Source organism: Rugamonas aquatica (assembly GCF_009380215.1).
In the GTDB taxonomy this organism is placed as follows: Bacteria; Pseudomonadota; Gammaproteobacteria; order Burkholderiales; family Burkholderiaceae_D; genus Rugamonas; species Rugamonas aquatica_B.
Genome location: NZ_WHUG01000007.1, coordinates 1 through 113,595, shown reverse-complemented (window position 1 = coordinate 113,595; position 113,595 = coordinate 1). Strand labels below are relative to the sequence as shown.

Annotated in this window: 105 protein-coding genes and 1 tRNA gene; 56 read left to right on the top strand and 50 right to left on the bottom strand. The window is 63.5% G+C overall.

Annotated features, from left to right (window positions below; all coding sequences use genetic code 11):
• Window positions 1-230: 230 nt before the first annotated feature.
• The 3 genes from rpmG to radC all read right to left on the bottom strand — a co-directional run bounded on the left by rpmG (window position 231) and on the right by radC (window position 1,484).
• Window positions 231-398 carry a 50S ribosomal protein L33 gene (rpmG, locus tag GEV02_RS18300; protein WP_008451489.1) on the bottom strand — a complete coding sequence of 56 codons (168 nt, stop codon included), beginning with the start codon at window positions 396-398 and terminating at the stop codon, window positions 231-233.
• A 13-nt stretch (window positions 399-411) separates the two neighbouring features.
• A complete protein-coding gene (rpmB, locus tag GEV02_RS18295; protein ID WP_008451488.1) occupies window positions 412-648 on the bottom strand; it encodes a 50S ribosomal protein L28 in 237 nt (78 codons plus the stop codon).
• Window positions 649-809: 161 nt separating this feature from the next.
• Window positions 810-1,484 (bottom strand): RadC family protein, encoded by a 675-nt coding sequence (gene radC / locus GEV02_RS18290; protein WP_152839328.1) that lies wholly within the window; start codon window positions 1,482-1,484, stop codon window positions 810-812.
• 90 nt (window positions 1,485-1,574) lie between these two features.
• Here radC and GEV02_RS18285 point away from each other — a divergent pair, with 90 nt between their 5' ends.
• The 8 genes from GEV02_RS18285 (at window position 1,575) to GEV02_RS18250 (ending at window position 7,625) form a co-directional block, all read left to right on the top strand.
• Entirely contained in the window at window positions 1,575-2,030 is a 456-nt protein-coding gene (locus tag GEV02_RS18285; protein WP_152839327.1) for an FKBP-type peptidyl-prolyl cis-trans isomerase, read from the top strand.
• 7 nt (window positions 2,031-2,037) lie between these two features.
• Window positions 2,038-3,000: a 4-hydroxy-3-methylbut-2-enyl diphosphate reductase gene (gene ispH, locus GEV02_RS18280; RefSeq protein WP_152839326.1), complete on the top strand. Its 963-nt coding sequence runs from the start codon at window positions 2,038-2,040 to the stop codon at window positions 2,998-3,000.
• Window positions 3,001-3,284: 284 nt separating this feature from the next.
• Window positions 3,285-4,214 carry a branched-chain amino acid ABC transporter permease gene (locus GEV02_RS18275; RefSeq protein WP_152839325.1) on the top strand — a complete coding sequence of 310 codons (930 nt, stop codon included), beginning with the start codon at window positions 3,285-3,287 and terminating at the stop codon, window positions 4,212-4,214.
• 14 nt (window positions 4,215-4,228) lie between these two features.
• Window positions 4,229-5,446 (top strand): ABC transporter permease subunit, encoded by a 1,218-nt coding sequence (locus GEV02_RS18270; protein ID WP_070269277.1) that lies wholly within the window; start codon window positions 4,229-4,231, stop codon window positions 5,444-5,446.
• A gap of 11 nt (window positions 5,447-5,457) precedes the next feature.
• Window positions 5,458-6,228, top strand: coding sequence for an ABC transporter ATP-binding protein (locus GEV02_RS18265; protein ID WP_152839324.1), 771 nt, complete (start codon window positions 5,458-5,460; stop codon window positions 6,226-6,228).
• Complete coding sequence (locus tag GEV02_RS18260; RefSeq protein ID WP_152839323.1) at window positions 6,228-6,950, top strand: ABC transporter ATP-binding protein; 723 nt, start codon at window positions 6,228-6,230, stop codon at window positions 6,948-6,950. Before GEV02_RS18265 ends, GEV02_RS18260 begins: the two co-directional genes overlap by 1 nt.
• A 148-nt stretch (window positions 6,951-7,098) precedes the next feature.
• Window positions 7,099-7,395, top strand: a complete 297-nt coding sequence (locus tag GEV02_RS18255; RefSeq protein WP_152839322.1) for a type II toxin-antitoxin system MqsR family toxin — start codon at window positions 7,099-7,101, stop codon at window positions 7,393-7,395.
• A 2-nt stretch (window positions 7,396-7,397) separates the two neighbouring features.
• Window positions 7,398-7,625 carry a type II toxin-antitoxin system MqsA family antitoxin gene (locus GEV02_RS18250; RefSeq protein ID WP_152839321.1) on the top strand — a complete coding sequence of 76 codons (228 nt, stop codon included), beginning with the start codon at window positions 7,398-7,400 and terminating at the stop codon, window positions 7,623-7,625.
• Between the two features lie 68 nt (window positions 7,626-7,693).
• Here GEV02_RS18250 and GEV02_RS18245 read toward each other — a convergent pair whose 3' ends face one another.
• Window positions 7,694-8,254 (bottom strand): phasin family protein, encoded by a 561-nt coding sequence (locus GEV02_RS18245; protein WP_008451480.1) that lies wholly within the window; start codon window positions 8,252-8,254, stop codon window positions 7,694-7,696.
• Between the two features lie 333 nt (window positions 8,255-8,587).
• On the opposite strand from GEV02_RS18245, the gene GEV02_RS18240 reads away from it, so the two are divergent.
• From GEV02_RS18240 to pbpG, 3 genes are all read left to right on the top strand, one after another.
• Complete coding sequence (locus tag GEV02_RS18240; RefSeq protein WP_152839320.1) at window positions 8,588-9,496, top strand: DMT family transporter; 909 nt, start codon at window positions 8,588-8,590, stop codon at window positions 9,494-9,496.
• A gap of 11 nt (window positions 9,497-9,507) precedes the next feature.
• Entirely contained in the window at window positions 9,508-10,203 is a 696-nt protein-coding gene (locus tag GEV02_RS18235; RefSeq protein WP_152839319.1) for a nitroreductase, read from the top strand.
• 150 nt (window positions 10,204-10,353) lie between these two features.
• Window positions 10,354-11,418, top strand: a complete 1,065-nt coding sequence (gene pbpG, locus GEV02_RS18230; RefSeq protein WP_152839318.1) for a D-alanyl-D-alanine endopeptidase — start codon at window positions 10,354-10,356, stop codon at window positions 11,416-11,418.
• Here the strand turns inward: pbpG and GEV02_RS18225 are convergent.
• Window positions 11,400-12,179, bottom strand: coding sequence for an IclR family transcriptional regulator (locus GEV02_RS18225; protein WP_152839317.1), 780 nt, complete (start codon window positions 12,177-12,179; stop codon window positions 11,400-11,402). The genes pbpG and GEV02_RS18225 overlap by 19 nt on opposite strands.
• Before the next feature lie 104 nt (window positions 12,180-12,283).
• On the opposite strand from GEV02_RS18225, the gene GEV02_RS18220 reads away from it, so the two are divergent.
• The 10 genes from GEV02_RS18220 (at window position 12,284) to GEV02_RS18175 (ending at window position 21,504) form a co-directional block, all read left to right on the top strand.
• Window positions 12,284-12,667 (top strand): diacylglycerol kinase, encoded by a 384-nt coding sequence (locus GEV02_RS18220; protein ID WP_152839316.1) that lies wholly within the window; start codon window positions 12,284-12,286, stop codon window positions 12,665-12,667.
• Window positions 12,668-12,768: 101 nt separating this feature from the next.
• Window positions 12,769-13,770, top strand: coding sequence for a sulfate ABC transporter substrate-binding protein (locus GEV02_RS18215; protein WP_152839315.1), 1,002 nt, complete (start codon window positions 12,769-12,771; stop codon window positions 13,768-13,770).
• 2 nt (window positions 13,771-13,772) lie between these two features.
• Window positions 13,773-14,330: an RBBP9/YdeN family alpha/beta hydrolase gene (locus tag GEV02_RS18210; RefSeq protein WP_152839314.1), complete on the top strand. Its 558-nt coding sequence runs from the start codon at window positions 13,773-13,775 to the stop codon at window positions 14,328-14,330.
• Window positions 14,331-14,365: 35 nt separating this feature from the next.
• On the top strand, window positions 14,366-15,004 hold the full coding sequence (locus GEV02_RS18205) for a peroxiredoxin (protein ID WP_152839313.1): 639 nt from the start codon (window positions 14,366-14,368) through the stop codon (window positions 15,002-15,004).
• Between the two features lie 78 nt (window positions 15,005-15,082).
• Entirely contained in the window at window positions 15,083-15,856 is a 774-nt protein-coding gene (locus tag GEV02_RS18200) for a sulfite exporter TauE/SafE family protein (protein WP_152839312.1), read from the top strand.
• Between the two features lie 110 nt (window positions 15,857-15,966).
• Window positions 15,967-16,839 (top strand): sulfate ABC transporter permease subunit CysT, encoded by an 873-nt coding sequence (cysT, locus tag GEV02_RS18195; RefSeq protein WP_235922827.1) that lies wholly within the window; start codon window positions 15,967-15,969, stop codon window positions 16,837-16,839.
• The gene (cysW, locus tag GEV02_RS18190) at window positions 16,839-17,732 is read left to right on the top strand and encodes a sulfate ABC transporter permease subunit CysW (protein WP_152839311.1); all 894 of its coding nucleotides are present in this window, start codon (window positions 16,839-16,841) and stop codon (window positions 17,730-17,732) included. The genes cysT and cysW overlap by 1 nt, the downstream gene beginning before the upstream one ends.
• A 4-nt stretch (window positions 17,733-17,736) precedes the next feature.
• Window positions 17,737-18,807, top strand: coding sequence for a sulfate/molybdate ABC transporter ATP-binding protein (locus GEV02_RS18185; protein WP_152839310.1), 1,071 nt, complete (start codon window positions 17,737-17,739; stop codon window positions 18,805-18,807).
• Window positions 18,804-19,736: a CysB family HTH-type transcriptional regulator gene (locus GEV02_RS18180; RefSeq protein ID WP_070360414.1), complete on the top strand. Its 933-nt coding sequence runs from the start codon at window positions 18,804-18,806 to the stop codon at window positions 19,734-19,736. Before GEV02_RS18185 ends, GEV02_RS18180 begins: the two co-directional genes overlap by 4 nt.
• 151 nt (window positions 19,737-19,887) lie before the next feature.
• A complete protein-coding gene (locus GEV02_RS18175) occupies window positions 19,888-21,504 on the top strand; it encodes a methyl-accepting chemotaxis protein (protein WP_152839309.1) in 1,617 nt (538 codons plus the stop codon).
• A gap of 13 nt (window positions 21,505-21,517) precedes the next feature.
• Here the strand turns inward: GEV02_RS18175 and GEV02_RS18170 are convergent, their stop codons facing one another.
• From GEV02_RS18170 to GEV02_RS18145, 6 genes are all read right to left on the bottom strand, one after another.
• Window positions 21,518-23,899 (bottom strand): TonB-dependent receptor plug domain-containing protein, encoded by a 2,382-nt coding sequence (locus tag GEV02_RS18170; protein WP_152839308.1) that lies wholly within the window; start codon window positions 23,897-23,899, stop codon window positions 21,518-21,520.
• Window positions 23,900-24,116: 217 nt separating this feature from the next.
• Window positions 24,117-25,163 (bottom strand): aldo/keto reductase, encoded by a 1,047-nt coding sequence (locus GEV02_RS18165; protein ID WP_152839307.1) that lies wholly within the window; start codon window positions 25,161-25,163, stop codon window positions 24,117-24,119.
• 11 nt (window positions 25,164-25,174) lie between these two features.
• The gene (locus GEV02_RS18160; protein ID WP_152839306.1) at window positions 25,175-26,215 is read right to left on the bottom strand and encodes a quinone-dependent dihydroorotate dehydrogenase; all 1,041 of its coding nucleotides are present in this window, start codon (window positions 26,213-26,215) and stop codon (window positions 25,175-25,177) included.
• A gap of 32 nt (window positions 26,216-26,247) precedes the next feature.
• The gene (locus GEV02_RS18155) at window positions 26,248-26,976 is read right to left on the bottom strand and encodes an arginyltransferase (RefSeq protein WP_152839305.1); all 729 of its coding nucleotides are present in this window, start codon (window positions 26,974-26,976) and stop codon (window positions 26,248-26,250) included.
• 74 nt (window positions 26,977-27,050) lie between these two features.
• Window positions 27,051-27,779: a leucyl/phenylalanyl-tRNA--protein transferase gene (gene aat / locus GEV02_RS18150; RefSeq protein WP_152806012.1), complete on the bottom strand. Its 729-nt coding sequence runs from the start codon at window positions 27,777-27,779 to the stop codon at window positions 27,051-27,053.
• A gap of 15 nt (window positions 27,780-27,794) precedes the next feature.
• The gene (locus GEV02_RS18145; RefSeq protein ID WP_008451458.1) at window positions 27,795-28,370 is read right to left on the bottom strand and encodes an NUDIX hydrolase; all 576 of its coding nucleotides are present in this window, start codon (window positions 28,368-28,370) and stop codon (window positions 27,795-27,797) included.
• Window positions 28,371-28,543: 173 nt separating this feature from the next.
• Between GEV02_RS18145 and GEV02_RS18140 the strand changes: the two genes are divergently transcribed.
• Window positions 28,544-28,620, top strand: a tRNA-Met gene (locus GEV02_RS18140).
• A gap of 46 nt (window positions 28,621-28,666) precedes the next feature.
• On the opposite strand, the gene GEV02_RS18135 is transcribed toward GEV02_RS18140, so the two are convergent.
• The 8 genes from GEV02_RS18135 to GEV02_RS18100 all read right to left on the bottom strand — a co-directional run bounded on the left by GEV02_RS18135 (window position 28,667) and on the right by GEV02_RS18100 (window position 35,439).
• On the bottom strand, window positions 28,667-29,107 hold the full coding sequence (locus GEV02_RS18135) for a DUF29 domain-containing protein (protein ID WP_152839304.1): 441 nt from the start codon (window positions 29,105-29,107) through the stop codon (window positions 28,667-28,669).
• Window positions 29,108-29,165: 58 nt separating this feature from the next.
• The gene (locus tag GEV02_RS18130; protein WP_152839303.1) at window positions 29,166-29,606 is read right to left on the bottom strand and encodes a DUF29 domain-containing protein; all 441 of its coding nucleotides are present in this window, start codon (window positions 29,604-29,606) and stop codon (window positions 29,166-29,168) included.
• A 51-nt stretch (window positions 29,607-29,657) separates the two neighbouring features.
• Window positions 29,658-30,698 (bottom strand): MerR family transcriptional regulator, encoded by a 1,041-nt coding sequence (locus GEV02_RS18125; RefSeq protein WP_152839302.1) that lies wholly within the window; start codon window positions 30,696-30,698, stop codon window positions 29,658-29,660.
• A gap of 29 nt (window positions 30,699-30,727) precedes the next feature.
• Window positions 30,728-31,597, bottom strand: a complete 870-nt coding sequence (gene accD / locus GEV02_RS18120; protein ID WP_328595848.1) for an acetyl-CoA carboxylase, carboxyltransferase subunit beta — start codon at window positions 31,595-31,597, stop codon at window positions 30,728-30,730.
• Window positions 31,594-32,460 (bottom strand): class I SAM-dependent methyltransferase, encoded by an 867-nt coding sequence (locus GEV02_RS18115; RefSeq protein WP_152839301.1) that lies wholly within the window; start codon window positions 32,458-32,460, stop codon window positions 31,594-31,596. Before GEV02_RS18115 ends, accD begins: the two co-directional genes overlap by 4 nt.
• 66 nt (window positions 32,461-32,526) lie before the next feature.
• Complete coding sequence (locus tag GEV02_RS18110) at window positions 32,527-33,432, bottom strand: DNA-3-methyladenine glycosylase 2 (RefSeq protein WP_328595847.1); 906 nt, start codon at window positions 33,430-33,432, stop codon at window positions 32,527-32,529.
• Window positions 33,429-34,319 carry a DMT family transporter gene (locus GEV02_RS18105; RefSeq protein WP_152839300.1) on the bottom strand — a complete coding sequence of 297 codons (891 nt, stop codon included), beginning with the start codon at window positions 34,317-34,319 and terminating at the stop codon, window positions 33,429-33,431. Before GEV02_RS18105 ends, GEV02_RS18110 begins: the two co-directional genes overlap by 4 nt.
• A gap of 97 nt (window positions 34,320-34,416) precedes the next feature.
• Window positions 34,417-35,439: an XdhC family protein gene (locus GEV02_RS18100; protein WP_152839299.1), complete on the bottom strand. Its 1,023-nt coding sequence runs from the start codon at window positions 35,437-35,439 to the stop codon at window positions 34,417-34,419.
• A 43-nt stretch (window positions 35,440-35,482) separates the two neighbouring features.
• Here GEV02_RS18100 and GEV02_RS33570 point away from each other — a divergent pair, with 43 nt between their 5' ends.
• Window positions 35,483-35,614 (top strand): hypothetical protein, encoded by a 132-nt coding sequence (locus tag GEV02_RS33570; protein ID WP_268878643.1) that lies wholly within the window; start codon window positions 35,483-35,485, stop codon window positions 35,612-35,614.
• Between the two features lie 14 nt (window positions 35,615-35,628).
• Here the strand turns inward: GEV02_RS33570 and GEV02_RS18095 are convergent, their stop codons facing one another.
• The 15 genes from GEV02_RS18095 to GEV02_RS18025 form a co-directional block, all read right to left on the bottom strand.
• Entirely contained in the window at window positions 35,629-36,021 is a 393-nt protein-coding gene (locus GEV02_RS18095) for a surface-adhesin E family protein (protein WP_152839298.1), read from the bottom strand.
• Window positions 36,022-36,034: 13 nt separating this feature from the next.
• Window positions 36,035-37,135, bottom strand: coding sequence for a M48 family metallopeptidase (locus tag GEV02_RS18090; RefSeq protein ID WP_152839297.1), 1,101 nt, complete (start codon window positions 37,133-37,135; stop codon window positions 36,035-36,037).
• Window positions 37,136-37,157: 22 nt separating this feature from the next.
• Window positions 37,158-37,607, bottom strand: a complete 450-nt coding sequence (gene dut, locus GEV02_RS18085; RefSeq protein ID WP_152805937.1) for a dUTP diphosphatase — start codon at window positions 37,605-37,607, stop codon at window positions 37,158-37,160.
• Between the two features lie 2 nt (window positions 37,608-37,609).
• Window positions 37,610-38,833: a bifunctional phosphopantothenoylcysteine decarboxylase/phosphopantothenate--cysteine ligase CoaBC gene (gene coaBC / locus GEV02_RS18080; RefSeq protein WP_174999178.1), complete on the bottom strand. Its 1,224-nt coding sequence runs from the start codon at window positions 38,831-38,833 to the stop codon at window positions 37,610-37,612.
• 26 nt (window positions 38,834-38,859) lie between these two features.
• A complete protein-coding gene (gene lspA / locus GEV02_RS18075) occupies window positions 38,860-39,363 on the bottom strand; it encodes a signal peptidase II (RefSeq protein WP_008451443.1) in 504 nt (167 codons plus the stop codon).
• A gap of 124 nt (window positions 39,364-39,487) precedes the next feature.
• On the bottom strand, window positions 39,488-42,355 hold the full coding sequence (gene ileS / locus GEV02_RS18070) for an isoleucine--tRNA ligase (protein ID WP_152839295.1): 2,868 nt from the start codon (window positions 42,353-42,355) through the stop codon (window positions 39,488-39,490).
• 65 nt (window positions 42,356-42,420) lie between these two features.
• Complete coding sequence (locus tag GEV02_RS18065) at window positions 42,421-43,392, bottom strand: bifunctional riboflavin kinase/FAD synthetase (RefSeq protein ID WP_152805926.1); 972 nt, start codon at window positions 43,390-43,392, stop codon at window positions 42,421-42,423.
• 151 nt (window positions 43,393-43,543) lie between these two features.
• Window positions 43,544-44,767, bottom strand: a complete 1,224-nt coding sequence (locus GEV02_RS18060; protein ID WP_235922826.1) for a tetratricopeptide repeat protein — start codon at window positions 44,765-44,767, stop codon at window positions 43,544-43,546.
• Between the two features lie 71 nt (window positions 44,768-44,838).
• A complete protein-coding gene (locus GEV02_RS18055) occupies window positions 44,839-45,267 on the bottom strand; it encodes an ExbD/TolR family protein (RefSeq protein ID WP_008451438.1) in 429 nt (142 codons plus the stop codon).
• Between the two features lie 59 nt (window positions 45,268-45,326).
• Window positions 45,327-45,755 carry an ExbD/TolR family protein gene (locus tag GEV02_RS18050; protein ID WP_008451437.1) on the bottom strand — a complete coding sequence of 143 codons (429 nt, stop codon included), beginning with the start codon at window positions 45,753-45,755 and terminating at the stop codon, window positions 45,327-45,329.
• Between the two features lie 6 nt (window positions 45,756-45,761).
• A complete protein-coding gene (locus GEV02_RS18045) occupies window positions 45,762-46,664 on the bottom strand; it encodes a MotA/TolQ/ExbB proton channel family protein (protein ID WP_008451436.1) in 903 nt (300 codons plus the stop codon).
• A gap of 86 nt (window positions 46,665-46,750) precedes the next feature.
• On the bottom strand, window positions 46,751-47,410 hold the full coding sequence (locus tag GEV02_RS18040; RefSeq protein WP_152839293.1) for an energy transducer TonB: 660 nt from the start codon (window positions 47,408-47,410) through the stop codon (window positions 46,751-46,753).
• Between the two features lie 506 nt (window positions 47,411-47,916).
• Complete coding sequence (locus GEV02_RS18035; protein WP_008451434.1) at window positions 47,917-49,467, bottom strand: SpoVR family protein; 1,551 nt, start codon at window positions 49,465-49,467, stop codon at window positions 47,917-47,919.
• Between the two features lie 12 nt (window positions 49,468-49,479).
• Complete coding sequence (locus GEV02_RS18030; RefSeq protein ID WP_008451433.1) at window positions 49,480-50,748, bottom strand: YeaH/YhbH family protein; 1,269 nt, start codon at window positions 50,746-50,748, stop codon at window positions 49,480-49,482.
• Between the two features lie 113 nt (window positions 50,749-50,861).
• Window positions 50,862-52,784 carry a PrkA family serine protein kinase gene (locus GEV02_RS18025; RefSeq protein WP_008451431.1) on the bottom strand — a complete coding sequence of 641 codons (1,923 nt, stop codon included), beginning with the start codon at window positions 52,782-52,784 and terminating at the stop codon, window positions 50,862-50,864.
• A gap of 496 nt (window positions 52,785-53,280) precedes the next feature.
• Between GEV02_RS18025 and GEV02_RS18020 the strand changes: the two genes are divergently transcribed.
• Together GEV02_RS18020 and GEV02_RS18015 are read left to right on the top strand one after the other, a co-directional pair.
• Window positions 53,281-54,288: an adenosine deaminase gene (locus GEV02_RS18020; RefSeq protein WP_152805920.1), complete on the top strand. Its 1,008-nt coding sequence runs from the start codon at window positions 53,281-53,283 to the stop codon at window positions 54,286-54,288.
• Window positions 54,289-54,297: 9 nt separating this feature from the next.
• Window positions 54,298-56,835 (top strand): ABC transporter permease, encoded by a 2,538-nt coding sequence (locus GEV02_RS18015; RefSeq protein ID WP_152839292.1) that lies wholly within the window; start codon window positions 54,298-54,300, stop codon window positions 56,833-56,835.
• A 101-nt stretch (window positions 56,836-56,936) separates the two neighbouring features.
• Here the strand turns inward: GEV02_RS18015 and GEV02_RS18010 are convergent, their stop codons facing one another.
• Entirely contained in the window at window positions 56,937-57,947 is a 1,011-nt protein-coding gene (locus tag GEV02_RS18010; protein ID WP_152839291.1) for a response regulator, read from the bottom strand.
• A 3-nt stretch (window positions 57,948-57,950) separates the two neighbouring features.
• Entirely contained in the window at window positions 57,951-59,231 is a 1,281-nt protein-coding gene (locus GEV02_RS18005) for a sensor histidine kinase (protein ID WP_152839290.1), read from the bottom strand.
• Window positions 59,232-59,402: 171 nt separating this feature from the next.
• Between GEV02_RS18005 and cqsA the strand changes: the two genes are divergently transcribed.
• The 6 genes from cqsA to GEV02_RS17975 all read left to right on the top strand — a co-directional run bounded on the left by cqsA (window position 59,403) and on the right by GEV02_RS17975 (window position 66,412).
• Window positions 59,403-60,662: an alpha-hydroxyketone-type quorum-sensing autoinducer synthase gene (cqsA, locus tag GEV02_RS18000; protein ID WP_152839289.1), complete on the top strand. Its 1,260-nt coding sequence runs from the start codon at window positions 59,403-59,405 to the stop codon at window positions 60,660-60,662.
• Window positions 60,663-60,692: 30 nt separating this feature from the next.
• Window positions 60,693-61,091 carry a group II truncated hemoglobin gene (locus GEV02_RS17995; protein WP_152839288.1) on the top strand — a complete coding sequence of 133 codons (399 nt, stop codon included), beginning with the start codon at window positions 60,693-60,695 and terminating at the stop codon, window positions 61,089-61,091.
• Window positions 61,092-61,095: 4 nt separating this feature from the next.
• The gene (locus tag GEV02_RS17990; protein WP_152839287.1) at window positions 61,096-62,415 is read left to right on the top strand and encodes a DNA recombination protein RmuC; all 1,320 of its coding nucleotides are present in this window, start codon (window positions 61,096-61,098) and stop codon (window positions 62,413-62,415) included.
• Between the two features lie 52 nt (window positions 62,416-62,467).
• Window positions 62,468-64,399, top strand: a complete 1,932-nt coding sequence (locus GEV02_RS17985; RefSeq protein ID WP_152839477.1) for an acyl CoA:acetate/3-ketoacid CoA transferase — start codon at window positions 62,468-62,470, stop codon at window positions 64,397-64,399.
• A 67-nt stretch (window positions 64,400-64,466) separates the two neighbouring features.
• Window positions 64,467-65,243 carry a DeoR/GlpR family DNA-binding transcription regulator gene (locus GEV02_RS17980; RefSeq protein ID WP_152839286.1) on the top strand — a complete coding sequence of 259 codons (777 nt, stop codon included), beginning with the start codon at window positions 64,467-64,469 and terminating at the stop codon, window positions 65,241-65,243.
• Between the two features lie 14 nt (window positions 65,244-65,257).
• Window positions 65,258-66,412 (top strand): MFS transporter, encoded by a 1,155-nt coding sequence (locus GEV02_RS17975; RefSeq protein WP_152839285.1) that lies wholly within the window; start codon window positions 65,258-65,260, stop codon window positions 66,410-66,412.
• Here GEV02_RS17975 and GEV02_RS17970 read toward each other — a convergent pair.
• From GEV02_RS17970 to GEV02_RS17950, 5 genes are all read right to left on the bottom strand, one after another.
• Entirely contained in the window at window positions 66,363-67,160 is a 798-nt protein-coding gene (locus GEV02_RS17970; RefSeq protein WP_152839284.1) for an ABC transporter permease, read from the bottom strand. The genes GEV02_RS17975 and GEV02_RS17970 overlap by 50 nt on opposite strands.
• An 8-nt stretch (window positions 67,161-67,168) precedes the next feature.
• Window positions 67,169-67,810, bottom strand: coding sequence for an ABC transporter ATP-binding protein (locus GEV02_RS17965; RefSeq protein ID WP_174999164.1), 642 nt, complete (start codon window positions 67,808-67,810; stop codon window positions 67,169-67,171).
• Window positions 67,811-67,814: 4 nt separating this feature from the next.
• Complete coding sequence (gene moeA, locus GEV02_RS17960; protein WP_152839283.1) at window positions 67,815-69,716, bottom strand: molybdopterin molybdotransferase MoeA; 1,902 nt, start codon at window positions 69,714-69,716, stop codon at window positions 67,815-67,817.
• Between the two features lies 1 nt (window position 69,717).
• Window positions 69,718-70,827, bottom strand: a complete 1,110-nt coding sequence (moaA, locus tag GEV02_RS17955; protein ID WP_152839282.1) for a GTP 3',8-cyclase MoaA — start codon at window positions 70,825-70,827, stop codon at window positions 69,718-69,720.
• 183 nt (window positions 70,828-71,010) lie between these two features.
• On the bottom strand, window positions 71,011-74,046 hold the full coding sequence (locus tag GEV02_RS17950) for an Rne/Rng family ribonuclease (RefSeq protein WP_152839281.1): 3,036 nt from the start codon (window positions 74,044-74,046) through the stop codon (window positions 71,011-71,013).
• Between the two features lie 706 nt (window positions 74,047-74,752).
• On the opposite strand from GEV02_RS17950, the gene GEV02_RS17945 reads away from it, so the two are divergent.
• From GEV02_RS17945 to GEV02_RS17930, 4 genes are read left to right on the top strand one after another with little or no spacing between them, the layout of a single operon-like run.
• Complete coding sequence (locus tag GEV02_RS17945) at window positions 74,753-75,751, top strand: RluA family pseudouridine synthase (RefSeq protein WP_152839280.1); 999 nt, start codon at window positions 74,753-74,755, stop codon at window positions 75,749-75,751.
• Between the two features lie 48 nt (window positions 75,752-75,799).
• Entirely contained in the window at window positions 75,800-76,459 is a 660-nt protein-coding gene (locus GEV02_RS17940) for an HAD-IIIA family hydrolase (protein ID WP_043481300.1), read from the top strand.
• A complete protein-coding gene (locus GEV02_RS17935; RefSeq protein WP_152839279.1) occupies window positions 76,459-76,830 on the top strand; it encodes a Rieske (2Fe-2S) protein in 372 nt (123 codons plus the stop codon). The genes GEV02_RS17940 and GEV02_RS17935 overlap by 1 nt, the downstream gene beginning before the upstream one ends.
• Before the next feature lie 19 nt (window positions 76,831-76,849).
• The gene (locus GEV02_RS17930; protein WP_152839278.1) at window positions 76,850-77,887 is read left to right on the top strand and encodes a S49 family peptidase; all 1,038 of its coding nucleotides are present in this window, start codon (window positions 76,850-76,852) and stop codon (window positions 77,885-77,887) included.
• Window positions 77,888-78,083: 196 nt separating this feature from the next.
• On the opposite strand, the gene GEV02_RS17925 is transcribed toward GEV02_RS17930, so the two are convergent.
• A complete protein-coding gene (locus GEV02_RS17925; RefSeq protein ID WP_152839277.1) occupies window positions 78,084-78,374 on the bottom strand; it encodes a hypothetical protein in 291 nt (96 codons plus the stop codon).
• 179 nt (window positions 78,375-78,553) lie between these two features.
• Here GEV02_RS17925 and GEV02_RS17920 point away from each other — a divergent pair, with 179 nt between their 5' ends.
• The 10 genes from GEV02_RS17920 (at window position 78,554) to motD (ending at window position 89,395) form a co-directional block, all read left to right on the top strand.
• Window positions 78,554-79,273, top strand: a complete 720-nt coding sequence (locus GEV02_RS17920) for a pseudouridine synthase (protein ID WP_152839276.1) — start codon at window positions 78,554-78,556, stop codon at window positions 79,271-79,273.
• Window positions 79,270-80,268 (top strand): fumarylacetoacetate hydrolase family protein, encoded by a 999-nt coding sequence (locus GEV02_RS17915; protein WP_152839275.1) that lies wholly within the window; start codon window positions 79,270-79,272, stop codon window positions 80,266-80,268. The genes GEV02_RS17920 and GEV02_RS17915 overlap by 4 nt, the downstream gene beginning before the upstream one ends.
• A 116-nt stretch (window positions 80,269-80,384) precedes the next feature.
• Entirely contained in the window at window positions 80,385-81,566 is a 1,182-nt protein-coding gene (flhB, locus tag GEV02_RS17910) for a flagellar biosynthesis protein FlhB (protein WP_152839274.1), read from the top strand.
• Window positions 81,563-83,686, top strand: a complete 2,124-nt coding sequence (flhA, locus tag GEV02_RS17905; protein ID WP_152839273.1) for a flagellar biosynthesis protein FlhA — start codon at window positions 81,563-81,565, stop codon at window positions 83,684-83,686. The genes flhB and flhA overlap by 4 nt, the downstream gene beginning before the upstream one ends.
• A 49-nt stretch (window positions 83,687-83,735) precedes the next feature.
• Window positions 83,736-84,755, top strand: a complete 1,020-nt coding sequence (locus GEV02_RS17900; protein ID WP_152839272.1) for an RpnC/YadD family protein — start codon at window positions 83,736-83,738, stop codon at window positions 84,753-84,755.
• A 150-nt stretch (window positions 84,756-84,905) separates the two neighbouring features.
• A complete protein-coding gene (gene flhF / locus GEV02_RS17895; protein ID WP_152839271.1) occupies window positions 84,906-86,330 on the top strand; it encodes a flagellar biosynthesis protein FlhF in 1,425 nt (474 codons plus the stop codon).
• Window positions 86,323-87,120 (top strand): MinD/ParA family ATP-binding protein, encoded by a 798-nt coding sequence (locus GEV02_RS17890; protein ID WP_152805849.1) that lies wholly within the window; start codon window positions 86,323-86,325, stop codon window positions 87,118-87,120. The genes flhF and GEV02_RS17890 overlap by 8 nt, the downstream gene beginning before the upstream one ends.
• Before the next feature lie 43 nt (window positions 87,121-87,163).
• Window positions 87,164-87,895 carry an RNA polymerase sigma factor FliA gene (locus GEV02_RS17885; RefSeq protein WP_008451383.1) on the top strand — a complete coding sequence of 244 codons (732 nt, stop codon included), beginning with the start codon at window positions 87,164-87,166 and terminating at the stop codon, window positions 87,893-87,895.
• Complete coding sequence (locus GEV02_RS17880) at window positions 87,877-88,623, top strand: flagellar motor protein (RefSeq protein WP_152839270.1); 747 nt, start codon at window positions 87,877-87,879, stop codon at window positions 88,621-88,623. Before GEV02_RS17885 ends, GEV02_RS17880 begins: the two co-directional genes overlap by 19 nt.
• A gap of 1 nt (window position 88,624) precedes the next feature.
• Complete coding sequence (gene motD, locus GEV02_RS17875; RefSeq protein WP_328595846.1) at window positions 88,625-89,395, top strand: flagellar motor protein MotD; 771 nt, start codon at window positions 88,625-88,627, stop codon at window positions 89,393-89,395.
• A gap of 23 nt (window positions 89,396-89,418) precedes the next feature.
• Here the strand turns inward: motD and GEV02_RS17870 are convergent, their stop codons facing one another.
• From GEV02_RS17870 to flgA, 3 genes are all read right to left on the bottom strand, one after another.
• On the bottom strand, window positions 89,419-89,895 hold the full coding sequence (locus GEV02_RS17870) for a flagella synthesis protein FlgN (protein WP_152839269.1): 477 nt from the start codon (window positions 89,893-89,895) through the stop codon (window positions 89,419-89,421).
• Window positions 89,896-89,902: 7 nt separating this feature from the next.
• A complete protein-coding gene (flgM, locus tag GEV02_RS17865) occupies window positions 89,903-90,217 on the bottom strand; it encodes a flagellar biosynthesis anti-sigma factor FlgM (RefSeq protein WP_328595845.1) in 315 nt (104 codons plus the stop codon).
• 108 nt (window positions 90,218-90,325) lie between these two features.
• Complete coding sequence (gene flgA / locus GEV02_RS17860) at window positions 90,326-91,036, bottom strand: flagellar basal body P-ring formation chaperone FlgA (RefSeq protein WP_152839268.1); 711 nt, start codon at window positions 91,034-91,036, stop codon at window positions 90,326-90,328.
• 158 nt (window positions 91,037-91,194) lie between these two features.
• Between flgA and flgB the strand changes: the two genes are divergently transcribed.
• From flgB to flgL, 11 genes are all read left to right on the top strand, one after another.
• Complete coding sequence (gene flgB, locus GEV02_RS17855) at window positions 91,195-91,620, top strand: flagellar basal body rod protein FlgB (RefSeq protein ID WP_152839267.1); 426 nt, start codon at window positions 91,195-91,197, stop codon at window positions 91,618-91,620.
• Window positions 91,621-91,622: 2 nt separating this feature from the next.
• Entirely contained in the window at window positions 91,623-92,030 is a 408-nt protein-coding gene (gene flgC, locus GEV02_RS17850; RefSeq protein ID WP_152839266.1) for a flagellar basal body rod protein FlgC, read from the top strand.
• 16 nt (window positions 92,031-92,046) lie between these two features.
• The gene (locus GEV02_RS17845) at window positions 92,047-92,760 is read left to right on the top strand and encodes a flagellar hook assembly protein FlgD (protein ID WP_152839265.1); all 714 of its coding nucleotides are present in this window, start codon (window positions 92,047-92,049) and stop codon (window positions 92,758-92,760) included.
• 30 nt (window positions 92,761-92,790) lie between these two features.
• The gene (locus GEV02_RS17840) at window positions 92,791-94,350 is read left to right on the top strand and encodes a flagellar hook protein FlgE (RefSeq protein WP_152839264.1); all 1,560 of its coding nucleotides are present in this window, start codon (window positions 92,791-92,793) and stop codon (window positions 94,348-94,350) included.
• A gap of 25 nt (window positions 94,351-94,375) precedes the next feature.
• A complete protein-coding gene (gene flgF / locus GEV02_RS17835) occupies window positions 94,376-95,116 on the top strand; it encodes a flagellar basal-body rod protein FlgF (protein WP_152839263.1) in 741 nt (246 codons plus the stop codon).
• A gap of 81 nt (window positions 95,117-95,197) precedes the next feature.
• Window positions 95,198-95,980, top strand: coding sequence for a flagellar basal-body rod protein FlgG (flgG, locus tag GEV02_RS17830; RefSeq protein WP_152839262.1), 783 nt, complete (start codon window positions 95,198-95,200; stop codon window positions 95,978-95,980).
• A 10-nt stretch (window positions 95,981-95,990) separates the two neighbouring features.
• On the top strand, window positions 95,991-96,647 hold the full coding sequence (locus tag GEV02_RS17825; protein ID WP_152839261.1) for a flagellar basal body L-ring protein FlgH: 657 nt from the start codon (window positions 95,991-95,993) through the stop codon (window positions 96,645-96,647).
• Window positions 96,647-97,819, top strand: coding sequence for a flagellar basal body P-ring protein FlgI (locus GEV02_RS17820; protein WP_152839260.1), 1,173 nt, complete (start codon window positions 96,647-96,649; stop codon window positions 97,817-97,819). Before GEV02_RS17825 ends, GEV02_RS17820 begins: the two co-directional genes overlap by 1 nt.
• Before the next feature lie 12 nt (window positions 97,820-97,831).
• Window positions 97,832-98,824 (top strand): flagellar assembly peptidoglycan hydrolase FlgJ, encoded by a 993-nt coding sequence (gene flgJ / locus GEV02_RS17815; protein WP_152839259.1) that lies wholly within the window; start codon window positions 97,832-97,834, stop codon window positions 98,822-98,824.
• 65 nt (window positions 98,825-98,889) lie between these two features.
• Complete coding sequence (gene flgK / locus GEV02_RS17810) at window positions 98,890-100,848, top strand: flagellar hook-associated protein FlgK (RefSeq protein ID WP_152839258.1); 1,959 nt, start codon at window positions 98,890-98,892, stop codon at window positions 100,846-100,848.
• A 5-nt stretch (window positions 100,849-100,853) separates the two neighbouring features.
• Complete coding sequence (flgL, locus tag GEV02_RS17805) at window positions 100,854-102,116, top strand: flagellar hook-associated protein FlgL (RefSeq protein WP_152839257.1); 1,263 nt, start codon at window positions 100,854-100,856, stop codon at window positions 102,114-102,116.
• A 161-nt stretch (window positions 102,117-102,277) separates the two neighbouring features.
• On the opposite strand, the gene GEV02_RS17800 is transcribed toward flgL, so the two are convergent.
• The 5 genes from GEV02_RS17800 to fliO all read right to left on the bottom strand — a co-directional run.
• Window positions 102,278-111,076: an iron-regulated protein frpC gene (locus tag GEV02_RS17800; protein WP_152839256.1), complete on the bottom strand. Its 8,799-nt coding sequence runs from the start codon at window positions 111,074-111,076 to the stop codon at window positions 102,278-102,280.
• A gap of 85 nt (window positions 111,077-111,161) precedes the next feature.
• Window positions 111,162-112,004 (bottom strand): flagellar biosynthetic protein FliR, encoded by an 843-nt coding sequence (gene fliR, locus GEV02_RS17795; protein ID WP_152839255.1) that lies wholly within the window; start codon window positions 112,002-112,004, stop codon window positions 111,162-111,164.
• Between the two features lie 96 nt (window positions 112,005-112,100).
• Complete coding sequence (gene fliQ / locus GEV02_RS17790) at window positions 112,101-112,370, bottom strand: flagellar biosynthesis protein FliQ (protein ID WP_008451355.1); 270 nt, start codon at window positions 112,368-112,370, stop codon at window positions 112,101-112,103.
• Between the two features lie 9 nt (window positions 112,371-112,379).
• Entirely contained in the window at window positions 112,380-113,156 is a 777-nt protein-coding gene (gene fliP / locus GEV02_RS17785; RefSeq protein ID WP_152839254.1) for a flagellar type III secretion system pore protein FliP, read from the bottom strand.
• Window positions 113,146-113,595 (bottom strand): flagellar biosynthetic protein FliO (fliO, locus tag GEV02_RS17780; protein ID WP_235922825.1); only part of this gene is annotated, 450 nt, incomplete at its 5' end. The genes fliP and fliO, both read right to left, overlap by 11 nt.

Here is a 113,595-nt window from a genome sequence, read left to right as displayed (position 1 = left end):
TCAGGAGTTGTCGATTCAGGGGGGAGCATACGCTATGTGTCGCTCAGTTGCCGCCGCTGCATCGGGATCCATTTGACCGCATATTGGTCGCCCAGGCTTTGGTTGAAGGTATGACCTTGGTAACGGCAGACAAGATAATCGCCCGCTATCCAGGTCAAATTTACCGGGCCAAAACAAAAAAGCCGCTGAGCTGATGCTGAGCGGCTTTTTTACGAGAAGCGAAGACCGGATTACTTGATCTTGGTTTCTTTGAACATAACGTGCTTGCGTGCTTTAGGATCGAACTTCATGATCTCCATTTTAGCAGGCGTGGTGCGCTTGTTCTTGGTGGTGGTGTAGAAGAAACCCGTACCTGCGGTCGATTCCAGTTTGATTTTGTCGCGGCCAGTTTTTGCCATGGTAGCTCCCTAATTAGACTTTTTCGCCACGGGCGCGCATGTCGGCCAGTACGGCATCGATGCCGACTTTGTCGATTACGCGCAGACCAGCGTTGGACAGACGCAGGGAGACCCAGCGGTTTTCAGATTCAACAAAAATACGACGGTTCTGCAGGTTAGGCAGGAAACGACGTTTGGTTTTGTTGTTTGCGTGGGAAACATTGTTGCCGACCATCGGCTTCTTCCCAGTAACTTGGCAAACACGTGCCATAACGCACTCCTTAAAAGACATTCCACAATTGGAAAAACAAGAGTATATCCAAAAAACTCAGCTTTTTCAATGACTTGTGAAAAACAATTGTGTCGTGTGCATGTGAAAATATTTAACAATTGTGAATTTGCTCGTAAACCCTTGAGCGCACAGGGGTAAACTCAGAGCTGGCCGTGCTCGGCAAACGAGTGCACCTGATGGCCGGCCACGACAAAATGGTCGAGGATGCGGATATCGACCAGCGCCATGGCCTGCACCAGCGCCCGCGTCAGCAGCAGGTCCGATTCGCTGGGGTCGGGCGTGCCGGATGGATGGTTGTGAGCCAGCATGATGCTGGCCGCGTTGCAGGCCAGCGCCGCCTTGACCACTTCCCTCGGGTAGACGCTGGTGTGCGTCAAGGTGCCGCGAAACATTTCCCGGGCGTCGATCAGGCGGTTCTTCACGTCGAGGAACAGTACATGGAAGGATTCGAAATCTTTACCACTGAAGGTGATGCGCAGATACTCCTTGACCGCGCGCGGCGAGTTCAGCGCCTGCCCGGCCTTGATTTCCTCCAGAATCGCGCGCCGCGCCAGCTCCATCACTGCCTGCAACTGCGAGAACTTGGCCGGCCCCAGTCCATGCAGCGCGGAAAACTCCCTCAGGCTGGCGCCGAACATGGCTTGCAGCGAGCCGAAATGGTGCAAGATCTGCTGCCCGAGTTGCACCGCATCCTTGCCGGGGATGCCGGTGCGCAGGAAAACCGCCAGCAATTCCGCATCCGACAGCACCGCCGCGCCCTCGCGTATCAGCCGCTCGCGCGGGCGCCGCTCCGGCGGCCATTCCTTGATTGCCATCGATATCCTCCGCAAATCAGCACAGACGACGGGCGCGAGCGGCAAGGTGGCTTACAATAGAGCCTTTGCCAGCTTACCGAATCTCACGTCATGTCTAACGCGCAACCTGCTGTCGTCACCAAATCGGCCTACTTAACACTGCATTATCGTCTTGCCTCGTTGGACGGTACTGATATCGTTACAACCTTCGGCGGAAATCCCGCCACGCTGATGCTGGGCCAGGGCCAGCTGGCTCCGGTGCTGGAAGAGCTGCTGATCGGCATCCCGGAAGGCACGCACAAGACCTTCGAGCTGGAACCGGGCGTCGGCTTCGGTCCGCGCAACCCGGAACTGGTGCGTGAAGTCACCCGCGCCACGCTGGACGAGAACTCGGTGCCGGGCGCCGACTACAAAGTGGGCGACCTGGTCGACTTCGCCGCGCCGGGCGGCGGCCGCTTCGCCGGCATCCTGCGCGAGCTGGGCGAGGAAACCTGTTTGTTCGACTTCAACCACCCGCTGGCCGGCCAGCCGCTGAAATTCGAAGTCCAACTCATCTCCGTGTTGTGAGGAACTCATGAGCGATAAAGAAATCCTGCTGGCCCAGCCGCGCGGCTTTTGCGCCGGCGTCGACCGCGCCATCGAAATCGTCGAGCGCGCGCTGACCCAGTTCGGCGCGCCTATCTATGTGCGTCACGAAATCGTCCACAACGCCTATGTGGTGGAAGACCTGCGCAACAAGGGCGCCATCTTCATCGAAGACCTGGACGATGTCCCGGCCGGCAATACCCTGGTGTTCTCGGCGCACGGCGTGTCCAAGGCGGTGCGGGCGGAAGCGGAATCGCGCGGCCTCAGCATCTTCGACGCGACGTGCCCGCTGGTCACCAAGGTACACGTAGAAGTGGCCAAGATGCGCAAGCAGGGCTGCGAAATCATCATGATCGGCCACGACGGCCATCCGGAAGTCGAAGGCACGATGGGCCAGACCGAAGAGGGCATGTACCTGGTCGAAACCGTGGCCGATGTCGACAAGCTCAACGTCACGAAACCCGAGCAGCTGGCGTATGTCTCGCAGACAACGTTGTCGGTTGACGACACTGCCGACATCATCGAGGCGCTGAAACGCAAATATCCGGCCATCATCGAGCCGAAAAAGGGCGACATCTGCTACGCCACCACCAACCGCCAGGAAGCCGTGAAATTCATGGCGCCACAGGTGGAAGTGGTGATCGTGGTTGGCAGCCCGAACAGCTCCAATTCCAACCGCCTGCGCGAAGTGGCGGAAAAGAAGGGCACGCCGGCCTATATGGTCGACAACGCCACGCAGATCGATCCGCTCTGGCTGGAAGGCAAGGTGCGCGTGGGCGTCACCGCCGGCGCGTCGGCGCCGGAAGTTTTGGTGCACGCCGTCATCGATCGCCTGAAGGAATTGGGTGCGCGCAGCGTGCGTATCCTCGATGGCGTGCAGGAAGCGGTCACTTTCCCGCTGCCCAAGGGCCTGGATGGACAGAAAGCTGCACCGGCCGAGGGCGTGGTTTAACAACTTTCGGGATGGAACGGAATTATATTTCGCATATTTCCATTATTCCGCAGTTAGTTTTTCCAAAATCTCGCTATCATTGCCTCGCTCTTAAAAAGTTGTCGTTTCGGCTTATAAATGAGGGAACGGCGGAGGGAGCGCTCGCAGGGGATGATACCGGTTCAGGCATGAAATTTGCATCATGAACGCGTAGTCAACGGCGGCACTACGGAGACCTCTCCGGGTGCCGTTTTTGTTACATGAGCCGGATGTGCAGGCATAACATAAAAGTAAAGGCGCTCTTCATGGATACTTTTATCCAACAAATTATTAACGGACTTGTGCTCGGCAGCATGTACGCACTGGTCGCGCTGGGCTACACCATGGTGTACGGCGTGCTGAACCTGATCAACTTCGCCCACGGCGATGTGCTGATGATCGGTGCGATGACCGGCCTGACCATCCTCAATCTTCTCAATCAGTATGCGCCGGACCTGCCCGGCTACGTCAAACTGGCGATCGCCATCGGCGGCGCCATTCCGGTGTGCATGCTCGTCAACATCATTATCGAGCGCGTCGCCTACCGCCGCCTGCGCAACGCGCCGCGCCTGGCGCCGCTGATCACCGCGATCGGCGTGTCGACCCTGCTCAACACCTTTGCGATGATGATCTGGGGCCGCAACCCGCTGTCCTTCCCGCAACTGTTGCCTTCCGACCCGGTCGCTATCGGCGGCGCGCTGATTTCGCCGACCCAGATCCTGTTGCTGGCGCTGGCCCTGATCTCGATGGCCGGCCTGGTGGTGCTGGTGGAGAAAACCAAGATGGGCCGCGCGATGCGCGCCACCGCCGAGAATCCCCGCGTCGCCGGGCTGATGGGCGTCGATTCCAACAAGGTCATCGTCGCCACGTTCGCGCTGGGGGCGGCGCTGGCCGCCGTGGCCGGCGTGATGTGGGGTGCCAACTATGCGTCGGTGCAGTTCACGATGGGCTTCCTGCCGGGCCTGAAAGCCTTCTGCGCCGCGGTGCTGGGCGGCATCGGCAACATCTACGGCGCCATGCTGGGCGGCATCGTGCTCGGCATCATCGAGAGCCTGGGCGCCGGCTACATCGGCGACCTGACCGGTGGCTTCCTCGGCAGCCACTACCAGGACATCTTTGCCTTTGTCGTGCTGATCATTGTGCTGACGGTGCGTCCGTCCGGCATCATGGGCGAGCGCGTCGCGGACCGTGCCTAAGCGGAGGAACTGATATGGCCATTCTGAATTTCGACACCACCCGCAACCCGCGCAAGGCCTACAGCAGCATGGCTGTGGTCCTGATCGGCTTGCTGATCTTCCCGTTCGTCGCCTCGCAGTTCGGCAACTCCTGGGTGCGCATCATCGACATGGCGCTGCTGTACATCATGCTGGCGCTGGGCTTGAACATCGTGGTCGGCTTCGCCGGCTTGCTGGACCTGGGCTACATCGCGTTCTACGCGGTAGGCGCCTACATGACCGGCCTGCTGGCCTCGCCGCAATTCGCGGCGCTGCTGGAGTCGATGATTAACGAATACCCGGTCATCGGCAACTCGCTGGTGGCGATCCTGGGACCGGACATCCAGCAGAACGGCATCCACCTGTCGGTGTGGCTGATCGTGCCGCTGGCGGCCGCGCTGGCCGGCCTGTTCGGCGCCATCCTGGGCGCGCCGACGCTGAAGCTGCGCGGCGATTATCTGGCCATCGTGACGCTGGGCTTCGGCGAGATCATCCGCATCTTCATGAACAACCTGAACGAGCCGATCAACTTCACCAACGGCCCGCAGGGCATCAACCTGATCGATCCGATCCGCGTGTTCGGCGTCAACCTGGCCGGCGAGGCGGGCTCGCGCGCGAACGTGGTGATCGGCGGTTTCTCGATGCCGTCGGTGAACGCGTATTACTTCCTGTTCCTGTTCCTGTGCGTGGCGGTGGTGTTCGTCACCTCGCGCCTGCAGCATTCGCGCCTGGGCCGCGCCTGGGTCGCCATCCGTGAAGACGAGATCGCCGCCAAGGCGATGGGCATCAATACCCGCAACGTCAAGCTGCTGGCCTTCTCGATGGGCGCCTCGTTCGGCGGCATCGCCGGCGCGATGTTCGCCTCGTTCCAGGGCTTCGTCTCGCCGGAGTCGTTCTCGCTGACCGAATCGATCGCCGTGCTGGCGATGGTGGTGTTGGGCGGCATCGGCCATATCCCGGGCGTCATCATGGGCGGCGCGCTGCTGGCGGCCTTGCCGGAAGTGCTGCGCCACGTGGTCGAGCCTCTGCAGCAGAAGCTGTTCGGCCACGTGCTGATCGAGGCCGAAGTGCTGCGCCAGCTGCTGTACGGCCTGGCGATGGTGCTGATCATGCTGAACCGCCCGGCCGGCCTATGGCCCGCGCCCAAGCATGAAGACCGTCCCGACGGCGACTCCGACACCAAAGATCAATCGTCCGGCACCGTGGCGGCCTGAGGAATAGACACATGAGCGAACAAGTAATTCTGAACATCGCCGGCGTGAACAAGCGCTTCGGCGGCTTGCAGGCGCTGACCGATGTCGGCATCAAGATTATGAAGGGCCAGATCTACGGCCTGATCGGCCCCAACGGCGCCGGCAAGACCACCTTCTTCAACGTCATCACCGGCCTGTACCAGCCGGACACCGGCACCTTCGAGCTGGCCGGCAAGCCGTACTCGCCGTCGGCGCCGCATGCGGTGGCCAAGGCCGGCATCGCCCGCACCTTCCAGAACATCCGCCTGTTCGGCGAGATGACCGCGCTGGAAAACGTCATGGTCGGCCGCCACGTGCGTTCGCACCAGGGCGTGTTCGGCGCCGTGTTCCGCCACAAGGCGGCGCGCGAGGAAGAGGCGGCTATCCGCAAGCGCGCGCAGGAGCTGCTGGACTTCGTCGGCATCGGCCAGTTCGCCAGCCGCACGTCGAAGTTCCTGTCCTACGGCGACCAGCGCCGCCTGGAAATCGCCCGCGCGCTGGCCACCGATCCGCAACTGCTGGCGCTGGACGAACCGGCGGCCGGCATGAACGCCACCGAGAAGCTGGCGCTGCGCGAGCTGCTGGTCAAGATCAAGAACGAAGGCAAGACCGTGCTGCTGATCGAGCACGACGTCAAGATGATGATGGGCTTGTGCGACCGGCTGATGGTGCTGGAATACGGCAAGCCGATCGCCGAGGGCCTGCCGGCTGAAATCCAAAGCAATCAGGCGGTGATCGACGCCTACCTGGGAGGATCGCACTAATGAGCGACAACGTTCTTAAAGTATCGGGACTGAAAGTCGCGTACGGCGGCATCAAGGCCGTCAAGGGTATCGACCTGGAAGTGAACCAGGGCGAGCTGGTGGCGCTGATCGGCGCCAACGGCGCCGGCAAGACCACCACGCTGAAAGCCATCACCGGCACGCTGCCGCCTTGCAAGGTCGAGGGCACGGTGAGCTACATGGGCGAGTCGCTGAAAGGCAGCAAGTCCTTCCACCTGGTCGAGAAAAAGCTGGCGATGGTGCCGGAAGGGCGGGGCGTGTTCACCCGCATGTCGATCCAGGAAAACCTGATGATGGGCGCCTACACGCGCGACGACAAGGCCGGCATCGAGGCCGACATCGCCAAGTGGTTCGACGTGTTCCCGCGCCTGAAGGAGCGGGCGGCGCAGATGGCGGGCACCCTGTCGGGCGGCGAGCAGCAGATGCTGGCGATGGCGCGCGCGCTGATGTCGCATCCCAAGCTGTTGCTGCTGGATGAGCCGTCGATGGGCCTGTCGCCTATCATGGTCGAGAAGATTTTCGAAGTGATCCGCAACGTCTCGAAAGAAGGCATCACGATCCTGCTGGTGGAGCAGAACGCCAAGCTGGCGCTGCAGGCCGCGCACCGCGGCTACGTGATGGATTCCGGCCACATCACGATGACCGGCAACGCCAGGGATATGCTGGACGATCCGCGCGTCAAAGCCGCCTACCTCGGCGAGTAATTGACTTCGTCACCCGAAAAACCGGAGCTTGCTCCGGTTTTTTTTCGTTTACGCCTGATTATCCGCAATGCTGCAAATCGCCCTCATGCGCTACTAGGCAATGTAGCAGGGGAACCGGGGCGAAATTAAGCACATAGGTTAATATGGAATGGAAAAGCGCACGCCTCATTATCGGCTCTCTATGGTGAAAGCCTTGATCGTTTCCGGGAGGGTTAGGGCGACTTTGTCAGCCTTGTCCGGGGCTGCCGTGCTTGGAATGGGGTTTGACGAGATGCTTCGCGTAGTCATGACGCTGCGCACGCGCGACTTTTACAAAAGCATGACTACTCAAGCAGACCATCGTGTTTGGCAGGATGTCTATCGACCCACTACCATTGCCGGCAAAATTTATCTAAAACTTACCGTTATTGATGACGTGCTGATTGTGTCGTTCAAGGAGTTGTAGAAATGAAATGTCCTGTCTGTGGCGAAGCGGAGTTGATGCATGGAATTCGCGACGTAAGCTATATGTACAAAGGCCGATCTGGGGTAATCGCAGCGGTGCAGGGCGATTACTGCCCAGTATGTGGCGAAAGTGTTTTGGATGTATCTGAATCGTCGCGGGTGAGCTTGGCAATGCTGGAATTCAACCGGAAAATAGATGAGTCCGTGGATCGCGGTCTGATGCTTGAATAAAAAAAGCCTCGGCAATGCCGAGGCTTTTTTGATGGGAACCGGCACCCTACCGTGCCGGTGATCCTCGATTACTTCTTGGCTGGAGCAGCTTTGGCGGCAGCAGCGGTGAACTGGTTCACGGCCGAGGTCAGGTTCGATTCGATCGACTCGACAGCTTGCTTGGCGGTCTTGGCGAACTGCTCGTAACCGGCGTTGGCGTTGCCGATGGCCGATTTCAGGATGGCCACTGCGTTTTCCGAACCGGCTGGAGCGTTCTTGCTCACTTCTTCCACCAGCGAGATGACTTTACGGTTGGTTTCAGCGATTTGGGTTTCAGCAGCTTTGCTGAATTCAGCGCCGGTGCTCGAAGCGATGGTCGCCAGGTGACGGCCGTAGGCGATGGTTTTTTCTGCGTTAGGCTGGGCTTGTGCCGAAGCCAGCGAGAAGAATTCTTGTGGATCTTTAGCCGACAGCAGTTGCTTGGTGGTGATCGACGACTCTTCCAGCGATGCTTTAGCAGCGGTCAGGTTCAGGTCGACGAACTTCTCCACGCCTTCGAAAGCCTTGTTGGTCAGGGCCGAGAAAATCGCGAATTGAGCTTCAAAGTTAGCTTTGGTCGCATTGGAAAATTGCTCAGGGATTGAAAACATTTATTTCTCCAGGAAAGTAGTCATTGATTAAGTACTGCTGTTTCTACAGCCGGTGCGAAACAGACTATCCACGTTTCAGACCGAACAACAAATTGTGCAACGCAACAAACCCGATTTTACGGCCTTCAAAAATTAAGTCAAGCGATTTTTTGTGCATTGCATCAAAGAACCGAGTCTAGCCTTTGGAAACAATTTCCATAGGGAAAATGTGGCCTGCAAAGGGCATGAACGGTGGCAAAACGGCCGCCGTGATAGACTTGCATCCTGTTGAGTCGGCGCCCCACAACGGCGCCGATTTCCTTTCTTGATGCAAGTTAGTTTTCGCTGTTATCCATGCCCAACACCCCAAGCACCGTCGCGGCCGCCAAACACGCTACTCTGCTGTCGCCGCTGCCCTTGTTTTTCGTGCTGTTGTGGAGCAGCGGCTTCATTGTCGCCAAGTTCGGCCTGCCATATGCGCCGCCGCTGACCTTCCTGGTGCTGCGCTTCCTGGGCGTGCTGCTGTTCCTGGTGCCGGCCGTGCTGCTGCTGAAAGCGCCGTGGCCGCAGGGCAGGATCTGGCAGATCGCCCTGGCCGGGCTGCTGGTGCAGGCCGGCTACCTGATCGGCGTCTGGTGCGCGATCAAGCTGGGCATGCCGGCCGGGTTGTCGGCGCTGATCGTCGGCATGCAACCCATCCTGACCGCCTTTGCCGCGCCGCTGATCGGCGAAAAGGTGCTGCCGCGACAGTGGCTGGGCCTGGTATTCGGCCTGGGCGGGGTGGCGCTGGTGGTGGCCGCCAAGATCCAGCTGGTGGGCCTGTCGACCGACGCCATCCTGCTGTGCGTGCTGGCCCTGCTGTCGATGACGGTCGGCACCCTGTATCAAAAACGCTATTGCCCGCATTTCGACCTGCGCACCGGCACCGTGATCCAGTTCGCCGCCTCGCTGGTCGTGGTGTTGCCGCTAGCCATCATCTTCGAGGGCTGGACGCCGGAATTTGCTGCGGTGCAGTGGACGCCGCGCTTCATCGGCGCCTTGCTGTGGTCGGTGATGGGCTTGTCGATAGGCGCCATTTTCCTGCTGTTCGCGCTGATACGCCGCAGCGACGCCACCCAGGTCACCAGCCTGCTGTACCTGACCCCGCCGACCACCGCCGTCATGGCCTGGCTGATGTTCGGCGAAGCGTTCAACGCCCTCGGCATGGCGGGGATGGCGCTGGCGGTCACGGGTGTGATATTTGTCGTCAAGAAAACCAAATAAAGCGAGTGCACATGATTTCTTCTTCCGACCAGCAAGCGGTGGATGCCGCCATCACCGGCCGCCGTTCGATCCGCGCCTTCCTGCCGCAACCCGTGGCGCGCGAGGATGTCGCGCAAATCCTGCAGGTGGCGGCGCGGGCGCCGTCCGGCACCAACACCCAGCCGTGGAAAGTCTATGTGCTCGATGGCGAGCGCAAGCAGCAGCTGTCGTCCGCCATCCTGGCCGCGCACAACGATGCGGAGCAGGCCAAGTTGCACACCGAGGAATACGCCTACTATCCGCGCGAGTGGGTCTCGCCCTTCATCGAACGCCGCCGCAAGGTGGGCTGGGATTTGTACGCGCTGCTGGGCCTGACGCGCGACAACAAGGCCGGCATGGCCGCCCAGCACGGCCGCAACTACGAGTTTTTCGGCGCCCCGGTGGGCATGATCTTCACCATCGACCGCATCATGGAGCAGGGCTCGTGGCTGGACTACGGCATGTTCCTGCAAAACATCATGGTGGCGGCGCGGGCGCGCGGCCTGGATACTTGCCCGCAGGCGGCATTTACCCAGTATCATCGAATCATCGGCCAGGTGCTGGACTTGCCGGAGCGGGAGACCGTGGTGTGCGGCATGGCGCTGGGTTACGCGGATCCGTCGAAAATCGAGAATACTTTGATCACGGACCGTATGCCGGTCGAAGAATTTGTTAAATTTGTTGATTAGAACTAGCTTGTTGAAAACCTACGGCACCATATTGCGTCGACGCAACCATCGATGCCGACTATGTTAAATTTGCTTGCGCTTAGTCAGCGTTTTGCTACACTGCAACAGGTGTTGGGCTTTTTGCCCAGGCCGTTTTTTTCGGGGATATGAATGTATAAACTCGCTCTCAGTGCGCTCATTTCGCTGATGTTTGCCGCCACCGCCGTCACCGCCACGCCTGCCCAGGCCGCCGATGGCGCCGCATCGAAAAAACACCAGGTGAAGAAGGGCAAGGCCCGCCAGCCGGTACGCGTCGTCGCAGCCGAGGCAGGGGAGCGCGTGGTCAAGCGCGTTATCAAGGTCAACGGCCGCCGCAAGGTGGTCTACCAGCGCATCATCGCCGCCGCGCCGCCGGTGCCGACGATGGGCGATCTGGCCGGCCTGAACATGACTCACGATCCGCTGGACCTGAAATCCAACGTGGCGCTGGTGCTCGACCAGGCCAACTCCGAAGTGCTGTTTGAAAAGAATTCCAACGTCGCGCTGCCGATCGCCTCGATCACCAAGATGATGACCGGCCTGGTCGTGGTCGAAGCCCGGCAGGACATGGATGAAATGCTGACCGTCACCGACGAGGACGTTGACCGAGAAAAATTCAGCAGCTCGCGCCTGAAGGTCGGCACTCAGCTGACCCGCGCCAATATGCTGCACGTCGCGCTGATGAGCTCGGAAAACCGCGCTGCCTCGGCGCTGGGCCGCAACTACCCGGGCGGCAAGCCTGCGTTTGTCGAAGCGATGAACGCCAAGGCCCGCGAACTGGGCATGGTCGACACCCATTACGTCGATTCCAGCGGTCTGTCGAAAATGAATGTGGCCAGCGCGCGCGACCTGGCCAAGCTGGCGATGGCCGCGTATCAGCAGCCCATCCTGCGCCAGTACTCGACCGACGCCAAGGCCATGATCGAAACCAACGGCCGTCCTATGCAGTTCGGCACCACCAACCACCTGGTCGCCAGCCCGGACTGGGCGATCGGCCTGCAGAAAACCGGCTTCATCAACGAAGCGGGGCGCTGCCTGATGATGCAGGCGGTGATCGAAGGCCGCTCGGTCATCATGGTGTTCCTCGATTCCAAGGGCAAGCAGTCGCGTACGGCCGATGCCGGCCGCATGCGCAAATGGCTGGAGGCGCTGAAGCCGGCCGCCCTCAGCTCGCCGTCTTACTCGACGGGAATGTAACCCAGCGTGGCGGAGATCTGGTTGGCGGTGCTCACCAGGTCTTCCAGCCACTCGTCCTGAAGACGGTCGGCCGGCGCCGAGATCGACAGCCCGGCAATCAGCTTGCCGCTGTCGTCGTGGATGCCGGCGGCCATGCAACGCACCCCCAGTTCCAGCTCCTCGTTGTCGCGCGCATAGCCGCGCGAACGCACCAGGCTGAGCTCGCGCTCCAGCTTGGTCAAATCCGTGATCGAATTCTTGTTGTGGCCGGCCAGTCCGGTACGCGTGGCGTAGGCGCGGATGGCTTTCGGCTCGTCCACCGACAGGAACAGCTTGCCGGTCGAGGTCAGGTGCAGCGGGCCGCGGCCGCCGATGGCGCGCACCACCTGCATGCCTGAGCGCTCGGAGAAGGCGCGGTCGATGTAGACGATCTCGTCGCCCTGGCGCACCGACAGGTTGATGGTCTGCTGGGTTTTTTTGTGCAGTGCACGCATGAAATCCAGCGCAGCCTCGCGCACCGACAGCCGGCTCTTGACCACATTGCCCAGTTCCAGCAGCCGCATGCCGAGCCGGTAGGTGCCCGGTTCGATGCGGTCGACAAAGCGTGTCAGCACCATATCGTTGAGGATACGGTGGGCGGTGGACGGGTGTAGCCCCGAGACCTTGGACAATTCCTTCAGGCTCACGGGGTCCGGATACTTGGCCAGCGCATCGAGTAGCGCCACCATGCGCTCGATCACCTGGATCGTTGTCTTTTGCTCGGGAACTGTTTCGATTTTCATGATGTGGTTGGTGCGGTGCAGTATGCGATAGCTACTTTATACCATAATGTGAAAAAAAGTGGAATTGATGCATAATACATACATTCTATTTTTGTGGCTTATTCATGGAACCAGTGAGCGAATTCAAAAGCAAGAGTGGCCTGAAACGGATTTATTCGGCCTGTTTGTACTCCATCGACGGCTTCAAGTCGGCCTGGAAGCACGAGCATGCTTTCCGCCAGGAAGTGAGCGTGTTCGCGGTCGGCACCATCATCGCGCTGGCGCTGCGCATCTCGGCGTTCGAGAAACTGGTGCTGATCGGCGTGCTGATGTTGATACTGATCGTGGAACTGATCAATTCCTCGATCGAAGCCGTGGTCGACCGCGTGTCGCTGGAGCGCCACCCCTTGTCGAAAAACGCCAAGGACTTTGGCAGCGCCGCCGTGCTGCTGACCTGCCTGCTGGCGGCCGGCGCCTGGGGCGTGGTGTTGTTCAACCGCTTCTACTGAGAGCATATAAGGTTTGGGTATATTGAACTGCTAAAAGCTTAGTTCTCATTTATAAAGGACAGCCGTAATCTGGAGACCTTCACTACAAGGGGAACCAAAAAATGCTGTCCAAGAAAATTATTGCTGCTGCTATTCTCGCCGTCACCGCCGTCGCTCCAGCCTTGGCGGCCGAAATCTCTTTGCTGAACGTGTCCTACGATCCGACCCGTGAGCTGTACCAGGACGTCAACGCGGCCTTCGCCAAAAGCTGGCAAGCCAAGACCGGCGACACGCTGAAAATCAAACAATCGCACGGCGGTTCCGGCAAACAGGGCCGCGCCGTGATCGACGGCCTGGAAGCGGACGTGGTCTCGCTGGCGCTGGCCTACGACATCGACGCCATCGCCGAGCACAAGCTGCTGTCGCCGGACTGGCAGAAAAAGCTGCCGCACAACAGCACGCCTTACACCTCGACCATCGTGTTCCTGGTGCGCAAGGGCAATCCTAAGGGCATCAAGGATTGGAACGACTTGGTCAAGCCTGGCATCGCCGTCATCACCCCGAATCCGAAAACCTCCGGCGGCGCCCGCTGGAACCACCTGGCCGCCTACGGCTACGCGCTGCGCCTGCCGGGCGGCAGCGAAGCCTCGGCCAAGGACTTCCTGAGCAAGCTGTACAAAAACGTGCCGGTGCTCGATTCCGGCGCGCGCGGCGCCACCACCACCTTCGTCGAGCGCGGCATCGGCGACGTGCTGATCGCCTGGGAAAACGAAGCGCTGCTGGCGATCAAGGAACTGGGCCCGACCAAGTTCGACATCGTCGCGCCGTCGGTCTCCATCCTGGCCGAGCCGCCGGTGGCCGTGGTCGACAAAGTGGCCGACAAGCGCGGCACCCGCAAGGTGGCCGAGGCTTACCTGAACTTCCTGTACACCGATGAAGCGCAGGAAATCATCGCCAAGAACTACTACCGTCCGGCAGTGGAGAAGGAAGCGAAGAAATACGCCGCCCAGTTCCCTAACGTCAAACTGTTCAAGCTGTCCGATGTGGCCGGCGACTGGACCAAGGCGCAGAAGACCCACTTCGCCGACGGCGGCCTGTTCGACCAGATCTACCAGCCCAAGTAATCATGGACGGCATCCTGGCCCGGTTCCGCGTGCTGATTGCGCCCGGTCTGCATGACAGCGGGCCGGAGCACTGGCAAAGCCGCTGGCAGCGGCTGTTCCCCTGGTTCGAGCGGGTGGGGCAGGATGCCTGGGACCAGCCGGATCTGTCGCGCTGGTCGGCGCGGGTCGACCAGGTGCGTGGCGGCGATACGCGTCCGACGCTGATCGTCGCCCACAGCTTCGGCAGCCTGGCCACCGTGCACAGCGTGGCGCGCGATCCGTCCGGCGTGGCCGGCGTGCTGCTGGTGGCGCCGGCCGATCCCGATAAATTTGGCGTGGCGGCGCAGCTGCCGCAGCAGGCGCTGCCGGTGCCGTCGATCCTGGTCGGCAGCACCAGCGACCCGTGGATGGCGGCGCCGCGCGCCGAATTGTGGGCGCGTCGCTGGAGCAGCCGCTTCATCAACGGCGGACCGCTGGGCCACATCAATGCCGAGTCCGGCCTGGGCGATTGGCCTGAAGGCTTGGAAACCTTGTATTTTTTAGCAGAAAAGGCGCAGAATAGCAGGTTGACGGCCGCTTGAAAGCCGGTCCCTTTTCTTTCCCTCTGGAGCACACCATGACGATACGACTGGGCGATAACGCCCCTGATTTTGAACAAGATTCCTCCATCGGCAAGCTGCACTTTCACGAGTGGGCAGGCAACTCCTGGGTCGTGCTGTTCTCGCACCCGGCCGATTTCACGCCAGTGTGCACGACCGAGCTGGGCCTGACCGCCAAGCTGAAACCTGAATTCGACAAGCGCAACGTCAAAGCGATCGCGCTGTCGGTTGACCCGGCCGAATCGCACCAGGCCTGGATCAGCGACATCGAAGAGACCCAGGGCACCGTGGTCGGCTTCCCTATCATCGCCGACGAAGACCGCAAGGTTTCCGCTCTGTACGACATGATCCACCCGAACGCTTCGACCACGGCCACCGTGCGCACGCTGTTCGTCATCGATCCGAACAAGAAAGTCCGCCTGAGCATCACCTACCCGATGAGCACCGGCCGCAATTTCGACGAAGTGTTGCGCGTGATCGACGCCCTGCAACTGACCGACAGCTACACTGTGGCCACCCCGGGCAACTGGAAAGACGGCGACGACGTCATCATCCCGCTGACCGTGCAAGATCCTGATGTACTGAAACAAAAGTATCCTAAGGGCTTCACCGCGGCCAAACCTTACCTCCGCGTAACACCTCAGCCGAATAAATAACGCATAAGCAAATAAGCAATCCGTTGTTTGGATATTTCCCAAGAGTAGGTACTCTGCGATCTACTCTTGGGGAATTGCATGGATTTGTCGTTTGTCGCATCTGGTTTCGCGGTCGGCCTGCTGGTCGGCATGACCGGCGTTGGCGGTGGCTCGTTGATGACGCCGCTGTTGACTTTGTTGTTTGGTGTCTCGCCCGCAGTGGCGGTCGGCACCGACCTGGCGTTCGCCTCGCTGACCAAGGGCGTCGGCACCTTCACCCACCGCATGCGCGGCACGGTGCACTGGGAAATCGTGCGCCGCCTCTGCCTGGGCGCCTTGCCTGCGGCCCTGGTGGCCAGCCTGTTCCTCAAACATTTCGGCACCCTCAATAAAGACATCGGCCAGGTGATCCGCTACATGATCGCCGGTTCCGTGCTGCTGACCGTCGTCGCCCTGCTGTTCAAGCGCAAGATGCTGGCCTGGATCACCGCCCATCCCGAGCGCCAGTTGCAGGGCAGGGCGCTGGTCATCGCCACCATCGTTTCCGGCGCCGTGCTGGGCACGCTGGTGACGATCTCCTCCATCGGCGCCGGCGCCATCGGCGCGACGCTGCTGGTGATGTTGTATCCACGCCTGACCTCGGCCGAAGTGGCCGGCACCGACATCGCCTACGCCGTGCCGCTGACGGCCATCGCCGCCGTCGGCCACTGGTGGCTGGGCTCGATCAACTGGAGCCTGCTGCTGACCTTGCTGGTCGGTTCGCTGCCCGGCATCACCATCGGCGCCTACGCCGCCCGCGCCGTGCCGGAGCGCCTGCTGCGCGGCTTGCTGGCGCTGACCCTGGTCGCGGTCGCTGCCAAGCTGGTGTCCTGATTCGTATATAGCTTCCGCATCTAACTTAATGAAAAATGCTTCGTTTGTAATATGAAGCGCAGATGAGACCATGCAGCCCTTATAGAAGAATTTGTAATAAGGGAGCAACCATGTCAGCAGTTCTCGCTGCGTCCGCCACGGCACCCGCTGCCGCCCGGAGCGCGCCATTCCGCGTCATGCCGGGTTTCCGGCTGTCGCTGGGATTCACCATTTTCTACCTGACGCTGATCGTCCTGATCCCGTTGTCGGCCGTGTTCCTGAAGACCTTCACGCTGAGCTGGGAAGGTTTCTGGAACGCCGTGACATCGGCCCGCGTGCTGGCTTCCTACAAATTGACGTTCGGCGCCTCGCTGCTGGGCGCCTTCATCAACGTCATCTTCGGCGGCATCGTCGCCTGGGTGCTGGTGCGCTACGAATTCCCCGGCAAGCGCATCATCGACGCACTGGTGGACCTGCCGTTCGCGCTGCCGACCGCCGTGGCCGGCATCACGCTGACCGCGCTGTACTCGGCCAATGGCTGGTTCGGCCGCTTCCTCGAAGGCACGCTGGGTTTCAAGGTGGCGTTCACGCCGGTGGGCGTGGTGGTCGCGCTGACCTTCATCGGCCTGCCGTTCGTGGTGCGTACCGTGCAACCGGTGCTGGAAGACGCCGAGCGCGAACTGGAAGAGGCCGCCGCCAGCCTGGGCGCCAACGCATTGCAGACCTTTACCCGCGTGGTGTTCCCGACCATCCTGCCGTCGCTGATGACCGGCTTCGCGCTGGCCTTCGCGCGCGCCACCGGCGAGTACGGCTCGGTGATTTTCATCGCCGGCAATATGCCGATGGTGTCGGAGATCACGCCGCTGTTCATCATCACCAAGCTGGAGCAGTACGACTACGCCGGCGCCACCGCCATCGCGGTGGTGATGCTGGTGGTGTCCTTCATCATGCTGCTGACCATCAACCTGTTGCAAGCCTGGGCTCGCGGAAAGTCGGGTAAATAATGAGCGCCGTCCCTACTACTGTACCGCGCCGCCGTGGCGAACTGCCGTCAGCCCCGCACACGCTGGAGCCGGGCTGGGTGCGCATCGTGCTGATCGCCGTCGCGCTGACCTTCCTGACGCTGTTCCTGTTCGTGCCGCTGGTGGCCGTGTTCGTCGAAGCCTTCCGCAAGGGCTGGGAAGCCTATGTGGCCGCCATCATCGAGGATGATGCGATCTCGGCCATCAAGCTGACGCTGATTACGGCCGTGATCGCCGTGCCGCTGAACCTGGTGTTCGGCGTGGCCGCATCGTGGTGCATCGCCAAGTTCGAGTTCCGCGGCAAGAGCATCCTGCTGACGCTGATCGACCTGCCGTTCTCGGTGTCGCCGGTGATCTCCGGCCTGATCTACGTGCTGCTGTTCGGCGCGCAGGGCTGGTTCGGCCCGTGGTTGCAGGCGCACGACATCAAGATCCTGTTCGCGGTGCCGGGCATCGTGCTGGCTACCATCTTCGTCACCTTCCCGTTTGTCGCCCGCGAGCTGATTCCGCTGATGCAGGCGCAGGGCAGCGAAGAGGAAGAGGCCGCCATCGTGCTGGGCGCGTCAGGCTGGGATACCTTCCGCCGCGTCACGCTGCCCAACATCAAGTGGGGCCTGCTGTACGGCGTGATCCTGTGTAACGCCCGCGCCATGGGCGAGTTCGGCGCGGTGTCGGTGGTGTCCGGCCACATCCGTGGCGAGACCAACACCGTGCCGCTGCAGGTCGAGATCCTCTACAACGAATACAACTTTGCCGCCGCCTTTGCCGTGGCCTCGCTGCTGGCCCTGCTGGCGCTGGTGACGCTGGCCCTGAAATCCTTTATCGCCTGGCGCCTCAACGAATCCATCGCCGACGACAAGCGTCCAACGGAGTAATGCCATGACTATCGAAGTTAAAAACATCAACAAGCGCTTCGGCGATTTCGTCGCCCTGAACAATGTGTCGCTGGATTTCCCGCAGGGCGAACTGACCGCGCTGCTGGGGCCTTCCGGCTGCGGCAAGACCACGCTGCTGCGCATCATCGCCGGCCTCGAACATCCGGACTCGGGCCAGGTGCTGCTGGACGCCAACGACGCCTCGCACCGCCATGTGCGCGAGCGCCAGGTCGGCTTCGTGTTCCAGCACTACGCGCTGTTCAAGCACATGACGGTATTTGAAAACGTCGCCTTCGGCCTGCGCGTCAAGCCGCGCGCCGAGCGGCCGTCGGAAGAGCAGATCCGCCGCAAGGTCAAGGACTTGCTGGAGCTGGTGCAGCTGGACTGGCTGGCCGACCGCTATCCGCCGCAGCTGTCGGGCGGCCAGCGTCAGCGTATCGCCCTCGCGCGGGCGTTGGCAGTTGAACCTCGTGTATTGCTGCTGGACGAACCGTTCGGCGCGCTGGACGCCAAGGTGCGCAAGGAGTTGCGCCGCTGGCTGCGCCGCCTGCACGACGAGCTGCACGTGACCTCGATCTTCGTCACCCACGACCAGGAAGAGGCGCTGGAAGTGGCCGACCAGGTGGTGCTGATGAACAAGGGTAATGTCGAGCAGATCGGCGCGCCGGACGAGGTCTACAACCATCCGGCCTCGCCGTTCGTCTACGGCTTCCTCGGCAACGTGAACATGTTCCACGGCCGCGTGCAGGACGGCATCCTGGCCAGCGGGGACGCCTCCTTCACCGTGCCGGGCCAGCCTGCCGCCGACGGCAAGGGCACGGCCTATGTGCGCCCGCACGATCTGGAGATCGACCGCTACACGCCGGGCGCGGAGGGCATCGTGGTCAAGCTGCGCCGCGCGCACGCGATCGGCCCGCTGGCCCAGCTGGACCTGGAGCGCAGCGATACCGCCGAGCTGATCGAAGCGGTGATGTCGAATGAACGTTACAGCCATCTGCAATTGAAAGAAGGCGAAACCCTGGTAGTGCGTCCCAAGCGCCTGCATGTATTTGTTGATGGTGGAGTCTCCATATGAATTTCCAACAACTGCGGTCCATCCGCGAAGCGGCCCGCCGCGGCTACAACCTCACCGAAGTGGCGAATGCGCTGTTCACCTCGCAGCCCGGCGTCAGCCGCCAGATCCGCGAGCTGGAAGACGAACTGGGCGTCGTGATTTTCGAACGCAACGGCAAGCGCCTGACCGGCATGACCGAGCCGGGCAAGGGCATCCTGAAGATCATTGACCGCCTGCTGATCGAGGCCGAGAATCTGCAGCAGGCCAGCCTGGAATACACCGGCCAGCAAAGCGGCACGCTGAGCGTGGCCGCCACCCACACGCAGGCGCGCTATGCGCTGCCCAAAGTGGTGCAAGGTTTCCGCACAGCCTATCCCGACGTGCGCATCGCCCTGCAGCAGAGCGCGCCCGAGCACATCGCCGAATGGATTTTGTCCGGCAAGACCGACATCGGCATCGCCACCGAAGGCCTGTCGCAATTCCCCGACCTGGTGTCTTTCCCTTGTTACCGCTGGAGCCATTTGATCGTGGTGCCGGACGGCCATCCGCTGCTGACGCGCTCGCCGATCCGGCTGGAAGACCTGGCCGAGTTCCCGCTGATTACCTACGACGTCGGCTTCACCGGCCGCGGCCATATCGACGCGGCGTTCGCGCAGGCCGGCGTCAAGCCCGACATCGTGCTGACGGCGATGGATTCCGACGTCATCAAGCAATACGTGTCGCTGGGTCTGGGCGTGGGCATCGTCGCGTCGATGGCCTTCGATCACGGCCGCGACAAGGGCATGCGCGCAGTCGAAGCGTCGCATCTGTTCGCGCAAAACACCACGCGGCTGGCGGTGCGGCGCGGCGCTTATCTGCGCTCCTACGCCTACCATTTCATCCAGCAATTCGCCCCCGACCTGACCCGCGCCGACATCGACGCGGCCTTGAGTGGCGGGGATTTATCCTGATCCGGCGGCCGCCGCGCACGTGTGGCGGCCACCTAACAGTTTGCGAATTTTTTCCATCAGGCATGGCTGATTGACCCTATACTAAAACGCATAACTAGTTTGCAGCAACCAAGAATTTAAGTCCGTCGGTCTTACTCTGGGGAGCACGTAAATGGGTATCGGAAACTGGAAGATAGGGGCCCGGCTTGCCGCCGGGCTGGGTGTGTCGATGGTGTTCATGGTCGGCATTTCCGTGATCGGCATAGGCAATCTTGGCAAGTTGAATAACAACACCCAGGATCTCACGGCCGACAAGATACCCAAGGTGATCCTGGCCTACGAAACCATCGGCGGCCTGAACGATGTGGCGCGCGCTATGCGCAACGCCATGCTGTCCAAGGATCCCGAAGTGGTCAAGGCCGAACTGGAGCGCGTGGAAAAGCGCAAGACCGAAAACGCCACCCGCCTCGACAAACTCGGCGTGCTGATCGCCGACGATGAAGACCCGCAAAGCAAGGTCAAGCTGCAAGCCGTGCTGGACGCGCGCGACAAATACACGGTGGTGCAGACCAGCTTTCTCAAGATGTCGGCCGACGACAGCAAGCGCGAAGAGTCGGTCAATTATCTGCTGACCACGGTGCGCAAGGAACAGACCGCCTACCTGAACGCACTGACCGAACTGGTCAAATTCCAGAATGCCTCGATCGAGGACGCCAGCGCCGTGGCCCAGCAATCCTATGCCGGTTCGCGCAATATGATGATTATGCTGACCGTGGCCGCCGTCGCGCTGGCTTCATGGGTGCTGTACTGGATCACGCGCAGCATCACGCAGCCATTGAACCGCGCCGTCGGCATGGCGCAGGCGGTGGCGGGCGGCGATCTCACTATGCGTATCGAATGCAACACCACCGATGAAACCGGCCTGCTGCTGCGCGCGCTGATCGACATGAACGACAGTCTGGCGCGCACCGTCGGCCAGGTACGGTCGGGCACGGACACGATCGCCACCGCCTCCCATCAGATCGCCAGCGGCAACCTGGATTTGTCCAGCCGCACCGAGCAGCAGGCGTCCAGCCTGGAGGAGACCGCGTCGTCGATGGAGGAACTGACGTCGACCGTGACGCAGAACGCCGAGAACGCGCGCCAGGCCACCAAGCTGGTGGTGGCGGCGTCCGAGTTCGCCACCAAGGGCGGGCAGGTGGTGGGCCAGGTCGTCACCACGATGGGCGCGATCAAGGAAAGTTCGAGCAAGATTGTCGACATCATCAGCGTGATCGACGGCATCGCCTTCCAGACCAATATCCTGGCCTTGAATGCGGCGGTGGAAGCGGCGCGCGCGGGCGAGCAGGGACGCGGCTTCGCGGTGGTGGCTTCGGAAGTGCGGACGCTGGCGCAACGTTCGGCCAGCGCCGCCAAGGAAATCAAGGAGCTGATCGCGCGTTCGGTGCAGACGGTGGATGCGGGCGCCCTGCTGGTGGACGAGGCCGGCGCGACGATGGATGGCATCGTCAAATCGGTCAAGCAGGTGGCCGACATCATGACGGAAATCAGCGCCGCCAGCAGCGAGCAAAGCACGGGGATAGAACAGGTCAATCAAGCCATCGTGTCGATCGACGATGTGACGCAGCAGAACGCGGCGTTGGTGGAGGAAGCCGCCGCCGCCGCGCAAAGCATGCGCGAGCAGGCGGACTTGCTGGCGCAGGCGGTCAGCGTGTTCAAGCTGGCGGGGCAGCCGTCGCACGCGCCGCCGCCCCGTCGCAGCCGGACCCTGCTGGCCGCCCCGGCCTAGATCACCAGCTGTATCACCAGCTGTAACCCGCCTTGGCGTAGTAGTAGCGGCCGTTGAAGCCGTTCGGCGCGAAGCCGCTGTACGGATTGATGCCGTTGTTGTTGAGGTTGCCCGCCGACGTGACCTGGTCCGGATAACGGTTGGTCACGTTGTCGATGCCCGCGCTCAGGCGCCAGTTCTTGTTCAGCTTGACGCTGCCCGAGAGATCCAGCACCCACTGCGGGTTGTACACCTGGTCCAGCGTCGCATTGTTCTGCGGTACGGTGAAGCTGCCGTAACGCGTCACCACGCCGCGTGCACCCCAGTCGCCCAGCGCCCAGTCGGTCGCCAGGCTGAACTTGTCCTTCGGCGAACCTACGGTGATGCGGTTGATGGTCTGGCGGTCGATCAGCGTCAGGCCGTTGGCGGTCAGGATGGCCGGATTGTCGTTCACGTGTTCCAGCGAATTCTTGTTGTGGTTGTAGGCCGCGGTGAAGTCGTAGCGGCCCGCATCCTTGCTGTCCCAACGGTAGGTGCTGACCACGTCGACGCCGGTGGTGCGCGTATCGATGGCGTTGGTGAAGTAGCGGCCCGCGCCGACCAGGATGCCCTGCTTGGCCAGCGCCGCCTGCAGCGCCGGCGACAGCGTCATATTGGCCGACAGCGCGATGCGGTCGTCGATGTCGATGCGGTAGGCGTCGACCGAGGTGTTCCAGTTGCGGGTAGGCGACCATTGCACGCCGAGGCTGTAGTTGCGGGCTTTCTCGGCTTTCAGCGGGGTCGCACCCAGCGCCGATGCGGCGGCGCTGCCGACGGCGAAGGTGCCTGTTTCAATCGGCGTGTTGACGCCGTTGACCACCGAGAAGTTGGTGGTGGTGATCGTGTAGAACTGCTGCGCCAGCGATGGCGCGCGGAAGCCGGACGAAGCCGTGCCGCGCAGCGAGAAGTCCGGCGAGAAGGCATAGCGCGCCGAGCCCTTGGCCGAGGTGGTGCTGCCGAAGTCGCTGTAGCGCTCGTGGCGCAGCGCGGCCGAGGTCGAGAACTTCTTGGTGACTTCCGCTTCCAGGTTGGCGTAGATCGATTCGTTGTGGCGGCTGTTGCTGCCGGCGTTGATGGGACGGAAGCCGGAGAAGCCCTGCGCGCCGGTGCCGATGTAGGACGCTTCGTCGCCGGCGCCGATCTCGTATTTCTCATGGCGCGCTTCGACGCCCAGCGCCACCGTCAGCGGACCGCTGAAGGCCGCCACCGGATACTCCCTGGCGATGTCGAAGTTGAACAGCTGCTGCGTGTTCTTCAGCTTGCCCGCGTAGAAGTGGGTCGGGCTGGCGGCGCCCAGCGTCTGGTTGACGGTGTGGTCCAGGTCCAGCTGGAATTCATTGCTGCCGTAGTTCAGGCTGGCGTCCCAACGCCAGCCGCGCGCTTCGCCGCGCAGGCCGGTCACCAGCGAGGTGTCGGTCGACTCGCTGTTCTGCAGCGGCAGGAAGCCTTCCGGGTACAGCGGCGTGCGCTGCGCCGAGCCGTTCAGCGCGGTGCGCCAGGTGGCGGCGGCCGAGGTGTTGCGCTGGCCGTAGTTGGCGAAGGCGTACCAGTCGATATCGTCGTTGATGCGGTACTGGCTGTTGACGAACACGGTGCGCGGACGGGTTTCGGGATCGCCGAAGCGCTGGTTGACCTGGCCGTAGCGCGGCTCGGCCGGATTGCGCAGGTCGGGACCGGCGCGGTTGGTCGGGTCGCGGTCGGCCGCTTCCAGCGCCACGCGCACCCAGCCCTGGTCGCCCAGGTTGAAGCCGGTGGAGCCGCGCACGGTGATGGCCTTGCCGTCGCGCTTCTGATATTCGCCGAAGCCCACTTCGGCCTCGCCGCCGGACGCGCCTTTTTTCAGGATGATGTTGATGACGCCGGCAATCGCGTCGGAGCCGTACTGGGCCGCCGCGCCGTCGCGCAGCACTTCGATGTGGTCGATGGCCGCCAGCGGGATCGCGTTCAGGTCCACCGGCGCCGAGCCGCGGCCCTGCGTGCCGTTGACGTTGACCACCGCCGAGGTGTGGCGGCGCTTGCCGTTGACCAGTACCAGCGTCTGGTCAGGCGACAGGCCGCGCAGCTGCGCCGGGCGCACCGCGTCGCTGGCGTCGGCGCCGGACGGACGCGGGAAGTTCATCGACGGCAGCAGGCGTCCCAGCACGGTCGCCAGTTCGGACGAGCCGCTCGCCTGCAATTCCTTTGCGCCGATGACATCGACCGGCGATTCGGAATCGATGGTGCGGCGGTTCTTGGCGTAAGTCCCGGTGACGACCACGGATTGCAGTTCGCCGTCGGCGACGGCTTGCTGGGCGAAGGCGGGAATGACGACGGTGGCGATCAGGCTGCTGAGCAGGAGGGGGCGGGCGATGCGGGGAACTGTGCGGCGAGTGCTCATTAGACGGTCTTTCTACGTTGGTGATGAGGAAAGCTTACCAGTCCGCAAGCTTGCTGCCCACGAATGGTTACGTCTAATGATATTCAAGATTTGGATAACGTGCAGGAGACTGTTGTTTTCCCAGCTGGGGTCAAGTCTGACATTTGGACACGAGCTCTGCTGTAATGCGGTGTTACAGCAGAGCTCGTGTCCAAATGTCAGACTTGACCCCAAGGGATTACTGGCCCGGATTGGGAATGCGAGCGTGGATCGCGTCCACCTGCGCCAGCACTTCGGGCGGCAGTTGCAGTTCGAAGGCGTCGATGTTTTCCTTCAGCTGCGCCAGCGTGGTGGCGCCGATGATGGTCGAGGCCACGAACCAGCGCGAGTAGCACCACGCCAGCGCCAGTTGCGTCGGCGTGATGCCGTGCTCGCGCGCCAGCCTGGCGTATTGCGCCACCGCTTCCAGCACCTGCGGGCGCAGGTAGCGCGGGCTCCACGTCGGCGGGAACAGCGTCAGCCTGCCGCGGGCCTTCGGGTCGTCGTGGTACTTGGCGGTCAGCTGGCCGAAAGCCAGCGGGCTGTACGCCAGCAGGCTGACGTTTTCGCGGAAGCAGGTCTCGTCCAGCAGGCTGGTTTCGTAGTGGCGCGCGGTCAGGTTATACAGGTTCTGGATGGTGGCGATGCGCGGCAGGCCCTGCATCTCGGATTGCTTGATGAACTCGTTCACGCCCCAGCACGATTCGTTGGACACGCCGATCGCGCCGATCTTGCCTTCCTTGATCAACCCGCCCAGCGCGGCCAGCGTTTCCTCGATCGCCACGCTGGCGCGCTCCAGCTTGGGATTGAAGGCGCTGGCGCCGAAGATCGGCACGTTGCGGCTGGGCCAGTGCAATTGGTATAAATCGATATGGTCGGTTTGCAGCCGCTGCAGGCTGGTGTCGACCGCCGCGCGCAGATTGGCGGCATCGAAGTTCTGCTTGCCGCCGCGTACCCAGCTGATGTTGGCGTTGGGACCGGCGGCCTTGGTGGCCAGCACCACCTTGCTGCGCGCGCCCGTCTTCTTCAGCCAGCTGCCGATGTAGCGTTCGGTCGCGCCCTGCGTTTCCGCGCGCGGCATGACCGGGTACATTTCCGCCGTGTCGATGAAGTTGATGCCGCGCTCCAGCGCGTAGTCCAGCTGGCTGTGGGCGTCGGCTTCGGTGTTCTGCTCGCCGAAGGTCATCGTGCCCAGGCAGATCTTGCTGACGCTCAGGTCGCTCGTGCCGAGTTGAGTCTGCTGCATGCCTGCTCCTTTTACTTGCCGCGCACGGCGTCCGCGCAATCGCGCACCAGCGCCGGGCCTGCGTAGATCAGGCCGCTGTACAGCTGCACCAGTTGCGCGCCGCAATCCATTTTGACCCTGGCGTCCGCGCCGCGCATGATGCCGCCCACGCCGATGATGGGCAATGCATCGCCCAGCTCGGCCTTGAGCAGGCGGATCACGGTGTTGGAGAACTCGAACACCGGCGCGCCCGACAGGCCGCCCGCTTCGGCGCCGTGCAGCATGCCGGTGACGGCGTCGCGGCTCAGCGTGGTGTTGGTGGCGATGACGCCGTCGATCTTGTGGCGCAGCAGCGCGTCGGCGATGTTCTTGACCTGGTCGCCATCCATGTCCGGCGCGATCTTCAGGGCCAGCGGCACGTAGCGCTTGTGCTGGTCGGCCAGGCGCAGCTGGGCTTCCTTCAAGGTGCCCAGCAGGCCGTCCAGTTCCGAGCCGCCTTGCAGCTGGCGCAGGTTCTTGGTGTTCGGCGAAGAGATGTTGACCGTCACATAGCTGGCGTAAGGGTAGACTTTTTCCAGGCAGTGCAGGTAGTCGTCGGTGGCGCGTTCGATCGGCGTGTCGGCGTTCTTGCCGATGTTCAGGCCCAGCACGCCGGCCTTGTCCTGGTAGAAGCGCGACGACTGCACATTGGCGACGAAGGCGTCGACGCCGCCGTTGTTGAAGCCCATGCGGTTGATGATGGCGTTCGCTTCCGGCAGGCGGAACATGCGCGGCTTGGGATTGCCCGCTTGCGCGCGTGGCGTCACGGTGCCCACTTCGATCGAACCGAAGCCCAGGTCGGCCAGCGCGTCGATGTAGGCGCCGTCCTTGTCCAGGCCGGCGGCCAGGCCGACCGGGTTTTTAAACGTAATGCCCATCACGGTGCGTGGATCGGCCTTGGGCTGCTTGACCAGCTTGGTCAGGCCGAGCGCGGCGGCGCGCTTGAGTGCGGGAAGGGTGAAGTGGTGCGCGGCTTCGGCGTCCATTGAAAACAACATCGGACGGGCCAGCGAGTACAGGAATTTTTCGGACATGGGGAGCTCAGGTTGACGTTCCCCGTATTTTATCAGGCGTCCAGCACGCTCCACACGCCCTTGATGCGCGCCTCCAGCGGTTTGAAGTTGGTTTTGTAGGACATTTTCGGACTTTCCTTGATCCAGTAGCCCAGGTAGACATAGGGCAGCTTCAGCTCGCGCGCCTGGGCGATCTGCCACAGCACGTTGAAGGTGCCGTAGGAGGCGCCCTCGACATCGGGATCGAAGAAGGTGTAGACCGACGACAGCCCGTCCGACAGCACGTCGATGATGCTGATCATGCGCAGCGTGCCGTCCGGCTCGCGGAACTCCACCAGCCGCGTGTTGACGCGGCTTTGCAGCAGGAATTGCGCGTACTGGTCGCGGCTGTCCTGGTCCATGCCGCCGCCGGCGTGGCGCTTGCTCTGGTAGCGCAGGTAGAGGTCGTAGTGTTCGTCGGAGAAGGACAGCGTGGCGACGCCCGCCGTCAGGTCGCCATGCCGGCTCCACGCGCGGCGCTGGCCGCGGTTGGGCGCGAACTGCTCGGCCACCACGCGCACCGGAATGCAGGCCTGGCAGCCGTCGCAATATGGACGATAAGTAAAGATGCCGCTGCGGCGGAAGCCGTTCTTGACCAGTTCGGAATAGACGTCGGCGTTGATCAGGTGTGAAGGCGTCGCCACCTGCGAGCGCGCCTGGCGCGCGTCCAGATAGCTGCAAGGGTAGGGCGCCGTGGTGTAAAACTGCAGCGTCGCGAAAGGGAGATCGTTCAGGTGCGTCATGCACGTCCTATCGGGGGCGGTTTGTTTATACCTATGATAACGCCACTTTCGCAGCGGCGCTCGCCACCTTTAGCTTAACTGTCCGCAGCCAGCGGTGCAATGGGTTCCCACTCGGTGATCTGAGGCAATTCAATTGTGTTGCGCAGATGCGCCAGGAATTGCGCGCGCGGTATCGGCGACGCGCCCAGCGAGGCCAGGTGGCCGGTCTCCTGTTGGCAATCGATCATCGCGACGCCATGATCGCGCAGGAAGCGCACCAGGTAGGCCAAGGCGATCTTGGAACCGTCGGTGACGCGCGCGAACATCGATTCGCCGTAGAACATGCGGCCTATCGACACGCCGTAGGCGCCGCCGACCAGTTGGCCGTCCAGCCACAGTTCGGCCGAGTGGGCGTAGCCGAGTTTGTGCAGGCCGGTGTAGCCGGCGATGATGTCTTCCGAGATCCAGGTGCCGGGGCCGTCGCGGCGCGGGGCGGCGCAGGCGCGCATCACCTGTTCGAAGGCGGTGTCGAAGCGCACCTGCCAGCGGCCGCCATTGGCCATCTCGCGTTCGACCTTGCGCAGGGTTTTCTTCAGGCTGTCCGAGATGCGGAAATTTTGCGTCATCAGCACCATGCGCGGATCGGTGCTCCACCACAGGATGGGCTGGCCTTCGGAAAACCAGGGAAAGATGCCGTTACGATAAGCCGTCAGCAGGCGCTGCGGCGACAGGTCGGCGCCGGCCGCCAGCAGGCCGGGTGCGTCGGTGGTCAGCGCCTCGGCGACGTCGGGGAAGGGGCTGTCGGGATCTAGCCAGGGAATCATAGGTACAGCGTCACGTTACGTCAGGTCCGAGCGCATGTTGCGGATGATATCCTGGGTGTGGAAGCCGTAGCTGCCGCCCTCGCGTATTTTGACGCGGTCGGCGAAGAACAGTTCCAGCGTGGTGCGGATGGTGGGGAAGGCCAGGTCGTCCCACGGGATTTCCGCTTCCGTGAACAATTGCACTTCCAGGCTTTCCTCGCCGGGCGCGAAGTCCAGGTCGAGCAGCTTGGCCAGGTAGAACATGTGGACCTGGTGCACGCGGGCCACGTTCAGCAGCGTGAACAGCTTGCCCAGTTCGATGTTGGCGCCGGCTTCTTCCTGGGTTTCGCGGATAGCCGCCTCGCTGGTGGTCTCATTGTTTTCCATGAAGCCGGCCGGCAGCGTCCAGAAGCCGTGGCGCGGTTCGATCGCGCGCTTGCACAGCAGGACTTTCAGCTCGCCGTCGCCTTCCCACACGGGGATGGAGCCCAGCACCATTTTCGGGTTCTGGTAGTGGATGGTGGCGCAGTTGCCGCACACATAGCGCGGGCGGTTGTCGCCGGCCGGGATGGACAGGCTGACGGGGGAGGCGCATTCGGAACAGAATTTCATAGGGGGATAGCTCAAGTCGTTATGTAGGCTCACGGTGCTTACTTTACACCGATAGTCGCCTGCGCGGCATGGCCTATGCCTATAGGTAACTACATATATTCGGGCTATCGCGGCCGATTTCAGGATTAATATTGCCTAACGTAAGGATTTGCCCTATAATACGTACATACAGACGCGGGGTGGAGCAGTCTGGCAGCTCGTCGGGCTCATAACCCGAAGGTCACAGGTTCAAATCCTGTCCCCGCAACCAAATTTGAAGCCGTTGATACCGTCAGGTATCAGCGGCTTTTTCGTTTTCATGGCAAAAAGTCGGGATCGAAGACTTGTTGTTTGCTGAACGGGGTCGCCGGCGGGAATGTTGCCGGGGGCAACCCGGTTTCATCGGCCGCGCGCGCGGCGGCTGCTGTGTAGCTCTCGTCCAGGTAATCGTCGACGGTGCGGGCCAGGCTGGGGGCGTCTTTGAGCAGGCGGGCGATCCTGCGGCGTTGTTCGCGGATGGTCCCGCGCCAGCTGCCGGAGATACGCTCGCGCTGGTACTTGCACTTCAGCAGGTGCATGATCAGCAGTTCCATGCGGTGTTCCAGTTCGTGCTTCAAATCGATACCCATGCACGCGATTTCTTCGATGAGATTTTCCAGATCCAGCTCGTCCAGCCTGCGGGCGCGCAGCAGTTCCACTTGGTGGTTGATCCACGCAAGGATGTCGGTCTTGTAGTCGCTGTTGATGTGATCGTCCATGGGGCACCTTCGCGATGTTAGGGCGCGATGAGGACTATTACTTTACGCCGAATCAAAGCTAGGGGAGGAAATCCTCGTCGAGTATTTGCTCGGTCGTGTAGGGATTCTGCTGTGGGAAGCTGCTTGGCGGTAGATGCGTTTCGCGGGCTGCTTGTTTGATCGCGTCGGGATAGCTGTCTGCGATGTAGTGGTCGAGCACGGGGCGCAGGCTGGGCATGTCTTTCAAGATGCGGGCAATTTGCTTGCGTTGCTCGCTGATCGTCCTGCGCCAGCTGTTGCTGATGCGTTCGGGCTGAACCCTGCATTTCAGCAGATGCGTCAGCAGCTTCTCCATACGATGCGCGACTTCGCGTTTGTCTCGTCTGGCCACGGCTTCGAGTTCTTCGATGACGTTTTCCAAATCCAGCTGCTCAAACTTCCGTGCGCGCAGCAGCGCTACCTGGGCTTCGGTCCAGACGAGAAAATCGCGTTCGTAGTCGCTGTCGATGTGATCGTCCATGGGGCACCTCCGCTAGCGTAGGCGTTGTGTGGACCTTTACTTTACGCCGAATCAAACCGCCGCAGCGTAGGATAGGCGGATGAAATCGAGCATGGCGGGTGTGATCCAGGTGCCGGTCAGCAGGCGCGGTTCCTGTTCGTGCGCGTGGCGGATCTTCGCCAGCGTGGCAGGGTTGTCGCCGATGCGGATGCGGAACAGCGTCATCCACTCGCGCGCCAGCTCCTGCGAGGTCGCGTCGCCCGGCGCCGCGCCGCTCTCCATGTGCTGATGGACCGCCGCAATCAACGCCATCCACTCCGGCACATGGCTGGAGATACCGGCCCGCAGACGTTCCAACTCATCGACGTCCAGATAGCGCGCATACAGCGCCAGCTTGTGCTCGCCGAACGCGTCGGCCATGTAGTGCTTCAGCTGCGGCGTGACGCCTGTGTGCTGCTGCGCCGACGGCTCGACCTCCATCATGATGCCCAGCCGTCGGACGAAATCGGGATTGGCGGCCGTATCGCGTTCGAGCATCAGCATCCAGCGCTCCGACAGTTCGCGCGCCTGCTCGCTGCTGGTTGGCACGCCTTGATCCATCAAGGCCTGGATCTGCCCGACCAGCGTGGACCACCCGCTGTTGCGGCGCGCATCCTGCTGCCAGAAGGGCAGGCGCTTCAACTCGTCCTTGGTGAAGTATTTTTCGTAGAGCCCCATCAGCGTCAGCGCCGACAGCCACGCCTCCAGATCCGGCTCGTCACCATCGGCCAATTGCCGGTGCAGTTGCGACAGCTTGTCGCGCAAGGCGCTGGCTTGCGCGATCTCCCTGCCCAGCGCATCGATCTGCTGCGCGACGATGTCGGCGAAGGGCGCGTCCGGGCTGGCGAGGAAGGTGGCGATGTCGGCCAGCGACATGCCGAAGCGCCGCAGCGCCTGGATCTGATGCAGGCGTGCGACATCATCGCGGTTGTACAGGCGGTAGCCGGAATCCGCGCGCGCCGATGGCGTCAGCAGGCCGATGCTGTCGTAGTGGTGCAGCGCGCGCACCGTCAGGCCGGTGCGCGTGGCCAGTTCGCCGATTTTCAAGACGGCGCGGTCGCGATGTTCTTTCATGCGCGCTAGTGTACGACAGCCGCGCTGTCTCAGGCCAGTGCATCCTTCGGCAGTTTCAGCAGCAGCGCCAGGAGCGCGGCCAGCTCGGCGCGCATGGTGCGGCGGTCGACGATCATGTCGATGGCGCCGCGTTCGAGCAAGAACTCGGGCCGCTGGTAGCCCTCAGGCAGCGTCACGCCCAGCGTGCTCTTGATGACGCGCGCGCCGGTGAAGGCGATCAGCGCCTTCGGCTCGGCCAGCACCAGATCGCCCAGGAAGCAGAACGAGGCCGAGATGCCGCCCGAAGTCGGATCGGTCAGCACCGACACGAAGGGCAGCTTCTTTTCCGCCAGCTTGGTCAGCATGGCGGTGGTCTTCGCCATCTGCATCAGCGACATCAGCCCCTCCTGCATGCGCGCGCCGCCGCTGGCGGTGATGCAGATGAAGGGCACATGCTGGTCGATCGCCGCCTGCACGCCGCGCACAAAGCGCTCGCCCACCACCGCGCCCATCGAACCGCCCATGAAGTCGAACTCGAAGCACGCTACCACCACCGGTACTGACAGGATGGCGCCGCTGATGACGATCATGGCGTCGGTTTCGCCGGTGGCTTCCATCGCCGCCTTCAGACGTTCGGGATAGCTCTTGCTGCCTTTGAATTTCAGCGTGTCGACGGGCAGTACTTCCTGGCCGATTTCATGCCGGCCGCCGATGTCCAGCAGCGCATCTAGGCGTGCGCGCGCCCTGATGCGCAGATGATGGCTGCATTTGGGGCAGACATGCAGATTCGCTTCCAGGTCTGCGCGGTACAGTACCGCATCGCAAGCCGGACACTTGAGCCACAGGCCGGAAGGGATGGACTGCCGCTGTTCGCCGCCGCGCTTGATGTGCGGCGGGAGGAGTCGTTCCAGCCAGCTCACACCGTCGCCCTGACCATGCGGAAGATGCCGCTCAAGCGCAGGCCGTCGATGCGGTCGGCGAGATAGCGTTCGGTGAGTTCCTGCGCGCCGAAGTGTTCGACCTGGCTGAAGCCGTAGTGGCGCAGCATGTGCTCCAGTTGCTGCGGCGCGAAGGCGCTGAGCAGATGTTCGCCCTGCGCCGCGAGCGCGGTCGTCACGACCTGAAGGCCCATGCGTTCGGGCTCCGTCAACTGGTCGGCGTGCACGCAGTAGTCGAACACGATGCTGGTGCCCTGCGGGTAGGCGGCGATATCCTGCAAAGTGTTCATCACGGCGTCCGGCCGCAGGTACATGGTGACGCCCAGCCAGGAGAAGCATGTCGGCGCATCATCGTCCAGGCCTGCCTGTTGCAGGTCGTCGCTCAGCGAGCTGTGTTCGAAATCGGTGGCGACGTAGTGCAGCGATGCCGGCTCCGCGATGTCCGCTGCGCGCAGGCAGTCGCGCTTCCACTGCTGCATGGCGGGCAGGTCGACTTCGTACAGCTGCGCGGTCGGCAGGCAGTCGGCGCGATAGGCGTAGGTATCGAGGCCGGCGCCGAGGATGACGTACTGATTCACGCCTTGACTATGCGCGGCCTGCCAGCTGTCTTCGGCCAGACGCGCGCGCACCACCAGCGTGGCGCGCATGGCTACGGCCAGCGGATGGCGCTGGCGTTCCTCGTCAGCGTGCAAAGCGGCTTCACGCTCGGCGCCCAGGATGCGCAGGGACACCGTATCGCGCAGGATCAGCGGCTGGTCGAACAGTTGATGCGCGGCGCGCAGGGTGGCGGTCATCCAGGCGCTGGGCTTGGGGCCGGCCAGGTGGCCGAGGGGCGATAGCTGCATTGCATACTCCTTCAGGATAATGCAGGCAGCGTAAAGCCTGACGCAGCGTCAGGCTCAAGCAAAATCTTAATCCGGGGAGCGCGGATGCAGGCTGGCCCACAGGTGGGCGGCGGCCATGGTGCGGTGAGGGCTGTACTTGGCCAGGATTTTTTCGGTGCGCGGCATATCCGGCTTGGTCTCTTCGCCGAGCAGGGCTTGCAGCGCGGCGCGGATGGCGACGTCGCCGTGCAGCGAACAGTCGGCGTAGCCGTAGCCGCGCAGCAGGCCGTAGTTGACGGTCCACGGGCCGATGCCTTTGACGGCCAGCAGCGCGGCAGACACCTGCTCGATACTGTTCGATGGCGACAGCTCCAGCGGCAGCTCGCCGCTGGCGACCAGGCCGGCCAGGCGCAGCAGCGTTTCCGCTTTCGCGCGCGAGAATTTGCGGCTGGTCAGGTCGTCGATTTGCAGCCTGGCCGCATCGGCTGCGGCGGGGTAGCACCACAAGCCGCTGCTGTGCTGCCGGCCCGCTTGCAGGATGAAGGTGCGCCGCAACGATATCGCGAACGACAGGTTGATCTGCTGGCCGATGATGGCCCACGTCAGCGCCTCGAACACGGTGGCCGATTGCACGATGCGCAGGCCCGGTTGCGCGCGCGTCAGCGGGCCGAACATCTTGTCCCTGGCGGCGAAGGCGCTGAACGGTTCGGGATCGATGCGCAGTCCGAGGATGCTCAACGCCGCCTCGCGCACCTGCTCCTGCGCGGCCGGAGACAGCTTGCCGTCAGCATGCACGGTGCAGCTGGCGCTGGTGGGCGCGGCGACGTGGTCGGGGACGATCTCCAGCACCACCGGCACGCCGGCGATCAGCATGCCCTTGCGCAGGCGCTCCGGGCTGACTTCCTCGGCCACGCTTTCGGCGTCGCGGCTGTGGAAGGCCAGTACGTCGTGCAGCCGGTAGTTGGCCGGCAGGGCCAGAGTAAAGGGCTTCACGCGGTCTTGGCCTTGTTCAGGAAGCCGAAGCTGGGACGGAAGCCCGTCACCAGCGCGGTGCCGGTGATGACGATCGCTGCGCCGACGAAGGTGTACCAGCCTACGCTCTCGCCGAGGAACAGCATGCCCCACAGGATGCCGAACAGTGGGCTGAGGAAGGTGACGGTCAGCGCCGACGAAGGGCCGACATCCTGGATCAAACGGAAGTAGATCAGGTAAGCCACGCCGCTGCACAGCACACCCAATGCCAGCACGGCGCCCATGATGCCGATGGTCGGTTCGCCGGGGGCGGGGAAGAAGGGCAGCGCCGGCAGCACCAGCAGCGTGGAGGCCCACATCGAACCGTGCGCGTTGGAGAACGGTTCGACCGTCTTTGCCTGCTTGGCGTAGTTGCTGGCGATGCCGTAGTTGAAGGACGCGAACAGCACGGCGGCGATGGCGATGCCGGCGCCGGGCTTGGTGCTGACATGGTCGAAACCGACCAGCAGCGCCACGCCACAAGCGCCCAGCACCAGGCCGAGCATCACCTTGGCGCTGACCATGTGGCGGGTCCAGATGGCGCCGATCAGCGTGCCCCACAGCGGCGTGGTGGCGTTCAGCACGGCCAGCAGGGAGGCCGACAGCGTGCGCGCGGCGAAGGCGAACATCAGGAACGGCAGCGCGGAGTTGAACAGGCCGAGTATCAGGTAGTGCTGCCAGTGCTGGCGCAGGTTCAGCGGCTTTTTCAGCACCAGCGCGATCACGGCCAGGAACAGCGACGCAAACAGCACGCGGTATTCGATCAACACGGCGGCGCCCAGCACCGGCGCGGCGATGCGCATGAACAGGAAGGAACCGCCCCAGATGGCGGCGAGGAAGATCAGGCGGAACAGATTGGCGGAGCTCATGCGGATTCCAGTGGTGGATAGTTTGCGCTATTGTCCGGCACTCGCCGATGCAGAGATAGCCGGTTCTTGCTTTTGAATTGTCCGGGCTTGCGGTTTTCTAGACCGCGCCGCTCTCCACGGCGCAGGCGTTCTCGCCCGGCGCGGTCGGCGTGGCAGCGTGCGGGATCAGCATCGTGGTCGGCACGCCGTTTTTAATCGCGGTCATTTCGGCCAGGATGGAGATGGCGATTTCGGACGGCGTCTTGCTGCCGATGTAGAGGCCTATCGGACCATGCAGGCGGGCCAGCTGTTCCGGCGTCAGGTCGAACTGCAGCAGCCGCTCGCGGCGCTTGCTGTTGTTCAGGCGCGAGCCGATGGCGCCGACGTAGAAGGCGTCCGACTTCAGCGCCTCCATCAAGGCCAGGTCGTCCAGCTTGGGGTCGTGGGTCAGTGCGACCACGGCGCTGCGGCGGTCCAGCTGCATGCACAGCACTATATCGTCGGGCATGTCGTGCACCAGCTGCACGCCGTCGACCTGCCAGCCGGCGCGGTACTCTTCGCGCGGATCGCAGACGGTTACGTGGTAGTCCATGGCGGTGGCGATCTGCGCCAGGAAGCGCGACAACTGGCCGGCGCCGATAATCAGCAGCCGCCAGCGCGGTCCATGCACGCTGACCATGGCGCGCTCGCTGACCTGCATCTGCGCGCCCGGCGCGGCCTTGGACAGCTCCACGTCGCCGCTGTGCAGGTCGAGCCGGCGCTGCACCAGTTCGTGCCGCTCCAGCCGCTCCAGCAGCTCGGCGATGCGGCTGCGGTCCGACAGCGGTTCGATGGCCAGCTCGATGGTGCCGCCGCAGGGCAGGCCGAAGCGGTGCGCCTCGTCGGCGGTGATGCCGTAGCTGACGATTTCGGGAATGGCGCGGCGCATGCCTTCGTTGCGCACGCGGGCGATCAGGTCGTCCTCGATGCAGCCGCCGGAGACAGAGCCTATCACCGTGCCATCGTCGCAGATGGCCAGCGTGGCGCCGATGGGCCTTGGACTGGAGCCCCAGGTCTTGATGACGGTGATCAGTTCGCAGCGGTGCCCGGCGGCGATCCACGCTGCGCTGGTTTTGAGTACTTCGAGGTCGATGCTGTCCATGGATGGAATATACTACGGCTCTCTTAAGCTTGCAGGAACTGCGATGACCACTCCCAAGGAAGACGACGGCTCACCTAAATTCGGCCGTCTGCTGATCGTGCTGATACTCGCCGTGCTGGCTTGCGCGGGCCTGACCTGGCTGATGGGGAGTGTGTTCCCCAACTTCCCCAACTAAGCGCCCAAACTAAGCTATTTGCACACGGCCGCCAGCGCGTTGTCGAACGGGCTGTCCGGCACGATGTCTTCCGGGTTGAACTTCTCGTATTTGTAGTTTTCGACCGGTTCCCCCTTGCCCATGGCCTCGGGGTAGAACACTTGCGACAGCAGCACGGTGGTGCGGTCTTCGCAGGAATAGAGATGAAGCGCCTTGACCGAGCGGTAAGGCTTGCCCTCGGGCGTGGTCTGCGGCTTGCTGAAGCTGCGCATGGACCAGACCTTGCGGGTCTTGTCGGCCTTGATGATGCTGGCCTTGTCGATGTAGAACACGCCGGCGCCATCGCCCTTGACCTTGGCCCATTGCGCCGCCTGGACCCCGCTACACATCAATATCAAGATGATTGCCAACAGGCCCGGCTTGTTCATGGCGGTCTCCGTGCTACGGCACCAGCGGTTTCTTGGCCGCCTGCTTGCCCTTGATTTCGGCGATGGTCTTGTCGATCACCGACAGGCGGTAATTGACGGCGGGATGAATGGCAGTATACCCGTTCAGCACCGTGGCGGGATATTGTCCGGCCAGGCGCTGCCAGAAGGCGTGCGCGTGATCCAGGCTGTAGCCGGCGCGCGCCACCATGTACAGGGACAGGTAGTCGGCCGCCGCGTCGAGCTCCTGCGGCATGGGCTTGACACCTGCTGTGCCGATCAGCATGTACACGTCGGGCCGCACCGACACCAGGTTGTCGATGATGCTGCCGACCGTGTAGGCCGAGCGGGTGGTGGCTGCGTGGCCCAGCACATTGTGGGCGATGTCCTTGGCCAGCACGTAGGCGATGGCTTCGTCGCTCTGCGCGAAGTTGACCATGCCGCGCGTAATCAGCACGCGCTGGCCGTCGGAGTAGGCGTTGATATTGTCCGAGTTGCCAAGGTCGATCTTGAAGGCGCAGGCGCGCGTGACCGGCACGTTGAGCTCCTGGTTGCGGCCATCGCGGGAGACGATCAGGTTGAGCGACTGGTGGCCGGAGACCAGCGGGCCGAGGATGCCGGCGGCTTGCGTTTCGGCGTTCTGGCCGGTCGGCAGGGTCTTGCCTTCGGCGGCGACCAGGCCGTCGCCCTTGCGCAAGCCGGCGCGCGCGGCGCCGCTGCCGGCCAGCACGCTGGCTACTTCCAGGCGGTCGCCGTAGTTCAGCACCGCTTGCGCGGCGTCGACGAATTCGCCGCTGTACGAGAATTTGTTCTTGGCTGTGAAGCCGAGCAGGTTGCGCGCCTGCGTGCGGCACAGGTCCGCGTTGTTGATCAACAGCGGGGCGACGATGCGGTACAGGCGGTCCTGCAGCGCCACCATCTGGCTCAAGGATTCGCGCGCGGCGGCCATCTTGGCGGTGACCACCGGCGGCTCTTCGGTGATGACGCGGGCCACCACCGGTTCGGCCGGCGCGGGCGCCGGCTTGGATTTGAAGGTCGAGCAGGCCGACAGCAGCGAGGCTGCCGCCAACAGGGACAATGAGGCGAATTTATTGATCTTGTTTGTCTGCTGGCCCATCCCGGGTCTCCGTCTGTTTTTGTTAGTGTTTGCCGGTGCTGCCGAAACCACCTTCACCGCGTTCGCTGTCGCCGAATTCTTCGACCACATTGAAGCCGACCTGCAGCACCGGTACGATAATCAGCTGCGCCAGGCGTTCCATCGGGTTCAGCGTGAAGGTGCTGTGGCCGCGGTTCCAGGTCGAGATCATCAACTGGCCCTGGTAGTCGGAGTCGATCAAGCCTACCAGATTCCCCAGCACGATGCCGTTTTTGTGGCCCATGCCGCTGCGCGGCAGGATCATGGCGGCGTAGCCCGGATCGGCGACGTGGATCGCCAGGCCGGTTGGAATCAGCACGGTCTGACCGGCTTCGATGACCATCGGCGCGTCGATGCAGGCGCGCAGATCGAGACCGGCGGAACCCGGGGTGGCGTAGGCCGGCATCTGGTCTTTCATGCGCGGGTCGAGGATTTTGACGTCGATATTTTTCATAATTACTTTGCGAAGAGCGAGTGCTGCGAGATCCGTTTCGAGATCTCGGAAATCAGTTGGCGCGCCAGCGTCAGTTTGTCGGCGCGCGGCAGTATGGTGTGGCCGTTTTCATCGAACAGGATGATGGTGTTGTCGTCCTGGCCGAAGGTGTGGTGGCCGATATTCCCTACTAGCAGGGGGATGCCTTTTTTCTCGCGCTTGTCGGCGCCGAACTGGATCAGGTTCTCCGATTCGGCGGCGAAGCCCACGCAGTACGGATGGCCGGCCAGCGTGGTGCGGGCGGCGACGGTGGCGAGAATGTCCGGGTTCTGTTCGAACTTCAGGTCCGGCACGGAGCCGTCCGGGTTCTTCTTCAGTTTCTGCTCGCTGGAGTTGGACACGCGCCAGTCGGCCACCGCAGCCACGGCGATGAAGATGTGCTGGTGGTCGACATTGGCCATCACCGCGTCGTGCATCTGCAGCGCGCTTTGCACGTTGATGCGGGTGACGCCGAACGGCGCCGGCAGCGCGGTCGGTCCCGATACCAGGATGACTTCGGCGCCGGCTTCGCGCGCGGCGCGCGCCACGGCGTAGCCCATCTTGCCCGAGGACAGATTGGTGATGCCGCGCACCGGGTCGATCGGTTCGAAAGTCGGGCCGGCGGTGATCAGGATGCGCTTGCCCGCCAAAACCTTCTGCTGGAAGGAGGCGATCAATTCTTCGAGCAGCTGCGCCGGTTCCAGCATGCGGCCCATGCCCACTTCGCCGCAGGCCTGGTCGCCGGAGGCGGGGCCGAACAGCACGATGCCGTCGTCGCGCAGCTGCTGCGCGTTGCGCTGGGTGGCGGGGTTCTGCCACATCTCCACGTTCATGGCCGGCGCCACCAGCAGCGGCACCAGGCGCGGACGCGCCAGGCACATGGTCGACAGCAGGTCATCGCAGACGCCGTGCGCCAGCTTGTACATGAAGTCCGCCGAGCAGGGCACGATCAGGATGGCGTCGGCGTCACGGGTGACGTCGATGTGGGCCATGTTGTTGTCGACGCGCGGATCCCACTGGCTGCTGAATACCTTGTTGCCCGACAGCGCCTGCATGGTGACGGCGGTGATGAAGTGGGCGGCGGCGTCGGTCATCACGACCTGCACCGAGGCGCCGGCCTTGGTCAGCGCGCGGCACAGTTCCGCCGCCTTGTAGCAGGCCACGCCGCCGGTCAGGCCGAGGACGATTTTCTTGCCGATCAATTCCATCATGCTGTACTCCAGTTAGTGCGAGTTTACTTGTTCACCCGGCGCAGCTCATCTAGGATGAACAGCGCCGCACCGATGCAGATGGCCGAGTCGGCGATGTTAAACGCCGGGAAGTGGCCCAATCCGCTCCAGTGGAAATCGAGGAAGTCGACCACGTGGCCGTACAGGATGCGGTCGATGACGTTGCCGATGGCGCCGCCCAGGATCAGCGACAGCGCCCACGAGAACATGCGCTGGCTGCCGTGCTTTTTCAGCAGGACGATGATCCACGCCGCCGCGCCCAGGGCGATGGCGGTGAAGAAGTAGCGCTGCCAGCCACCGCTGTTCTGCAGGAAGCTGAAGGCCGCGCCCTTGTTATAGGCCAGCACCAGGTTGAAGAAGGAGGTGATGACTTTCTCTTCACCGAGCTGGAAGGTCTTGGTGATGGTGATCTTGGACAGCTGGTCGAACAGGACGACGATGGCGGCGATGCCGAGCCATGGCGTCAGGCTGGCCGAGGATTTGGTCGGAAAGATTTTTTTGGTGGCCATGAGTTATTCAAATTGGTTCGAAACGGCTAGCGTCGTCATTCCCGCGCAGGCGGGAATCCATGCTGAGCATCCGCCGCCCACTCAGCATGGGTTCCCGCTTTCGCGGGAACGACGGGTTCATATCTTAAGCGAACTTGCGTTTTTCGCCCGCACCGAACAGATTGCTGTGGCAACGGCCGCACAGGGTAGGGTGGTCCGCATGCGAACCGACGTCGGCGCGGTAGTGCCAGCAGCGCTCGCACTTGGCGGCGGTGGAGGCCGCCACTTCGACCGCTTCTTCCGCTTCGCTCGCCACCTGCACCGCTTGCGCGGCCGAGGTGATGAAGACGAACTTCAGATCGTCGTCCAGGCTGGCCAGCAGCTGGTACTTGTCGCCAGATGCCTTGATGGTCAGCTCCGCCTGCAGCGACGAGCCGATGGCGCCCGAGGTGCGTACATCTTCCAGCTGTTTGGTGACGTCGGCGCGGACTGCGCGCAGGGCCGTGTACTTGGCCAGCAGGGCGGCCGCGTCGGCGGCTTCCGGCAGCTTCCACCAGGTCTGCGTGAAGATGGTTTCGTCGCTGGCCTTGTAAGCCTCTTCGCCGGCGAAGATCGCCCATGCTTCTTCCGCCGTGAACGACAGCGCCGGCGCCATCACGCGCAGCAGGCTTTGCGTGATGTGCCACAGCGCGGTCTGCGCCGAGCGGCGCGCGTGCGAGGTGACGGCCGTGGTGTACAGGCGATCCTTCAGCACGTCCAGGTAGAAGCCGCCCAGGTCTTCCGAGCAGAAGTTCTGCAGCTTGGAGTAGACCGGCTGGAATTCATACTGCATGTAGTGCTCGGCGATCTCCGCCTGCAGCGCGGCCATGTTGGCGACGGCGTAGCGGTCGATTTCCAGCATCTCGTCGATCGCCACCGCGTCCTTGGCGGCGTCGAAGTCCGACAGGTTGGCCAGCAGGAAGCGCAGCGTGTTGCGGATGCGGCGATAGGCTTCGGTGACGCGCTTGAGGATCTCGTCGGAGATCGACAGTTCGCCGGTGTAGTCGGTGGTGGCGACCCACAGGCGCAGCATGTCGGCGCCCAGCTTGTTCCACACGTCCTGCGGCGCGATGGTGTTGCCGATCGACTTGGACATCTTCTTGCCTTCGCCGTCGACCACGAAGCCGTGGGTCAGCAGCGCCTTGTACGGCGGGGCGCCGTTCAGCATCGAGGAGGTCAGCAGCGAGGAGTGGAACCAGCCGCGGTGCTGGTCCGAACCTTCCAGGTACAGGTCGGCCGGGAAGGCCGATTGTTCCTTGTGCGAGCCGCGCAGCACGGTCTGGTGGGTCGAGCCGGAATCGAACCAGACGTCCAGCGTGTCCTTGTTCTTTTCATAGCTTGCCGCTTCGTCGCCGATCAGGTCTTTCAGGTCCAGCGCCAGCCAGGCGTCGATGCCGCTCTTCTCGATCAGCTTGGCCACTTGCTCCAGCAGTTCCGGCGTGCGCGGATGCAGCGCGCCGGTTTCCTTGTGGACCACGAAGGCCATCGGCACGCCCCACTGGCGTTGGCGCGACAGGGTCCAGTCGGGACGGTTGGCGATCATGCCGTGCAGGCGCGCCTTGCCCCAGTCCGGGAAGAACTTGGTTTCGTCGATGCCTTTGAGCGCGGTCTGGCGCAGCGTCGGGCCGCCGTCTTTCGGGTGCGAGTCCATGCCGGCGAACCACTGCGAGGTGGCGCGGTAGATGATCGGCGACTTGTGGCGCCAGCAGTGCATGTAGCTGTGGTCGAACATCTTCACTTCGAACAGCGCGCCCACTTCCTTCAGCGCGTTGCAGATCGGCTTGGAGGCTTCCCAGATCGTCATGCCGCCGAACAGCGGCAGCGTGGAGGCGAATTTACCGTCGCCCATCACCGGGGTCAGGATGTTCTCGTCCTTCATGCCGTGTGCGCGGCAGGAGATAAAGTCGTCCAGGCCGTAGGCTGGCGCGGAGTGCACCACGCCGGTACCGCTTTCGGTGGTCACGTATTCGGCCAGGTACATCGGCGACAGGCGATCGAAGAAGGCATCGGACGCGTGCAGCGGATGGCGGAAGCTGATGCCGGCCAGCGCCGCGCCGTGGCAGGTGGCGATGGTCGTGCCTTCGAGCTTGTAGCGCGCCAGGCAGGCTTCCACCAGGTCTTGCGCCAGGATCAGCAGCAAAGGCTGGCCGTCACGCTCGGTCTGCACCAGCGAGTAGATCACTTCGGCGTTGACGTTCAGCGCCTGGTTGGACGGGATGGTCCAAGGGGTGGTGGTCCAGATGACGATGAAGCCGTTTTCGGTCGGCAGCTTGTCCAGGCTGAAGGCGGTGGCCAGCTTGTCGAATTCGGCGAACTTGAAGCCGACGTCGATGGCCGGATCGCGCTTGTCCTGGTATTCCACTTCGGCTTCGGCCAGGGCGGACTGGCAGTCGAAGCACCAGTTGACCGGCTTCAGGCCGCGGTAGACGTAGCCTTTTTCCAGCAGCTGGCCGAGGGCGCGCAGTTCGTCGGCCTCGTTCGAGTAGTTCATGGTCAGGTAAGGGTTCTGCCATTCGCCCAGCACGCCCAGGCGGATGAAGTCCTTGCGCTGGCGGTCGACCTGCTCCAGCGCGTAGGCGCGGGCCTTGGTCAGCACTTCGGCGGTCGGCAGGTTCTTGCCGTATTGTTTTTCGATCTGGATCTCGATCGGCATGCCGTGGCAATCCCAGCCCGGCACGTAGGGCGCGTCGTAGCCGGCCATGCCGCGGGCCTTGACCACCATGTCTTTCAGGATCTTGTTGACGGCGTGGCCGATGTGGATGTCGCCGTTGGCGTACGGAGGACCGTCGTGCAGGATGAATTTAGGACGGCCGGCGGCGGCTTTGCGCACGCGCTCGTAGATCTTCTTTTCCTGCCAGTCCTTGACCCAGTTTGGCTCGCGCTTGGCCATATCGCCGCGCATCGGGAATGGGGTTTCGGTCATGTTGACCGGGTATTTACTTTCAGGCTTCTTTGCAGATTTGTTATCGGACATGGTTATCTTCAGTGATTTTTATTCGGGGAGTTCGGTGTAGCCGGCGCGCGTAGCTGGTCGCGCGGTTAAATTCGGTCGGTGGCCGTGGTGGCGCCGTCGCGCTCTTTGAAGAACTCTCGGGCCTGGAGAGCGTCGCGGTCTATGGCGGCGGTCAGCGTCGGCAGGTCGATGTATTTTTCTTCGTCGCGTATCTTGTGCAGGAATTCGACGCGCACCTGTTTGCCGTAGCAGTTCTGGGCGAAGTCGAACACGTGGACCTCCAGCAGCACGCGGCCGCTGTCGTCGACGGTGGGGCGCACGCCCAGGCTGGCGACGGCCGGCAATGGCTGCTCGGCCAGGCCGTGCACCTGCACGATGAAGATGCCGGACAGCGCGGGGCGGTGCGGCACGCGCAGGTTCAGCGTGGGGAAGCCCAGCGTGCGGCCCAGTTTCTGGCCGTGGATCACGTGGCCGGAGATGGCGTAGGGATGGCCCAGCAGCGCCTCGGCGTGCACGAAGTCGCCCTCGGCCAGCGCGGCGCGCACGGCGGAGGAGGAGATGCGGGTGCTGCCGTTCATCACGGTCGGCAGGGTCTCGACGTGGAAGCCGTAGCGCTGGCCCGCTTCCTGCAGCATCTGCACGTTGCCGGCGCGGCGGGCGCCGTAGCAGAAGTCGTCGCCGACCATCAGCCATTTGACGTGCAGGCCTTCGACCAGCACCTTCTCGGTGAATTCCTGCGGCGTCAGGGCCGCGAACGGCGCCGAAAAGTGCTCGACGATGACGCGGTCGATGCCGTTGTCGGACAGCGATTGCAGCTTGTCGCGCAGGTTGGCGATGCGCGGCGGCGCCTTCGACAGGTCGCCGGCCTTCTGCGCGAAGAATTCGCGCGGATGCGGTTCGAAGGTCATCACGGCCGCTTCCAACCCGAGGCCGGAGGCAGCCGCGCGCACGCGGCCCAGCAATGCCTGGTGGCCGAGGTGGACACCGTCAAAGTTGCCTATCGTGAGCGCGCAGGGCGCACGCGCCGCTGCATTGGGTAGACCTCGAAATACCTTCATGGGAATCTGGGGGGGAACTGTCGCTAAATGGAGGATTATACGGTTTGTTTGCGGTAGCCGACAGTTATCGCGGGAAAAGCAGCGGCAAAGCATAAAAAAAGCGCTGTCCGGCGCGGGGCCGGACAGCGCTTTTGCGCATCGAATCAGACGATTACATCGGGTGATTGATGTTCAGGGTCCAGTAGCGGGCCAGGTCGGCGGCGCCGTCCTTGCCTTTGACCGATTTCAGCGTCGCCAGCGCGGCGGCTTTCTTGCCGGCGATGGACTGGGCGATGCCCTGATGCAGCTTGACGGCTTCAGGGTTTTTCGCGGTGCCCAGCTTCACAGCCTGTTCCAGCAGTGGCAGGCCCTTGTCGGCCTTGCCGGCGGAAACCAGGGCGTAGCCCATGTTGGCCAGCGCGTCGGCGTCCTTGTTCTTGACGGCTTCGGCTTCCATCGCGGCTTGCTTGGCGTCGAACTCGGTCTGGGTCTTGGCTGCCAGGTCTTTCAGGCGCTGGTGGCGGGCGGCGTCGGAGCCGGTGCCCAGCGCGCCTTTCTTGTAGCCCTGGTCGATGATCTTGATCGCTTCGGCAGGGTTACCCGCTTGCAGCGACAGCTGGGACATTTCCATGTACTCGTTCGGCTTGGTCAGCAGGCCGTTGGCCAGGCGCAGGCGCAGCACGTCCAGCGACAGCGACGAGGCGAAGCCAGGCTTGCCCGATACGCGGTTCAGCAGGTCGGCCCAGTAGGTGCTCTTAGGATACGAACCGGCCAGCTTTTCCAGGGTCTGGACGTAGCCTTCCTTGTCGTTCTGCTTCAGCTGGATGTTGGCCAGCATGCCCAGTTGGGCTTCGCTCAGGTTTTTCGAGCCTTGCAGTTCCTTGGCCGCTTCGGCGTACTTGCCGGAGGTGTAGTAGATCTGGGTCAGGTATTCATGCGCCTGGGTATTGCCTGGATTGTCTTTCAGCACGCGCTGGAACCAGGTGATCGCTTTTGGGTAGTCCTTGGCGCGGTAGTAGATGCCGGCCAGGGCTTCGGAGAATTTCGGGGCTTCGGCAGCGGACAGCTTGCCGGAATTGATCACTGCTTCGAAGGCGCGGGCGGCGGCGTCGTTATCGCCGGCGGCGGTAGCGGCCGAAGCGCGGGTGCGTTCGATCAGGTAGGTTTCATTCGGGGTCTTGCCACCGACGGCGTCGGCTTCTTTCAGTTTGGCCAGTGCTTCTTTGTTCTTGCCTGCCGCAGCCAGTTTCTGCGCTTCCTGCAATGGTTTGCCGATTTCAGCACGCACCGCGTCGGCCGCGTAGGCAACCGAGGAAAAACCTGCCAGAGGAGCTGCTGCTGTGAAACCAATAGCGGCCATTACCAGGCCGAGATGAGCGAGACGAAACTTGGTCATGGGTAAGTTTTCTTTCATCAAAATGCGAAATAGGCAGGAATGGTCCTGCCTATCGTTGAACATAGAACTGATTATTGGAACTGTTCGTTGCCGACCAGGCCAATCTTGGTCACGCCGAGACGCTGGGCCGCAGCCATCACGCCTGCCACGACTTTATACGATACCAGCTTGTTCGGACGCAGATGCACTTCCGGCTGGTCAGCTTGCGCTGCGACATCGGTCAGTTTCGCTTCCAGGGTGCCGCGGTCAGGAATGACAGCGTTATCCCACAGAATCGTACCGTCGAAGTCGACGTCAATCGTGATCACCACAGGTTCCTTGACAGGCGGAGGCGGGGTGCCGACCGGCATGTTCAGGTTGACCGAGTGGTTTGCCTTCGGAATCGTAATGATCATCATGATAATCAGCACCAACATCACATCGATGAGGGGCGTCATGTTCATTTCCATCATTGGTTCCGGATCCGCGCCACCGCTTGGGGAGCCGACATTCATACTCATGGTGTTTCCTTTAAGAAGGGCAGGCCCGGACTCCAGGCCTGCGATGCACTATTCGGGCATTAACCCTTATCAGGCGGTTCGGTGATGAAGCCGACCTTCTGAATACCAGCGCGCTGGGTAGTGTAAATAACCTTGCCGATTGATTCGTAGCGAGTTTCTTGGTCGCCACGAACATGCACTTCCGGCTGAGGCAACTTCACTGCTTCCACCTTCAGAAAATCGAACAACTCATTCGCGTCGCGCATTTTCTTCTGATTCCAGTAGATGTCGCCATCCTTGCTTACAACGATGTTGACATCTTCCGGCTTGGTCTGAATAACCTGGTTGGTTTCTTCTGGCAGCTTGATTTGAATCAGCTTCAGAACAACCGGGCTCGTGATCAGGAAGATAATCAGCAGAACCAACATGATGTCCACGAGGGGCGTCGTGTTGATTTCTGACATGACTTGATCTTCGTCTCCGCTATCGGAGCCTACGGACATCGACATGATTAATTATCCAATCTTTTTAGCGCCGGCGGCACGGCCAGCTTCGCTGGTGGACATGGCGCCCGAGATCAGTACCGAGTGCACGTCAGCGGAGAACGAACGCACGTCTTCCATTGCGGCTTTGTTACGACGCACCAGCCAGTTGTAACCCAGAACGGCAGGAACTGCAACGAACAGACCGAAAGCGGTCATGATCAGCGCTTCACCCACTGGACCTGCAACTTTGTCGATCGATGCGTTACCCGACATGCCGATGGCGATCAGTGCATTGTAAATACCCCAAACGGTACCGAACAGACCGATGAACGGTGCGGTCGAACCAACGGTTGCCAGGAACGACAGGCCGTCTTGCAGACGCGATTGAACTTTATCAACAGCGCGCTGGATCGACATCGTCACCCAGGTCGACAGGTCGATCTGTTCCAGCAGGGCGCCGTCGTGGTGCACGGTAGCCTTGGTGCCGGTTTCAGCGATGAAGCGGAATGGCGAGCCGTCTTTCAGGGCTGCCGAACCAGCAGCGATCGACGAGGCTTTCCAGAACTTGGCCGAGGTTTCTTTCGACTGTTTGAAGATTTTCATCTGGTCGATCAGTTTGGTGATGATGATGTACCACGAACCCATGGACATCAGCGACAGGATGATCAGGGTGCCGCGCGATACGAAACCACCGTTCCATACAGCTTCGAAGCCGTAAGGATTGTCCACTTCTTCTTTGCCGCCTTTGGCAGCTGGAGCTTCTGCTGCCGGTGCTGCTGGCGCCGCATCCGCTGCTGGAGCGGCTGCTGGTGCCGAAGCGGCTGCCGAGGCTGGCGCGTCAGCGAAGGCTGGGGCGCTTACCAGGGCGGTGGCTGCGGTCACGGAAAACAGCACAGCGGCCAGTACAGCGGACAAACGGGTATTCTTAAACATGCTTCCTCCAAATTGATAAAATAATCAGATCGCTGAACGTAATGACAACGAAAATTACTAAGTGAGACTTAACTGCCGCCTCGGTTTTACTCCAGCGTCCAGACGTATTGCATCTGCATCCACGCTTCCGTCGGTTTCCCGTCGGTCAGACCCGGTTTGAAACGGCATTTACCGATACCATTCAAAGCGGCCTTGTCCAAGTCCCTAAAACCACTGGATTTGATGACTTTGGAATCGGCGACGTGGCCGTCGGTTCCAATCAAGAACGATAACGTGACCGTACCGGTTTCTTCGTTACGCAGGGAGGATTTTGGCCACTCCGGTTTTGCGCAAGTGCTGAAGTCAGCTACAGCAGCTACGTTCACCGATTTAGCCGGTCCTGGTGGCGCTGCCGGTGGTGCCGGTGGCGCTTTTTGCAGTTCATTCGTCGCAGGCTTGACGTTGGTCGCATTCGCGATCGTGTTTTGCGGCGGCGGCGGCTGCTGCACGTTCACCTCAACTGGCGGGATGAATGGCGGTGGTGGCGCTTTCATCTCTGGCGGAGGTGGTGGCGGTGGGAGTTCTTTCGGTGGAGGAGGTTTGACCTCCTCAATGATCTTGGTCTCCACTGGTGCGATCATCTTGCTCACCAGACGTTTACCCAAGCCCGTCACGATCCCATAAGCAACCAGGAGGTGCAACAAAACGACAATGGTAATGCCTGTAAAGTTCTTCCCGGTGCTTTTCTCGTTGTGCGTGAAATTCATGCCTGCTTTCTCCAATACCAACTCTTTTTGTTGCTACTAAACCCCAAAATGGCGACACAAAACAACAGCCGCATCCGGGACGTCGGCGAATTATACATACGAATTCTTGATTTTACATAGAATTTTCATCCCTAAAACCGGTTAAATTTCATAGGGTTTTCCTATGTGGTAGCGCTCCCTTTGCACCGTTCTAGCTCAATTTACAAGACTCTCCGGCGCAATTTTGGGGCGGGACGCACCACGACATTACTTAGTTTTCCCTTAAGCCCAAAAACGGAATATTATGCGCGTAATTTTACTACGAACAATTGATAATTTGGCCGCAAATGTTTCTTTCATGAAATTCTTGCGAGAAACACTCTACATGCCAGTGACGAAAGCTGTTGACTTCTGTCTAACGGCATGCATTCGCTAAAAAAACCGGGGCCAGAGCGGCTCCTCTGACCCCGATTCATCCCTTGCAAGACCCATGCCCAGCTACGGCAAAAGCCTTATATATATGTTGTTCAACTTCCGCGCCCCCGTTTCTCGCGTTTGACCTCCAGCGAACTGACGATTTCGCCGTTCGGCCCCACGGTTTCCAGGTGCACATCGAAGCCCCATAGCCTGGCCACGTGCTTGAGCACCTCGCCGGCCTGCTGGTTCAGCGGCCGCCGCTGGAACTGGGTGTGGCGCAAGGTCAGCGCCCGGTCGTCGCGGGTGTTGACCGACCACACCTGGATGTTCGGTTCGCGATTGCCCAGGTTGTACTGCTCGGCCAGCTGCTGGCGCACGTAGCGGTAGCCCAGGTCATCGTGTATGGCGGAGATTGCCAGTTTTTCGTTATTGTCGTCGTCCAGTACGGCGAAGAAATGAAATTCGCGTATCAGCTTGGGCGAAAGGTACTGGGCGATGAAGCTTTCGTCTTTGAAATTGCGCATCGCGAAGTCCAGCGTCTTGCGCCAGTCGCTGCCGGCGATGTCCGGGAACCATTCGCGGTCCTCGTCGGTCGGGTGCTCGCAGATGCGGCGGATGTCGGTCATCATCGCGAAGCCCAGCGCGTACGGGTTGATGCCGTTGTAGTAGGGGCTGCTCACCGGCGGCTGGTAGACGACGTTGGTGTGGCTCTTCAAAAACTCCATCATGAAGCCGTCGGCCACCACACCCTCGTCGTACAACTGGTTGAGGATGGTGTAGTGCCAGAAGGTGGCCCAGCCCTCGTTCATCACCTGGGTCTGGCGCTGCGGGTAGAAGTACTGGCTGATCTTGCGCACGATGCGCACCATCTCGCGCTGCCAGGGCTCCAGCAGCGGCGCGTATTTCTCGATGAAGTAGAGCAGGTTCTCTTCGGGCTCGGGCGGGAAGCGCGGCGCGGCCTTTTCCTCTTCCTCTTCCTCGCGGCGGGGCAGGGTGCGCCACAGCTCGTTGATCTGCGACTGCACATAGGCTTCGCGCTCTTTCTGCCGCGCGCGCTCCTGCGCCATCGACAGCTTGGCCGGCCGCTTGTAGCGGTCGACGCCGTAGTTCTGGATCGCGTGGCAGGAATCGAGCAGCAACTCGACCGCGTCGATGCCGTGGCGCTGCTCGCACTCGGCAATGTAGTTCTTGGCGAACACCATGTAGTCGACGATGGCGTCGGCGTCGGTCCAGGTGCGGAACAGGTAGTTCCCCTTGAAGAAGGAGTTGTGGCCGTAAGCGGCGTGCGCGATCACCAGCGCCTGCATGGTCAGGCTGTTCTCCTCCATCAGGTAGGCGATGCAGGGATTGGAGTTGATGACGATCTCGTAGGCCAGGCCCATCTGTCCGCGCTTGTAGCCTTTTTCAGTCGACAGGAAATGCTTGCCGAACGACCAGTGGTTGTACGACACCGGCATGCCGACCGAGGTGTAGGCGTCCATCATCTGCTCGGCGGTGATGATCTCCAGCTGGTTCGGATACGTATCGAGCCCGAAGGCTTCGGCGACGCGGCGGATTTCCTGGTGGGCTTGCTCGATCAGTTCGAAGGTCCATTCCGACTGTTCAGGCAGGGCGCGCGGATGGCGCGGCTTGGGGGCAGGTGCATGCGTCATATCGTTCATGATGTCGGCTGCCTATTTCGGCTGTTTCTTGAACAGTTCACGGAACACCGGATAGATATCGGCCGGCGTGACTATTTTCTGCATGGCGAAATGCGGATGGTGGTCGGGGATCTGCGAATACTGCTCCCACAGGTTTTGCGGCGGGCCGTCGGTGATCTCGACGTAGGTGTAGTACTGCACCTTGGCCATGATGGTGTTGACCAGCAGCTGGCGGCACAGCACCGAATCGTTGTCCCAGTTGTCGCCGTCCGAGGCCTGGGCGACGTAGCTGTTCCAGCTGCCGGCGCCGTAGCGTTCGTCGATGATCTTGTCGAGCAGGTTCAGCGCCGACGACACCACGGTGCCGCCCGATTCGCGCGAGTGGAAGAACTCTTCCTCGTTGACCTCGGCCGCCGCCGTGTGGTGGCGGATGAACACGACTTCGATCTTGTCGTACACGCGCTTGAGGAACAGGTAGAGCAGGATGAAGAAGCGCTTGGCCGTATCCTTGCGGGTTTCGTCCATCGAGCCGGAGACGTCCATGATGCAGAACATCACCGCCTGCGTCATCGGCTTGGGCACTTTGACGCGGTTGCTGTAGCGCAGGTCGAACGGGTCGATGAAGGGGATGGCCAGCAGCCGCGTGTGCAGATGGTGGATCAGCTTTTTCAGCTCGACCACGCGCGGCGCGTCCAGCGGTTCGCCGTCCAGCAGCAGCTCCTCCAGCTCGCGTTCGGCTTCGATCACGCGCTTGCGCGAACTGCCGCCGACCGCGATGCGCCGTCCCAATGCGCCGCGCAGCGAACGCAGCACGTGGATGTTGGACGGCGTGCCCGACATATTGTAGCCGGCGCGCTGGTTCTTGAATTCGGTGGTGGCGGTCAGCTGGGTCTTGACCAGGTTGGGCAGTTCCAGGTCTTCGAAGAAGTAGTTCATGAATTCTTCGCGCGACAGTTCGAAGATGAAATCGTCTTCGGTCATCTGGTCGCTATTGCCGGCCTTGCCGCGGCCGGAACCGCCGCCGCCCTTGGGCCGGTTGATCAGGTCGCCCTTGAGGTATTCCTGGTTGCCCGGGTTGATGGTTTCCCACACGCCGCCATGGGCGTGGCCGAACGAGGGCTCGCCCACGTCCTTGACCGGGATGGAGACTTTTTCGCCATTCTCAATGTCGGTGATGGAGCGGCCTTTGATGGCACGTCCCACCGCGTCCTTGATCTGGGCCTTGTAGCGCCGCAAGAAGCGCTCGCGGTTGACCGCAGACTTGTTCTTGCCCTGCAAACGTCGGTCGATGAGGTAAGTCAAAAGATGCCTCCTGCTATTTGTCGGCCACCGTCGTTCCCGCGAAAGCGGGAACCCATGCTCAGCGTCCTGGCCAGCTCAGCATGGATTCCCGCTTGCGCGGGAATGACGCCGCTTTACGACGACTTCCTCACACGCAAATACCATTCGCACAGCAGCCGCACCTGCTTGGCCGTATAGCCTTTCTCCACCATGCGGGCGACGAAGTCGGCGTGCTTGTTGGCGTCTTCGGCGCTGGCCTTGGCGTTGAACGAAATGACCGGCAGCAGTTCCTCGGTGTTGGAGAACATCTTCTTCTCGATCACGGTGCGGAACTTCTCGTAGCTGGTCCAGGCCGGATTCTTGCCGCCGTTGTTGGCGCGGGCACGCAGGCCGAAGTTGACGATCTCGTTGCGGAAATCCTTGGGATTGGATATCCCGGCCGGCTTCTCGATCTTTTCCAGCTCGTTGTTCAGCGATTCGCGGTCGAAGCTTTCGCCCGTATCCGGATCGCGGTATTCCTGATCCTGTATCCAGAAGTCGGCGAAGGTCACATAGCGGTCGAAGATGTTCTGGCCGTATTCCGAATACGATTCCAGATAGGCGGTCTGGATTTCCTTGCCGATGAACTCCACGTATTTCTGCGCCAGATGTTCCTTGATATACGAGAAGTACTTCTGTTCGGTTTCAGGCGGGAACTGCTCGCGTTCGACCTGCTGCTCCAGCACATATAAGAGGTGCACCGGATTGGCCGCCACTTCGGTATTGTCGAAGTTGAAGACCTTGGACAGGATCTTGAAGGCAAAGCGTGTCGACAGACCGTTCATGCCCTCGTCGACGCCCGCATAGTCGACATACTCGTGCATGGACTTGGCTTTCGGATCGGTATCCTTGAGGTTCTCGCCATCGTAGACCAGCATCTTGCTGAAGATGCTGGAGTTCTCCGGATCCTTCAGTCGTGACAGGATCGCGAACTGCGCCATCATCTTCAGCGTTCCGGGCGCGCATGGAGCCTGGTACAGCGAGGAGTTGGCCACCAGCTTGTCGTAGATCTTGATCTCGTCGGTCACGCGCAGGCAGTACGGCACTTTGACGATGTAGATACGATCGAGGAAAGCCTCGTTGTTGCGGTTGTTCTTGAAAGTCTTCCACTCCGACTCGTTCGAGTGCGCCAGGATGATGCCGTCGAACGGTATCGCGCCGAAGCCCTCGGTGCCTTTGTAGTTGCCTTCCTGCGTGGCGGTCAGCAGCGGGTGCAGCACCTTGATCGGCGCCTTGAACATCTCGACGAATTCCATCAAGCCCTGGTTGGCCAGGCACAGGCCGCCCGAGTAGCTGTAGGCATCAGGATCGTCCTGCGAATAATCTTCCAGCTTGCGGATATCGACCTTGCCGACCAGCGAAGAAATATCCTGGTTGTTTTCGTCGCCCGGTTCGGTCTTGGAGATGGCGATCTGCTTCAGCACCGATGGATAGCGCTTGACCACGCGGAACTGGTTGATGTCGCCGTTGAATTCGTGCAGGCGCTTGACCGCCCATGGGCTGGGGATGTTGCGCAGATAACGGCGCGGGATGCCGTAGTCCTCTTCCAGGATCACGCCGTCCTCTTCTTCGTTGAACAGGCCGAGCGGCGATTCATTGACCGGCGAGCCTTTCAGGCAATAGAAGGGCACATGCTCCATCAGCGACTTGAGCTTCTCGGCGATCGACGATTTACCGCCGCCCACAGGCCCCAGCAGATACAGGATCTGCTTGCGTTCCTCCAGCCCCTGCGCGGCGTGGCGGAAGTAGGACACCACTTGTTCGATCACTTCCTCGGTGCCGTAGAACTCGCGGAATGCCGGATATATTTTGATGACCTTGTTCGCGAAGATGCGTGACAGCCGGGTGTCGTTGCGGGTATCGACCAGTGTTGGTTCGCCGATGGCGGCCAACATGCGCTCTGGCGCGCTGGCGTAGGTGAGTCGATCTTTTTTGCAAAGTTCGAGATACTCCTTCATGGACATCTCTTCTTCTTTGGTCCGTTCGTACCGTGCGGCGTAGTTGTCAAAAATGGTCATTTGGATGTCCTTTAATGTAAACCTGCGTGTCACGGGTCACTGGCAGTTCGCTTGCCCTGGCCCTGGTCTGTGCATACCCCTTTTCGTATTATTTTTCTTATGACCAGCTTCTTTTGTATGGCACGGATTGCCCGTGCCGGTGAGCTGGCTTCATCGCCGGTTGACGGCTTTTATGTGTTGGTCGTAACGCTTCTTACGTCTATGAAATTGATTATTGCGCTATTGGTGCCGGAAGTCAAAAGATATGTCGTAATATCGTTAATACTCTTATGTAAGCAATTGATTTGTAAGGTTATTTTTGATAAAAACTGTCGTCTTTCAATGATTTTTCAGGCACTTTTTTAGCTCATTTATGCCACAGTATCACGCTTGTGCGCGCCGCGCTGATCGCGCCTCAAACAGATAAATTTTGCCGCAACTTGGCGGCCGCTGTCGCACTCCCGCGCCATGCGCTAAGATGCGTTGATCCAGCCAACCGTCAGAGGGAAAAAGAATAATGTTGAACGAACAATTGCGCACGGTAGTGCAGCAGATGCCGAAAGCCGAATTGCACATCCATATCGAAGGCTCGTTGGAGCCGGAACTGATCTTCGCGCTGGCCCAGCGCAACAACGTCAAGCTGGCCTACGGCTCGGTGGAAGAGCTGCGCGCCGCGTATGCGTTCACCGATCTGCAGTCCTTCCTCGACATCTACTACGCAGGCGCCAGCGTGCTGTTGCAGGAGCAGGACTTCTACGACATGACCGCCGCCTACCTGAAGCGCGCCGAGGAAGACAATGTGCGCCACACCGAGATCTTCTTTGATCCGCAGACCCACACCGCGCGCGGCGTGCCGATCAAGACCGTGATCGACGGCATCCACCGCGCCTGCCAGGACAGCCCGGTCAGCGCCACGCTGATCCTGAGCTTCCTGCGCCACCTGTCCGAGGAAGATGCCTTCGCCACGCTGGAAGAGGCGCTGCCTTACCGCGACAAGTACATGGGCATCGGCCTCGATTCGTCGGAGGTCGGCAATCCGCCGGAGAAGTTCGCGCGTGTGTTCGCCAAGTGCCGCGAGCTGGGCTTCCACCTGGTCGCGCATGCGGGCGAGGAAGGTCCGCCGGCGTATATCGAAACCGCGCTCGATGTGCTGAAGGTCGAGCGCATCGATCACGGCGTGCGCTGCCTGGAAGACGCGGCGCTGACGCAGCGCCTGGCGCGCGAGCAGATCGCGTTGACGGTGTGCCCGCTGTCCAACGTCAAGCTGTGCGTGTTCGATCGCATGGAGCAGCACAACCTGCTGGAGCTGCTCGATGCAGGCATCGTCGCTACCGTGAACTCGGACGACCCGGCCTACTTCGGCGGCTACATGAACGCCAACTTCGTCGCCACCTTCGAGGCTTTGCCACTGGGCCTGTCCCACGCGCAGCGCCTGGCGCGCAACAGCTTCTCGGCGGCCTTCCTGCCGGCGGAGCAGAAGCAGAAGTTCCTCGATGAAGTCGACGCGTATTTCGCAGCCCTCTAGAAAACCTCCATGCTCAAACTTGCCTTGAAGATGACGTTGCGCGACTGGCGTGCCGGCCAGCTGCGCTTCCTGCTGATCGCGTTGACGGTGGCGGTGGCCGCCTTGTCCGCCACCGGATTTTTCATCGACCGCCTGCGCAGCGGTCTCGATCGCGATGCCCATCAGCTGCTGGGCGCGGACGTCGTCATCAATGCAGACCTGCCGGTCAACCCGGCCTGGCGCGCGGAGGCTGAGCGGCGCGGGCTGCTGATGACCGACACGGTCAGCTTCCCCAGCATGGCGCAGGCGGGCGAGGGCGAGCAATCGACGTCCTTGCTGGCGTCGTTGAAGGCGGTCGGTCCCGGCTATCCGCTGCGCGGCCAGCTGAAGATCACCACCAACCCTGAACAGGCCGAGCAAAGCTACGGCACGGCCGCCAACAGCGTGCCCGCACCAGGTACGGTGTGGATAGACGCCGGCCTGCTGGGCAGCCTGAAGACCTCCGTCGGCGGCCAGATCAAACTGGGCGACAAGCGCTTCACCGTGGCGCAGCTGATCGCATCCGAACCTGACCGCGGCGCCAACTTCCTGGCCTTCGCGCCGCGCGTGATGTTCGCGCTTGGCGACGTTGAGGCTACCAATTTGATCCAGCCCGGATCGCGGGTGTCCTATCGCTTGCTGGTGGCGGCGCCGTCGTCGCTGCAAAACGGCGCGGCAGTCGCCACGGCTTATGAGCAGTGGCTGCAAGCGCAGATCAAGCAAAACAATATCAAGGGCGTGCGCGTCGAGTCGCTGGAAAACGGCCGTCCCGAAATGCGCGCCACGCTGGACCGCGCCGACCGCTTCCTGTCGCTGGTCGGCCTGCTGTCGGCGATGCTGGCGGCGGTGGCCGTGGCGATGGCCGCGCGCCGCTTCATGCAGCGTCACCTGGATGCCTGCGCCGTGCTGCGCTGCCTGGGCCTGACGCAGAATGAAGTCACGCTGATGTACCTGATCGAATTCCTGATGGTCGGCCTGGCCGGCAGCGCGATGGGCGTGGCGGTTGGCTTCGGCGGCCATTACGTGCTGCTGGAAGTGCTGGGCAAGCTGGTTTCGGCCAGCCTGCCGGCGCCGACCATCTATCCGGCGCTGCAAGGCGTAGCCACCGGCATGCTGCTGTTGGCCGCCTTCGCGCTGCCGCCGATACTGCAACTGCGCAAAGTGCCGCACAACCGCGTGATCCGCCGCGAGCAGGATCCGCCGCAAGTGACAGCGCTGGCCACCTATGGCCTGGGCTTGGCCGGCTTCGTCGGACTGCTGCTGTGGCAGGCGGGCGATGTGCAACTGGCGCTGTACACGGCGGGCGGCTTCCTGGGCGCCTTCGCCTTGTTCGGATTGGTGGGATGGGCCGCGCTGGCCGCGCTCAAGCCGCTGCGGCGCGCGATCAACCATCAAAGCTGGCGCTTCGCCATCAGCTCGTTGCAGCGCCGTCCGGGGGCGACGGTGGTGCAGATCGTCTCGCTGGCGCTGGGCATGATGGCGCTGCTGGTGCTGACCGTGGTGCGCGGCGACCTGATGACGGCCTGGCGCAACGCCACGCCGCCGGATGCGCCCAACCGCTTCATCATCAACATCCAGCCGGAGCAGGCGGCCGATATCGCCAAGCGCTTGCAGGCGGCGGGAGTGAGCTACGCGCCGCAGTATCCGATGATACGCGGCCGCTTGACCGCGGTGAACGGCAAGCCCGTCACCGCAGAAACCTACACCGACGACCGCGCCAGGGGCCTGGCCGACCGCGAGTTCAATCTGTCGACCATGGCGCAGATGCAGGCCGAGAACAAGATCAGCGCCGGCCAGTGGTTCGCCGACAAGCCGGGCGCGCCGGAAGCCTCGGTGGAAGAGGGCATCGCCAAAACGCTGAAGTGGAAGCTGGGCGACAAACTGCGCTTCGATATCGCCGGCACGCCGGTGGACGCCACCATCACCAGCCTGCGCAAGCTGGAGTGGGGTTCGATGCGGGTCAACTTCTTCGTCATCATCAACCCGGCGGCGATGACGGAAGTGTCGCAAAGCTGGATCACCGCCTTCCATCTGCCGCAAGGGCAGGGCGCGGTGATGAATGCCTTGACGCGTGATTATCCCAACCTGACCATCGTCGATGTCGGCGGCCTGCTGCGGCAGGTGCAGGCGGTGCTGGACCAGGTGGTGACGGCGGTTGAATTCCTGTTCGTCTTCACGCTGGCTTCCGGCGTGCTGGTGCTGTATGCCGCGCTGATGGGATCGCAGGACGAGCGCACCCGCGAATCCGGCCTGCTGCGCGCGCTGGGTGCGACGCGCAGGCAGCTGTCGCAGGCGCAGCTGATCGAGTTTTCGCTGGTGGGCGCCTTGTCCGGCGTGCTGGCGGCCAGCGGTGCGGCTGCGATGGGCTGGGCGCTGGCTACCTACCAGTTCAAGTTCGCCTGGAGCTTCAGCCCCGCCGTGTGGCTGGTCGGGCTGGTGGCGGGCGCGCTGTGCGCCATCGCCGGCGGCTGGCTGGGCCTGCGCAATGTGCTGCGCCAGCCGCCGCTGCAAACGCTGCGCGAAGCTTAGCGGCCGTTTCAAAACGCCCACAGCTTCGTTGCAGCGCCTCGCCGTGCTAGCGCACTGTCTTCGTCGCCGCGCCTCGCTGCGAGCGCTTTGAAACAGCCGCTTTAGGCGGCGATGCTGTCCAGCGCCGCCCGCTCCTTGAGGAACTCGTCGTAGGAATAGGGGCGCTGGTCGAAGTAGTGCGCAGGCAGGTCGAACAGCGCCCAGTAGTAGGTCTCGCGGCCCTGGCATATCTGCGGCGCCGCGCAGTAGCGGTGCCAGCTCTCGCCGACGCGGCGCGAGTACATGCCGTCGCCGTCGGGATCGGAGAAGAACGGCAGCACGCGCCGTTCCAGCAGCGCATCCATCAGCGACGGCGGCGCGTCGCTGTCGCGCGCGATCTCGTACTGCGCATACATGCCCTGTTCCGTTTCGATCATCATCAGGCTGGCCTTGCCGTGCTTGTCGAGGAACAGGATGCCGGTCGGATTCGGGAAGATGTAGTGCTCGACAAAGCCCATGCGCGCGCTAAGCTCTCGCACCAGCCGCGCCAGCGCGGGATCGCCGAGGAAGTGGTAGTTATGCAGCAGCACCAGCTCGCGCAGCGTTTCCGACTGGGTGTCGAAGTAGTCGCGCTGTAGGGCGGCGATTTCCAGCTCCAGGATGTCGAGCGCGTGGTCGTCGCTCTTCTTGATGTAGCGGTCGATCAGGCCGCGGTTGAAGGCGCTGACGGCGATCTTTTCATCGGCCGCGCCGGTGAACAAAATCTTCTTGCAGGGCAGATGCTCCACCGCCGCGCAGAATTCCAGGCCGTTCATCTGCGGCATCGAATAATCCACCACCAGCACCGACGGCGTGGCGAAGCGCTGGCGCTGCTCGCCGATGCGGTAGATGCGCTCCAGGTCCAGCGCCACATTGCATTGGTCGGCCGGCAGGTTGTGCATGTCGAAGTTGACGTGCAGCGGCACGCAGCCCGATGGCGACCCCTGTCGCAGCCACTGCAGCGCGGTGGTGGTGTCGTGGAAGGTCTGGCTGGCCAGCATGGGATCGAGCTGGAACGACAGGCTGCGCAGGAAGGAGTCGCTGTCGTCGACCAGCACGGTCAGCGTGGGATGGGAATAGACGGGAAGATGCATGTGTCACCTCGGGATGGTTTGCGGCTTGGGGAATTCAAGAATGAAAATAGCGTAGGCGCCTTCGCGCGATACGCAATGAATGGTGGCGCTCCACGCATGCATGATCTCCTCGCACAAGGCCAGGCCGATGCCGGCGCCGTTGTGCGGCGGATGCGAGTAGAAGCGCCGGAAGATCATCGGCATCTGCTGCGCCGGGATGCCGCAGGCGGTGTCGATGAACAGCAGGCGCGGTGGCTGGTGGGCGCCATCGACCACGATGCGCACGCGGCCCTTGCCGGCGCGCTGCACGGCCTTGAGCGCGTTGCGCAGCAGGTTCAGCAGGATCACCACAGACAGCTCGGTCTGGCCGGCGAACGTGAAGTTGTGGCGCACCTCCAGCGCCACCAGCTTCTGCTGCGTGGCGTTGGAAAACGGGTAGCGCTTGAGTACCGCCTCCACCACGCCTTCCATCGACACCGCCTCCACCGGTCGCAGGTTTTGCCGCACCGCCGTGGCGCTGAGCAGGAACAGGTCGATCATGTGGTTCATGTGGCGCACCTCGAACTGGATGCGCGCCAGCGCGTCGATGGCGCTGAGCCGGTCCTCCTGCGTGCGGCTGCCGGTGTCGGTGTACATGCGCAGCAGGCCGCGCACATTGGCGTCGACGCTGGTGAGCGGCGTGCGCAGCTCGTGCGCCACGGTCGCCAGGCCCGCGCCCAGGCCGGCCAGCTTTTCCTGCGCCAGCACATGGCGGCTGATCTTGGCCGCCGACAGCACGGCGATGGTGAACCAGTGGATCGGCACCTGCTGCCATACCGGCCGGCTTAACAGAACCACGCCTTCACCCAGCGCGGCGGCGGCGGCGCAGGCGGCGGCGGTGCCGACCAGATAAGCCGTGATGGCCAGGCTGGTGTCGAAGTGGAACAGCACGACCAGCCCGATCAGCAGCGACTCGCTCCACACGCCGGAAGCATGGTTCATCAGGAACATGAAGGTGAAAAAGAACGGGAAAATATAGCTGAGCGTAACCAGCAGGTAGAGACTTAGCATGCGGCGACTGAACTGGCGCGCGAACAGGCCCAGCGCGCACAGCAGGATGCCGAGCAGGCGCAGCGGCAGGGTCTCGTATTCCTGCGGGAAGAAGTGCTGCCAGATCACGTAGTACAGCGGCATGCCCACCGTGCCGATACTCGCCAGCAGCAGCACGCGCACCGTCGCATGGTCCTCGCGGCCATGGTAGAGCAGCAGCGATTGGACCAGTCCGTGCTGCCAGCGTTTCCAGCGTTCTGGGAGGGGATGCTTCATGGTCGGATTGACTTTTATCAAGTTGCCATGATCGCCTTAAATTACAACGCGATCCGGCATATCAATTCAATAATTGATCGGCGTCAATCACTTCTTGTTTTTTTGGCCTCAAGGTTGCTAACGGAATCATAAAAAAACAACCTTTTCCAAAACTACCAAAGGAGTCTAAAAATGGCCAACGCGATTGCTCAAGATCATGTCCACGCCCAGGTTTTTTCCTCGCCAGCTGAGCAGCACATGCCCGATTTTGTGACTCGCCGCATGGACGAGCACTACATCGTCCGCATCCAACAACTGCTGGGCGGCGAACATCCGCACGCCTGGCAACCGACCCCCGCCGGCGCCGTGTTCCTGGCCGGGAATGACTACCTGTGCCTGGCCGGCGAACCGGCGCTGATGGGCGCGCAGATGGCGGCGCTGGCGCACAGCCAGGGCGAGCTGCTGATGTCGGCCGTGTACCTGCAGGAGGGCAGCGCGCAGCACCGTCTGGAGCGCAAGTTCGCGCAGTTCATGGGCGCGCAGGACGGCATCCTGGCGCAGTCCGGCTGGGCCGCCAACGTCGGCCTGGTGCAGACGCTGGCGGGGCCCGGCATCCCGGTCTACCTGGACATGCAGGCGCACGCCTCGCTGTGGGAGGGCGTGCAGTCGGCCGGGGCGATGCCGCTGCCTTTCCTGCACAACGATATCGAGCATTTGCAGAAGCAGCTGGCGCGGCATGGGCGCGGCCTGATCGTGGTCGACTCGCTGTACAGCACCAACGGCAGCGTGGCGCCGTTGCGCGAGCTGGTGGAAATCGCCGAGCGCAGCGGCTGCCTGCTGATCGTCGACGAATCGCATTCGCTGGGCACGCACGGGCCGCGCGGCGCCGGACTGGTGGCGGATCTGGGCTTGAGCGAGCGGGTACACTTCCGCACAGCCTCGCTGGCGAAGGCCTTTGCCGGACGCGCCGGTTTCATCACCTGCTCCAGCAAATTCAAGGGCTACTTCCTGTCGGAGTCGCGTCCGGCGATCTTCAGTTCCTGCCTGCTGGGGCATGAGCTGGCGTGGTTCGACGCCGCCATCGATTTCGTCGCCGCCGCCGACGACCGCCGCGCCGCGCTGCGCGCCCATGCGGTCGAAGTGCGCGAGGAGTTGAGCACGCTGGGTTACAACGTCAGCGACGGCAGCGAGCAGATCATCGCGCTGGAGCCCGGCCCGGAGCCGAAGACGCTGGCGCTGCGCAAGCTGCTGGAGCGGCATGGCATCTACGGCGCCATGTTCTGCGCGCCGGCCACGCCGAAGAACCGCTCGCTGGTGCGGCTGACGCTGAACTCCGGCCTGGATCGCACGCAGCTGTCGCGCATCATCCAGGCCTGCGACGATATCCGCAGCGAGGCCGACCTGGAGAACTGGTCGTCGACGCGGCGCCTGCGCCGGCTTGCCCTGGTGTGATGCACTCGCTTCGCCGCCCGGTACGCTATCATGGAGGTTATGACTGAATCCCGAACTCTCTATGAAGTTATCGGCGGCGAATCGCGCGTGCGCGAGATGGTCGACCGTTTTTATGATCTGATGGAACTGGAGCCGGAGTTTGCGCTGCTGCGCGCCGCCCATCCGCCCACGCTGGACAACGCGCGCGAGCGCCTGTTCATGTTCCTGAGCGGCTGGATGGGCGGGCCGGACCTGTACATCGAAGCGCACGGCCATCCGCGCCTGCGCATGCGGCACATGCCGTTCGCCATCGGCACCCAGGAGCGCGACCAGTGGCTGCGCGCGATGGCGTGGGCGATGGAAGATGTCGGTATCGACGAGGCGCTGCGGTTGCGGTTGATGGAGTCCTTCTATCAAACCGCCGACTGGATGCGCAACAAGCCGGATTGATGCCATGAGCCAGATCGAGTTCTTTGTCCTGCTGGCGGCGCTTGCCGTGGTGATCGTGTTGCAAGTGCTGTCGCTGCTGCGCGCGCGCGGCGGCGCCGGAGCCAATGCCGATGGCGGCCTGGCCGAGCGCATCGAGCGTGTCGAACGCGAAGTGCGGATGCAGTTGCAGACCACGGCGCAAGCCACGCATGCAGCCAGCGTGCAGCAGTTCGAAGCCATGCGCCGCCAGCTTGAAGCGCAAGGCCTGGTCGGCCGCGATGAGCAGGGCCGCAGCCTGAAGCAGTTCGCCGAGAGCATGAACCTGGCGCTGATACGCCTGACCGAATCGAACGCCGCGCGCATGCAGGAAGTGCGCGCCACGCTGGAAGCCAAGATCAAGGATCTGCAAGCCGACAACGGCGCGCGCCTGGAAGAGATGCGCAAGACCGTCGACGAGAAGCTGCATGCGACGCTGGAGGCGCGTTTGAGCGCCTCGTTCCAGCAGGTGTCCGAGCGGCTGGAGCGGGTGCACCAGGGCTTGGGCGAGATGCAGCAGCTGGCGCTGGGCGTCGGCGACCTGAAACGCGTGCTGACCAATGTGAAGACGCGCGGCACCTGGGGTGAAGTGCAGCTGGAGATGCTGCTGGAGCAGGTGCTGACGCCGGAGCAGTATGCGAAGAACGTCGAGACTATCGCCGGCAGCGGCGCGCGCGTGGAGTTCGCGCTCAAGCTGCCGGGCCAGACCGAGGGCGGCGCGCCGGTGTGGATGCCGATCGACGCCAAGTTCCCGAAAGAGCAGTACGAACGCCTGCTGGACGCCGCCGACCGCGCCGATGCCGAAGGCGTGGCGCAGGCCGGCCGCGAGCTGGAACGCGCAGTGCGCGTGGAGGCCAAGACCATCTCGGAGAAGTACGTATCGCCGCCGCACACCACCGATTTCGCCATCCTGTTCCTGCCCACCGAGGGCCTGTACGCGGAGGTGATGCGCCGTCCCGGCCTGGCCGACGAGCTGCAGCGCGTGAACCGCATCAGCATCGCCGGGCCGTCGACCTTGTCGGCGCTGCTCAACAGCCTGCAGATGGGCTTCCGCACGCTGGCGCTGGAGAAGCGCTCGTCGGAAGTGTGGCAGGTGCTGGGCGCGGTGAAGACGGAGTTCAGTAAGTTCGGCGACGTGCTGGCCGCCACCAAGCTGACGCTGGAACGCGCCGCCAAGAATATCGAAACAGCCGAAACCCGCAGCCGCCAGATGGCGCGCAAGCTGAAGACGGTGGAGGCGCTGCCAAGCGAAGCGGCGCAGCTGCTGCTGGGACCCGAGATCGACAAACAGGATCTCGACATAGACTAGAACGGAGACAGGTATGCCCGCTGCTGCTATCCCGCGCACTCTCGATTTTTCCATGGTCGGCATACCTGCCGTTCAGCGTAACAAGATCGTCAGCGCGGCCGATGCGGTCAGCCTGATACGCGACGGCGACACCATCGCCACCGGCGGCTTTGTCGGCGTCGGCTTCGCGGAGAATATCGCGGTGGCGCTGGAACGGCGCTTCCTGGCCGCCGACAGCGGCGGCCATCCGCGCGACCTGACGCTGGTCTACGCCGCAGGGCAGGGCGACGGCAAGGAGCGCGGCCTGAATCATTTCGGCCACGAGGGCCTGCTCAAACGGGTGATCGGCGGCCACTGGAGCCTGGTGCCCAAGCTTCAGCAACTGGCCATGAGCGGCAAGATCGAAGCCTACAACCTGCCGCAAGGCGTCATCAGCCAGCTGTTCCGCGATACCGCTGCCGGCAAACCCGGGCTGCTGACGCACGTTGGCCTCGGCACCTTTGTCGATCCGCGTCACGGCGGTGGCAAGATCAACGCCCGCACCAACGAGGAGCTGGTCGAGCTGCTGACGCTGGGCGGCAAGGAATACCTGTTCTACAAATCGCAGCCGGTGCACGTGGGGATCATCCGCGGCACCACGGCGGACGCCAACGGCAACGTCACCATGGAGCGCGAGGCGCTGACGCTGGAGGCGCTGGCGATTGCCATGGCCGCGCACAATTCGGGCGGCATCGTCATCGTGCAGGTCGAGCGCATCGCCGACCGTGGCACGCTCAATCCGCGCCAGGTCAAGATCCCCGGCATCCTGGTCGATTGCGTGGTGGTGGCGGAAAAGCCGGAATACCATATGCAGACTTTCGCCGAACCGTACAACCCGGCCTACTCTGGCGAGGTGCGCGTACCCCTGTCGGCGATGGCGCCGATGCCGATGTCGGAGCGGAAGGTGATCGCCCGCCGCGCGCTGATGGAGCTGCGGCCGAACAATGTGGTCAACCTCGGCATCGGCATGCCGGAGGGTGTGGCGGCGGTGGCGGTGGAGGAGAAGCTGCTCGACCTGGTGACGCTGACAGCGGAGCCGGGCGTGATCGGCGGCATGCCGGCCGCAGGCCTGAACTTCGGCGCGGCCACCAACCCGGATGCGGTCATCGATCAGCCTTACCAGTTCGACTTCTACGACGGCGGCGGCCTGGATGTGGCGGTGCTTGGCCTGGCGCAGGCCGACCGCCACGGCAATCTGAACGTCAGCAAATTCGGCAGCAAGCTGGCCGGCGCCGGGGGCTTCATCAACATCAGCCAGAACGCACGCAAGGTGGTGTTCGTCGGCACCTTCATGGCGGACAAGGGCGCGACGCGCAAATTCATCAACGAGGTGGAGCACCGCACCTACAGCGGCGAGTACGCGGCGCGGCGAGGGCAGGAAGCCCTGTTCATCACCGAGCGCTGCGTGATGCGGCTGGTGCTGGACGGCGGCATGTCCGCGCTGGAGCTGATCGAGATCGCGCCGGGTGTCGATGTGGAGCGCGACATCCTGGCGCATATGGATTTCAAGCCTGCGATCAGCGCGCAGCTGAAGGTGATGGATGCGCGCATCTTCGCGCCGCTGGCGATGAACTGGCGCAGCGACTTCCTCGCGCTGCCGCTGGAGCAGCGGCTGGTGTACGACGCGCAGCAGGAACTGTTCTTCGTGAACTTCGAAGGCTTCGAGGTGAGCGACGCCGCCACTATCGCCGCCATCTGCGAGATGGTGGCGGAGCGCCTGGCGCCGTTGGGGCGCAAGGTGCCGGCGGTGATCAACTACGATAACTTCTCGATCTCGCCGGATTTGATGGACCAGTACGTGGCCTCCGTGAACGATCTCGCGGAGCGCTACTACAGCAAGGTGACGCGCTACGCACACAGCACCTTCATGCGCGCCAGTCTGGGACGCGCCTTCCGTCGTATCGAGAAGGATGCCGCGCTGTTCGCCAACTCGGCCGAGGCCTTGCTGCGTTTGCAGGAACCTTGATTGCGTGTTTATGCGTATTTGTGCGTGATTGTTTACATTGTACGCATGAGTGTGTACACTTTTGCGCATGAAACGTGAAAACCTCCTGCTACAAGAGCGCCACGACCTGATACTGAAGCAATTGGAGGCCGATGGCCGCGTGATTGCTTCCGTGCTGGCGCTGGACCTGAACGTCACCGAAGATACGATACGGCGCGACCTGCGCGATCTGGCCGCCGCCGGCTTGTGCCAGAAAGTGTACGGTGGCGCCGTGCGCATCGCCGCTGCGCCGGAATCGGGCACGCTGACCCAGCGCCTGGGGCGCCAGCAGTCCGGCAAGTCGCGCCTGGGCGCTGCCGCCGCCACGCTGGTAAAGCCGGGCAGTGTGATCTTCCTCGACGCCGGCTCCAGCAACCTGGCCATCGCCGAGGCTTTGCCCGCAGTGCCATTGACGGTGCTGACCAACGCGCCGTCGATTGCGGCGCGGCTGCTCGACAGCCCTCACATAGAACTGATCATGATCGGCGGCCGCGTCAAGCAGGGCCTGGGCGGCAGCGTTGGCGCGACCGCGCTGCGCGAGGTGGAGCTGCTGCGGCCCGACCTGTATTTCATCGGAGCCTGCGGTGTCGATCTGCATGCCGGCATCACCGCTGTCGATTTTGAAGAGGCGGAATTCAAGCGTCGCCTCGCGGCGCACAGCAAGGCCACCGCCGTTGTCGCCACGACTGAAAAAATGGGCGCGGTTGCATCCTTCCTGGTGCTGCCTATCGCCCAATTGACTCACCTGATCGTCGAGCAGGATAGCGATGCGCGGCTGGCGGATGCCTATTCCGCAGCCGGCACCCGCCTGCTGCGCGCCGAATAAAGAAAGCGAATCTGATGACCACCGGTTTACAACAACGAATTTCTACCCGCCTGGCCTTCCTGGCGGCGGGCATGGCGATGTCGGCCTGGGCGCCGCTGGTGCCGTTCGCGCAGGCGCGCACCGGCGTGCAGCAGGGGGAGCTTGGCTTGCTGCTGCTTTGTCTCGGCATCGGCTCATTGCTGGCGATGCCGGTGACGGGCGTGCTGGCTGCGCGCTTCGGCTGCCGCCGCATCATCCTCGCCTCCGGGCTGGGATGCTGTCTGGTGTTTCCCTTGCTGGCGATCGCGCCGACGGCATGGTCGTTGGCGCTGGTGCTGTTCCTGTTTGGCGCGACGATAGGCACGCTGGATGTGGCGATGAATATCCAGGCCGTGATCGTCGAGAAGGAATATGGCGGCGCGCTGATGTCGGGCTTCCATGGACTGTTCAGCGTGGGCGGCATCGTTGGTGCGGGCAGCATGACGTTGATGCTGTGGGCGGGGATGGATCTGGTCGCGGCGTCGCTGGTGTTGGCGGCGGCGGTCGCGCTGGTGCTGATCGGCGCCGGTCCTTATCTGCTGCGCGATCCGGCGCCGTCGGAGCGCGACGCACCGCTGTTCGCCATGCCGCGTGGCGCGGTGGTTTTGATTGGCGCCTTATGCTCGCTGGTGTTCCTGGCCGAAGGCGCGGTGCTGGACTGGAGTGCTGTGATGCTGACGAGCGGCGGCGGCTTCACGGCCGGGCAGGGCGGCCTGGGCTACGCGGCCTTCGCCGTGGCGATGACCGTGGGACGGCTCAACGGCGACAAGATGGTGCAGCGCTGGGGCGGCGCGCGCCTGCTGCTGTTGGGCGGCTTGTGCGCGGCGTTGGGATTCCTGATCGTGGTGCTGGCGCCATCGCCGTGGATCGCGCTGGCCGGTTTCGCGCTGATCGGCACGGGCGCTTCGAACATCGTACCGGTGCTGTTCAGCGCAGCGGGCAGCCAGCAGGATATGCCGGCCAGCCTGGCCATCAGCGCCATCACCACCATCGGCTACGCCGGCATCCTGGCGGGGCCTGGATTGATAGGATTCGTAGCCCATGCATTCGGCTTGCAGCTGGCGTTCGCCGGGCTGGCCTGCGGCATGCTGCTGGTGGCGGCTAGCGGCTGGTCAGCCGTTCCAGGCGCAGGCGGTGGCGCTCGTCGGTGACGCTGCGCGCCGCCAGGTAGACCGCCAGCGTGACCGATAGTCCGCTGCCGCCGGCCAGCAGGAACATCAGCAGGATTTGATAGCGCACCGCGTCCATCGGGTCCATGCCGGCGAGGATCTGGCCGGTCATGATGCCGGGCAGGGTGATGATGCCGGCCGCCGACATCTGGTTGATGAGCGGGATCAGGCCCTTGCGCACCGACTCGCGTATCAGCGGCGCCAGCGCTTCGTTGCGGGTGGCGCCCAGCACCAGTTGCGCTTCGATCGCGGCGCGGGAGTTGACTACGCCGCCGTAGAAGGAGTCCAGTCCCAGGCTGGCGGAATTGAGTACGTTACCCAACACGATGCCGATCAGCGGAATCGCGTACTGCGGTTCGTACCAGGGCGTTGGATGCAGCACGGTGAACAGTGCCAGCATCACGGTGGCGATGCTGGACAGGCCGACGCTCGCAGTGGCCAGCCATACGCCTGGCCAGCCGCGCAAGCCGTGTGCGGGCCGCATCGCCACCTCGCGCGCGGCGGCGACGATCATCAGCATTGCCACGGCCAGCGTTGCGGCCGGCGAGGCCAGAGCAAACACCCAGCGCAGCACCAGTCCCACCAGCAGCAACTGCACCACCATGCGTACGGCTGCCCACAGCATGCTGCGCTGCATGCGCAATCCCAACCACGCCGAGATGCCGGCGTTGAGCAGCACCAGTGACGAGGCGATGGCCAGGTCGATTGCGCCTGGTTGGATCGGTGTCATGCCGGCGCTCATGGCGCGGCCTCGTTGTCGTTTTCGTTGAGCTGGCGGTCGCGCATCGTCATGCTGCGGTGGCCCAACGTTTGCGCCTGCGCTTCGGAGTGGGTGACCAGGATGATGGACAGGCCCGCCGCCAGTTCCTTTTGCAGCAATGCTTCGGTTGCGGCGACGGATGCGGGGTCCAGCGCGGCGGTAGGCTCGTCAAGCAGCAGCACTTGCGGTTGGCAGGCCAGTGAGCGTATCAACGCCATGCGCTGTCGCTCGCCGGTGGACAGGCGGTTGATGTCGCTCTCCAGCAGCGACGGCGACAGATTCAGTTGCGGCAGCAGTTCACGCACGCGGTCCATCTGCGAGGGCTTGAAATGCTGGCCAGCAGTCGGCTGCCACCATGCCGCTTCGGCGGGCTGGTAGATCACGCCGGCCCGCCACTCGGGGGCGCTCATGCCGGAGCGGGGAAGTCCGTTCAGCAGGGCCTCGCCGGTGTTGGGATCGAGATCGCACAGCATCCGCAGCAGCAGGCTTTTGCCCGCGCCGGACGGGCCGGAGATGGTCAGGCACTGGCCCGCTTCGAGATCGAAGGAGAACGGGCCGGCCAGCGGCGATTGCAGATTGCGGATGCGCAGGCGTGGCTGATGGGCGCTGGCCGGCATCATGCGGCTAGACCAGGCCGTCGAACAGCAGCACGTCGACCATCTCGCCGGCGGCGATGCTGGCCTGCGCTTCGCGCAGCACGACGATGCAGTTCGCTTCCGTCATCGAACTCAATATGCCCGAGCCTTGCGCGCCGGTGAGACGCACTTGCGGTTCGCCGCCTGCGCCGGTGCTCAGGATGCCGCGCTGGTACTCGGTGCGGCCGGGGCGTTTGCGGATCGCTTCCGTGGTGCGGGCCTGCATCACCGGCTGCGTCGCCTGCGCGCCCATCATGCGCAGCAGCGCCGGACGGGCGAACATGTAGAACGACACCATCACCGCCACCGGATTGCCGGGCAGGCCAAACAGCCAGGCGCTGTCTGCCTCCGTTTGAATCTTGCCGAAGGCGAGCGGGCGGCCGGGACGCATCGCCAGCTTCCAGAAGGCGACGTCGCCCAGGCGGGCCATGATGTCGCGTGTGTAGTCGGCCGCGCCTTCGGATACGCCGCCGGAGGTGATGATGGCGTCGGCCTTGGTGCAGGCTTGGCGCAGCGCCGCCTCCAGCGCGGCCGGATCGTCGCGCACGATGCCCATGTCGATCACTTCGCAGCCGAGCCGCGTCAGCATGCCGAACAGCGTGTAGCGGTTGCTGTCGTAGACGCAGCCGTCGTCGAGAGGATCGCCGAGCGAGCGCAGTTCGTCGCCGGTGGAGAAGAAGGCCACGCGCAGCTTGCGCTGCACCGTCACTTCGCCGATGCCGAGCGAGGCTACCAGGCCCAGATCGGCGGGGCGCAGGATTTTCCCTTTCGCCAGCGCGATGCCGCCCGCTTTCAGATCCTCGCCGGCGAAGCGGCGGTTGGCGCCGGTGCGGATGGCGCCGTGCGGGATGGTGACGCTGTCGCCATCGATGTGCGAGGCCAGTTCCTGCGGCAGCACGCTGTCGCAGCCGGGCGGGATGGCGGCGCCGGTCATGATGCGGATGCATTCGCCGGCTTGCGGCGTCTGCGTGCAAGGGCGGCCCGCGTAGGCGATGTCGATCACCTTGAACGTGGCGTCGGGAGCGCCGGCTGCGGGCAGGTCGGCGCCGCGCAGCGCGTAGCCGTCCATCGCCGAGTTGTCGTAGGCCGGCACGTTGATCGGCGAGATGATGTCTTCGGCCAGCACGCGATCGAGCGCGCCGTGCAGCAGCGCGCGCGTTTCGGTCGCGGTGACGGGCGTGATGCGTTCGCAGATGATGCGCTGCGCTTCGGCTACGGGCATCGCGCCGGGATCGCCAACAGCTGGTGCTACCGGTGCGGATGGCTCGCTGGCGCTGGCCTGCTCGTGCATCTGCAACTCGGCCAGCGTGTTGATGTTGCGGAAGGCGTCGGCGTCGTCGAACATCACTTCGGCCACGCGCAGCGATTTGATCCAGCTTTCCATGCGGCGCGCGCCGGTGTCCAGATAGGTGTCCAGCTGCGGCAGCAGGCTTGCCTTCATCAGCGCGAACACCGGGTGCGGCTGGCGATACGGTTCGACGCCTTCTTCGGCTTCCATGGTGACGGCCAGCGCCACGTCGGCGTTCTGCTCCAGCAGCGCCGCGTGCAGGCGTTCGGCCAGGTCGTCGGGCAGGAAGGGCGAGTCGCAGGGAGCGGTCAGCAGCAGTTCGGTGGGGCAGTATTGCAGGCCGATTTGCAGGCCGGCCAGCGGGCCTTCGAAGCCGTCGAGATAATCGGGCAGCACCGGCGCCGCGCCGGCCACCGCCTGGTACTGCGGCAGGTTGCGGTTGGCGTTGATGACGACGGTGGCGACTTGCGGCGCCAGGCGGCGCATCACATGTTCGACCAGCGTGGCGCCGCGAAACGGCTGCAGACCTTTATCGACGCGGCCCATGCGGGTGCCGCGTCCACCAGCCAGTATCAATCCGGTGATCTTGCTCTTCAAAGACAAACTACCCTCCGATGTAAGACATTTCCACTTTGGTGGCGCCGGCTTGCAGGCCGTCCGTATTATTGGTGCGCAGTTCCGAGTATCGGTCGCCCCGCGCGCGCCACAGGTGGGCCAGCACGGTGCCGATTTCGGCGTCGCTGCGGCCGTCGCGCAGCAGGGCGCGCAAATCGTGGCCGCTGCTGGCGAACAGACAAGTGTACAGCTTACCCTCGGTGGACAGGCGCGCACGGGTACAGTCGCGGCAGAATGCGTGGGATACACTTGAGATCACGCCGATCTCGCCAGCGCCGTCGGCGTAGCGCCAGCGCGCGGCGGTTTCGCCGGTGTAGTTGGCGGACAGCGCTTCGAGCGGCATCTCAGCGTGGATGCGGCTTACCACCTCGGCGGAGGGGATGACTTCGTCCATTTTCCAGCCGTTGGATGCGCCGACATCCATGTATTCGATGAAGCGCAGGATGTAGGGCGTGTGCTTGAAATGGCGGGCCATGGGCAGGATTTCCTGGTCGTTCATGCCGGCTTTGACCACCATGTTGATCTTGATCGGCCCCAGGCCGACTTGATGTGCGACATCTATCCCGTGCAGCACATCGTCAACCGAGAAGTCGACATCGTTCATGCGCTGGAAGACGGTGTTGTCCAGCGCATCGAGCGAGACGGTGATGCGTTGCAGGCCGGCGTCCTTGAGCGACTGTGCCTTGCGCGCCAGCAGGGAGGCGTTGGTGGTCAGCGTCAGGTCCAGCGGTTTGCCGTGGACGGTCTTGAGCTCGGCCAGCATGGCGATCAGGCGTTCGATATTCTTGCGCAGCAGCGGCTCGCCGCCGGTCAGGCGGATTTTCTCGACGCCGTGGGCGATGAAGGTCTTGGCCAGCCGGGTGATTTCTTCGAACGACAGCAGGGAGGTGTGCGGCAGGTACTGGTAGTCCTTGTCGAACACCTCTTTGGGCATGCAGTAGACGCAGCGGAAATTGCAGCGGTCGGTGACGGAGATGCGCAGATCGTGTAGCGGGCGGGCCAGCTGATCGCTCAGCAGGCCGGTGGGCGTTTCCAGGACTGCGGGGATGGCTGGCGGCGCGCGGCGCTGGCTGGCCATCATGATGATTTTCTCTGCCATGACTCTACAATCTTGCTGTTTTTGAAATGCGGGACGACATCTGAGCAACTACAAGAAGCTACGATAGCACGTCGCCGCCAACTCGGTGGCGTGGGCCTCCATTAAAAAAGCCCCGCCGGCCTGAACGCGCTCAAGAACGCGCTCAGTGCCGGCGGGGCTTTTTAGTTTGGCTATCCGCTGCGACTAGCGGCGGGTATCCACCTGGACCAGAGGCTCGTCAGCTTGCGGTGGCAGCGGCTTGCGTTCGCGTGGAACGCGGGCCGGTGCGACTGCCTTGGCAGCGGCTTCCTGCGCGGCGCGCAGTTTGGCCGGATCGGTGGCTGCCAGCGTCAGGCCGGCGGAGCCGAGCACTGCTTGCAGATCGATCGGCGCCGACGGTGCAGCCACTGGCGCTGGTGCTGCCACCGGTGCAGGAGCAACGGCGACCGGAGCGACTGGCTCGGCAACCACTGGCGCTGCGACTGGCGCAGGAGCCGGGGTAGGCGCAGGTGCAGGTGCAGCAACCACCGGTGCGGTTTCGACGAAGGCTGGAGCGGCAACTTCGGCCACCACTGCCGGCGCTTCGGCGACGACTGGCTCAACCACTGGCGCTGCGACGACCGGTGCTTCGACCACGGCTGCTGGTGCTTCCACCACGGCTGCTACCGGCGCTGCTTCGACCACTGGCGCGGCTTCAACAACGACAGCGGCTGGCTGTTCAACCGGTGCTGGCGCGGCAACTGGTGCTGGCGTCGCAACTGCTGCAACGACTGGCTCGGCGGCTGGCGCTTCAACGGCTGGTGCTGCCACGACAGCTTCCGCTACCGGCGCTGCTGCAACTGCTGCCGCTTCGGCGACTGGCGCGAAGCTCAGGGCGATTTGTTCGCCTTGCTCGCCGGCTTCGGCTGCTGCCGATTCCTGGCCTTCAACGCCTTCCGTACCTTCCGCACCGTCGCGGTCGCGGCGATTGCGGTTGCGGCCACCACGACGACGGCGACGACGCGGCTCTTCACCGTCCACCGCTGCTTCGTTGTCATCGCCTTCAGGACCGGCGTTCGGCGCGGCTTTCAGGATGCTGGTGGTCGCTTCGGTCACAGGACCGGTCGACGGCACGCCTACGTTCAAGGCCAATTCTTCAACCTTGGCTTCGACTGGCGCTTTTTCGCCGCGCGGTTCGCGTGGAGGACGCGGGGCGCGTTCTGCGCGTTCCGGACGCTCGGCGCGTTCTGCGCGTTCGCGTGGAGCCTGGCCTTCTGCTGCCTGGTTTTCACGCGGTTCGCGTGGCTCGCGCGGTGGACGCGGTGGGCGTGGCGGACGGCCGTTGGCGTCTGCTGCCTTGGCTTCATCCTGGCCTGGGCGGGCTGCGCCTGGTTCGCGCTCTTCGCGCTCGCCACGGCCGCCGGCCTTGCCGTTACGGTTGCGGCCGCGTGGACCACGGGCGTTGCGGTCGCCACGGTCGCCCGATGGCGCCTTGACCACGATGGTCGGCTGCTGCGGCAGCACCGGGGTTTCCGGTTTGCCGGTGAAGAAGCTGATCAGCTTGGCGAAGAAACCTTGCTCGGCCGGTGCTGGCGTTGGGGCCGGCGCTGGCTTGATGACGGTTTCGGTCGGCTTGCGCTCGACCAGCGGTGCTGGCTGGTCCGGGGTGATGGTCTTGACCATGGCTTCCTGGCGCGGCTTGGCTTCTTCCTTCTGGCGCTTGCTGTAGGCCATGTCGGTTTCTGCTTGCTCGGCCAGCGAGTAGCTCGCCTGGCTGTCTTCCAGACGCGGATCGTCGTGCTTGATGCGCTCCAGTTTGTAGTGCGGGGTTTCCAGGTGCTTGTTCGGCACCAGGATGATGCTGATGCGGTGGCGGGTCTCGATCTTCAGCACTTCGCCGCGCTTTTCGTTCAGCAGGAAGGCTGCCACATCCACCGGCACTTGCACGTGGATGGTGGCCGAGTTTTCCTTCATGGCCTCTTCCTGGATGATGCGCAGCACTTGCAGTGCGGACGATTCGGTGTCGCGGATATGGCCGGTGCCGGAGCAGCGCGGGCAGGTCACGTGCGAACCTTCCGACAGCGACGGACGCAGGCGCTGACGCGACAGTTCCATCAGGCCGAAGCGGGAAATCTTGCCCATCTGGACGCGTGCACGGTCGTGGTGCAGCGCGTCTTTCAGGCGCTGTTCGACTTCGCGCTGGTTCTTGGCCACTTCCATGTCGATGAAGTCGATCACGATCAGGCCGCCCAAGTCGCGCAGGCGCAGCTGGCGGGCCACTTCTTCAGCGGCTTCGCAGTTGGTGTTGAAGGCGGTGGTTTCGATGTCCGAACCGCGGGTGGCGCGGGCCGAATTGACGTCGACCGAGACCAGGGCTTCGGTGTGGTCGATGACGATGGCGCCGCCCGATGGCAGCGGCACGGTGCGGCTGTAGGCGGTTTCGATCTGGTGTTCGATCTGGAAGCGGGAGAACAGCGGCACGTCGTCGCTGTAGCGCTTCACGCGGTGCACCATGTCCGGCATCACGTGGCTCATGAACTGGTGAGCTTGTTCGTAGATGTCGTCGGTGTCGATCAGGATTTCGCCGATGTCAGGCTGGAAGTAATCGCGGATGGCGCGGATTACCAGCGACGATTCCTGATAGATCAGGAAGGCGCCGGAAGCCGATTTGCCGGCGCCTTCGATCGCGCGCCACAGTTGCATCAGGTAGTTCAAGTCCCACTGCAGCTCGTCGACGTTGCGGCCGATGCCGGCGGTGCGGGCGATGACGGACATGCCTGGCGGCAGGTCCAGCTTGTCCATGGTTTCGCGCAGTTCCTGGCGCTCTTCACCTTCGACGCGGCGGGAAACACCACCACCGCGCGGGTTGTTCGGCATCAGGACCAGATAGCGGCCGGCCAGCGAGACGAAGGAGGTCAGGGCCGCGCCCTTGTTGCCGCGCTCTTCCTTTTCCACCTGGACCATGATTTCCTGGCCTTCGCGCAGCGCTTCCTTGACGGAGGCGTTGCGGACATCCACGCCTTCGCGGAAGTAAGTGCGTGCTACTTCCTTGAATGGCAGGAAACCGTGGCGATCTTCGCCGTAGCTGACGAAGCAAGCTTCCAGCGACGGTTCGATGCGGGTAATCACGCCTTTGTAGATGTTGGATTTGCGCTGTTCGCGGCCGGCGGTTTCGATGTCGATGTCGATCAATTTCTGACCGTCGACGATTGCTACGCGCAGTTCTTCTTGCTGCGTAGCATTAAACAACATGCGTTTCATTTTTATTAACTCCGCGACCCGTAGGTCATCTCTGTGCCGCTCGGTTTCTTAGGACCGAGGCAGCGTGGTACAGGGATATACGCGAGAATTAATGTGATTGCGGTGGGTATGCCCATCCTGTGCAGCGCAGAAACGCGAACGAAAACGTCCGCGTTGCGGCCGCAACTGGGCGCATGAGGTCGATCGACATGCCGAGTGCTCGCATCACCTGCAACTCATCCATGCGGCCCCTACGGACGGCAGAGAAATGCAGGCGGTGAGCAACGTCGTTGAGAGCCAAATCCTGACCAGGCTTACGTACTACAAGTATCGCAACTTCGCGAAGATACAATGCTTCAGGCTTGTTTCAGCCGTCCATCGAGCTTGCAGCAAAGCATGGGGTCTGGCGAAAACGGCAAGCGTTATCAACTTCATCAACCGGCCAGCTTGGTGCTAGACCAAGCTGGCCGGACTTTATCCTTACAATCCAACCATATTAATTCAGCATCCTTGCAGGCATCCGATTACAACAACGGTGCAACCTTGATTCCGGCAGGGGTGGTGCGTATACATTTTTTCCTCTGAATTTGCAATTTGGCGAGGCCAGTGGAGACGCCCCTGTGTAAAATGTGCTTTTATTCTTACACTTGCCGCAGATTGAACCGCAGCGAAACAATTATATATTCAAAATGAAGGACTTAGAGAGATTTCTGGGAAGACAGAGCAAATGAAGCAACAAAAAGATGTTATCCCACCTTCAACACCCCAGGTTGGCCTGCCGGTTCCGCTGCAAGCACAGTTCGTCACCATTACTGAAGAAGAAGCAGGTCAGCGCATCGACAACTACCTGCTGCGCGTATGCAAGGGTGTACCGAAAAGCCACGTCTATCGCATTTTGCGTTCAGGGGAAGTACGTGTTAACAAGGGCCGCATCGATCAACTGTACCGTCTGGTACAGGGCGATATCGTCCGTATTCCGCCGGTCCGCATCGCGGAAAAGGCCGACACCACCCATGTGCCGGCGGCCGAATTCAAGGTCATTTTCGAGGATTCCCACCTGCTGGTGATCGACAAGCCGGCCGGCGTGGCCGTGCACGGCGGTTCCGGCGTGTCCTTCGGCGTAATCGAGCAGCTGCGCGCATCGCGTCCGGACGCCAAGTTCCTGGAACTGGTGCACCGCCTGGACCGCGACACCTCCGGTTTGTTGTTGCTGGCGAAGAAACGTTCGGCGCTGACCAACCTGCACGAGCAGATGCGTGACGGCCATACGGACAAGCGCTATCTGACGATGGTGGCGGGCGACTGGAAAAATGCGCGTCAGCACGTCAAGCTGCCATTGCATAAGTACACCACCGCCGACGGCGAGCGCCGCGTGGCGGTGCAGGCCGACGGCATGCCGTCGCACACGGTGTTCACGCTGCTGAAGAAATTCAAGGATTTCGCGCTGCTGGAAGCCGAGCTGAAGACCGGACGCACGCACCAGATCCGCGTCCATCTGTCATCTTCCGGCTTCGCCATCGTAGGTGACGACAAATACGGCGATTTTGCGCTGAACCGCGTCTTGCTGAAGGCCGATGCCACGCGCGGTGCGCTCAAGCGCATGTTCCTGCACGCCCATCAGATTACGTTTACCCATCCGGATTCCGGCAAAATCATGACGCTGAATGCGCCTTTGGCCGCCGAATGTGAGCGATTCTTGGTAAGCTTGGGGAAACCTCTTAACTAATCGCAAATATTATTGAAGGAGCCGGCTTGCGGTAGCAGGCCGGAACACATGGCAAGAAAGCAATTTGATTTAATCGTCTTCGATTGGGATGGAACGTTGATGGATTCCACATCAACGATCGTGAAATGCATACAGGCGGCGGCGCGGGACTTGTCGTTGCCGATTCCGCGCGAAGAGCTTGCCGCCCATGTGATCGGCCTGGGCCTGCACGAAGCCATGCAAGCCGTGTTGCCGGAGATCGATCCATCCTATTATCCGCGCATGGTGGAGCGTTATCGCTATCACTTCCTGTCGCGCGATCACGAGCTGACGCTGTTCCCAGGCGTGCACGACATGCTGACCGAGCTGTCGCAGAACGGCTATTTTCTGGCCGTGGCGACCGGCAAGAGCCGTGTCGGCCTGAACCGCGCCATGAACGATGTCAAACTGCTGTCCATGTTTGACGCCACCCGTTGCGCGGACGAAACTTTTTCCAAGCCGCATCCCGCCATGCTGCAGGAGCTGACGCGCGAGTTGGGCCAGGATATGCGACGTACGGTGATGATCGGCGATACTTCGCACGATTTGCTGATGGCGAACAATGCCGGCGCGTCCGCTATTGCGGTCCAGTACGGCGCGCATCCGGCCGACCAGCTGGCGGCCTGCAATCCGCTGTACTCGGCCGCCACGGTGGCCGAGCTGCACCAATGGCTGAGCGAGCACGCATAATGGCGGACGAAGATATCCTGATCTGCGATGCCGATGCGGTGGTGGAGGGCGGCAAGGGCGTGCGCTTCCTGGTGACCGCCGGCGGCGACGACGGCACCGGTTTCGTGGTGCGCTATGGCGGCAAGGCGTATGCCTACCTGAACCGTTGTGCCCACGTGCCGATCGAGCTGGACTGGGCTGAAGGCGAGTTCTTCGAATCCAGCGGCTTGTACCTGATGTGCTCCACCCACGGCGCGATTTATGTGCCGGAAAGCGGTTTTTGCGCCGGAGGTCCGTGCAAAGGCGGACGTTTGCGCCCGATCACGGTAGTAGAGCGCGATCAGCAGATTTTCTGGCAACCGGATGACTATGTGCGCCCAGCGCGCGCCTGACTGTAACCATACGAGAACTATGAGCGATAACACGAGCGAAAATGGCGGCAACGGCACCGAAAAAACCGCAGCGGCCGCGCCGGCCCCGGCATCGCCACCGGCCAAGGTGACGGTCCAGGCTTCCAACTGGGAGCGCGAAGTGCTGGAAAAGCTGGTGTTTGCCACGCTCAAGGAGCAGAAGGCGTCGCGCCGCTGGGGGATATTCTTCAAGGCGGTGACCTTGCTGGTGGTGATCGTCGGCCTGAGCGCCTACCTGGACATCAGCTGGACCGGCTCGGAAGAGACGCTGGGCCGCCACACCGCGCTGATCGAAATCGAAGGCGCGATTGAATCGGAAGGCAGCGGCGCCGCCTCGGTGGTGATCCCTGCGCTGAACAAGGCGTTTTCCGACAGCGGTTCGGTGGCGGTGGTGATGCACATCAACAGCCCCGGCGGCAGCCCGGTGCAGGCCGGCATGATCGTCGACGAGATGGTGCGCCTGCGCAAAGGCTATCCGGCCAAGCCGCTGTACGTGGTGGTCGACGAGATCTGCGCCTCCGGCTGCTACTACATCGCCGCCGGCGCCGACCGCATCTACGTCAACAAGGCCAGCATCATCGGCTCGATCGGCGTGCTGATGGACGGCTTCGGCTTCACCGGCATCATGGAAAAAGTCGGCGTCGAGCGCCGTCTGCTGACGGCCGGCGAAAACAAGGGCTTCATGGACCCGTTCAGCCCGCTGACGGACAAGCACAGGCAATACGCGCAAGCTATGCTCAACGAGATCCACCAGCAATTCATCCAGGTGGTGCGCACCGGCCGCGGCAAGCGCCTGAAGGAAACCCCGGAGATGTTCTCCGGCCTGTTCTGGACCGGCGCCAAGTCCATCGACATGGGCCTGGCCGACGCCTTTGGCACCGTCGACAGCGTGGCGCGCGACGTGGTCAAGGCCGAAGACATCATCGACTACACCCAGCATGAAGGCTTGCCTGAACGCGTGCTGAAGAAATTCGGCGCGGCGATGGGCGCGGGGGCAATGAAATCGGCGGTGGACAACGTCAAACCCAGCTTGCGCTGACAGGGGGCGGTGTTAGTCACAGTGATAGGATCACTGGACTTCCGATTAACATTATCAATCCAGCCTTTTTCAGGCTTGCATATCCAAGCTGGTGGACTATAGTGGTGTTGTAGTTCTTTCCAAGGGGGGCCGATATAAACAGTTTATCTTGTTGTCAGCACGATCTTGTTCAGTTTGATGGAACTACTCAGCTGCATCATTGATGCGGAGTAGAGAGAATTTCGATTCCTCGTAAAGAGTCCTGTAATGGGGCTGAAAACAGCGGCGCAATGCCGCTGTTTTCAATTGCGGCGTCGCTTTGTGCGAAACCGCCGGCGTCCAGCCAGGCCAGGAAGCCCGCCTGCCGGGCGGCATGCCAGGGTTCTTGCGCGCCGCCGGAGGCGTCGCAGGGCGGCAGGCCGCTGCGGCAGCGCGCCAGCAGCAGTTCGGTTCTGTGCTTGGCGGCCTGTTCTTGTGCCGCTGTCGTGACGGTAAGTAAGGTAGACATGATGAGGGCCTGCTGAGTATTTCCTAGTGCATTAGGCGGATTCCTAATGAGGTTTCAGTTTATCAACGCAATCCGCGTGAGGCTTGATATGCATCAAGAAAGCTCACCGTCCTGGACAGATGCTGCGGCGCAAGGGGCGCTGCCTTTCCGCTGCCACCCGCATCCTGTAAAATCCGGCCATGAGCAAATTATCCCTAGACCGCATCCTGCAATCGCAGGGTTACGGCACCCGCAAGTATTGCCGTTCCCTCATTGAGGACGGCGAAGTCAGCATCGGCGGCGTGGTGCACGACAACTACAAGGCCAGCATCGAGACCGATGGCCTGGTACTGACCATCTTCGACGAGGAATGGGTGTACCGCGAACACCTGTACCTGGCGCTGCACAAACCGGCCAATTTCGAATGCTCGCGCAAGCCCAGCCACCATCCGGGCGTGCTGACCTTGCTGCCTGAGCAGTTCAGCTGGCGCGAAGTCCAGCCGGTCGGCCGCCTCGACCATGACACCACCGGCATGCTGCTGATGTCGGACGACGGCCCCTTCATCCACGCGCAATCGTCGCCCAAGCGCCATGTGCCGAAGATTTACCAGGCCACGACCCAGGAGCCCGTCACCGACGAGCTGGTGGCGCAACTGTTGTCCGGCGTGCAGCTGCACGACGAGCCGGCGCCGCTGGCGGCGCAGACCTGCGTCAAGCGCGGCGAACACCAGCTGGAAATCGTGCTGGAGCAGGGCAAGTATCACCAGGTCAAGCGCATGCTGGCGGCCGCCGGCAACCATTGCAGCGCCTTGCACCGTTCGGCGATCGGCACGCTGACGCTGGAATCGCTGGGCCTGGCCGAGGGCGAGTGGTGCTATCTGACGCCGGAACAGCTGGCGATGCTGGCGCCTGCCGCATGAAGCTGGCAACGCTGAAAGACGGTACCCGCGACGGCCAGCTGATGGTGGTGTCGCGCGACCTGAAAACCGCGCAACTGGCCGACGGCGTGGCGCGCACCTTGCAGCGCGCGCTGGACGACTGGACTTTCATCGCGCCGCAGCTGGAAGCGATCTATCAGGACTTGAATCATGGCCGCGCCCGCCGCAGCTTCGACTTCGAGCCGCAGAACTGCATGGCGCCGCTGCCGCGCGCCTTCCAGTGGGCCGACGGTTCGGCTTACGTCAATCACGTCGAGCTGGTGCGCAAGGCGCGCGGCGCCGAGCTGCCGCCGTCGTTCTGGGAAGATCCGCTGATGTACCAGGGCGGCAGCGACGATTTCCTCGGGCCGACCGACGATATCGCGCTGTTCCATGAGGAATGGGGCATCGATTTCGAGGCCGAGGTGGCGGTCATCACCGACGACGTGCCCATGGGCGCGACGGCGGACCAGGCGCACCAGCGCATCCGCCTGCTGATGCTGGTCAACGACGTCTCGCTGCGCAACCTGATTCCCGAGGAACTGGCCAAGGGCTTCGGCTTCGTCCAGTCCAAGCCGGCCACCAGCTTCTCGCCGGTGGCGGTCACGCCGGACGAGCTGGACGACGCCTGGAAGGGCGGCAAGGTGCACCTGCCGCTGCTGTCGACCTGGAACGGCAAGCTGGTCGGCAAGCCGCAGGCCGGCGTCGACATGGTGTTCAACTTCCCGCAACTGATCGCCCACCTGGCCAAGTCGCGCAATGTGCGGGCCGGGTCCATCATCGGCTCGGGCACGGTGTCCAACAAGGACGCCAAGCGCGGCTATTCCTGCATCGCCGAACAGCGCTGCCTGGAGATGATCGCCGGCGGCCAGCCGGTCACGCCGTTCATGGCCTTCGGCGACAGCATCCGCATCGAAATGCTGAACGGCGACGGCAAATCCGTGTTTGGCGCCATCGAGCAGACCGTCAAACAAGCCGAGCACCGCAAGTCCTGGTAATTGCCGCACGGAATCTACGAGCAGGCCCGGAAATACCGCCGTATTCCTCCGATGGCCTGTCCTCGCCGCAGCCGATAATGGCACGGTCGAGATAAACCCCGCAGCAGGCAGACCCCATGGCAGAAGACAGCGACGCAGAAAAGACCGAACCCGCGTCACCGAAGCGCCTCGAGCAGGCGCGTGAGGAAGGCGACGTTCCCCGTTCGCGGGAAGTGGCGACGTTTACCGTGCTGATGGCGGCCGGCGCCGGCCTGTGGATGACCGGCGACGGGCTGATACGACAACTTCATTCCGCCCTGGTGTCCGGCCTGACGCTGAACCAGGAGCAAATCTTCGACGCCGACATCCTGATCAACCGCATCCTGGTCGACGTGGTGCGGGTGATGCTCGCCTGCCTGCCGCTGGGCGTGGCGGTGATGGTGGTCGCGCTGGCGTCGCCGCTGCTGGTCGGCGGCTGGCTGTTCAGCGGCAAGGCGATCGCGCCCAACTTCAACAAACTCAATCCCGCCAACGGCCTCGGCAATATGTTCTCGTCCAACTCGCTGGTCGAGCTGTTCAAGGCGGTGGCCAAGGCGCTGGTGGTCGGCCTGGTGGCCTGGCTGGTGGTCATGAAGCAGAAGGATGCCGTGATCGGCCTGGCGGTCGAGCCGCTCAAGCTGGGCGTGGCGCACACGCTCAATATGCTGGGCAGCAGCTTCCTGTTCATCGTCGGCGCGCTCGGCTTCATCGCCGCCATCGACGGTCCGTACCAGATGTGGCACTACGCGAACAAGCTGAAGATGACCCGCCAGGAGCTGATCCAGGAATCCAAGGAATCGGACGGCAATCCGCAGATCAAGGCCAAGATCCGCCAGCTGCAGCGCGAGATGGCCAAGCGCCGCATGATGGCCGACGTGCCGACCGCCGACGTGGTCGTCACCAACCCGACCCACTATGCGGTGGCGCTGAAGTACAGCGACGGCATGCGCGGCGCGCCGAAAGTGGTGGCCAAGGGCACCGACGAAGTGGCGGCCAAAATCCGCGAGATCGCCCGCGAGAACAAGGTGACCTTGCTGGAAGCGCCGGCGCTGGCCCGCGCGCTGCACAAGCACACCGAGATCGGCGACGAGATTCCGGAAGCGCTGTACTCGGCCGTGGCCGAAGTGCTGGCCTATGTGTTCCAGCTGCGCCTGTTCAGCAAGGGCAATGGCAACCGTCCTGATGTGCCGAAGACGCTCGATGTACCGCCTGAGCTCGATCCGCTCAACCCCGCATCGCAAAAGAAGAAACCTGACTTGAATAACGGAGCACCTGCATGAACGCCTTGAGCAACCTGAAACTGCCACCATGGCTGCAAGGCATCGCCAACAGCCGCAACAAGAGCAGCCTGGCCGCGCCTATCCTGATCATCATGCTGCTGGCGATGATGGTGCTGCCGCTGCCGGCGTTTGTGCTCGACATCTTCTTCAGCTTCAATATCGCGCTGGCGGTGATCGTGCTGCTGACCAGCCTGTACACGGTCAAGCCGCTGGACTTCATGGCTTTCCCGACCATCCTGCTGGTATCGACCATGCTGCGCCTGTCGCTGAACGTGGCGTCGACCCGCGTGGTGCTGACCGAAGGCCATACCGGCGCCGACGCGGCCGGCAAGGTGATCGAAGCGTTCGGCCACTTCCTGATCGGCGGTAACTACACGGTCGGTATCGTGGTGTTCATTATTTTGACGATCATTAACTTCACCGTGGTGACCAAGGGCGCGGGCCGTATCGCCGAGGTGGGAGCGCGTTTCGCCCTGGATGCGATGCCGGGCAAGCAGATGGCGATCGACGCCGACCTCAACGCCGGCCTGATCGGCGAGGCCGAAGCCCGCAAGCGCCGCAGCGAAGTGGCGCAGGAAGCGGAATTCTATGGCGCCATGGACGGTGCCAGTAAGTATGTGCGCGGCGATGCCGTGGCCGGTATTCTAGTGACGGTGATTAACGTGGTCGGCGGTCTGCTGGTCGGCCTGTTGCAGCACGACCTGACCTTTGCCGACGCGTTGAAGAACTACACGCTGCTGGCCATCGGTGACGGCCTGGTGGCGCAGATTCCATCGCTGGTGATTTCCACCGCGGCCGGTATTGTGGTGTCGCGCGTGGCCAGCGAGCAGGACATCGGCACCCAGGTGGTGGGGCAGTTGTTCGCCAAGCCGCAGGTGCTGTACATCACCGCCGCCATCATCGGCGGCATGGGTCTGATACCCGGCATGCCGAACCTGGTGTTCCTGCTGCTGGCCGGCGTGCTGGCCGGTTCGGCCTACCTGATGACGCGCAAGGCCGAAGCCGGCAAGACCGCCGAAGTGGCGGCGGCCGAGGCTGCCGCTGCGTCGCCGGCCGCCGCGCCGGAGCAGGAAGAGGCCAGCTGGCAGGACATCATGCCGGTCGATACGCTGGGCCTGGAAGTGGGCTATCGTCTGATCCCGCTGGTGGACAAGACGCAGGGCGGCGAGCTGCTCAAGCGCATCAAGGGCATCCGCAAGAAGTTTGCGCAGGAGGTGGGTTTCCTGGCGCCGCCGGTGCACATCCGCGACAACCTGGAATTGAAGCCGTCGGCCTACCGCATCACGCTCAAGGGCGTGGAAGTGGGCACGGGCGAGGCCTTCAACGGCCAGTTCCTGGCGATCAATCCTGGCATGGCCAGCGGCACCTTGCCGGGCCTGGTGACGAGCGATCCGGCCTTCGGCCTGCCGGCCACGTGGATCGACGCCAATCTGCGCGACCAGGCGCAGGGCATGGGCTATACGGTGGTCGACGCCGGCACGGTGGTGGCGACCCATTTGAACCATTTGATCACCACGCACGCGTCCGAGCTGCTGGGCCGCGCCGAGGTGCAGGCGCTGCTCGATCATCTGGGCAAGGATGCGCCCAAGCTGGTGGAGGATCTGGTGCCGAAGATGGTGTCGCTGTCGACTTTGCAGAAGGTGCTGCAGAACCTGCTGGTGGAGGGCGTGCACATTCGCGACATGCGTTCCATCATCGAGACGCTGGCCGAGCATGCCGTGCATACGCAGGATCCGAGCGACTTGACCGCGCTGGTGCGTATCTCGCTGGGTCGCGCCATCGTGCAGCAGCTGTTCCCCGGCGCCACCGAGTTGTCGGTGATGACGCTGGATAATCGCCTGGAGCGCTTGCTGATGCAGGCGCTGGCGGCCAGCGGTCCCGACGGTGCTGGTATCGAGCCTGGGCTGGCCGACACCATCGCTCAGCAGGCGCAGCAGGCGGCGCAGCAGCAGGAGGCGCTGGGCTTGACGCCGGTGCTGCTGGTGCCGGGCCCGCTGCGGGCCTTGCTGTCGCGCTTCCTGCGCCGCGCGCTGCCGCAGCTGAAGGTGCTGTCGCATGCGGAAATCCCGGAGACCAAGACCATCCGCGTGACGGCGCTGGTGGGCCAGCAGCCGGCCTGAGTTTGAGCGGATCGCGCATGCATCCATGCGGGCGGCCTAGACTGTCCGCATGGATGACGACGATTTCGATACGCCGTGGAAGGAGGTGGTCATGTGCCACTTTCCGGAATTCATGGCCTTCTACTTCCCCCTTGCGCATGCCGCGATCGACTGGTCGCGGCCGCACACTTTTCTCGATCAGGAGTTCGGCGCGCTGACGCGCGATGCGGAACTGGGCAAGCGCGTGCTCGACAAGCTGGTCAGCGTGCATTTGCATGACGGCAGTGAGCAATGGGTGCTGGTGCATCTGGAGGTGCAGGGCTGGCGTGATGCGCGGTTCGCTGAGCGCATGTTTGTCTACAATTATCGTGTCTACGATCGCTATCGGCGACCTGTCGCCAGCCTGGCGTTGCTGGCGGACGATGGCAGGCGTTGGCGGCCTTCGTCGTTTGCTTATCGTCTGCTTGGTTGCAGGATGGGGATTGAATTCCCTGTCGTTAAACTGCTGGACTATGCTGATCGCCTTGATGAACTACGGCAGCACGAGAATCCCTTTGCGCTGGTGACAATGGCGCATTTGCAGGCGCGGCAGACCAAGGGCAACGCCCATCGGCGCCGCATCGCCAAGTGGAAGCTCACCAAGCTACTGTATCTGCGTGATTGGGACAGGCAGCGTATCATCAACTTGTACCGGGTGATCGACTGGATCATGCGCTTGCCGGCGGGGCTAGAGGTACGTTTACGATCTGGCATGTTGGAAATAGAAAGGAGGAGGGCCATGGTCTACTTGTCTTCTATTGAACGTATTGGAATGGAAATTGGCCGGAAAGAAGGCTTGAAATTAGGCCTTCAAGAGGGCCGGCAAGAGGGCCGACAAGAGGGCAGACAAGAGGGCAGACAAGAGGGCAGACAAGAGGGCAGACAAGAGGGGTGGGCTGAAGGGCTTACCGCGTTGCTTGTTCAGCGCTTTGGCCCGCTCGATGCGCACGTGCTGTTACGCATCGCCGAGGCCGACGTGCCGCAGCTGTCCGCTTGGGCGCGTAACTTTGTCGATGCCACCTCGCTGGACGAGGTTTTTCGCAGCAGTTAAGCCGCCTCGGCCGCAATGGGGAAATGCGGCCCATTTCTACCCCTGTTCATCGGATCGTTTCCAGAGTGCATCGTCAATAATGGCACTGTCAGAGTAAAGGCGTCTCATCCGGAAGACGCACTGCTCGACTTAGATTCCTGAGAGCCGGCCATGAACGTCAAAAAATTTACCGCACCGACATCCCGCGAGGCACTGCGCAAAGTGCGCGAGTCGCTCGGCCCCGATGCCGTGATCCTGTCCAACCGCCAGGCCGATGGCGGCGTTGAAATCCTCGCGCTGGCCAACGACGATGCCGCTTCGCTGGCCATGCCTGCGCCGCATTCGCCGATGGCCGATCCGGCGCCGTCGCTCGACCTGACCACCGCCGTGCCGCAAGCCCGCGCCGATCAGCGTCTGGAGCCACGCATGGAATCGCGCATGGAGCCCCGCTTCGAGAACAACTACCCAACCCCGGCCGCCCTGCCAGCGCAACCGGTGCGCCGCGTGGTGGCTTCCGCCGCGTCGTTCGCCAGCGCCACCAAGGCCGCAGCACCGGCTCCGGCTCCGGCCACGATGGATGTCGACCAGATCGCCGCCATGGTGACGGCCGCCGTCGCCAGCGCCAAGCAGAACGCTGCCGCCGAAATGCAGAACATGATGGGCGAAATCCGCGCCATGCGCGGCATGATGGAAACCCAGCTGGCCGAAATCTCCTGGGGCACGACGCAAGCGCGCGAGCCGCAGAAAGCCACCGTGCTGCGCGAGATGCTGGCGGCCGGTTTCTCGGCCAGCCTGGCGCGCTACCTGATCGAAAAACTGCCGGCCGGCCGCGACGCCGCCGACAGCATGCGCTGGATCAAGAACGTCCTGACCCGCAACCTGCAAACCATGGCCAATGAAGACGCGCTGATCGAACAGGGCGGCGTGTTCGCGCTGGTCGGTCCGACCGGCGTCGGCAAGACCACCAGCACCGCCAAGCTGGCCGCGCGCTGCGTGATGCGCCACGGCCCGGACAAGCTGGCGCTGATCACCACCGACGCCTATCGTATCGGCGCCCACGAGCAGCTGCGTATCTACGGCAAGATCCTCGGCGTGATGGTGCACTCGGTCAAGGACGAGGCCGACCTGCGCATCGCCCTCAAGGAATTGAAGAACAAGCACACCGTGCTGATCGACACTGTCGGCGTCAGCCAGCGCGACCAGATGGTGACCGAACAGGTGTCGATGCTGCAAGGCGCCGGCTCGGACGTCAAGCGCCTGCTGTGCCTGAACGCCACGGCGACCCAGGAAACCCTGAACGAAGTGGTGCGCGCCTACCAGGGCAGCGGCCTGGCCGGATGCATCATGACCAAGCTGGACGAAGCCGCCGCGATCGGCAATGTGCTCGACGTGGTGATCCGCCAGAAGCTGAACCTGTTCTACGTGTCGAACGGCCAGCGCGTGCCGGAAGACCTGCACCTGGCCGATCCGGCCTACCTGATCGACCGCGCTTTCAAGCTGAAACGCGATATCGTCAACACCCAATACCTGGACGCCGAACTGCCTCTGCTGATGAGCAACGGCGAACAAGCGATGCGCGAGGTGCACCTTGGCTAATTTCGATTTCGACCAGGCGGAGGGACTGCGCCGCATGCTGGCGGGGCCGCAGCCCCGCATCGTCACCTTCCTGTCGGCCTCGCCGCAGGACGACAAGGGCGCCATGCTGGTCAACCTGGGTGCCTCGCTGGCCCGCGCCGGCAATGATGTGCTGCTGGTCGATGCCTGCGCCAGCGCCCACGGCGTGGCGTCGCGCCTGGGCGTGGACGGCGGCGCCAGCCTGCTCAACGTGGCGCGCCAGGAGTGCGCGCTGAACCAGGTGATCCACCAGGTGCCGCAAGGTTTTGCTGTGGCGTCGATGACACGCGGCCTGCCGCGCAGCGGCCCGGACGAGACCCGCCGCCTGGCCAAGGCCTTCGATGTGCTGGCCAAACAGACCGGCATCGTCATCGTCGACGGCGAGTTCGACGGCGTGGCCTTCCCTGTGCCGGTCATGGCCAGCTCGGAAATCGTGGTGCAGGTGTCGAATAGCGCTACCTCGATCAAGGCCGCTTACAGTATGATCAAGCGCCTGAACCAGGAGCTGGGCCGCCGGCCGTTTGGAATTCTGGTCACCGGGGCTTCCGAATCGGAAGCAAAGGTGGTATACGATAATATGGCACAGGCAGCTAGCCGATACTTGGCGGTGAACCTCGTTTCGATGGGATCGGTGCCGGCGGATGAATACCTGCAACGCGCGGCACGCTTGGGGCGTGCGGTGGTCGATGCATTTCCGCTGGCCGGGGCTTCGGTCGCGTTTCGTCAACTGGCGGGGCGCTTCGCGCTGGCCGGCTCGCCATCTTTCCGTTAAGGGAGCATCAATATTTTAGCGCTTAATCAATAATAAACAGGCTATGTACACGGTCAAAGGGAAAGCGGACAAGGATTCTTTGCTGACGGAGCATATGCCGTTGGTGAAGCGCCTGGCCCATCACATGAAGGCGAAACTGCCGCCCAGCGTCGAAGTCGACGATCTGGTGCAAGCCGGGATGATCGGCCTGCTCGACGCCATCAGCCGTTACGAGGAAACGCACGGCGCCCAGTTCGAAACCTATGCCGTGCTGCGCATCCGCGGCGCCATGCTGGACGAGCTGCGCAACAGCGACTGGCTGCCGCGCTCGATGCGCCAGAACATGCGCAAGATCGAAACCGCGATGAGCACCCTGCAGCAGCGCCTGGGCCATCCGCCGACCGAGTCGGAAGTGGCCAAGATGCTCAAGCTGTCGCTGGCCGACTATCAGGAAATGCTGTCCGAAGGCGGCGGCCACCAGCTGGTGTACTACGAAGATTTTCACGACGACGACGGCAACGACAGCTTCCTCGACCGCTATGCGGCGGACGATGATGCGGACCCGCTGCGCTCGCTGCTGGACGGCGACTTCCGCCAGGCCGTGATCGATGCCATCGACGCCCTGCCGCCGCGCGAGAAGATTCTGATGGGGCTGTACTACGAAGAGGAGCTCAACTTGAAAGAAATCGGCGCCGTGATGGGCGTATCGGAATCGCGCGTATCGCAGTTGCATACGCAGGCCGTGGCGCGTCTGCGCGCCTCACTTCGGGAGCGGTCTTGGACTGGGCCAGCGTAGCCGGGGTGCTGCTGGCGCTGGCCGGCATCGTCATCGGCCAGACGCTGGAAGGCGGCAAATTATCCTCGCTGCTGCAACCGGCCGCGTTCGCGATCGTGGTGGTCGGCACCTTTGGCGCCGTCATGCTGCAGACCCGTTTTCAAACCTTCCTGCGCGGCCTGCGCATGCTGCGGCTGGTGTTCGCGCCGCCGGCCGACACCCGCGCCGTGCTGGCGCGCGACATCAACGCCTGGAACCTGGCGGCGCGGCGCGACGGCCTGCTGTCGCTGGAGCGCTACATGCTGGCGTCCAAGGACAAGTTCAACACCAAGGGGCTGCGCCTGATCGTCGACGGCATCAATCCCGACAAGTTGCGCCAGATCCTCGACACCGAGATCACCGCCTTCGAAACCGAGGAGCGGCAGGCGGTGCGCATCTGGGAGTCGGCGGCCGGCTACTCGCCCACCATCGGCATCCTGGGCGCCGTGCTGGGTTTGATCCACGTGATGGAAAACCTCACCGATCCGAGCAAGCTCGGCTCAGGCATCGCGGTGGCCTTCGTCTCGACCATCTACGGCGTCGGCCTGGCCAATCTGTTCTTCTACCCGATCGCCAACAAGCTCAAGGCCATCGTCACCCAGGCCGTGCACCAGCAGGAAATCGCCGCCGCCGTGTTCTACGACATCGCCACCGGCGACCATACGCGCGTCATCGACGAGCGCATCGCCACGCTGATGCGGGAGCACTGACGTGCAGAACCGGCGCGCGCGCAGGAAGTTCGACGACGAACCGGAGAACCACGAGCGCTGGTTGATCTCCTACGCCGACTTCATCACGCTGCTGTTCGCCTTCTTCGTCGTCATGTATGCGATTTCGGTGGTCAATATCGGCCAGTACAAGGTGCTGTCGGTGGCGCTGGGCGACGCTTTTGGCGGCGCCGGCTCGGCCAAGCCGGTCAATACCGAAGTGCCCAACCTGCCCATCCCCAACCCCAACCTGAAGCGCCACGCCGAACTGCTGCGCAAGGAAAAGACCCAGATGACCAAGCTGGCGCAGGACTTGTTGTCCACGCTGGCGCCGCTGGTCAAGGAGGGCAAGGTGCGGGTGACGCAAAATAGCCGCGGCGTCAGCGTCGAGATCAACGCCTCGGTGCTGTTCGATCCGGGCGAGGCGCGCCTGACCAATGAATCGACCGAAGCGCTGCGCGCCGTCGCCAGCCTGCTGAAAAGCGACGACCACAAGGTGCAGGTCGAAGGCCACACCGACAACCAGCCGATCCGCAATACGCTGTTCCCCTCCAACTGGGAATTGTCGGCGGTGCGCGCCAGCAGCGTGGTGCGGCTGTTCATCGACGCCGGCGTGGCGCCGGAGCGGCTGACGGCGGTGGGTTTCAGCGCCAACGTGCCGGTGGCGCCGAACGACAATCCGATCGGGCGCGCGCGCAATCGCCGCGTGGCGGTCACGATCTTGTCCGGTATTCCGGACGCGGTAACGGAGTTGCCGACGACGCCGCAGCAGTAGGCGGGCAGTAGGCGGAATTAAAATCAGCCGGCTAAAAAGCCGCGGCTGCGGGGCAGGGAAGTGGACAGGCCGCCGGGGCCATAGAAGTTGTTCGCAGCCGCCGTTTGCGGACGCAGCGCTTGCAGCGCGCCTTGCGCATGGTTCATCTGCTTGTTGATCAGCATGCCGTTGATGCGGTTCAGTTCCTTGGCTGCGCGCGCATGTTGCTGCAGCGCTTGCCACAGGGCGGTCGCTTCGGCGGCATCGGCGCCGCAGGCGGCAGCCCAGGCATCCATGCCGGCTTCCTCGGCCGGGTAGCCGGCCTTGCCCAGGGCGCGGTGGCGCTGGGCCGACAACAGGGTCATCTGCGTGACCAGTGCCGATTTCTTCGTGGTGAGGGCCGTCAGGCCATCGATTTCCGCCGCCACCAGGTATTGCTGCTCCTGCTTCAGGACGCCCAGCAGGGTCGTCATGATGTGTTCTTCTTCGCGCAGGCTGTTCAGCGGGGTAGCGGTTGACATGGTAGACCTATCGTTTGCGAGAGTGCAGCAGATCCTTGACTGTATCCAGCAAGCCATCCGCCACTTTTTCCGAGTTGACCTGGAACTGGCCGTCGGCTATCGCCAGCTTGATGCGTTCGACTTTTTTCGTGTCGAACACCGCGCTGTTGCCGCCGGCCGCACTGGCCGCCAATGCCTGGCCTTGCGGCGACAGGCGCACATTGTCGGACGTTGCAGGCGTCGCCGGGGCTGCCGCCTTGTCTGCGCCGCGCGCAGTCGAGGTGGAAGCCGGGGTCGACGACGGCAAGCCGGTCGTGCTCTTCAATGTATCGTTAATTTTCACAGCTATATCCTTCTCTGGTAGGAGTACGAAACTCCGGGATCTGAGTATGTAACGGCGGCTGCGCCCAAAACTTTAGCGTTGCCGTGCCTCAAGACCCCTGGCGTTCGATCAAAACGCCACCTCCACCAGCCCGCCTGCCTTGGCGATTCCCGTGATTTGTTGCCCACCGGAAGTTTTTACCTGCACTACCTGGCCGTCGCCGGCCGTGCTCATGGCGCGGGCCTCGGCCGATACGCTGAAACCGTTGCCGCTGGACACCAGGCGCACCAGTTGTCCGGATTGCACCACCGGCTTGCTGCGCAGCGTATCGAGGCGCAGCGGAGTGCCTGGCGGCAATGAAATATTGGTGCTGCGGCCGATCACCTGGCCCATGTCGGTGGCTATGCCGGCCGGCAACATGGTCAGATCGCCCTTCAGCGTCACCAGCTGGCCGGCTTCGATGGTCTGGCCCTGGGCCAGCGGCGCCGCGCTGGCGATGTAGTCGCCGACCACGGTGACCGTGGCTTGTATATAGATCGTCCAGGCCGCTGGTGACGCGCAGCGCACGCCGACCGTGGTCTTGCCCCAGGCGCGCGCGCCGGGCATGAAAAAGGCTTGCGGCTCGGCGCAGGCGGCCAGGTTCATGCGCGGGTCGACCGCGCCGACCGCCACCGTCACCTGGCCCGGCAGGCCGCCGCTCTGTACTTGCAGGAACTGTTCGACGCTGCGTTTGAGCGCGGCCGGGTCTTGATAAGCGCCAGGGCGCGGCGCGGCGGCTTGCTGGGCGGTGGCCGCCGGCAGCAAGGCCAGCAGGGCGGCAGTAGTGAGCAGTCGTTTCATGGCGTGAATATCCCCTTCAATATTGCCATCATAGTCTGGCGGTCTGAACTTGAAGCCTTGAATAGGACCGAAAAGCGCTTGCTTATCGCTCGATGGTGTCGATCGGCAACTCCGTATCATCGATCCTGTCATAACAAGTGTGTCCATTGGGAGCTGCCATGGTTGGGAAACTCGACGATTACCTGCGCTTTAACGAAGCTGCGCTGGGCTTGCGTTCACAGCGCCAGAGCGTGCTCGCCTCGAATATTGCCAACGGCGACACCCCGAACTACAAGGCACGCGACATCGATTTCAGCAGCGCGATGCAGGCCGCGCTGGACAAGGCCAGCCCGAGCGCGGCGGCCAGCCTGAAGACCACGGCCAGCAAGCATTACCCCAACCCTCCACAAGACGGCGGCACCATGGCGGACGGTACGCCGCTGCTGTACCGCGGCGTGGTGCAGGGCGCGGTCGACGGCAACACGGTCGACATGGACGTCGAACGCAACCAGTTCGCCGACAACGCCATCCGCTACGAGGCCGGCATCACCGCAATCAACGCCCAGATCAAGAACATGATGGCGGCGATCCAGGGAGGTAACTAATCATGTCGCTGTTTAATATTTTCAATGTTTCCGGTTCGGCCATGAGCGCGCAGGCGCAGCGCCTGAACGTGGTGGCGTCCAACCTGGCCAATGCCGACAGCGCCACCAGCGCCAGCGGCGAGGCCTACCGCGCGCGCCAGGTGGTGTTCGAGGCGACCACGCCGACCTCCGGCGGCGCCGCCACCGGCGTGCGCGTCAAGCAGGTGGTGGAAGACCAGTCGCCGATGAAACAGATGTACGACCCCAAGCATCCGATGGCGGATGACAAGGGTTATGTGACCATGCCCAACGTCAATGTGGTGGATGAGATGGTCAATATGCTGTCGGCCTCGCGGTCCTACCAGACCAACGTCGAGACCATGAATGCGGCCAAGACCCTGCTGCTCAAAACCCTGACCATCGGCCAGTAATCTTTAAGAGGCAATCATGACTATTAGCGGAGTGATCGACACGCCACCGGCGGCCGCGGTCAATACCACCAGCGGTACTGGCAGCACCGCCAGCACCAAGAACGCCAACGACATCGGCGCGGACCAGGACAAGTTCATGAAGCTGCTGGTCACGCAGCTGAAGAACCAGGATCCGCTGAACCCGATGGACAACGCGGCCATGACCAGCCAGCTGGCCCAGCTGTCGACGGTGACCGGCATTAACAAGGTCAACGCCACGCTGGAATCGCTGCGCACCGACCAGGCCAACGCGCAATCGCTGACGGCCACCAATCTGATCGGCAAGGGCGTGCTGGTGGCGGGCAAGGGCGTCGAGCTGTCGAGCAGCACCGACTCGGCCGGCAAGACCACCAGCACCAGCGTGTTCGGCATCGACCTGGCCACGGCCGCCGACAGCGTGACCATCTCGATCCAGGACAAGGCCGGCAACACGGTGCGTACCATGAGCATGAAGAACACCGATATCGGCACCTACCCGATCACCTGGGACGGCACCACCGACGCCAAGACCGCCGCGCCGGACGGCAGCTACACCTTTACGGTCAAGGCGGTCAGCGGCGGCAAGACGCTGACCGACTCCACCGCGCTGCAACTGGCGGCCGTGGCCAGCGTGTCGACCGGCAGCGGCGGCGTCAAGCTGAACACCTCGCTCGGACAATTCGCGATGTCCGATGTTAAAGAAGTTTTGTAACGTACCTCATACCTAGCATAGGGGAATACCATGTTCCAACAAGGACTTAGCGGCCTGAACGCAGCATCCAAATCGCTGGACGTTATCGGCAACAATATCGCCAACGCCAGCACCGTTGGTTTCAAGGGCTCGCAGGCGCAGTTTGCCGACCTGTACGCCAATTCGCTGAACGGCGTGTCGGGCAACAACCCGGGCATCGGTGTGATGACGTCGAAGCTGGCCCAGCAATTCAGCCAGGGCAATATCGAAACCAGCAACAACCCGCTGGACATCTCCATCAACGGCGGCGGCTTCTTCCGCGAAGTGGTCAACGGCGCGGTGCAGTATTCGCGCAATGGCCAGTTCCATGAAGACAATACCCACACCCTGGTCAATGCCCAGGGCGCGGTGCTGACCGGTTACCTGTCGAACGCGGCCGGCGTGATCCAGCTCGGCGCGCCAGTGCCGCTGACCCTGGACAAGTCCGATTTGACGCCGGTGCAGACCACCACCGCCAACTTCCAGCTGAACCTGAGCTCGGCCGAGAAAGTACCCGCCAAGGTGCCGTTCGACGCCGGCGATCCGACCAGCTACAACAAGCAGACCGTGCTGAACGTGTACGACAGCCTGGGCACTTCGCACATCATGACGACCTACTACGTCAAGACCGATGCCAATACCTGGGACGTGTATGCGGCCGCCGACAACAAGGAAATCATTTCCGGCAGCGTGGCCGCAGCGATCAACAGCGACCTCCCGACGCTCGCCGCGCGCACCGCGTATAACGATGCGGTGCGCGCGACGCCGCCGGTGCCGACCGACATCGCCATCGCTGCCGGCACTTATGCGACGCAAGCCTACAATACGATGCTGGCGGCGGCCAGCGTGCCGCCGGCCGCCGCCTCGCAGGCGCAGCTCGATGCGCTGACCGCTGCCTACACCGCGCTCGATCCGACCAGCAGCGGTCAGATCACCGGCATGACGCCGGACCAGATCAACGCCAAGCTGGCGGCCGCCATCACGGTGCCAGCCGTCAAGGTCGGCACGCTGCTGTTCAGCAAATCCGGCGTGCTGGACCCGGAGGCGATGGCCTTGATGCAGCCGACGCCGCAAACGCTGCCGTTCAATATCCAGCTGCCGATCTTCCCGGACACCGGTTCCCAGCAGCCGCTGACGGTCGCCACCACGTTCGACAAGACCACGCAGTACGGCAGCGTCACCAACGACCTGGGCTCGGTGCAGAATGGTTACTCGGCCGGTTCGTGGCAGCGTTACGCCATCGACGCCAACGGCGTGATCCTGGGCCAGTACAGCAACGGCAAGGCGCGTCCGATGGGGCAGATCGCCATGGCCAACTTCGCCAGCGTCGACGGCCTGACGCCGCTGGGCAACAACGCCTGGGCGGAAAGCTCGGCCTCGGGCACGCCGCAGGTCGGGGTGCCGAACGCCGGCTCGATGGGCTCGCTGCGCGCCAGCTCGGTCGAAGTGTCGAACGTCGACCTGACGGCCGAACTGGTCAACATGATCACCGCGCAGCGCGTCTACCAGGCCAATGCGCAGACCATCAAGACCGAGGATTCGGTGCTGCAAACCCTGGTGAATCTGCGTTAATGCGCTGCGTTAATCGGAGATAGCCATGGACCGCCTGGTTTATACCGCGATGACAGGGGCGCGGCACGTGATGGAGCAGCAAGCCACCGTTGCCAACAACCTGTCCAACGCCACCACCACCGGCTTCCGCGCGCAGCTCGATACGTTTCGGGCGGTGCCGGTGGTGTCGGAAGGCTTGCCCACGCGCGCCTTCGTGGTCGATTCCACGGTGGGCGCCGACATGCGCGCCGGCCCGATCCAGACCACCGGCCGCGCGCTGGACATCGCGATACGCGACCAGGGCTGGATCGCGGTGCAGTCGGCCGACGGTTCGGAAGCCTACACCCGCAACGGCAGCCTGAAGGTCAGCGAGAACGGCCTGCTGCAAACCACCAGCGGCCAGACGCTGGTGGGCGACGGCGGCCCGATCGCCATCCCGCCCGACACCACGGTGATGGTGGCCGGCGACGGCACGGTCAGCACCATCTCCACCGATTTCAAGCCCGGCCCGGCCAATGTGCTGGGGCGGATCAAGCTGGTCAACCCCGACCCCAAGGGCCTGGTGCGCGGCGACGACGGCCTGTTCCGCCAGGTCAGCGGCACGCCGGCCGAGAACGACCCGGCGGTGCGCGTGGTCGATGGCGCGCTGGAGGGCAGCAATGTCAATCCGGTCGATTCCATGGTCAACATGATCAGTCTGGCAAGGCAGTTCGAAATGCAAATGAGTTTGCTGAAGAACGCCGAGAATAACGCCGCAAAAGCCACCCAGATCCTCGCTTTGAGTTGATGACCTCTCCCGCATAATGATTGCATGGGATGAGTAGCTGTCGCTTTTGACAGCTCCCGTCCAAGCAACGGGAGAAGCATCATGATACGTTCACTGTGGATCGCCAAGACTGGCATGGAAGCGCAACAGACCGCGCTCGATGTCACGTCCAACAACCTGGCCAACGTCAGCACCAACGGCTTCAAGAAATCGCGCGCCGTGTTCGAGGATCTGCTGTACCAGAACATCCGCCAGCCGGGCGGCCAATCGTCGCAGCAGACCAACCTGCCATCGGGCATGCAGCTCGGCACCGGCGTGCGTCCGGTGGCGATCGAGCGCGTGCACACCCAGGGCAATCCCCAGTCGACCGGCAACGATAAAGACCTGATGGTCAACGGCAACGGCTTCTTCAATGTGCTGCTGCCCGACGGCACCACCGCCTACACCCGCGACGGCTCCTTCCAGCGCGACAACAACGGCCAGATGGTCACCTCCAGCGGCTTCGTGCTGCAGCCGGCCATCACCATTCCGATCACCGCACAATCGATCACCGTCGGCCGCGACGGCACCGTGACGGTCACGCTGCCGGGCCAGGTGGCGCCGCAGCAGATCGGCAGCATCCAGCTGTCGACCTTCATCAACCCGACCGGGCTGGAATCGAAGGGCGAGAACCTGTACGTGGAAACCGGCGCGTCCGGCAACCCGCAGACCAACACGCCAGGCACCAACGGCACCGGCGTCATCCTGCAAGGCTATGTGGAAACCTCGAACGTCAACGTGGTCGAGGAAATGGTCAATATGATCCAGACCCAGCGCGCTTATGAAATCAACTCGAAGGCCATCACGACCTCCGACCAGATGCTGGCCAAGCTGTCGCAGATGTAAGGAGTCGAGCATGAAATACGCCATCACCATCGTTGTCGCGGCTGCCGCCCTGAGCGGCTGCATGAGCACGCCGACCTCCATCGTGCAGATGCCGATGTCGGCCCGTCCGCTGACCAGCGAGCGGCTGCAGGCGGCGCCCAGCAACGGCGCCATCTACCAGACCGCCGCCTTCCGTCCTATCTTCGAAGACCGCCGCGCGCGCCATGTCGGCGACGTGCTGACCCTGGTCATCACCGAGAAGACGTCGGCGGTCAAGGCCGGCGCCAGTTCGGGCAACAAGTCCGGCAGCGTCAGCGCCACCGTGCCCGGCCCGCTGCATTCGACCTTCGGCAATACGCTGTCGGCCAGCAACGCCAGCAAGTACGCCGACGGCGACAACCAGTCGGCCAGCAACACCTTCACCGGCACCATGGGCGTGACCGTGGTCGAGGTACTGTCCAACGGCAACCTGATCGTCGCCGGCGAGAAGCAGGTGGCGATGAACAAGGGCGTGGAATTCATCCGCTTCTCCGGCATGATCAATCCCGACAATATCGCCACCGGCAACACCGTGCAGTCGACCGCCGTGGCCGACGCCAAGGTCGAGTACCGCACCAACAGCCAGATCGACCGCGCCGAGATGGCGTCGATGGCTTCGCGCTTCTTCCAAAGCCTGTTACCTTTCTGATGGCCATCATGGACAGCATTCACAACATCAACGAAGGCAAGCGCCGCGTCGCCGGCCTGTGCAAGCTGGCGGCCCTGGTGCTGCTGCTGGTGCTGGCCGCGCTGCTGGTGCAGCCGGCCCGCGCCGAGCGCCTCAAGGACCTGGTCAGCATCGCCGGCGTGCGGCAGAATCAGCTGATCGGCTACGGCCTGGTCGTCGGCCTCGACGGCAGCGGCGACCAGACCACGCAAACCCCGTTCACCGTGCAGAGCGTGGTGTCGATGCTGCAGCAGCTGGGCGTGAACCTGCCGCAGGGCACCTCGCTGCAATTGAAGAACGTCGCCGCCGTGATGGTGACGGCCTCGCTGCCGCCGTTCGCGCAGCCGGGCCAGATGCTCGATATCACGGTGTCGTCGATGGGCAACGCCAAGAGCCTGCGCGGCGGCACGCTGCTGATGACGCCGCTCAAGGGCGCCGATGGCCAGGTCTACGGCATGGCCCAGGGCAATGTGCTGGTGGGCGGCGTCGGCGTCGCGGCCGGCGGCGCCGGCGGCAGCTCGCTGACCGTCAACCACCTCAGCGTGGGCAAGATTTCCGGCGGCGCCACCGTCGAGCGCGCCGTGGCGTCCAGCCTGGGCGAGGGCAACTTCATCAAGCTGGAATTGAACACCGCCGACTTCGCCACCGCCAGCCGCGTGGTTGAAGTGATCAACGATAAATACGGTCCCGGCATCGCCTACGCGCTGGACAGCCGCGTGATCCGCGTGCAGTCGCCCAGCAGCAGCGACCAGCGCGTCAGCTTCATCGGCACCCTGCAGGACATGCAGGTCAATCCGGCCGAGCAGCCGGCCAAGGTCATCATGAACGCGCGCACCGGTTCGGTGGTGATGAACCGCGCCGTCACGCTGGAAACCTGCGCCATCTCGCACGGCAACCTGTCGATCTCGGTGACGGCCGATCCGCAGATCAGCCAGCCCAATCCGCTGTCGGGCGGGCGCACCGTGGTCGCGCCCAACCAGCAGGTCGGCATCAAGGCCGACGGCGGCAAGGTCATGATGGTCAAGGGCGGCGCGTCGCTGGCCGAAGTGGTCAAGGCGCTCAACGCCATCGGCGCCACGCCGCAGGATTTGCTGGCCATCTTGCAGGCGATGAAAGCGGCCGGTTCGCTGCGCGCCGAGCTGGAAATCATTTAGGAAGGCGCCGCCATGACCAGCTCAATTCCCAATGCGAATACCTCCAACGACCTCAGCAGCAAGTTCGCCCTCGACCTCAAGGACATGGGCAGCCTGCGCCAGTCGGCCAAGGCCGGCAGCCCGGAGGCGCTGAAGACGGCCGCCACGCAGTTCGAAGCCATGTTCGTCAACATGATGATGAAGAGCATGCGCGAGGCCACGCCGCAGGACGGCATGATGGACAGCCAGCAGACCAAGATGTTCACCACCATGCTGGACCAGCAGACCAGCCAGAATATCGCCAAGAAGGGCATCGGCCTGTCGGACATGCTGATACGCCAGCTGTCGAAAAACGCCGACAAGCAGGCGCTGGCGATCGGCAACGAGGCCGGCGACAGCAGCAGCGGCGCCAACGGCGGCAGCTTCGGCGGCCTGGCCAGCCTGATGGACGCCAAGCTGCAACGCGCCATCGCGGCGGCCGGCGGCGCCGGGGCGGCCAACGCGGCCGGCTCGGTCGACGACAACAGCGCCGTGCCCGCCACCAGCGCCAACAAGGGCAGCCAGGCGCCGCATGTGCGCAGCTTCCAGGACAAGCTCAGCGCGCACGCCGAGGAGGCCAGCCGCGCCACCGGCATTCCGGCCAAGTTCATGCTGGGCCAGGCGGCGCTGGAGAGCGGCTGGGGCAAGCGCGAGATCAAGGGCCGCGACGGCACCAACAGCCACAACCTGTTCGGCATCAAGGCCGGCGGCGACTGGAAGGGCAAGGTGGTCGAGGCCACCACCACCGAATACGTCAACGGCAAGGCGCAGACCCGCGTCGAGCGCTTCCGCGCCTACGACAGCTACAGCGACAGCTTCAAGGATTACGCCAGGCTGTTGGCGAGCAATCCGCGCTACGAAAAAGTGCTGGCCAGCGCGGGCGATGCCAGCAGCTTCGCCCAGGGCTTGCAGAAGGCCGGCTACGCCACCGATCCGAATTACGCGAACAAACTCACCAGCATCATCAAACGCTCGCTGGCCGGTTGATCGGGCGCGGGGTCAAGTTTACCGGCGGTTTGCCGTTACCACCTTAAGAATAGAGTACAAACATCATGTCCAGTCTTCTCAGCATCGGCAAAAGCGGTTTGTTGGCAGCCCAGGTAGGTCTGTCGACCACCGGCAACAACATCACCAACGCTGGCGTGGCTGGATACAGCCGCCAGGCGGCGATCCAGTCGGACACCGCGACCCAGGACCAGGGCTTCGGCTTCGTCGGCAGCGGCACCGAGGTCAGCGCCGTGCGCCGCTACTACGACAACTTCCTCGCGGTCCAGCTGCGCAACGCCGAATCGAGCCAGGCGTCGCTGGACTCGTACACCAAGCAGATCAGCCAGGTCGACAACCTGCTGGCCGACCCCACGGCCGGCCTGTCGCCGGCGCTGCAGGACTTCTTCAACGGTGTGCAGGACGCCACCTCGAATCCGGCCTCGGCCGCGTCACGCCAGGCCATGCTGTCCACCGCCAACTCGCTGGTGTCGCGCTTCCAGGGGCTGAGCGCGCGGATGACCGAGATCGCTTCCGGCGTCAACGGCCAGATCAGCTCCACCGTCAACGAGATCAATTCCTACGCCAGGGAACTCGCCTCGCTGAACAACACCATCGCCGGCCTGACCACCGACGGCAAGGCCCCCAACGATTTGCTGGATCACCGCGACCAGATGCTGACCGAGCTGAACAAGCTGGTCAAGACCACCGTCATCCCGGGCGACAACAACACGTTGACGGTCGAATTCGGCACGGGGCAACCGCTGGTGGTGGGCAATACCGCCTTCCAGCTGGCCACGTCCACGTCGCCGACCGACGCCAGCCGCGTCACGGTCGGCTACCAGACCGCGAGCGGCGCCTTCAGCGCCTTGCCGGACAGCGTGCTGACCGGCGGCCAGATCGGCGGCCTGCTGGAATTCCGCAACGGCGCCATGGACCGCGCGCAGAATTCGCTGGGCCAGGTGGCGGCCGGGCTGGCCGTCAGCTTCAATGCGCAGCACGTGCTGGGCCAGGACCAGAACGGCGCGCTCGGCACGGCGTTCTTCAATCCGATCAACGCCTATGTCGGCGTCAACAGCCGCAATTCGCCGGCCAGCACGGCCAATGTCAGCGCCGTCGTCACCGACGCCGGCAAGCTCACCGCCAGCGACTACAGCGTCGATTTCGACGGCACCAATTTCAACGTCACCCGCCTCAGCGACGGCCAGGTCACGCAGATCAATCCCTTCCCGCAGACGGTGCCGCAAACCATCGACGGCGTCGACTACACGATCACCGGCACGCCGGCGGACAAGGATAATTTCCTGGTGCGGCCGACCTACAACGCGGCCCACGATATCAGCGTCGCCATCACCGACCGCACCAAGATCGCGCTGGCGGCGCCGATCGCCACCGCGGCGCCGAACGCCAATGCCGGCAACGCCAAGATCAGCGCCGGCACCGTCGACAAGAATTACCTGACCCCGGGCAATGCGCTGGCGGCGCCGGTCACGCTGAGCTACGACAAGGCCTCGAACTCGCTGTCGGGCTTCCCGCCGACCCAGGATGTGACGGTGACGGTCAACGGCGTGGCCACCGTGTATCCGGCCGGTACGCCGACCGTGCCGTACACCGATGGCGCGGCGATCAGCTTCGGCGGCATCAACTTCAACATCAGCGGCACGCCGGCCGACCTCGACACCTTCACCATCGGTCCGAATATCAGCGGCGTCGGCGACAGCCGCAACGGCGCCTTGCTGGCCGGCCTGCAAACCAAGAACATCCTCGACAACGGCAACGCCACCTACCAGACCACCTACGCGCAGATGGTCAACTTCGTCGGCAACAAGGCGCGCGAGGCGCAGATCACCGGCTCCGCCGCCGACGCCGCCGTGGACCAGGCCACCAAGCAGAAGGAAAGCGTGTCCGGTGTGAACCTGGATGAGGAAGCGGCAAATCTGTTACGCTACCAGCAGGCCTACCAGGCCAGCGGCAAAGTCATGCAGGTGGCCAGTACGCTGTTCGATGTTTTGCTCAATATTAGGTAATTATCATGTCCATGCGCATCAGTTCCAAGACGATCTACGACGTTGGCGTAGGGCAGATCAGCACGCTGCAGAGCGCGCTGGCCCGTACCCAGGCGCAGCTGTCGACCGGCCGCAAGAACCTGACCGCCGCCGACGATCCCATCGCCACCGCGCGCGCGCTGGAGGTGACGCAGTCGCAATCGATCAACACCCAGCTGGTGACCAACCGCGCCAATACCAAGGGCGTGCTGTCGCTGGAGACGGTGGCGCTGGCCAGCTCGACCGCGATCCTGCAGGACATCAAGACGCTGACTGTCAACGCCGGCAACGGCGGCTACACGCAGAAGGACCGCGAGTCGCTGGCGATCGAGCTGGAAGGCCGGCTGGCCGACCTGCTGGGTCAGGCCAACACCGCCGACGGCGTCGGCGGCTATGTGTTCTCCGGCTACAAGTCGACCACCTTGCCGTTCACCCAGACCGCCAACGGCGCCGCCTACCAGGGCGACCAGGGCCAGCGCGAGCTGCAGGTGGGCTCGACGCGCAAGCTGCCGATCAGCGATTCCGGTTCGTCCGTGTTTGAAAACAATGCGACCGGCAACGGCACCTTCGTCACCGGCGCCGACCCGGCCAACTATACGCGCGGCGGCAGCGGCATCATCAGCCCCGGCTCGGTCAAGGATGCGACCCAGCTTACCGGCCACAAGTACCAGATCGATTTCCAGGTGGTGCCGGCCACGCCGGGCACGCCCAAGGCGACGACCTATACCGTCACCGACCTGACCTTGAACCAGCCGGTGCCGCCGGCGCCGGTGCCGGCCGTGCCGCAACCGTATGTGAGCGGGCAGAACATCACCTTCGACGGCGTGCAGTTCGACGTCAAGGGCGATCCGGCCGACCTGGACAATTTCACCGTGCAGCCCAGCACCAAGCAATCGATCTTCACCACCGTGAGCGACCTGATCGCGGCCTTGCGCGCGCCGGGCGACGGCGCGGCGGGGCAGGCCAGCCTGAACAACAAGCTGAACCTGGCTCACATGAATATCGACAACGCCACCGACAATCTGCTGTCGATCCAGTCGGAGGTGGGCTCGCGGCTGAAGGAATTGGATTACCTGGACAGTTCCGGCGACGACTTGAATTTGCAGTACGCGACCACGCTGTCGGACTTGCAGGAGGTCGACACGGTGAAGGCGATCTCGCTGTTCACGCAGCAGCAGACCACGCTGGACGCGGCGCAGAAATCGTTCAAGAGCCTGGCCGGGCTGTCGCTGTTCAACTACATCACCTGAGCGCAGCGGCGCCGCGCCGCGACCGCACAAGAAAAAGCCCCTGAGCGCATCGCGCCAGGGGCTTTTTAACGTGGGGTCAAGTCTGACATTCGGACACGGCCTCAAGCGTAGCGGCTAGCTAGCGTTGAGTTCGTGTCCGAATGCCAGACCTGACCCCGGGGTTATTTGGCTGCCAGGATGCCGCCGGCCGCGTGCTGCTTGCGGAGCCAGTCGTCGTCCTGGGCGGCGGCGCTGCCGCTCAGGCCGGTGGTGGCGGCGTAGCGCTGCAACTGCTCGGCCAGCGCGGCGACGTGGCCCGCCAGGCCGGCGCCGGCCGGCGCCGGCGTCAGCTGCCCGCCGGTGTTGCCGGCAGGCGCGGCGCCGGCCTGCTGGCCGTAGCTGTTGATGGCTTGCGTCAGCGCGCTCGCCTGCGCCGCCCGGCTGGCCAGGAACCAGACGTCGGCCATCTGGCTGACCGTGCCGTCGCTGTGGGTGTAGCTGGAGCGCAAACCGATCCAGTTGTTGTTGTCCAGCTCGCTCACCTTGGTGGCCGCGACCGTCAGGCTGGCGATGCCCAGCGACGCCAGCGTCTTCAGCTCGTCGCCCTGGCTGACGCCGTCCGCGTTGGCGTCGACCCACACCCGCAAGTCGCCGAATTGCGCATCCTTGCTGTCGACCACGCCGTCGTGGTTGCTATCCATGTCGGCCAGCGCCGCGAAGCCATCCTTGGCCTTGCCGCCGTTGCTGCTGCTGGTGGCGGTGCCGAACAATTCGCTGCCATCGTTGATGACGCCATCGTGGTTGCGGTCCAGCGCGAGCAAGCCATCGCCCTTGCCGACCCAGCCGACGTTGAGGCGTTCGCCATCGGCATAGATGTCGAAGCGCACGCCGGCGTCGATGCCCAGCGTGCGGATGCCGTTGCCGTCCAGGTCGAGGACCAGCGGACTGCCGATCGGCAGCACCGCCAGTTGTTCCTGCGTCAGCGCCGCATGCTGGTCGGCGGTCAGCGCGCACACCTGGGTCGAGGCCAGCGCCGAGATTTCCGCCACGGTCAGCGCGGCGACCTGCGCCAGCGTCAGCGCCTTGATCTGGCTGGCCTTGAGCGAACGGATTTGCGCCGTCGAGAACGCCGCCACCTGCTCGATCGAGAAGTTGGCGATGGTGTTGCCGCTCAGGTTGGACAGCTGCGCAGTCTTCAGCGCGACGATGTCGTTGCCGTCGAACGCATGGATCTGGTCGGAGTTCAGCGCGTTCAGCGCCACCACCGACATCGCCGCCACCAGCGTCGGATCGAGCGAGGAGATCTGGGTGGTGTTCAGGCCCAGCGACTGGGTCGAGCCGAATGCGGCGATCTGGGCGGTGCGCAGGCTGTTGATCATGTCGGCCGCGAGGCCGGCGATCTGGTCGGAACTGAAGCCGCCGATCTGCGCCACTGTGAACGGGCTCAGCGTGCCGAGCGCGGCCAGCTGGTCGGTGCTCAGGCCGCGGATCTGCGGCACCGCCAGCGAGGCCAGCGCACGCGTCGACAGCGCGGAGAACTGGGCGCCGGTCAGCGCGGCGATCTGGTTGGTCTTCAGCGTCACCAGTTGCGCCGTGGTCAGGGCGGCCACCGCGTCGACATTGAGCGCGATGATCTGGTCGGTGCCCAGGATGGTCATGTTCAGGCCGCGCGCCTGCTGGGTGCTCAGCGAGCCCAGCTGGTCGGTGGTCAGCAGCGAGAATTGCTTGAGCGTCAGCGCGGCGATCTGCGCCGAGCGCAGCGTGGCGAAGTGGTCGACATCGATGCCGCCGAGCTGGTCGGAAGTCAGCGCCGCCACCTGGCCGGCGTTCAGCACGCCCAGCGTACTGAGCTGGTTGATCTGCTGCGTGGTCAGCGCGGTGATGTCGCTCGGGCTCAGCGAAGCGATCTGGCGCGTCGCCAGGCTGGCGATCTGGGCCAGCGTCAGCGCCGTGAACTGGGTCTTGGTCAGCGCGTCCAGCTGCGCGCTGCTGAGCGCGGGGATGTCGTCCAGCTCGATCGCCTGGATCTGGTCGGTGCTCAGCCCGGCCAGCGCGGCCACGTTCAGCGCGCGCACCTGGGCGGTGCTCAGGTTGACGATCTGGTCGGTGGTGAAGGCTTGCAGCTGGGCCTTGGTCAGCGCGGCGATCTGCGCGGTGCGCAAGGTCACCATGTGGTCGGCGTTGAGGGCGACCAGCTGGTCCGTGGAGAGCGAGCTGACCTGCAGCGTGGTCAGGCCGGCCAGCGTGGCCAGGCCGTTCAGCTGGTCGGTGGTCAGCGCCTTGGCCTGGGCGCCGGTCAGCGCCGCCACCTCGGCCGTGGTCAGCACGCCGAACTGGTCGACGCTGAGCAGCGAAATCTGCAGCGTGCTCAGCGAGGCGATCTGGTTGGTCTTCAGGCCGGACAGGTCTTCCACCTCGATGGCGGCGATCTGGTCGCTGTACAGGCCGCGCAGCGCCGACGTGCTCAGTGCGCGCCATTGCGCGACCGACAGCTGCTGGATCTGGTGGGTGGTGAAGGCGCCCATCTGGCGGCTGTTCAGCGCGCCGATCTGCGCCGTGGTCAGCGCGCCCAGCTGGTCGTCGTTGAGCGCCTGGATGCGGTCGGTGGTCAGCGTCGACACCTGGGTGGTGTTCAGCGAGCCCAGCGAACCGAGCAGCAGGAACTGGTCCGGCGTCAGGTAGCTGATCTGCAGCGTCGTCAGCGCGGCCACCTGGGCCGTGGTGAGGCTGGTCAGCTGGTTGGTGGTCATGCTGACCAGTTCGTCGGACGTCAGCGCGCGGATCTGCTGGCTGCGCAGCGCGGCCAAGTCGCCCAGCTCGATCGCGACGAACTGGTCGGTGCTGAGCGTGGCGATGGCCCTGGTCGACATCGCGCGCAGCTGCACATCGCTCATGTTGACGATCTGGTCGGTGGTCAGCGCCCGGACCTGGTTGACCGTCAGCGCGCCGATGGCGCCGGTGGACAGGTAGGCGATCTGCACGGTGTTGATCGCGGCCACCTGATCGGTGGTCAGCGCCTGCATCTGCGTCGAGCGCAGCGCGGCGATGTCGGCCACCTCGATCGCGTTGATCTGGTCGGTGGTCAGCGCGGCCAGCGTGCGCGTGGCCATGGCCAGCATGTCGGCGGTGGTCAGCGCGACGATCTGGTCGGTGGTCAGATAGCCGATCTGGGTGTTGCTCAGCGCGGCGATCTGGGCGGTGCGCAACACGCCGATCTGGCCGGGCTGCAGCGAGGCGAGCTGGTCGGAGGTCAGCGCGCGGATCTGCGCCGTGCCCATGCCGCGGATATTGCTCAGGTTGACCAGCTGGTCGGTGGACAGCGCCGCGATCTGGCTGGCCTTCAGGGCCGCCACTTCCTGCGAGGTCAGCAGGCTGACCTGGTCGCTGGTCAACGCCTGCAGCTGGACGCTGTTGAGCGCCTGCAGTTGCGCGCTCTTCATCGACGGGATGTCGACGGCGTCGATGAACGGGATCTGGGCGGCGCTCAGGCCGGCCAGCGCGGCGGTGCTGAGCGCGCCCACCTGGGCGCCGCTCAGTTCGATCAACTGGTCGCTCGACAGCACCGACACTTGCAGCGAGGTCAGGGCGCCGATCTGGCGCGTGCTCAGCAGGTCGATGTCCAGCAGCGACAGCGCGACGATGCGGTTGGTCGACATGGCGGCGATCTGCAGCGTCGAGTAGTCGGCCAGGTTGCCCAGCGCGCTGGCCTGGGCGTTGCTGAGCACGGACAACTGGGTTTGCGAGAAGGCGGCGATGTCGGCGCTGCTGAGCGCGTGCAGCTGGTCGGTCAGCAGCGCCTGCATTTGACTGGTGGTCAGCGAGCGCAGCTGGGCGGTGGTCATGGCGGCCAGGTCCAGCGCCTCGATCGCCTCGATCTGGTCGGTGCTCATCGCCGCCAGCAGGGTGGTGTTGATGGCGCGGATCTGCGCGGTCGACAGCGCGATGATCTGGTCGCTATTGATGCCCTTCACCTGGCCGCTGTTGAGCGCCGCCAGCTGTTTGGTGCTCAGCGTGACGAAGCGTTGCGGCGTCAGCGCGTTGAGCTGGTCGGTGCTCAGGGCGCTGATCTGCAGGGTGGTCAGCGCGGCCAGGTTGGCCAGCGCGGCGATCTGGTCGCTGGTGAGGTAGCTCAGCTGGCGAGTGGTCAGCGCGGCGATTTCACTGCTGATCAGGGTGCCGTACTGGGTCAGCGACAGCGCGCCCAGCTGGTCGCTGGTCAGCGCCATCAGCTGGTTGGTCTTGAGCGCGGCCAGGTCGGGGCCGGTCAGTTCGAGGATCTGGTCGGTGGTCAGCGCGGCGACCGCGGCGGCCGACAGCGCCCGCACCTGGGCCGTGCTCAGCACCGGAATCTGCAGGCTGGTGAAGTACTGGATCTGGGTGGTGCTGAAGGCGGCGATCTGGGCCGTCTTGAGCGCGGCCACCTGGGCCGGCGTCAGCGCGATGATCTGGTCGCTCGACAGGCCGCTGATCTGGCGCGTGTTGAGGCCGGCCAGGCTGCCCAGTGCGGCGAACTGGTCGGTGGTGAGCACGCCCAGCTGGCGGGTGGTCAGCGCGGCGATTTCCTGCGAGGTGAAGGCGCCCAGTTGCGCCAGCGTCAGCGACGCCACCTGGTCGGTGCTCAGCCCGGCCACCTGGTTGGTGCGCAGCGCGGCGATGTCGACCAGCTCGATGGCGGCGAACTGGCCGGTGGTCAGCGCGTTGAGCGCGGCGACGCTCAGGCCGCGGATCTGCGCGGTTTCCAGCGCGACGACCTGGTCGGTGCTCAATGCCTGCAGCTGAGCGCTCGACAGCGCGTTGAGCTGGCTGGTCTTCAGCGTGGCGATCTGCGGCAGGCCGAAGCTGTTGATCTGGTCGGTGGTCAGCGCCGTGACCTGGTTGCTGGTCAGCGGCGCCAGCGAGGCCAGGCTGTCGATCTGCGGCAGCGACAGGCCGGCCACCTGGTCGGTGGTCAGGCTGGCCAGCGTGCGGGTGCTGAGCGCGGCGAACTGGGCGGAGGTCAGCGCGGCCAGCTGGTCGCTCGACAGCGCGCGGATCTGGGCGGTGCCCAGCGCGGCCACGTCGACCACTTCGATGGCGGCGATCTGCAGGCTCGACAGCGCGGCCAGCGTGGCGGCGTTCAGGCTGCGCACCTGGGCGGTGCTCAGCGCGACGATCTCATCGGTGGTCAGCGCCGCGACTTGCTGGCCGGTCAGGCCGGCGATCTGGCGGGTCGTCAGCGTGGCGATCTTGGCCAGCGCCAGACTGGCGATCTGGTCGGTGGTCATGGCGGCGATCTGCTTGCTGGTCAGCGGCGCCAGCGTGGCGAAGCTGGCGATCTGGCTGGTCGACAGCCCGGCGATCTGCTGGGTGGTCAGGTTGGCGATGTCCTGGGTGCTCAGCGAACCGAACTGGGTGGGCGTCAGCTCGCTCAGCTGGATGGTGGTCAGCGCGGTGATCTGGCGGGTCGACAGCGCCTGCAGGTCGGCCAGCTGGATGGCCGGCACTTGAACCGAGGTCAGCACGCCGATCTGGTCGCTGGTCAGCGCCCGGAACTGGGACGTGGTCAGCGCGACGATTTCATCGGTGGTCAGCGCCATGATCTGGTCGGTGGTCAGCGCGGCCACCTGGCGCGTGGTCAGGCCGGCCAGGATGGTCAGCGGCAGCGAGGCGATCTGGTCGGTGGTGAGGGCGGCGATGGCGGCGGTCGAGAAGCTGGCCAGCGAGCTCAGCGCGCCGAGCTGGTCGCTGGTCAGCGCAGCCTTCTGGTCGCTGGTCAGCGCGGCGATTTCCTGCGTGGTCAGCGCGGTGATCTGGCTGGTGCTGAGGGCGAGGATCTGGTCGGTGCCCAGGTTGACCAGTTGCGCGAGGCTCAGCGAAGCGAGCTCGGTGCCGGTCAGCGCGGCGATCTGGCCGGTGGTCAGCGCCGCCATGTCGCCGGCGGCGATGCCGCGCAGCTGGGCCGTGAACATGCCGCGGATCTGGTCGGTGGTCAGCGCCACCAGCTGGTCGGTGCTGAGGGCGTGGATTTGCCGGGAGCCGAGCGAACGCAGGTCGGCCAGGTTCAGCGTCGCCAGCTGGTCGGTGGTGAAGCCGGCCAGCTGTTTGGTGGTCAGCGCGCTCAGCGTGGCCAGCGCGTCGATCTGGTCGCTGCTCATGCCGGCGATCTGGGTCAGCGTCAGGGCGGCGATTTCGCCGGTGGTCAACACCCGCAGCTGCTGGCTGCTCAGCGCGGCCAGCTGGGCGGTGGTCAGCGCCGCGATCTGGCGCGTGCTCATCGAGATCAGGTCGGCGTTGCGCAGCGCGGCGACGCGGTCCAGGCCGAGCGCGGCGATGGCGTCGGTGCTGAGCGCGCGCACTTGCGCGGTCGACATGGCGAGGATCTGGTCGCTGCTGATCGCGGCGGCCTGGTCGGTGTTGAAGGCGGCCAGCTGATTGGTCTGCAGCGTCGCGAAGTCGCCGGTCGTCATCTGCGCGATCTGGTCGGTGGTCAGGCCGGCGATCTGCCTGGTCACGAGCGGGCCCAGCGTCGACAGCGCGACGATCTGGTCGCTGGTCAGCACGGCGATCTGGTCCGAGGTCAGCGCGCGGATTTCCGCGGTGGTGAAGGCGGCCAGCTGGCCGAGCGTCAGGGCCGACACTTGCTGCGTGCTCAGCTGGGCGATCTGGGCGGTGCGCAGCGCGCGGATGTCGCGCGTTTCTATCGCGGCGATGGCGTCGGTCGACAGCGCGGCCATGGCGCTGGCGCTCAGCGCCACCAGTTGCGCCGTGTTCAGGCCGATGATCTGGTCGGTGGTCAGCGCCTGCAGCTGGTCGCTGGTGAAGGCGGTGAACTGGCGGGTGGTCAGGCTGGTCAGGTCGGCGGTCGTCAGCGTGCCGATCTGCACGGTGGTCAGCGCGCGCACCTGGCGCGTGGTCAGCGCGGTCAGGAAGCGCAGCGCGTCGATCTGTTCGCTGTTGAGCGCCTGCACCTGGTCGGTGGTCAGCGCCGCCGTCTGGCCGGAATTGAGGGCATAGATCTGGGCGGTGTTGAGCACCACGATCTGGCTGGTGTCGAACTTGTTGATTTGCTGCGTGTTGAGGCCGGCGATGTCGCGGGTCTCGATCGCGATCACCTGGTCGGTGGTCAGGGCGGCGATGGCGGCCGAGTTCAAGCCGCGGAACTGGGCGGCGCTCAGCGAGACGATCTGGTCGGTGGTCAGCGCCTGGATCTGGTCCGAGCTCAGCACCCGCAGCTGGCTGGTGGCCAGCGTGCCGAGGTTGTGCGTCGACAGCGAGGTCATCTGCGCCGTGGTGAAGGAGCCGATCTGGCGGCTCGACAGACCCACCAGCGTCGACAGCGCGTTCAGCTGGTCGGTGGTCAGCACGCTGATCTGGTCGGTGCTGAGGGCGCCGATGGCGCTGCTGGAGAGCGCGGTGAACTGGTCGGACAGCAGCACCACCAGCTGGTCGGTCGACAGCTGGGCGATCTGCGGCGCGCGCAGCGCGGCGATGTCGCGCGTTTCGATCTGGCCGATCTGGGTGCTGGTCAGCGCATTGAGCATCGCGCTGCCCATGGTGCTGTACTGGGCCGCCGTCAGTTCGATGATCTGGTCGCTGCTGAGGGCCTGCACCTGGTCGTAGGTCAGCGCCGCCAGTTGCACGCTGTTGAGGGTGGTGATGGACTTGCTCGACAGCGCCACCACCTGGTCGGTGGTCAGCGCCTGGATTTGCAGCGTGCTCAGCGGTACGATGGATTTCAGCGCGGCCACCTGGTCGGTGGTCAGCGCGGCCAGCTGGTCGGGCCGCAGGGCCGCCTCGTCGGCGCTGCTCAGCGCGGCGATCTGGACGCTGGTCAACGCCACCAGCTGGTCGGTGGTGAGCGCGCGGATCTGTGCCGTGGTGAAGACGGCGAAGTCGCGCGTCTCGATGGCTTGCACCTGGTCGGAAGTCAGGGCGCCGACGGTGGCGGTGGTCAGCGCGGCCACCTGGCCGGTCGACAGCGCGACGATCTGGTCGGTGCCCAGCGCCTGCACCTGGCCGGCGCTCAGCGCCGCCAGTTGCGCGCTGCTGAGCAGGGCGATGGTGCGGGTGGTCAGCGAGCTCACCTGGTCGGTGGTCAGCGCGCCGACCTGGGCGGAATTCAAGGCCGCCAGCGAGCTCAGCGCGTTGAACTGGTCGGTGCTCAGCACCGGCAGCTGGTCGGTGGTCAGCGCGGCGATTTCATGGCTGCGCAGCGCGTGCATCTGGTCGGTGCTCAGGCCGCCCAGTTGCACGGCGCTGAGCACGGCGATCTGGGCGCTGCTCATGCCGATCAAGTCGCGGGTTTCCAGCGCGGCGATCTGGTCGCTGTTGAGGTTGGCCACGGTGGCGGTGGCCAGGGCGCTCACTTGCAGCGAGCTCAGACCGGCGATCTGGTCGGTGGTGACGGCGGCGATCTGGCCGGCGGTCAGCGCGTTGAGCTGGCTGGTGGTCAGCAGGCCCAGCATGGCGGTCGCCAGCGTCGCGATCTGGTCGGTGGTGAGCGCCTGCACGGCGCCGGTGTTGATGGCGCGCAGCTGCTGGGTGGCCAGCGCGCCGAGCTGGCTGCTGACCAGGCTGGCGACCTGGTCGGAGCCCAGCATATTGAATTGGGCGGTGGACAGCGCGCGCAGGTCGACCGTCTCCAGCGCGCCGACCTGGTCCGAGTTCAGCACGTTGAGCTGGCGGCTGGACAGCGCCTGCATTTCGCGGGTGCTCAGCGCGACCAGCTGGTCGGTGCTGAGGGAGGCCATCAGGTCGGTGTTCAGGGCGCCGATCTGCAGCTGGGTCAGGGTCGGGACGTTGGCCGTGGTCAGGCCGGCCAGGGCGGCCGTGGTCAGGTAGTTCAGTTGCAGCGTGGTGATGGCGCGCACCTGGGAGGAACTCATCACGCCGAGCTGGTCCGAGCTGAGCGCTTGCATGTCCTCGGTCGTGAACAGGCCGATCTGCGCAGTCGTGAGACTGACGATCTGGTCGGTTGTGAAATCTATAACGATCGAAGTCATTGCATTGTTCTCCCGGGGAGCTTCCATGATACGCGCATAATTGCCTCATGGAAACCAAAAAACACGGCTTGGCTATTGAATCTCGCTATGGCCGCGGCCCTGGAGGTCTAAGCGGCAAGCTTGCCGGTTTGACCGCTTCGGGGCGCTGCGACCACGTGCGCGGCATCAGCCGCGCGCGTTCTATGCCATCCAAAAACAGGTTTTGCACGGGCGTCGCCAGATACGGGAGCGTCATGGCGATGACCAGCAAACCTACACCTAAAGTGATCGGAAATCCGATCCCAAACAAATTCAGTTGCGGCGCCGCGCGTGTCAGGATGCCCAGCGCGACGTTGGTAATCAGTAAAGCTGCGACGATGGGCAACGACAGTTGCACACCGGTGCTGAAGATCCTGCCGCCCCAGTCGGCCAGCTGCTTGAAGCCGCCGCCGTAGACCGGCGAGGCCGACACCGGCAGCGTGTAAAAACTTTCCACCAGCACCGACAGCAGCACCAGGTGGGCGTTCACGGCCAGGAAGGCCATGGTCGCCACCAGCGCCAGGAACTGGCTGATCGCCGACGAGCGGCCCTGGGTGTTGGGGTCGAAAAACGTCGCGAACCCCAGGCCCATGGTCAAACTGGAGATTTCTCCCGCCATCTCCACCGCAGCGAACACGATGCGGATGCTGAACCCCATGGCCAGGCCGATCAGCATTTCCTGCACCAGGATCAGCAAGCCGGCCAGCGACAGCGGGTCGCTGCCCGGCAGCACCGGCACGGCCGGCGCCACCACCATCGCCAGCAGCACGCCCAGGCTGATCTTGACGCTGGCGGGCACGCTGGAATTGCCGAACAGCGGAGACGCCGCCAGCAGGCCCAGGATGCGCGTCAACGGCCACAGCAAACCGGCGATCCACAGATTGATATCGGCAGTGGAGAACGAAATCATGAGGCCTTTTACCTATTTCTTTCCACCGGGCATCAGCAAACCCATTTTAAGTCAACTTCTTATTTAATCGGAAAATGTTACATATTGGCAAAGTATCTACCCGACCAGGCCGGGAATGCCGCCAAACACTTCGCGCATGTAGTCGAGCATGACCGACAGCATCCACGGGCCGGCCACCACCAGCGCCACGAAGATGCCGACCAGCTTGGGGATGAAGGACAGCGTCGCCTCATTGATCTGGGTGGCGGCCTGGAAGATGCTGACCACCAGGCCGATGATCAGCGCCACCAGCAGCATCGGGGCGGCGATCATCAGGGTCACTTCCATGGCGTGGCGGCCCATGGTCATCACGCTTTCGGGTGTCATGGCCGTCTCCTAGTAAAAACTCTGGGCCAGCGAACCGAGCAGCAGTTGCCAGCCGTCCACCAGCACGAACAGCATCAGCTTGAACGGCAGCGAGATCACGGCCGGCGACATCATCATCATCCCCATCGACATCAGTACAGAGGCGACCACCATGTCGATAATCAGAAATGGAATGAAGATGGCGAAGCCGATCTGGAAGGCGGTTTTCAGCTCGCTGGTGACGAAGGCCGGCACCAGGATGCGCAGCGGCACGTCTTCCGGCCCCTGCAGCGCGGGGCTGCGCGACAATTTGACGAACAAGGCCAGGTCGGCCTGGCGGGTTTGCTTCATCATGAAAGTTTTTAACGGCGCCACGCCCTTGTCCATGGCCGCGCTCATGTTGATCTTGTTTTCCTGCAGCGGCAGATACGCTTCGGTGTAGATCTTGTCGAAGGTCGGGCCCATGACGAACAGCGTCAGGAACAGCGCCAGCCCGACCATCACCTGGTTGGGCGGGGCCGACTGCGTGCCCAGCGCCTGGCGCAGCAGCGACAGCACGATGATGATGCGGGTGAAACTGGTCATCAGCAACAGCGCGGCCGGGATGAAGGTCAGCGCCGTCATCAGCAGCATGGTCTGGATCGGCAGCGTGTAGCTGGTGCCGCCGCCCGGCGCCGGCGCGGCGTTGAAGGCCGGGATGCCGATGCTGGAGTCGGCGCCGGCCGCAAGCGGCAGCGCCAGCGCGGCCAGCATCAACAGGGGTTTGACCACGGAGGAGGGGGAGATGCCGGCCTGCTTATTTGCCATTGCGCTTGTCGATCGTTTGTTTGAACCATTCGGCGAAGTTGGCCGTCGGCAGCGTGGCCGAGGCGGCTTCTTCGCTGCTCTCCTGGCGCGGCATGGTGGCCAGCGCGTTCATGCGGCCCGGCGAGGCGCCGACCACAATCCATTGTTCGCCCACTTCGACCACCAGGATGCGCTCGCGCGCGCCGACGTTGAGCGCGCCGACCAGCTTGACGTTGCTGTTGCCGCCGCCCAGGCCCTTCGGGCCGAAGCGCTTCAGGAACCAGGCCAGGCCCACCAGCAGGGCCAGCACGAACATCAGCGCGAAAGTGGTTTGCAGCAGGCCGCCGCCGGCCGAGGCCGTCGATGCCTGCGGCGTGGGGATGGTCATCGCCAGCGCGCCGGCGGGGGCCGCGGGGGCCGCAGCCGATGCCGGGCCGGCGGCGGCAGCGACCGGGGCGCT

Excerpts from the sequence above, each read along its gene's own strand:
- rpmG (WP_008451489.1), bottom strand. The coding sequence starts at position 398 with ATGGCAAAAACTGGCCGCGACAAAATCAAACTGGAATCGACCGCAGGT.
- rpmB (WP_008451488.1), bottom strand. The coding sequence starts at position 648 with ATGGCACGTGTTTGCCAAGTTACTGGGAAGAAGCCGATGGTCGGCAAC.
- radC (WP_152839328.1), bottom strand. The coding sequence starts at position 1,484 with ATGGCAATCAAGGAATGGCCGCCGGAGCGGCGCCCGCGCGAGCGGCTG.
- GEV02_RS18285 (WP_152839327.1), top strand. The coding sequence starts at position 1,575 with ATGTCTAACGCGCAACCTGCTGTCGTCACCAAATCGGCCTACTTAACA.
- ispH (WP_152839326.1), top strand. The coding sequence starts at position 2,038 with ATGAGCGATAAAGAAATCCTGCTGGCCCAGCCGCGCGGCTTTTGCGCC.
- GEV02_RS18275 (WP_152839325.1), top strand. The coding sequence starts at position 3,285 with ATGGATACTTTTATCCAACAAATTATTAACGGACTTGTGCTCGGCAGC.
- GEV02_RS18270 (WP_070269277.1), top strand. The coding sequence starts at position 4,229 with ATGGCCATTCTGAATTTCGACACCACCCGCAACCCGCGCAAGGCCTAC.
- GEV02_RS18265 (WP_152839324.1), top strand. The coding sequence starts at position 5,458 with ATGAGCGAACAAGTAATTCTGAACATCGCCGGCGTGAACAAGCGCTTC.
- GEV02_RS18260 (WP_152839323.1), top strand. The coding sequence starts at position 6,228 with ATGAGCGACAACGTTCTTAAAGTATCGGGACTGAAAGTCGCGTACGGC.
- GEV02_RS18255 (WP_152839322.1), top strand. The coding sequence starts at position 7,099 with ATGGAAAAGCGCACGCCTCATTATCGGCTCTCTATGGTGAAAGCCTTG.
- GEV02_RS18250 (WP_152839321.1), top strand. The coding sequence starts at position 7,398 with ATGAAATGTCCTGTCTGTGGCGAAGCGGAGTTGATGCATGGAATTCGC.
- GEV02_RS18245 (WP_008451480.1), bottom strand. The coding sequence starts at position 8,254 with ATGTTTTCAATCCCTGAGCAATTTTCCAATGCGACCAAAGCTAACTTT.
- GEV02_RS18240 (WP_152839320.1), top strand. The coding sequence starts at position 8,588 with ATGCCCAACACCCCAAGCACCGTCGCGGCCGCCAAACACGCTACTCTG.
- GEV02_RS18235 (WP_152839319.1), top strand. The coding sequence starts at position 9,508 with ATGATTTCTTCTTCCGACCAGCAAGCGGTGGATGCCGCCATCACCGGC.
- pbpG (WP_152839318.1), top strand. The coding sequence starts at position 10,354 with ATGTATAAACTCGCTCTCAGTGCGCTCATTTCGCTGATGTTTGCCGCC.
- GEV02_RS18225 (WP_152839317.1), bottom strand. The coding sequence starts at position 12,179 with ATGAAAATCGAAACAGTTCCCGAGCAAAAGACAACGATCCAGGTGATC.
- GEV02_RS18220 (WP_152839316.1), top strand. The coding sequence starts at position 12,284 with ATGGAACCAGTGAGCGAATTCAAAAGCAAGAGTGGCCTGAAACGGATT.
- GEV02_RS18215 (WP_152839315.1), top strand. The coding sequence starts at position 12,769 with ATGCTGTCCAAGAAAATTATTGCTGCTGCTATTCTCGCCGTCACCGCC.
- GEV02_RS18210 (WP_152839314.1), top strand. The coding sequence starts at position 13,773 with ATGGACGGCATCCTGGCCCGGTTCCGCGTGCTGATTGCGCCCGGTCTG.
- GEV02_RS18205 (WP_152839313.1), top strand. The coding sequence starts at position 14,366 with ATGACGATACGACTGGGCGATAACGCCCCTGATTTTGAACAAGATTCC.
- GEV02_RS18200 (WP_152839312.1), top strand. The coding sequence starts at position 15,083 with ATGGATTTGTCGTTTGTCGCATCTGGTTTCGCGGTCGGCCTGCTGGTC.
- cysT (WP_235922827.1), top strand. The coding sequence starts at position 15,967 with ATGTCAGCAGTTCTCGCTGCGTCCGCCACGGCACCCGCTGCCGCCCGG.
- cysW (WP_152839311.1), top strand. The coding sequence starts at position 16,839 with ATGAGCGCCGTCCCTACTACTGTACCGCGCCGCCGTGGCGAACTGCCG.
- GEV02_RS18185 (WP_152839310.1), top strand. The coding sequence starts at position 17,737 with ATGACTATCGAAGTTAAAAACATCAACAAGCGCTTCGGCGATTTCGTC.
- GEV02_RS18180 (WP_070360414.1), top strand. The coding sequence starts at position 18,804 with ATGAATTTCCAACAACTGCGGTCCATCCGCGAAGCGGCCCGCCGCGGC.
- GEV02_RS18175 (WP_152839309.1), top strand. The coding sequence starts at position 19,888 with ATGGGTATCGGAAACTGGAAGATAGGGGCCCGGCTTGCCGCCGGGCTG.
- GEV02_RS18170 (WP_152839308.1), bottom strand. The coding sequence starts at position 23,899 with ATGAGCACTCGCCGCACAGTTCCCCGCATCGCCCGCCCCCTCCTGCTC.
- GEV02_RS18165 (WP_152839307.1), bottom strand. The coding sequence starts at position 25,163 with ATGCAGCAGACTCAACTCGGCACGAGCGACCTGAGCGTCAGCAAGATC.
- GEV02_RS18160 (WP_152839306.1), bottom strand. The coding sequence starts at position 26,215 with ATGTCCGAAAAATTCCTGTACTCGCTGGCCCGTCCGATGTTGTTTTCA.
- GEV02_RS18155 (WP_152839305.1), bottom strand. The coding sequence starts at position 26,976 with ATGACGCACCTGAACGATCTCCCTTTCGCGACGCTGCAGTTTTACACC.
- aat (WP_152806012.1), bottom strand. The coding sequence starts at position 27,779 with ATGATTCCCTGGCTAGATCCCGACAGCCCCTTCCCCGACGTCGCCGAG.
- GEV02_RS18145 (WP_008451458.1), bottom strand. The coding sequence starts at position 28,370 with ATGAAATTCTGTTCCGAATGCGCCTCCCCCGTCAGCCTGTCCATCCCG.
- GEV02_RS18135 (WP_152839304.1), bottom strand. The coding sequence starts at position 29,107 with ATGGACGATCACATCAACAGCGACTACAAGACCGACATCCTTGCGTGG.
- GEV02_RS18130 (WP_152839303.1), bottom strand. The coding sequence starts at position 29,606 with ATGGACGATCACATCGACAGCGACTACGAACGCGATTTTCTCGTCTGG.
- GEV02_RS18125 (WP_152839302.1), bottom strand. The coding sequence starts at position 30,698 with ATGAAAGAACATCGCGACCGCGCCGTCTTGAAAATCGGCGAACTGGCC.
- GEV02_RS18115 (WP_152839301.1), bottom strand. The coding sequence starts at position 32,460 with ATGCAGCTATCGCCCCTCGGCCACCTGGCCGGCCCCAAGCCCAGCGCC.
- GEV02_RS18105 (WP_152839300.1), bottom strand. The coding sequence starts at position 34,319 with ATGAGCTCCGCCAATCTGTTCCGCCTGATCTTCCTCGCCGCCATCTGG.
- GEV02_RS18100 (WP_152839299.1), bottom strand. The coding sequence starts at position 35,439 with ATGGACAGCATCGACCTCGAAGTACTCAAAACCAGCGCAGCGTGGATC.
- GEV02_RS33570 (WP_268878643.1), top strand. The coding sequence starts at position 35,483 with ATGACCACTCCCAAGGAAGACGACGGCTCACCTAAATTCGGCCGTCTG.
- GEV02_RS18095 (WP_152839298.1), bottom strand. The coding sequence starts at position 36,021 with ATGAACAAGCCGGGCCTGTTGGCAATCATCTTGATATTGATGTGTAGC.
- GEV02_RS18090 (WP_152839297.1), bottom strand. The coding sequence starts at position 37,135 with ATGGGCCAGCAGACAAACAAGATCAATAAATTCGCCTCATTGTCCCTG.
- dut (WP_152805937.1), bottom strand. The coding sequence starts at position 37,607 with ATGAAAAATATCGACGTCAAAATCCTCGACCCGCGCATGAAAGACCAG.
- coaBC (WP_174999178.1), bottom strand. The coding sequence starts at position 38,833 with ATGGAATTGATCGGCAAGAAAATCGTCCTCGGCCTGACCGGCGGCGTG.
- lspA (WP_008451443.1), bottom strand. The coding sequence starts at position 39,363 with ATGGCCACCAAAAAAATCTTTCCGACCAAATCCTCGGCCAGCCTGACG.
- ileS (WP_152839295.1), bottom strand. The coding sequence starts at position 42,355 with ATGTCCGATAACAAATCTGCAAAGAAGCCTGAAAGTAAATACCCGGTC.
- GEV02_RS18065 (WP_152805926.1), bottom strand. The coding sequence starts at position 43,392 with ATGAAGGTATTTCGAGGTCTACCCAATGCAGCGGCGCGTGCGCCCTGC.
- GEV02_RS18060 (WP_235922826.1), bottom strand. The coding sequence starts at position 44,767 with ATGACCAAGTTTCGTCTCGCTCATCTCGGCCTGGTAATGGCCGCTATT.
- GEV02_RS18055 (WP_008451438.1), bottom strand. The coding sequence starts at position 45,267 with ATGAGTATGAATGTCGGCTCCCCAAGCGGTGGCGCGGATCCGGAACCA.
- GEV02_RS18050 (WP_008451437.1), bottom strand. The coding sequence starts at position 45,755 with ATGTCGATGTCCGTAGGCTCCGATAGCGGAGACGAAGATCAAGTCATG.
- GEV02_RS18045 (WP_008451436.1), bottom strand. The coding sequence starts at position 46,664 with ATGTTTAAGAATACCCGTTTGTCCGCTGTACTGGCCGCTGTGCTGTTT.
- GEV02_RS18040 (WP_152839293.1), bottom strand. The coding sequence starts at position 47,410 with ATGAATTTCACGCACAACGAGAAAAGCACCGGGAAGAACTTTACAGGC.
- GEV02_RS18035 (WP_008451434.1), bottom strand. The coding sequence starts at position 49,467 with ATGAACGATATGACGCATGCACCTGCCCCCAAGCCGCGCCATCCGCGC.
- GEV02_RS18025 (WP_008451431.1), bottom strand. The coding sequence starts at position 52,784 with ATGACCATTTTTGACAACTACGCCGCACGGTACGAACGGACCAAAGAA.
- GEV02_RS18020 (WP_152805920.1), top strand. The coding sequence starts at position 53,281 with ATGTTGAACGAACAATTGCGCACGGTAGTGCAGCAGATGCCGAAAGCC.
- GEV02_RS18015 (WP_152839292.1), top strand. The coding sequence starts at position 54,298 with ATGCTCAAACTTGCCTTGAAGATGACGTTGCGCGACTGGCGTGCCGGC.
- GEV02_RS18010 (WP_152839291.1), bottom strand. The coding sequence starts at position 57,947 with ATGCATCTTCCCGTCTATTCCCATCCCACGCTGACCGTGCTGGTCGAC.
- GEV02_RS18005 (WP_152839290.1), bottom strand. The coding sequence starts at position 59,231 with ATGAAGCATCCCCTCCCAGAACGCTGGAAACGCTGGCAGCACGGACTG.
- cqsA (WP_152839289.1), top strand. The coding sequence starts at position 59,403 with ATGGCCAACGCGATTGCTCAAGATCATGTCCACGCCCAGGTTTTTTCC.
- GEV02_RS17995 (WP_152839288.1), top strand. The coding sequence starts at position 60,693 with ATGGAGGTTATGACTGAATCCCGAACTCTCTATGAAGTTATCGGCGGC.
- GEV02_RS17990 (WP_152839287.1), top strand. The coding sequence starts at position 61,096 with ATGAGCCAGATCGAGTTCTTTGTCCTGCTGGCGGCGCTTGCCGTGGTG.
- GEV02_RS17985 (WP_152839477.1), top strand. The coding sequence starts at position 62,468 with ATGGTCGGCATACCTGCCGTTCAGCGTAACAAGATCGTCAGCGCGGCC.
- GEV02_RS17980 (WP_152839286.1), top strand. The coding sequence starts at position 64,467 with ATGAAACGTGAAAACCTCCTGCTACAAGAGCGCCACGACCTGATACTG.
- GEV02_RS17975 (WP_152839285.1), top strand. The coding sequence starts at position 65,258 with ATGACCACCGGTTTACAACAACGAATTTCTACCCGCCTGGCCTTCCTG.
- GEV02_RS17970 (WP_152839284.1), bottom strand. The coding sequence starts at position 67,160 with ATGACACCGATCCAACCAGGCGCAATCGACCTGGCCATCGCCTCGTCA.
- GEV02_RS17965 (WP_174999164.1), bottom strand. The coding sequence starts at position 67,810 with ATGATGCCGGCCAGCGCCCATCAGCCACGCCTGCGCATCCGCAATCTG.
- moaA (WP_152839282.1), bottom strand. The coding sequence starts at position 70,827 with ATGGCAGAGAAAATCATCATGATGGCCAGCCAGCGCCGCGCGCCGCCA.
- GEV02_RS17950 (WP_152839281.1), bottom strand. The coding sequence starts at position 74,046 with ATGAAACGCATGTTGTTTAATGCTACGCAGCAAGAAGAACTGCGCGTA.
- GEV02_RS17945 (WP_152839280.1), top strand. The coding sequence starts at position 74,753 with ATGAAGCAACAAAAAGATGTTATCCCACCTTCAACACCCCAGGTTGGC.
- GEV02_RS17940 (WP_043481300.1), top strand. The coding sequence starts at position 75,800 with ATGGCAAGAAAGCAATTTGATTTAATCGTCTTCGATTGGGATGGAACG.
- GEV02_RS17935 (WP_152839279.1), top strand. The coding sequence starts at position 76,459 with ATGGCGGACGAAGATATCCTGATCTGCGATGCCGATGCGGTGGTGGAG.
- GEV02_RS17930 (WP_152839278.1), top strand. The coding sequence starts at position 76,850 with ATGAGCGATAACACGAGCGAAAATGGCGGCAACGGCACCGAAAAAACC.
- GEV02_RS17925 (WP_152839277.1), bottom strand. The coding sequence starts at position 78,374 with ATGTCTACCTTACTTACCGTCACGACAGCGGCACAAGAACAGGCCGCC.
- GEV02_RS17920 (WP_152839276.1), top strand. The coding sequence starts at position 78,554 with ATGAGCAAATTATCCCTAGACCGCATCCTGCAATCGCAGGGTTACGGC.
- GEV02_RS17915 (WP_152839275.1), top strand. The coding sequence starts at position 79,270 with ATGAAGCTGGCAACGCTGAAAGACGGTACCCGCGACGGCCAGCTGATG.
- flhB (WP_152839274.1), top strand. The coding sequence starts at position 80,385 with ATGGCAGAAGACAGCGACGCAGAAAAGACCGAACCCGCGTCACCGAAG.
- flhA (WP_152839273.1), top strand. The coding sequence starts at position 81,563 with ATGAACGCCTTGAGCAACCTGAAACTGCCACCATGGCTGCAAGGCATC.
- GEV02_RS17900 (WP_152839272.1), top strand. The coding sequence starts at position 83,736 with ATGGATGACGACGATTTCGATACGCCGTGGAAGGAGGTGGTCATGTGC.
- flhF (WP_152839271.1), top strand. The coding sequence starts at position 84,906 with ATGAACGTCAAAAAATTTACCGCACCGACATCCCGCGAGGCACTGCGC.
- GEV02_RS17885 (WP_008451383.1), top strand. The coding sequence starts at position 87,164 with ATGTACACGGTCAAAGGGAAAGCGGACAAGGATTCTTTGCTGACGGAG.
- GEV02_RS17870 (WP_152839269.1), bottom strand. The coding sequence starts at position 89,895 with ATGTCAACCGCTACCCCGCTGAACAGCCTGCGCGAAGAAGAACACATC.
- flgA (WP_152839268.1), bottom strand. The coding sequence starts at position 91,036 with ATGAAACGACTGCTCACTACTGCCGCCCTGCTGGCCTTGCTGCCGGCG.
- flgB (WP_152839267.1), top strand. The coding sequence starts at position 91,195 with ATGGTTGGGAAACTCGACGATTACCTGCGCTTTAACGAAGCTGCGCTG.
- flgC (WP_152839266.1), top strand. The coding sequence starts at position 91,623 with ATGTCGCTGTTTAATATTTTCAATGTTTCCGGTTCGGCCATGAGCGCG.
- GEV02_RS17845 (WP_152839265.1), top strand. The coding sequence starts at position 92,047 with ATGACTATTAGCGGAGTGATCGACACGCCACCGGCGGCCGCGGTCAAT.
- GEV02_RS17840 (WP_152839264.1), top strand. The coding sequence starts at position 92,791 with ATGTTCCAACAAGGACTTAGCGGCCTGAACGCAGCATCCAAATCGCTG.
- flgF (WP_152839263.1), top strand. The coding sequence starts at position 94,376 with ATGGACCGCCTGGTTTATACCGCGATGACAGGGGCGCGGCACGTGATG.
- flgG (WP_152839262.1), top strand. The coding sequence starts at position 95,198 with ATGATACGTTCACTGTGGATCGCCAAGACTGGCATGGAAGCGCAACAG.
- GEV02_RS17825 (WP_152839261.1), top strand. The coding sequence starts at position 95,991 with ATGAAATACGCCATCACCATCGTTGTCGCGGCTGCCGCCCTGAGCGGC.
- GEV02_RS17820 (WP_152839260.1), top strand. The coding sequence starts at position 96,647 with ATGGCCATCATGGACAGCATTCACAACATCAACGAAGGCAAGCGCCGC.
- flgJ (WP_152839259.1), top strand. The coding sequence starts at position 97,832 with ATGACCAGCTCAATTCCCAATGCGAATACCTCCAACGACCTCAGCAGC.
- flgK (WP_152839258.1), top strand. The coding sequence starts at position 98,890 with ATGTCCAGTCTTCTCAGCATCGGCAAAAGCGGTTTGTTGGCAGCCCAG.
- flgL (WP_152839257.1), top strand. The coding sequence starts at position 100,854 with ATGTCCATGCGCATCAGTTCCAAGACGATCTACGACGTTGGCGTAGGG.
- GEV02_RS17800 (WP_152839256.1), bottom strand. The coding sequence starts at position 111,076 with ATGACTTCGATCGTTATAGATTTCACAACCGACCAGATCGTCAGTCTC.
- fliR (WP_152839255.1), bottom strand. The coding sequence starts at position 112,004 with ATGATTTCGTTCTCCACTGCCGATATCAATCTGTGGATCGCCGGTTTG.
- fliQ (WP_008451355.1), bottom strand. The coding sequence starts at position 112,370 with ATGACACCCGAAAGCGTGATGACCATGGGCCGCCACGCCATGGAAGTG.
- fliP (WP_152839254.1), bottom strand. The coding sequence starts at position 113,156 with ATGGCAAATAAGCAGGCCGGCATCTCCCCCTCCTCCGTGGTCAAACCC.